Annotated in this window: 105 protein-coding genes and 1 other RNA gene (1 of these 106 running past the window's edge); 45 read left to right on the forward strand and 61 right to left on the reverse strand. The window is 43.8% G+C overall.

From position 1 onward, the window contains the following. Positions 1-38: 38 nt before the first annotated feature. Positions 39-491 (forward strand): hypothetical protein, encoded by a 453-nt coding sequence (locus RTL34_RS00005; RefSeq protein WP_312113585.1) that lies wholly within the window; start codon positions 39-41, stop codon positions 489-491. Positions 492-558: 67 nt separating this feature from the next. Further along, a complete protein-coding gene (tgt, locus tag RTL34_RS00010) occupies positions 559-1,695 on the forward strand; it encodes a tRNA guanosine(34) transglycosylase Tgt (protein WP_076776002.1) in 1,137 nt (378 codons plus the stop codon). A 107-nt stretch (positions 1,696-1,802) separates the two neighbouring features. On the opposite strand, the gene lpxA is transcribed toward tgt, so the two are convergent. The 15 genes from lpxA to hrpA form a co-directional block, all read right to left on the reverse strand. Next, on the reverse strand, positions 1,803-2,579 hold the full coding sequence (gene lpxA / locus RTL34_RS00015) for an acyl-ACP--UDP-N-acetylglucosamine O-acyltransferase (protein ID WP_065252572.1): 777 nt from the start codon (positions 2,577-2,579) through the stop codon (positions 1,803-1,805). Positions 2,580-2,826: 247 nt separating this feature from the next. After that, entirely contained in the window at positions 2,827-3,342 is a 516-nt protein-coding gene (fabZ, locus tag RTL34_RS00020; RefSeq protein WP_312113591.1) for a 3-hydroxyacyl-ACP dehydratase FabZ, read from the reverse strand. A gap of 129 nt (positions 3,343-3,471) precedes the next feature. Further along, entirely contained in the window at positions 3,472-4,524 is a 1,053-nt protein-coding gene (gene lpxD, locus RTL34_RS00025; RefSeq protein WP_312113593.1) for a UDP-3-O-(3-hydroxymyristoyl)glucosamine N-acyltransferase, read from the reverse strand. Between the two features lie 109 nt (positions 4,525-4,633). Beyond that, positions 4,634-5,146: an OmpH/Skp family outer membrane protein gene (locus RTL34_RS00030; RefSeq protein ID WP_282840980.1), complete on the reverse strand. Its 513-nt coding sequence runs from the start codon at positions 5,144-5,146 to the stop codon at positions 4,634-4,636. Positions 5,147-5,159: 13 nt separating this feature from the next. Then, positions 5,160-7,553 carry an outer membrane protein assembly factor BamA gene (gene bamA, locus RTL34_RS00035; RefSeq protein WP_312113597.1) on the reverse strand — a complete coding sequence of 798 codons (2,394 nt, stop codon included), beginning with the start codon at positions 7,551-7,553 and terminating at the stop codon, positions 5,160-5,162. Positions 7,554-7,885: 332 nt separating this feature from the next. Further along, on the reverse strand, positions 7,886-9,253 hold the full coding sequence (rseP, locus tag RTL34_RS00040; RefSeq protein WP_312113599.1) for an RIP metalloprotease RseP: 1,368 nt from the start codon (positions 9,251-9,253) through the stop codon (positions 7,886-7,888). Positions 9,254-9,382: 129 nt separating this feature from the next. Continuing rightward, the gene (ispC, locus tag RTL34_RS00045; RefSeq protein WP_312113601.1) at positions 9,383-10,603 is read right to left on the reverse strand and encodes a 1-deoxy-D-xylulose-5-phosphate reductoisomerase; all 1,221 of its coding nucleotides are present in this window, start codon (positions 10,601-10,603) and stop codon (positions 9,383-9,385) included. Positions 10,604-10,867: 264 nt separating this feature from the next. Then, complete coding sequence (locus tag RTL34_RS00050; protein ID WP_312113603.1) at positions 10,868-11,755, reverse strand: phosphatidate cytidylyltransferase; 888 nt, start codon at positions 11,753-11,755, stop codon at positions 10,868-10,870. A 19-nt stretch (positions 11,756-11,774) separates the two neighbouring features. Beyond that, positions 11,775-12,515: a polyprenyl diphosphate synthase gene (gene uppS / locus RTL34_RS00055; RefSeq protein WP_312113605.1), complete on the reverse strand. Its 741-nt coding sequence runs from the start codon at positions 12,513-12,515 to the stop codon at positions 11,775-11,777. Between the two features lie 44 nt (positions 12,516-12,559). Beyond that, positions 12,560-13,114: a ribosome recycling factor gene (gene frr, locus RTL34_RS00060; protein ID WP_007116803.1), complete on the reverse strand. Its 555-nt coding sequence runs from the start codon at positions 13,112-13,114 to the stop codon at positions 12,560-12,562. A gap of 39 nt (positions 13,115-13,153) precedes the next feature. Then, complete coding sequence (gene pyrH / locus RTL34_RS00065) at positions 13,154-13,882, reverse strand: UMP kinase (protein WP_095355537.1); 729 nt, start codon at positions 13,880-13,882, stop codon at positions 13,154-13,156. A gap of 197 nt (positions 13,883-14,079) precedes the next feature. After that, positions 14,080-14,424, reverse strand: coding sequence for a DMT family transporter (locus RTL34_RS00070; RefSeq protein ID WP_312113617.1), 345 nt, complete (start codon positions 14,422-14,424; stop codon positions 14,080-14,082). A 14-nt stretch (positions 14,425-14,438) separates the two neighbouring features. Further along, positions 14,439-15,926: a 30S ribosomal protein S12 methylthiotransferase RimO gene (gene rimO / locus RTL34_RS00075; protein ID WP_198510998.1), complete on the reverse strand. Its 1,488-nt coding sequence runs from the start codon at positions 15,924-15,926 to the stop codon at positions 14,439-14,441. 139 nt (positions 15,927-16,065) lie between these two features. After that, on the reverse strand, positions 16,066-16,542 hold the full coding sequence (locus tag RTL34_RS00080; RefSeq protein ID WP_312113620.1) for a hypothetical protein: 477 nt from the start codon (positions 16,540-16,542) through the stop codon (positions 16,066-16,068). Beyond that, the gene (gene hrpA / locus RTL34_RS00085) at positions 16,529-20,722 is read right to left on the reverse strand and encodes an ATP-dependent RNA helicase HrpA (RefSeq protein ID WP_312114218.1); all 4,194 of its coding nucleotides are present in this window, start codon (positions 20,720-20,722) and stop codon (positions 16,529-16,531) included. The genes RTL34_RS00080 and hrpA overlap by 14 nt, the downstream gene beginning before the upstream one ends. A 216-nt stretch (positions 20,723-20,938) precedes the next feature. Here hrpA and RTL34_RS00090 point away from each other — a divergent pair, with 216 nt between their 5' ends. Next, entirely contained in the window at positions 20,939-21,607 is a 669-nt protein-coding gene (locus tag RTL34_RS00090; protein WP_076775981.1) for an alpha/beta hydrolase, read from the forward strand. Positions 21,608-21,680: 73 nt separating this feature from the next. Here the strand turns inward: RTL34_RS00090 and RTL34_RS00095 are convergent, their stop codons facing one another. Both RTL34_RS00095 and wrbA read right to left on the reverse strand, forming a co-directional pair. Next, positions 21,681-22,103 (reverse strand): hypothetical protein, encoded by a 423-nt coding sequence (locus RTL34_RS00095; RefSeq protein ID WP_007116810.1) that lies wholly within the window; start codon positions 22,101-22,103, stop codon positions 21,681-21,683. 13 nt (positions 22,104-22,116) lie between these two features. After that, positions 22,117-22,722 (reverse strand): NAD(P)H:quinone oxidoreductase, encoded by a 606-nt coding sequence (gene wrbA, locus RTL34_RS00100; RefSeq protein ID WP_096488807.1) that lies wholly within the window; start codon positions 22,720-22,722, stop codon positions 22,117-22,119. Positions 22,723-22,973: 251 nt separating this feature from the next. Between wrbA and RTL34_RS00105 the strand changes: the two genes are divergently transcribed. Further along, positions 22,974-24,989 carry a YihY/virulence factor BrkB family protein gene (locus RTL34_RS00105; RefSeq protein WP_312113626.1) on the forward strand — a complete coding sequence of 672 codons (2,016 nt, stop codon included), beginning with the start codon at positions 22,974-22,976 and terminating at the stop codon, positions 24,987-24,989. Between the two features lie 82 nt (positions 24,990-25,071). Here the strand turns inward: RTL34_RS00105 and RTL34_RS00110 are convergent, their stop codons facing one another. Genes RTL34_RS00110 through RTL34_RS00120 form a run of 3 tightly spaced genes read right to left on the reverse strand, consistent with a single transcriptional unit; the run spans position 25,072 to position 27,851 of the window. Then, positions 25,072-25,596, reverse strand: coding sequence for a DUF2127 domain-containing protein (locus RTL34_RS00110; protein WP_312113628.1), 525 nt, complete (start codon positions 25,594-25,596; stop codon positions 25,072-25,074). A 54-nt stretch (positions 25,597-25,650) separates the two neighbouring features. Next, a complete protein-coding gene (locus tag RTL34_RS00115) occupies positions 25,651-26,817 on the reverse strand; it encodes a dihydroorotase (protein ID WP_179286532.1) in 1,167 nt (388 codons plus the stop codon). 50 nt (positions 26,818-26,867) lie between these two features. Continuing rightward, positions 26,868-27,851, reverse strand: coding sequence for an aspartate carbamoyltransferase catalytic subunit (locus RTL34_RS00120; RefSeq protein ID WP_409455425.1), 984 nt, complete (start codon positions 27,849-27,851; stop codon positions 26,868-26,870). 296 nt (positions 27,852-28,147) lie between these two features. Between RTL34_RS00120 and RTL34_RS00125 the strand changes: the two genes are divergently transcribed. Then, positions 28,148-29,125, forward strand: a complete 978-nt coding sequence (locus tag RTL34_RS00125) for a class 1 fructose-bisphosphatase (protein WP_159676191.1) — start codon at positions 28,148-28,150, stop codon at positions 29,123-29,125. After that, positions 29,125-29,901 carry a TrmH family RNA methyltransferase gene (locus RTL34_RS00130; protein WP_159676190.1) on the forward strand — a complete coding sequence of 259 codons (777 nt, stop codon included), beginning with the start codon at positions 29,125-29,127 and terminating at the stop codon, positions 29,899-29,901. Before RTL34_RS00125 ends, RTL34_RS00130 begins: the two co-directional genes overlap by 1 nt. Before the next feature lie 96 nt (positions 29,902-29,997). On the opposite strand, the gene RTL34_RS00135 is transcribed toward RTL34_RS00130, so the two are convergent. The 3 genes from RTL34_RS00135 to xthA are packed head-to-tail and all read right to left on the reverse strand — an operon-like array spanning position 29,998 to position 32,270. Next, positions 29,998-30,162 carry an NF038104 family lipoprotein gene (locus tag RTL34_RS00135; RefSeq protein ID WP_167541431.1) on the reverse strand — a complete coding sequence of 55 codons (165 nt, stop codon included), beginning with the start codon at positions 30,160-30,162 and terminating at the stop codon, positions 29,998-30,000. Positions 30,163-30,205: 43 nt separating this feature from the next. Then, positions 30,206-31,420, reverse strand: a complete 1,215-nt coding sequence (gene argJ / locus RTL34_RS00140) for a bifunctional glutamate N-acetyltransferase/amino-acid acetyltransferase ArgJ (RefSeq protein WP_312113634.1) — start codon at positions 31,418-31,420, stop codon at positions 30,206-30,208. A gap of 37 nt (positions 31,421-31,457) precedes the next feature. Then, positions 31,458-32,270 carry an exodeoxyribonuclease III gene (gene xthA / locus RTL34_RS00145; protein WP_312113635.1) on the reverse strand — a complete coding sequence of 271 codons (813 nt, stop codon included), beginning with the start codon at positions 32,268-32,270 and terminating at the stop codon, positions 31,458-31,460. A gap of 266 nt (positions 32,271-32,536) precedes the next feature. Here xthA and RTL34_RS00150 point away from each other — a divergent pair, with 266 nt between their 5' ends. After that, positions 32,537-33,292, forward strand: a complete 756-nt coding sequence (locus RTL34_RS00150) for an IclR family transcriptional regulator (RefSeq protein WP_101964310.1) — start codon at positions 32,537-32,539, stop codon at positions 33,290-33,292. 103 nt (positions 33,293-33,395) lie between these two features. Here the strand turns inward: RTL34_RS00150 and RTL34_RS00155 are convergent, their stop codons facing one another. The 10 genes from RTL34_RS00155 to RTL34_RS00200 form a co-directional block, all read right to left on the reverse strand. After that, complete coding sequence (locus RTL34_RS00155; protein WP_312113638.1) at positions 33,396-34,211, reverse strand: Cof-type HAD-IIB family hydrolase; 816 nt, start codon at positions 34,209-34,211, stop codon at positions 33,396-33,398. Between the two features lie 122 nt (positions 34,212-34,333). Then, a complete protein-coding gene (gene mmsB, locus RTL34_RS00160) occupies positions 34,334-35,260 on the reverse strand; it encodes a 3-hydroxyisobutyrate dehydrogenase (protein ID WP_312113640.1) in 927 nt (308 codons plus the stop codon). Between the two features lie 34 nt (positions 35,261-35,294). Continuing rightward, entirely contained in the window at positions 35,295-36,488 is a 1,194-nt protein-coding gene (locus RTL34_RS00165; protein WP_312113642.1) for an enoyl-CoA hydratase/isomerase family protein, read from the reverse strand. A gap of 48 nt (positions 36,489-36,536) precedes the next feature. Then, the gene (locus tag RTL34_RS00170; RefSeq protein ID WP_312113644.1) at positions 36,537-36,995 is read right to left on the reverse strand and encodes a hypothetical protein; all 459 of its coding nucleotides are present in this window, start codon (positions 36,993-36,995) and stop codon (positions 36,537-36,539) included. A 75-nt stretch (positions 36,996-37,070) separates the two neighbouring features. Next, a complete protein-coding gene (locus RTL34_RS00175) occupies positions 37,071-37,679 on the reverse strand; it encodes an enoyl-CoA hydratase (RefSeq protein ID WP_312113645.1) in 609 nt (202 codons plus the stop codon). Further along, a complete protein-coding gene (locus RTL34_RS00180) occupies positions 37,624-37,848 on the reverse strand; it encodes a Clp protease/crotonase-like domain-containing protein (protein ID WP_312113646.1) in 225 nt (74 codons plus the stop codon). Before RTL34_RS00180 ends, RTL34_RS00175 begins: the two co-directional genes overlap by 56 nt. Before the next feature lie 29 nt (positions 37,849-37,877). Further along, positions 37,878-39,038 (reverse strand): acyl-CoA dehydrogenase family protein, encoded by a 1,161-nt coding sequence (locus tag RTL34_RS00185; protein ID WP_312113647.1) that lies wholly within the window; start codon positions 39,036-39,038, stop codon positions 37,878-37,880. A 169-nt stretch (positions 39,039-39,207) separates the two neighbouring features. Next, positions 39,208-40,701, reverse strand: a complete 1,494-nt coding sequence (locus tag RTL34_RS00190; protein WP_060995125.1) for a CoA-acylating methylmalonate-semialdehyde dehydrogenase — start codon at positions 40,699-40,701, stop codon at positions 39,208-39,210. A gap of 106 nt (positions 40,702-40,807) precedes the next feature. Then, the gene (locus RTL34_RS00195; RefSeq protein ID WP_312113649.1) at positions 40,808-41,416 is read right to left on the reverse strand and encodes a PAS domain-containing protein; all 609 of its coding nucleotides are present in this window, start codon (positions 41,414-41,416) and stop codon (positions 40,808-40,810) included. Between the two features lie 61 nt (positions 41,417-41,477). Beyond that, positions 41,478-43,460, reverse strand: a complete 1,983-nt coding sequence (locus tag RTL34_RS00200; RefSeq protein ID WP_065252547.1) for a propionate--CoA ligase — start codon at positions 43,458-43,460, stop codon at positions 41,478-41,480. 336 nt (positions 43,461-43,796) lie between these two features. Between RTL34_RS00200 and ppc the strand changes: the two genes are divergently transcribed. Continuing rightward, entirely contained in the window at positions 43,797-46,667 is a 2,871-nt protein-coding gene (gene ppc / locus RTL34_RS00205; protein WP_312113652.1) for a phosphoenolpyruvate carboxylase, read from the forward strand. Positions 46,668-46,774: 107 nt separating this feature from the next. On the opposite strand, the gene RTL34_RS00210 is transcribed toward ppc, so the two are convergent. After that, positions 46,775-47,200 (reverse strand): hypothetical protein, encoded by a 426-nt coding sequence (locus RTL34_RS00210; RefSeq protein WP_312113654.1) that lies wholly within the window; start codon positions 47,198-47,200, stop codon positions 46,775-46,777. A gap of 145 nt (positions 47,201-47,345) precedes the next feature. Between RTL34_RS00210 and RTL34_RS00215 the strand changes: the two genes are divergently transcribed. Next, entirely contained in the window at positions 47,346-47,837 is a 492-nt protein-coding gene (locus tag RTL34_RS00215) for a hypothetical protein (RefSeq protein WP_312113656.1), read from the forward strand. A 129-nt stretch (positions 47,838-47,966) separates the two neighbouring features. On the opposite strand, the gene RTL34_RS00220 is transcribed toward RTL34_RS00215, so the two are convergent. Further along, complete coding sequence (locus RTL34_RS00220) at positions 47,967-48,374, reverse strand: hypothetical protein (protein WP_227716745.1); 408 nt, start codon at positions 48,372-48,374, stop codon at positions 47,967-47,969. A 269-nt stretch (positions 48,375-48,643) separates the two neighbouring features. Here RTL34_RS00220 and RTL34_RS00225 point away from each other — a divergent pair, with 269 nt between their 5' ends. From RTL34_RS00225 to gspM, 8 genes are all read left to right on the forward strand, one after another. Continuing rightward, positions 48,644-49,342: an alpha/beta hydrolase gene (locus RTL34_RS00225; protein WP_203171768.1), complete on the forward strand. Its 699-nt coding sequence runs from the start codon at positions 48,644-48,646 to the stop codon at positions 49,340-49,342. Positions 49,343-49,529: 187 nt separating this feature from the next. Continuing rightward, positions 49,530-50,654: a cell division protein ZapE gene (gene zapE / locus RTL34_RS00230; protein WP_203171767.1), complete on the forward strand. Its 1,125-nt coding sequence runs from the start codon at positions 49,530-49,532 to the stop codon at positions 50,652-50,654. A gap of 44 nt (positions 50,655-50,698) precedes the next feature. Then, positions 50,699-51,109 (forward strand): FMN-binding negative transcriptional regulator, encoded by a 411-nt coding sequence (locus RTL34_RS00235; protein ID WP_312113660.1) that lies wholly within the window; start codon positions 50,699-50,701, stop codon positions 51,107-51,109. Positions 51,110-51,111: 2 nt separating this feature from the next. Next, positions 51,112-51,684, forward strand: a complete 573-nt coding sequence (locus RTL34_RS00240; RefSeq protein WP_312113662.1) for a nitroreductase family protein — start codon at positions 51,112-51,114, stop codon at positions 51,682-51,684. An 88-nt stretch (positions 51,685-51,772) separates the two neighbouring features. Further along, positions 51,773-52,981 carry an NAD(P)H-dependent glycerol-3-phosphate dehydrogenase gene (locus tag RTL34_RS00245; protein ID WP_312113664.1) on the forward strand — a complete coding sequence of 403 codons (1,209 nt, stop codon included), beginning with the start codon at positions 51,773-51,775 and terminating at the stop codon, positions 52,979-52,981. Positions 52,982-53,014: 33 nt separating this feature from the next. Then, positions 53,015-53,467 carry a phosphohistidine phosphatase SixA gene (gene sixA, locus RTL34_RS00250; RefSeq protein WP_203171763.1) on the forward strand — a complete coding sequence of 151 codons (453 nt, stop codon included), beginning with the start codon at positions 53,015-53,017 and terminating at the stop codon, positions 53,465-53,467. 36 nt (positions 53,468-53,503) lie between these two features. Next, positions 53,504-54,808 carry a type II secretion system protein L gene (locus RTL34_RS00255; RefSeq protein ID WP_312113666.1) on the forward strand — a complete coding sequence of 435 codons (1,305 nt, stop codon included), beginning with the start codon at positions 53,504-53,506 and terminating at the stop codon, positions 54,806-54,808. A gap of 21 nt (positions 54,809-54,829) precedes the next feature. Then, positions 54,830-55,321 carry a type II secretion system protein GspM gene (gspM, locus tag RTL34_RS00260; RefSeq protein ID WP_312113668.1) on the forward strand — a complete coding sequence of 164 codons (492 nt, stop codon included), beginning with the start codon at positions 54,830-54,832 and terminating at the stop codon, positions 55,319-55,321. A gap of 68 nt (positions 55,322-55,389) precedes the next feature. On the opposite strand, the gene RTL34_RS00265 is transcribed toward gspM, so the two are convergent. Both RTL34_RS00265 and RTL34_RS00270 read right to left on the reverse strand, forming a co-directional pair. Continuing rightward, positions 55,390-56,082: a DUF2057 family protein gene (locus RTL34_RS00265; protein WP_312113669.1), complete on the reverse strand. Its 693-nt coding sequence runs from the start codon at positions 56,080-56,082 to the stop codon at positions 55,390-55,392. Between the two features lie 77 nt (positions 56,083-56,159). Next, the gene (locus RTL34_RS00270) at positions 56,160-56,945 is read right to left on the reverse strand and encodes a DnaA ATPase domain-containing protein (protein ID WP_065252535.1); all 786 of its coding nucleotides are present in this window, start codon (positions 56,943-56,945) and stop codon (positions 56,160-56,162) included. A 359-nt stretch (positions 56,946-57,304) separates the two neighbouring features. Between RTL34_RS00270 and RTL34_RS00275 the strand changes: the two genes are divergently transcribed. Further along, positions 57,305-58,225: a hypothetical protein gene (locus tag RTL34_RS00275; RefSeq protein WP_312113672.1), complete on the forward strand. Its 921-nt coding sequence runs from the start codon at positions 57,305-57,307 to the stop codon at positions 58,223-58,225. A gap of 20 nt (positions 58,226-58,245) precedes the next feature. On the opposite strand, the gene RTL34_RS00280 is transcribed toward RTL34_RS00275, so the two are convergent. Further along, entirely contained in the window at positions 58,246-60,984 is a 2,739-nt protein-coding gene (locus RTL34_RS00280; protein WP_312113674.1) for a heavy metal translocating P-type ATPase, read from the reverse strand. Between the two features lie 187 nt (positions 60,985-61,171). Between RTL34_RS00280 and mrcB the strand changes: the two genes are divergently transcribed. The 5 genes from mrcB to purH all read left to right on the forward strand — a co-directional run bounded on the left by mrcB (position 61,172) and on the right by purH (position 68,630). Next, positions 61,172-63,769: a penicillin-binding protein 1B gene (gene mrcB / locus RTL34_RS00285; RefSeq protein WP_312113676.1), complete on the forward strand. Its 2,598-nt coding sequence runs from the start codon at positions 61,172-61,174 to the stop codon at positions 63,767-63,769. Between the two features lie 214 nt (positions 63,770-63,983). After that, the gene (gene prmA, locus RTL34_RS00290; RefSeq protein WP_312113678.1) at positions 63,984-64,892 is read left to right on the forward strand and encodes a 50S ribosomal protein L11 methyltransferase; all 909 of its coding nucleotides are present in this window, start codon (positions 63,984-63,986) and stop codon (positions 64,890-64,892) included. A gap of 233 nt (positions 64,893-65,125) precedes the next feature. Beyond that, positions 65,126-66,316 carry a DUF3426 domain-containing protein gene (locus tag RTL34_RS00295; RefSeq protein WP_312113680.1) on the forward strand — a complete coding sequence of 397 codons (1,191 nt, stop codon included), beginning with the start codon at positions 65,126-65,128 and terminating at the stop codon, positions 66,314-66,316. Between the two features lie 252 nt (positions 66,317-66,568). After that, positions 66,569-66,898, forward strand: a complete 330-nt coding sequence (locus RTL34_RS00300) for a helix-turn-helix domain-containing protein (protein ID WP_409455420.1) — start codon at positions 66,569-66,571, stop codon at positions 66,896-66,898. A gap of 151 nt (positions 66,899-67,049) precedes the next feature. Beyond that, a complete protein-coding gene (purH, locus tag RTL34_RS00305) occupies positions 67,050-68,630 on the forward strand; it encodes a bifunctional phosphoribosylaminoimidazolecarboxamide formyltransferase/IMP cyclohydrolase (protein ID WP_312113682.1) in 1,581 nt (526 codons plus the stop codon). 82 nt (positions 68,631-68,712) lie between these two features. Here the strand turns inward: purH and RTL34_RS00310 are convergent, their stop codons facing one another. The 4 genes from RTL34_RS00310 to sohB form a co-directional block, all read right to left on the reverse strand. Next, positions 68,713-69,801 (reverse strand): type I glyceraldehyde-3-phosphate dehydrogenase, encoded by a 1,089-nt coding sequence (locus RTL34_RS00310; protein WP_096488775.1) that lies wholly within the window; start codon positions 69,799-69,801, stop codon positions 68,713-68,715. 28 nt (positions 69,802-69,829) lie between these two features. Continuing rightward, entirely contained in the window at positions 69,830-71,923 is a 2,094-nt protein-coding gene (locus tag RTL34_RS00315) for an AAA family ATPase (RefSeq protein ID WP_312113685.1), read from the reverse strand. Between the two features lie 135 nt (positions 71,924-72,058). Beyond that, positions 72,059-72,721 carry a DUF1543 domain-containing protein gene (locus RTL34_RS00320; RefSeq protein WP_007116856.1) on the reverse strand — a complete coding sequence of 221 codons (663 nt, stop codon included), beginning with the start codon at positions 72,719-72,721 and terminating at the stop codon, positions 72,059-72,061. Between the two features lie 119 nt (positions 72,722-72,840). Next, entirely contained in the window at positions 72,841-73,833 is a 993-nt protein-coding gene (gene sohB, locus RTL34_RS00325; protein ID WP_312113688.1) for a protease SohB, read from the reverse strand. Positions 73,834-74,083: 250 nt separating this feature from the next. On the opposite strand from sohB, the gene aspS reads away from it, so the two are divergent. Genes aspS through RTL34_RS00355 form a run of 6 tightly spaced genes read left to right on the forward strand, consistent with a single transcriptional unit; the run spans position 74,084 to position 79,985 of the window. Then, positions 74,084-75,889 carry an aspartate--tRNA ligase gene (gene aspS / locus RTL34_RS00330; protein ID WP_312113690.1) on the forward strand — a complete coding sequence of 602 codons (1,806 nt, stop codon included), beginning with the start codon at positions 74,084-74,086 and terminating at the stop codon, positions 75,887-75,889. A 22-nt stretch (positions 75,890-75,911) separates the two neighbouring features. Beyond that, positions 75,912-76,856, forward strand: coding sequence for a lysophospholipid acyltransferase family protein (locus RTL34_RS00335; protein WP_312113692.1), 945 nt, complete (start codon positions 75,912-75,914; stop codon positions 76,854-76,856). Between the two features lie 18 nt (positions 76,857-76,874). Beyond that, a complete protein-coding gene (locus RTL34_RS00340; protein WP_409455421.1) occupies positions 76,875-77,657 on the forward strand; it encodes a glycosyltransferase in 783 nt (260 codons plus the stop codon). Further along, positions 77,654-78,445, forward strand: a complete 792-nt coding sequence (locus tag RTL34_RS00345) for a hypothetical protein (protein ID WP_257966632.1) — start codon at positions 77,654-77,656, stop codon at positions 78,443-78,445. The genes RTL34_RS00340 and RTL34_RS00345 overlap by 4 nt, the downstream gene beginning before the upstream one ends. Next, the gene (locus RTL34_RS00350) at positions 78,405-79,274 is read left to right on the forward strand and encodes a hypothetical protein (protein ID WP_312113696.1); all 870 of its coding nucleotides are present in this window, start codon (positions 78,405-78,407) and stop codon (positions 79,272-79,274) included. Before RTL34_RS00345 ends, RTL34_RS00350 begins: the two co-directional genes overlap by 41 nt. Before the next feature lie 21 nt (positions 79,275-79,295). Continuing rightward, positions 79,296-79,985, forward strand: coding sequence for a hypothetical protein (locus RTL34_RS00355; RefSeq protein ID WP_312113698.1), 690 nt, complete (start codon positions 79,296-79,298; stop codon positions 79,983-79,985). Between the two features lies 1 nt (position 79,986). Here RTL34_RS00355 and RTL34_RS00360 read toward each other — a convergent pair whose 3' ends face one another. From RTL34_RS00360 to glnE, 6 genes are all read right to left on the reverse strand, one after another. Beyond that, the gene (locus RTL34_RS00360; protein ID WP_312113700.1) at positions 79,987-80,754 is read right to left on the reverse strand and encodes a glycosyltransferase family 25 protein; all 768 of its coding nucleotides are present in this window, start codon (positions 80,752-80,754) and stop codon (positions 79,987-79,989) included. Positions 80,755-80,773: 19 nt separating this feature from the next. Beyond that, the gene (locus RTL34_RS00365; RefSeq protein ID WP_312113702.1) at positions 80,774-81,529 is read right to left on the reverse strand and encodes a hypothetical protein; all 756 of its coding nucleotides are present in this window, start codon (positions 81,527-81,529) and stop codon (positions 80,774-80,776) included. Between the two features lie 27 nt (positions 81,530-81,556). Next, positions 81,557-82,429, reverse strand: coding sequence for a glycosyltransferase (locus RTL34_RS00370; protein ID WP_312113704.1), 873 nt, complete (start codon positions 82,427-82,429; stop codon positions 81,557-81,559). Between the two features lie 10 nt (positions 82,430-82,439). Further along, positions 82,440-83,267, reverse strand: coding sequence for a hypothetical protein (locus tag RTL34_RS00375; RefSeq protein WP_007116867.1), 828 nt, complete (start codon positions 83,265-83,267; stop codon positions 82,440-82,442). Positions 83,268-83,361: 94 nt separating this feature from the next. Continuing rightward, the gene (locus RTL34_RS00380) at positions 83,362-84,306 is read right to left on the reverse strand and encodes a branched-chain amino acid transaminase (RefSeq protein WP_007116868.1); all 945 of its coding nucleotides are present in this window, start codon (positions 84,304-84,306) and stop codon (positions 83,362-83,364) included. An 86-nt stretch (positions 84,307-84,392) separates the two neighbouring features. Beyond that, positions 84,393-87,215 (reverse strand): bifunctional [glutamate--ammonia ligase]-adenylyl-L-tyrosine phosphorylase/[glutamate--ammonia-ligase] adenylyltransferase, encoded by a 2,823-nt coding sequence (gene glnE, locus RTL34_RS00385; RefSeq protein WP_312113711.1) that lies wholly within the window; start codon positions 87,213-87,215, stop codon positions 84,393-84,395. A 579-nt stretch (positions 87,216-87,794) separates the two neighbouring features. Here glnE and phbB point away from each other — a divergent pair. Next, positions 87,795-88,568 carry an acetoacetyl-CoA reductase gene (phbB, locus tag RTL34_RS00390; RefSeq protein WP_050324287.1) on the forward strand — a complete coding sequence of 258 codons (774 nt, stop codon included), beginning with the start codon at positions 87,795-87,797 and terminating at the stop codon, positions 88,566-88,568. A gap of 132 nt (positions 88,569-88,700) precedes the next feature. On the opposite strand, the gene rpiA is transcribed toward phbB, so the two are convergent. Further along, entirely contained in the window at positions 88,701-89,390 is a 690-nt protein-coding gene (rpiA, locus tag RTL34_RS00395) for a ribose-5-phosphate isomerase RpiA (protein WP_007116871.1), read from the reverse strand. Between the two features lie 224 nt (positions 89,391-89,614). On the opposite strand from rpiA, the gene ilvA reads away from it, so the two are divergent. The 3 genes from ilvA (at position 89,615) to RTL34_RS00410 (ending at position 93,605) form a co-directional block, all read left to right on the forward strand. Then, a complete protein-coding gene (ilvA, locus tag RTL34_RS00400) occupies positions 89,615-91,165 on the forward strand; it encodes a threonine ammonia-lyase, biosynthetic (RefSeq protein WP_312113712.1) in 1,551 nt (516 codons plus the stop codon). A 201-nt stretch (positions 91,166-91,366) separates the two neighbouring features. Continuing rightward, positions 91,367-92,710 carry an ABC1 kinase family protein gene (locus tag RTL34_RS00405; protein WP_312113714.1) on the forward strand — a complete coding sequence of 448 codons (1,344 nt, stop codon included), beginning with the start codon at positions 91,367-91,369 and terminating at the stop codon, positions 92,708-92,710. Positions 92,711-92,855: 145 nt separating this feature from the next. Beyond that, a complete protein-coding gene (locus RTL34_RS00410) occupies positions 92,856-93,605 on the forward strand; it encodes a YebC/PmpR family DNA-binding transcriptional regulator (RefSeq protein ID WP_060994896.1) in 750 nt (249 codons plus the stop codon). A 47-nt stretch (positions 93,606-93,652) separates the two neighbouring features. Here RTL34_RS00410 and RTL34_RS00415 read toward each other — a convergent pair whose 3' ends face one another. Then, positions 93,653-94,450: a hypothetical protein gene (locus RTL34_RS00415; protein ID WP_076774216.1), complete on the reverse strand. Its 798-nt coding sequence runs from the start codon at positions 94,448-94,450 to the stop codon at positions 93,653-93,655. A 280-nt stretch (positions 94,451-94,730) separates the two neighbouring features. Here RTL34_RS00415 and ssrA point away from each other — a divergent pair. Both ssrA and RTL34_RS00425 read left to right on the forward strand, forming a co-directional pair. After that, positions 94,731-95,091, forward strand: a transfer-messenger RNA (tmRNA) gene (ssrA, locus tag RTL34_RS00420). Between the two features lie 340 nt (positions 95,092-95,431). After that, complete coding sequence (locus tag RTL34_RS00425; RefSeq protein ID WP_065263503.1) at positions 95,432-95,770, forward strand: septal ring lytic transglycosylase RlpA family protein; 339 nt, start codon at positions 95,432-95,434, stop codon at positions 95,768-95,770. An 82-nt stretch (positions 95,771-95,852) separates the two neighbouring features. Here the strand turns inward: RTL34_RS00425 and RTL34_RS00430 are convergent, their stop codons facing one another. From RTL34_RS00430 to glnA, 5 genes are all read right to left on the reverse strand, one after another. After that, on the reverse strand, positions 95,853-97,034 hold the full coding sequence (locus tag RTL34_RS00430; protein WP_138019113.1) for a DEAD/DEAH box helicase: 1,182 nt from the start codon (positions 97,032-97,034) through the stop codon (positions 95,853-95,855). A 118-nt stretch (positions 97,035-97,152) separates the two neighbouring features. Continuing rightward, positions 97,153-97,365, reverse strand: a complete 213-nt coding sequence (locus RTL34_RS00435) for a cold shock domain-containing protein (RefSeq protein ID WP_007116878.1) — start codon at positions 97,363-97,365, stop codon at positions 97,153-97,155. Between the two features lie 272 nt (positions 97,366-97,637). Continuing rightward, a complete protein-coding gene (locus RTL34_RS00440) occupies positions 97,638-98,276 on the reverse strand; it encodes a 4'-phosphopantetheinyl transferase family protein (RefSeq protein WP_312113724.1) in 639 nt (212 codons plus the stop codon). 68 nt (positions 98,277-98,344) lie between these two features. Next, positions 98,345-99,097: a DUF4124 domain-containing protein gene (locus RTL34_RS00445; RefSeq protein WP_312113726.1), complete on the reverse strand. Its 753-nt coding sequence runs from the start codon at positions 99,095-99,097 to the stop codon at positions 98,345-98,347. 146 nt (positions 99,098-99,243) lie between these two features. Continuing rightward, positions 99,244-100,653 (reverse strand): type I glutamate--ammonia ligase, encoded by a 1,410-nt coding sequence (gene glnA, locus RTL34_RS00450; RefSeq protein ID WP_065252507.1) that lies wholly within the window; start codon positions 100,651-100,653, stop codon positions 99,244-99,246. A 493-nt stretch (positions 100,654-101,146) separates the two neighbouring features. Between glnA and RTL34_RS00455 the strand changes: the two genes are divergently transcribed. The 6 genes from RTL34_RS00455 to RTL34_RS00480 all read left to right on the forward strand — a co-directional run bounded on the left by RTL34_RS00455 (position 101,147) and on the right by RTL34_RS00480 (position 107,186). After that, positions 101,147-101,749 carry an anthranilate synthase component II gene (locus RTL34_RS00455; protein WP_312113728.1) on the forward strand — a complete coding sequence of 201 codons (603 nt, stop codon included), beginning with the start codon at positions 101,147-101,149 and terminating at the stop codon, positions 101,747-101,749. Between the two features lie 151 nt (positions 101,750-101,900). Then, on the forward strand, positions 101,901-103,031 hold the full coding sequence (gene trpD, locus RTL34_RS00460; RefSeq protein WP_099807886.1) for an anthranilate phosphoribosyltransferase: 1,131 nt from the start codon (positions 101,901-101,903) through the stop codon (positions 103,029-103,031). A gap of 15 nt (positions 103,032-103,046) precedes the next feature. Beyond that, positions 103,047-103,868, forward strand: a complete 822-nt coding sequence (trpC, locus tag RTL34_RS00465; protein ID WP_095355597.1) for an indole-3-glycerol phosphate synthase TrpC — start codon at positions 103,047-103,049, stop codon at positions 103,866-103,868. Between the two features lie 81 nt (positions 103,869-103,949). After that, the gene (locus tag RTL34_RS00470) at positions 103,950-104,675 is read left to right on the forward strand and encodes a Smr/MutS family protein (protein ID WP_007116885.1); all 726 of its coding nucleotides are present in this window, start codon (positions 103,950-103,952) and stop codon (positions 104,673-104,675) included. A 251-nt stretch (positions 104,676-104,926) separates the two neighbouring features. Then, complete coding sequence (locus RTL34_RS00475) at positions 104,927-106,315, forward strand: APC family permease (protein ID WP_312113734.1); 1,389 nt, start codon at positions 104,927-104,929, stop codon at positions 106,313-106,315. A 70-nt stretch (positions 106,316-106,385) separates the two neighbouring features. Then, a complete protein-coding gene (locus tag RTL34_RS00480) occupies positions 106,386-107,186 on the forward strand; it encodes a pseudouridine synthase (RefSeq protein ID WP_312113736.1) in 801 nt (266 codons plus the stop codon). 32 nt (positions 107,187-107,218) lie between these two features. On the opposite strand, the gene RTL34_RS00485 is transcribed toward RTL34_RS00480, so the two are convergent. Further along, on the reverse strand, positions 107,219-107,815 hold the full coding sequence (locus RTL34_RS00485; protein ID WP_312114224.1) for a phosphatase PAP2 family protein: 597 nt from the start codon (positions 107,813-107,815) through the stop codon (positions 107,219-107,221). Between the two features lie 147 nt (positions 107,816-107,962). Next, entirely contained in the window at positions 107,963-109,411 is a 1,449-nt protein-coding gene (locus RTL34_RS00490; RefSeq protein WP_312113738.1) for a glycosyltransferase family 4 protein, read from the reverse strand. A gap of 373 nt (positions 109,412-109,784) precedes the next feature. Here RTL34_RS00490 and tusD point away from each other — a divergent pair, with 373 nt between their 5' ends. The 3 genes from tusD to RTL34_RS00505 are packed head-to-tail and all read left to right on the forward strand — an operon-like array spanning position 109,785 to position 110,914. Further along, positions 109,785-110,225, forward strand: coding sequence for a sulfurtransferase complex subunit TusD (tusD, locus tag RTL34_RS00495; protein WP_409455426.1), 441 nt, complete (start codon positions 109,785-109,787; stop codon positions 110,223-110,225). 30 nt (positions 110,226-110,255) lie between these two features. Next, positions 110,256-110,588: a hypothetical protein gene (locus RTL34_RS00500; protein WP_060994909.1), complete on the forward strand. Its 333-nt coding sequence runs from the start codon at positions 110,256-110,258 to the stop codon at positions 110,586-110,588. A gap of 5 nt (positions 110,589-110,593) precedes the next feature. Beyond that, a complete protein-coding gene (locus tag RTL34_RS00505; RefSeq protein ID WP_312113743.1) occupies positions 110,594-110,914 on the forward strand; it encodes a TusE/DsrC/DsvC family sulfur relay protein in 321 nt (106 codons plus the stop codon). A gap of 9 nt (positions 110,915-110,923) precedes the next feature. On the opposite strand, the gene RTL34_RS00510 is transcribed toward RTL34_RS00505, so the two are convergent. Further along, on the reverse strand, positions 110,924-111,448 hold the full coding sequence (locus tag RTL34_RS00510) for a tRNA (cytidine(34)-2'-O)-methyltransferase (RefSeq protein ID WP_099807880.1): 525 nt from the start codon (positions 111,446-111,448) through the stop codon (positions 110,924-110,926). A 275-nt stretch (positions 111,449-111,723) separates the two neighbouring features. Between RTL34_RS00510 and RTL34_RS00515 the strand changes: the two genes are divergently transcribed. Beyond that, a complete protein-coding gene (locus RTL34_RS00515; protein WP_065252497.1) occupies positions 111,724-111,879 on the forward strand; it encodes an entericidin A/B family lipoprotein in 156 nt (51 codons plus the stop codon). A gap of 112 nt (positions 111,880-111,991) precedes the next feature. Here the strand turns inward: RTL34_RS00515 and RTL34_RS00520 are convergent, their stop codons facing one another. From RTL34_RS00520 to glpK, 3 genes are all read right to left on the reverse strand, one after another. Beyond that, entirely contained in the window at positions 111,992-112,681 is a 690-nt protein-coding gene (locus tag RTL34_RS00520) for a TetR/AcrR family transcriptional regulator (protein ID WP_065252496.1), read from the reverse strand. Between the two features lie 20 nt (positions 112,682-112,701). Continuing rightward, on the reverse strand, positions 112,702-113,709 hold the full coding sequence (locus RTL34_RS00525) for an endonuclease/exonuclease/phosphatase family protein (protein ID WP_409455422.1): 1,008 nt from the start codon (positions 113,707-113,709) through the stop codon (positions 112,702-112,704). A gap of 395 nt (positions 113,710-114,104) precedes the next feature. Continuing rightward, positions 114,105-115,343: the 3' portion of a glycerol kinase GlpK gene (gene glpK, locus RTL34_RS00530; protein ID WP_312113748.1), read on the reverse strand. Its footprint extends 360 nt past the window's final position; the window shows 1,239 of its 1,599 coding nt (coding positions 361-1,599); its start codon lies off the right edge, out of view — the gene reads right to left on this strand; its stop codon occupies positions 114,105-114,107.

Below are 115,343 nucleotides of genomic sequence, written 5' to 3' on the forward strand. Positions count from 1 at the left end.
TTATCAAAATTTCCTCATTATGTCCTTTTGTATATTAAATGTTCAACACAACCTATCCAATTCCTGCTAAAACTGAACTTTTTCACTCGCAAGGTACGGCTAAATTCACCCCTTATCAACAAATCAACAGCAAACTTATCTATTTGCCAAATATGGCGGTGGTATCAGAAAATACTTTACGATTTTATCAATGTCCATTCACACCTTATATTCAAGATTGTTTGCATAACTATTTACCTTTAGAAAATCAAACAGTTAGCCTTGATTGGGCATCATTACAAAAAACATCGCAAGTCGATGCCACACGTCTTTTATACGAACTTTCAATCGATGGCAAAGTAATTTATGATTATGCCGATGCAGTCAAGCATATTGAACACAGAAAAAAGCAATCGCTTTGGGTGGTGATTATTTATGCGGTTAGCACGTTTTGTGTTTTGTCTTACCTGTTATTTTTTATTACTATTGATATTAAAAAAACTAAAAATTAATAGCATTTTCAGCCACGTAAGTTAATGGTATAATACCGCCTTTTAGCAAAACTTACTAAAGCAAAATATGCAATTCACCTTACATAAAAACGCTACAGGCGAGAGCCGTGCTCGCCGTGGTACGGTTCATCTCGCTCATGGCGATGTGCAAACCCCTGCCTTTATGCCTGTCGGCACGTATGGCACCGTCAAAGGCATGCTGCCGCGCGATATCCACGAAATCGGCGCCGAAATCATCTTGGGCAATACCTTTCATTTGTGGCTGCGCCCAACGACCGATGTCATTGACAAATTTGGCGGGTTACATGACTTTATCGGTTGGAACAAGCCGATTTTAACCGATTCGGGTGGTTTTCAAGTTTTTAGTCTGGGCGCAATGCGTAAAATCAAAGAGGAAGGTGTGCATTTTCGCTCGCCGATTGATGGCGCAAAAGTATTTTTATCCCCCGAAATATCAATGCAAATTCAATACTCACTGAACTCAGACATCGTCATGCAGTTTGATGAATGCACGCCCTATCCTGCAACGCCTAGCGAAGCGGATACATCGCTTGAATTATCGCTGCGTTGGGGCGAGCGCTGTAAAAATGAGCATGAAAAACTGGGTAATAAGAATGCTTTGTTTGGTATCATCCAAGGCAGTATGTATCGCAACCTTCGTGAAAAATCCTTAGAAGGTCTATTAAATATTGGGTTTGATGGCTATGCCATTGGCGGGCTGTCAGTCGGTGAGCCAAAAGAAGAAATGATGGCGGTGCTTGATTACTTACCCGATGATATGCCAGCCGACAAGCCCAGATACTTGATGGGTGTGGGTAAACCTGAAGATATCGTGGAAGCGGTACGCCGCGGTGTTGATATGTTTGATTGCGTGATGCCAACACGTAATGCACGAAATGGTCATTATTTCACCACTTTTGGCGCGGTTAAAATTAAAAATGCGGTGCACCGTTTTGATCAAAGTCCGCTTGATAGCGAATGTGATTGTTATACTTGTCAGAATTTTAGCCGCGCCTATTTGCATCATTTGTTCAAGTGCAATGAAATGCTATCGGCACAGTTGGGCACCATACACAATTTGCGTTACTATCAGCGCTTGATGGCAGATATCCGTCAGTCCATTGAAGATGATAAGTTTGATGCGTTTGTCGATACTTTTTATCAGCAGCAAAACTTACCAAAACCTGATTTGCATTTGACCTAAAAAGACCTAAAAAAAAGAGCCGATTTGGCTCTTTTTTACTTTTTATAAGCTGCTGTGGATACGCTAAATAGCAACGCTATCTTTCCTTACTACCTTATCTTACCACGTTATCTGACTAAGCCACGTTCGCTATGAATCAGGGAATCCAATAGCAATTGTACCAAAGGTTCTTGGGGTAATAGCTGCTCGGTCACTGCTACAATGGCTTCTTCTTTGGTCAGTCCTGAACGGAAAATCACCCGATAAGCTTGTCGCAGATAATCAATAGTCTGCTTTGACCAACCTTTACGGCGCATGCCTTCGATATTAAGACCATGGCTTTTGGCAGGGTTACCCGATACCATGTTAAAAGCCGCAACATCTTTTAAAATCAAGCTTGCACCACCAATCAAACTATAATCATCAATGCTACAAAATTGGTGAATACCTGAATTACCACCAACAATCACATGGTTACCAATGCGGACATGCCCTGCAATCCCCACATTATTAGCCACAATGTTGTCGCTCCCAATCACGCAATCGTGCGCAATATGGGTATTGACCATAAACAGATTACGGCTACCAACGCGTGTGATGCCTTTATCTTGTACCGTGCCGCGATGAATGCTACAGGCTTCGCGAATGCGATTGTCATCGCCGATTTCTAGCCACGTCTCCTCACCTTGGTATTTGAGATCTTGGCAGTCTTCGCCGATGCTAGCGAATTGAAAAATCTGGTTACGCTCACCGATACGGGTAAACTTGCTAATGACGACATGGGGGTGAAGCACAGTCTGTGCGCCAATTGTGACATGTTCACCAATAATGCAATACGGCCCTATCTTGACCGACGGGTGTATCGTTGCAGTGGCATCAATAATCGCCGTTGGGTGAATCGTCATGAAAAATCCTTATACCAGCCTACTATTCAAGAAGAACTAAATACATCAAAAATAACTAAATATATAGATTTAGCTGAAACCATAGGCAAAGCTAACTATAAACAGTAGGTTAAAATAAAAACGACATTATAGCATTTTTACTAAAGTATGCCATTTTTATCAAGGATTTTGCTTAACTTAAACAGATTTTATCGTTATAGCTTACTCAAACGCGCCTTATTCAAGCCATGTAAAAATGACGTTAAAGTCATGACTGGTGATATTGGGTACGCTGCTCTGCAATGGTGATTTCTGCACTGGCTGCCAACTCATCACCCACGCACGCTGTGCAACTAAATTTATAGATACTGTGACGCTCCATGGTTTTTTCGGCACGTAAAATGAGCTGATCACCGGGGATGACTTGACGTTTAAAACGCACTTTATCGACCCCAGCGAACAGATAAATATAACCATCTCTTGGTTTAACATTTTTGCTGATAAAACCTAGTACACCCGCTACCTGCGCCATGGCTTCAATCATTAACACGCCTGGCATGATAGGCTCTTCAGGAAAGTGACCATTAAAGAAAGGCTCGTTAATGGTGATGTTTTTAAGACCGGTAATCCATTCATTGGGTTTTACCGCAGTGACTCTGTCTAATAGCATAAAAGGATAACGGTGAGGGAGATAATCACGTAACACAACGGCATTGATAGGTAACGTCACCCCAAGCTGTGCAAGGTCAGCGATGTCTTCATCAAGCAACTTATCAAAATCCATGGATATATCCTTTATACTTTTAAATCATCTTTATCAAAAAAATAGATTTGTGAAAAACAACCATTGTAACGGTTTTAAGATTGAGTTTACAGTTGTTTTCTCAAATTATTTGATGGATAAAGGTAACGATTAACTTTTTGGTTTGCCAAGTTGCTTAAAATTAATATAGGCTCTTTTCCATAAGCTATTGGGCATCACTGGCATGCCTGAAGAATATACCCCCGGTTGGTGAATCGATTTGGTTACCATCGTCATGCCAGTAATCGTGACATCATCACAAATTTTGATATGACCTGCAAAACCTGATGCCCCGCCAATCATGCAGCGTTTACCAATTTCTGTACTGCCAGCAATCCCCACGCATGCTGCAATCACCGTGCCAGCACCAATTTTCACATTGTGGGCAATTTGCACCAAATTATCGATAATGACATGATTACCGATAACCGTATCATTCAGCGCACCACGATCGATACAGGTGTGGCTGCCTACGCTGACATGATCGCCCAGTATCACTCGTCCTAATTGGTGAATTTTTTGCCAACCTGCTTCATCTGTACTGCCTCTAGGGGCAAAGCCAAACCCGTCATTGCCAATGCTGGCATGACTATGCAAGCTGACATGTTTACCCAATACACAATCATGACCGATGTACACGTGCGGCGCGATTAAGCTACCTTCGCCAATCACGACATTGGGCTGAATATTGACTTGGGCATCAATCTTGACGCCATCACCAATGACGCAGTTATCACCAATTTGGCTATACGCCCCAATACGCACATTGTCGCCCAACTGCAGATTGTTACCCAAAATGGCCGTCGGGTGAATCAAACTGTCCGATAAATTAGGGTTGACTGTCTGATGATACGCTTGCGTCGGTTCAAACAATGCGGTCAGTTTGGCATACGCGGCATAAGGTGATTTGACCACGATGGCGACGCTATGGCTTGGGCATTTTTCCTGCAAGGATGCAGGGACTAGCACGGCGCCCGCGCCCGTGGTTTGCAATTTTGATTCAAATAGAGGATTGGCAATAAAAGTGATATCGCTGTCGGTGGCATCCTCAAGGGCAGCGATTTTAGAAATTTGTTTCTGCAAATTTTGGTCGGTTTGTACATCCCCTTGGTCAATGACGTCACTACCTAAAAAATCCAAAATTTGTGCGATGGTGAACGCCATTTGATTACTCCAATCGTTTGCTTAAAATTTGCCTTAATTTTACACACAAAATAAAAAACGCAATAGTCGAATATTGCGTTTTTGCTAAAACCTCTGAGCTTAAAAAATATTATTTTACTTGATCGTTAATCGCTTTGGTAAAATCTGCCGTTACATCCCATTCAGGTTTGACATAACTAACGGTTCTATCACGATTATCAATGAGCACATCAATATTTTTTTGACGCACAATATTTTCTTTAATGGCTTGGATTTTGGGGGCAATTCGCTGCATCACTTCTGCCTCATTGGTATCAATGATGGACTGGATTTGACTGGCAACCTGTTCATAGTTTTGTAGGTTGGTTTGAATTTGCTTACGCAAATCATCCTTTTGTGCTTGGGTCATCTGAGCATTTTGCGTGGCGTATTGTTTTTGCAAACGCTCAATGGTGGCTTTGTAGCTATCAAGCTGCTGCTGCTTTGGTTTGACCGCCGCTTGCACCACGCCAATTTTGGTTTTGGCGATGTTAGTATTGTTAATGGCAACTTGGGAATTCCAAACCGCAACGGTATTGGCAAACACTGGCATTGCCAATACACTTAAAATACTTGCTGTGGCTAACTGAGTGATTATTTTCATATACATAGACCTTTTAGAATGTACGTCCAATTTCGAACTGTACATTGTCGACTTTATCTTTATCTTTATCATTGAGCGGAACGGCATAGCTTAATGAGATTGGACCAATTGGGGTAATCCAAGTGAAGCCTGCACCCGCGCTAAAACGCATGTTATTGTCTTTTTCATTTAATAGCGATACGGTATTGCCACCCACTGTGATTTTTTGGTCATATTTATTGGTGGTGTCAAACACTTGTGCCCCTTCAACAAATAACACGGGACGGATTTGGTCTGCCCAATCGCCTTTAAACGGCATCGGCAAGATTAATTCAGTACCCACTTGCGCGAGTGCATTACCGCCAATCTCTTCTGGGTAATTATCGACCCCATTATAATTCTTCACTGGGTAATAACGATTACTGGTAGGACCTAAAGTGGCATTCTCATAACCACGCACTGAGCCATAACCCCCTGCAAAGAAGTTTTTCCAGAAAGGTAAATCGTTACCATATCCTAACTTGGTATAACCGCGTAGTACGGTATTTTTTAGGAATGGGCGATAGTAGTTTCCTTGATAGACCAGTTTTTGGTAAGTGGCATCGCCAAAGGCCAGTTCTAAATTGACGTTATGGGACATACCGTTGGTTGGAAAACGCCCACGGTCAAGCGTGTTCATATTCCAGCCTAAATTTAGGCTCGCGGTATTAAATGGGTCTGATTCGAATGATTCATTGCCATCGGAGTCTGAACCTATTTCAAGATTGCCCTCGTCTTTTAAGTATTGATAGTTTGATACCGCTAACAAAGCGCCTGCTTTGATTTTGGTACTATCAAGTGTGAGACCAGCACTTAAACTCTTATTTTCATCAATCGGGTAGCTAAAACCTAAGGTGCCACCATACGAGTCTGTTACATAGTTTGAAATGTTTTTTCTGTCATATTTGGTTTTGCGTGTATAGATACTGGCACTTTGCGATATCCCATCTGGCGTAAAGTACGGGTTGGTATAGCCCAAATTATAACTATCTAACGTCTGAGAACGCGATAACGAAATATTGACCTGATTACCTGTACCCAAAAAGTTAGATTGACTTAAACCTGCTTGGAAGGTGATACCACCACTTTGTGAATAACCAGCCGCAATGGTACTGGTACCTGATGGCTGCTCCTCTACTGCGACATTGATATCTACCTGATCGGGGGTGTTGGGGACAGGTTTGACATCCATGTTGACAGTTTTGAAGAAGCCTGTACGCATCAAACGCGTGCGCGACAAATCGATTTTTTCATTGGCGGCCAATGCGCCTTCCATTTGGCGCATTTCTCGGCGCAATACTTCATCTGCGGTTTTATTATTGCCGGTAAAATTGATACGGCGCACATACACAGGACGCACAGGATCAATAAAGAAATCGACATCTACCGTGCGAGTGTCCTCATTGATACGGGGCACTGGGCGGATTTGGGCAAAATAGTAGCCATCGTTACCATACAGTGTGCCAAGATTTTGTAAAGTTGTCGTCATTTGACGTTGTGAATAACGCTCACCTGGCTTAAATGCTACTTGCTTACGAAGCTTGTCGGTATCGTAGTTGGGCGTACCCATAAAGTTGACATTACCAAATTTATATTGCTCACCTTCAGTAAGATTGAGCTCAATAAACACTTTGTCTTTTTCTGGACTTAAATTAATAGTGGCATCATTGATGGTGAATTTGACGAAGCCCGCGTTTTGGTACATGGCGGTGACATTTTCTAAACTTGCCGCAAGCTTTTCTTTGGCATAGCGGTCAGATTTGCTAATCACATTGATCCATGAGCTTTCTTTGATGCTCATCGCCTGTCTGATTTCTTTGTCGCTAAAATGTTTGTTACCAATTACCTTGATATCGACAACACGCGCCGCTTTACCTTCAACAAAATTAAATTTAAGCGCAACGCGGTTATTGTCTAAGGGCGTTTGGGTCACTTTAACTTCGCTATTATAATAACCTTGCTGATTATATTGCTGTTTTAGCTCATTTTGCACTTGCTCAACTGTCGCCTGTTTTAGCACATTGCCTTCTACGATGCCAATACGTTTTAGGCCTTCGGTCAATGCTTCTTTTGGAATCAGTTTATTACCGTCATAAGTGACATTTGCGATAATTGGGCGCTCTACCACGTCAAATACCAATTTATTGCCTGATTGGGATGCTTTAACGTCTGAGAAATTGCCAGTTTCATAGAGGGCTTTGATACTAGCTGCGATATTGGTATCGTTTGCTACTTCACCGGTATTGACAGCAAGCACGGGATAGAGGTTATCAGCGGATACCCGTGTCAATCCATTAAATTGAATATCGCTCACGGTAAAATTTGCCGCTTGTGCATACGAGGTAACGAGTGCTAACGGTGCAACCAAAAATAACGCTGAATTTCGCATATAACTTGTTTCCGAATTGACGACTGCCCAAAGATAATGCATGAAACCTGTCACTTTTAGGTATCCAAAATTAGTTATCCAAAAATCATTATCTAGATTTGATAATCTAAATTTGGTAATCTAAGTTTAGTTTGCTAAAAATGACAAATGCTATCAAAAAGGGTGACTTGATTAAACTTCTAGTAATAGTTTGTCTTTGATGTGTAGCTTGTATTATCAAAGCACAAGAGATCCGTAAATAAATTTTACTGGCATAAGGTAAGCTAAATTTTGCGTAAAGTCTAGCGAAAAAACAAAACTATAAATCAATATTTTAGCCAAATTTGGGTCGATTAAAACAAGCGTGAGATATCGTTACCAATCGCCAACAGCATGAAACCTGCAAGCAAAACTAAACCAATATTCATTCCCATCATTTGTACTTTCTCAGGCATGGGTTTACCAAAAATAGCCTCATAGGCATACATGACAATATGACCGCCATCAAGTACAGGCACGGGTAATAAATTGAGCACAGCAAGGCTTAGACTGATAATCGCCATAAACGACAATACCGCTTCCCAACCGATGCTAAAGCTTTGATTGGCAACTTTGGCAATGGTAATGGGACCTGATAGGTTTTCAACCCCAATGGTGCCCGTCAACATTTTACCCATTGATTTGAGGGTCATGGCACTTAAATCGACCGTTTGATGCACGGATTTTTCCACTGCTTGGATGGGGGTATATTGAATGGTTTTTATATACTCAGGTGGCGGCGTAATCTTAGATGTGGCTGCCGCTGCGCCAATTTGTCCAAATCGATTGCCCATGGTATCTTTTTTTGCTTGTGGCATGATTTGTAAGGTGATGATTTTGCCTTGGCGCTGCACTTCAAGGGTTAATAACTGCTCGGGGCTTGATTTGACAACCTGTGAAAACGCCAGCCAATCGCTCACCGGTTGACCGTTGACACGGGTGATGGTATCACCGACTTGCAGACCTTGACGGGCAGCAGCGCTATTTGGGACAATTTCACCGACCACCGCAGGAATTTTTGGTTGCCACGGAATCGCACCTAGACTATCAATCGGATTGGTTGCTTTACCCGCTTCTGCTTTCATAAAGCGCTGTATCGGCACGGCGACATTGGTTTGACCTTGCGCGCCATTCACCGTTAAATTAACTTGCCCCGACTCGCCCATACGATCGGCTAACGCATAGTTAATATCCTGCCAACTTTGGATGGGTTTATTATCAACCGCAACAATTTCGTCACCAACTGTGAGACTGGTTTGACTGACGGGTGAATTGGGCAAAATACTGCCGACTTTGGTCGCCAATACTTGGGTTGGGGTGATAAATAACAGCCAATACAAAAAAATCGCAATCAGTAAGTTCATCACCGGACCTGCTGCGACGATGGCGATTTTTTTCCAAGGTTGTTGGGTATTAAAGGCTAAATGACGTTCGGCCGGGTTAACTTTGCCTTCTCGCTCATCGAGCATTTTGACATAGCCGCCAAGCGGAATCGCAGAGACAGCGTAATTAATCCCCGTTTTTTTACTGGTCCAGCTTAGCAGCTTTGGACCAAACCCAATTGAATAGGTCAATACCTTGACACCGCATAGCCGAGCAACAATGTAATGCCCCCACTCATGTAGCGCAACCAAAGGTCCTAGTACCACAATCGCAGCTAAAACGGTCAAGATGAAATTCATGGGTATCCTTTTGACAAAATCACAGGCTAAAAATAATTTAACTATCGGTATATTAATAAGTTATGTAGTCATTTTTAACGATTATCAACCAGTGTTGCCAACTATTTTTAAGCTTTTTTTAAGCATTATTTAAGCGTTTAAATCGGCAATACATTGGTGTGCTTGTTCGCGGCTTAGTTTATCGACCGCCAAAATCGCTTGCAATGACCCAATCGGCTGTTTTTCAGCTTGCAATAGCACTTTTTCATTGATATCGGCAATATCGGTTAAACAGATGTCACCATTTAAAAACGCTTGAACGGCTATCTCATTACTGGCATTTAATGCGATACACGCATAGCTTCCTTGTTGCATGGCTTGATAAGCCAACCCAAGGCATTTAAACTTTTCTAAATCAGGTCGGACAAAATTTAAATTACTTAACTTAAAAATGTCTAATCGTTCCACCCCACTGCTGATACGATTGGGGTATGCCATAGCATGGGCAATGGGGGTACGCATATCAGGACTGCCTAGCTGCGCTAAAAAACTACCATCGTTGTATTCAACCATAGAGTGCACGATACTTTGCGGATGAATGACCACTTCAATCTCAGAGACGGGCATATCAAATAAAAAACTCGCTTCAATCAGCTCCAAGCCTTTATTCATCATGGTGGCACTATCTACTGATATTTTTTGCCCCATGGACCAGTTCGGGTGCTTGACAGCTTCCGCCACGCTGGCGCCTTTCATATCGTCAAGTGTTTTGTGTAAAAATGGCCCACCTGAGGCGGTTAACCAAAGCTTTTTAATACCATGGTTATCATCATGAATGGCATTGCGTTGTTGTTGTACTGCAGTAGGCAAACATTGAAAAATGGCATTGTGCTCACTATCAATTGGGAGCAATTTGGCATTTGACTGCTTGACGGCTTTAATCATCAGCTCACCTGCCATGACTAACGCTTCTTTATTGGCAAGCAAAATCGTTTTGCCCGCGTTAGCCGCTGCCAGTGTTGACGGCAAGCCTGCAGCGCCGACGATGGCCGCAACCACCATGTCCACTTCTGCTAACGTGGCAAGCTCAACCAGACCTTGCTCACCAATCAAAATCTTGCAGCTTAGATGAGCCTCGCTGAGCATCTGCGCAAATGCTGTTTCCTTTTCTTTGGCAACACAAACATAGCTTGGCTTAAATTGCTGGCAAATGCTCAACAGTTTATCCAGCCGTGAAAACCCTGTCACCCCGACCACGTTATACAAATCAGGATGCTGACTGACGACCGATAGCGTACTATCGCCGATAGAGCCAGTTGCGCCCATAATAGCAATGTTTTTTTGCGGTATAGTGTGAGTTGAAGATAGCATTACAATGACCTAGTAAGTTGGGGCAGACGGCGGTTAAACCTAACATTTTACGTTTACAGCGGCAAATTACCACTGTTATAAGCATATTAACACGCGAGAAGATTTTTAAGCATCAATCGACAAGCAGTTGCGCAAAAAAGATTGGATGAAACACAAGCTTGCATTGATTAGTGAATTAAACAAATTGATATTGGCTAGATTGGAATTGAACAAATTAATATTAAGCAGATGTGAAAATTTTTGAAAAATAAACGCAATGTAGCATTAAATTAAGCCGTAAAATTTCATCGCCCAAAACCCCAACGCAAAAATTGGCACGGCTGAAAGCTGCGAGTCAATGCGATCAAGAATACCCCCATGCCCTGGCAACAATGCCCCGGCATCTTTGACGCCTGCATGGCGCTTTAGCATACTTTCAAATAAATCACCGAACACGGACATGATGATAGTGAGCAACGATAAGAGCAAAAACAACCCAATAGCCAGCATAGACCAATCGTTTAACAAGCCAAAAGAGACGCCAATCACCACAAGCGTGCCCGTGGCAAGTCCACCTAATAAGCCTTCCACACTTTTATTGGGTGAGACGTGCGGGGACATCTTGCGTCTACCAAGTTTTCGTCCGACAAAGTAAGCACCGCTATCCGCGCACCACACCAATACAAACACATATAGCAGCCACCAAGCTGAAAGTGACCACAGATAATACATCGCAGTAATGGCGGATGACAGTATAATCATACCGATGACGTATAACTGCTTACCATACCAAGCTTGCGTATTGTTGGGATAACGACGAATCCAGCCAATCGCTACCAACCAAATCAGCGCCGCAACCATCCAAAAAAATACCCAAGAGGCTATACTACCAGTTAGCTTTGCCATTACCAATAACACACTGACAATCCCTAGCATCACAAGGGTATACATATAATCAATTGGTTTGGCAGGTTTGGTGGGAATTTGGGTGGTAGGCGGTACATAACTGTCGGGATTTTGTTCAAGTGACGGCATGAGCTTTGACCACTCAAAAGCCCCAAAGCCTGCACCGACTAACAATAGCGGCAACATCAAAATAGGCTCGCGGGTGGCAAACATTGCAACGCCAACAATCACTAACAAAATAATGGCGGTTCTAATGCGTTCCCACATGACAATTCCTATTGATTAATTAAAAGCCCAAACCTAATACTTGCTCGCTGGTCTTACCAAATCGACGCTCACGACCCATGAAAATATCAATCATTTGGTCTAATTCAGCCGCCTTGAAATCTGGCCAAAGCGTTTCGGTAAAAAATAACTCAGCATACGCACATTGCCAAAGTAAAAAATTAGAAATGCGGTAATCACCCCCTGTACGGATTAACATATCAACGGCTGGTAAATCCGATAGTGACAGGTGGCGTGCAAAATCGTCTTGGGTAATGGCATCGGCAGTAAGCGCGCCTTGTTCCACTTGCTTGGCAACTTGGCGGCAGGCATTGACGATGTCCCATTGACCGCCGTAGCTGATAGCAATCACCAAACTCATTTTAGTAAAATGGGCAGTTTGCTCTTCTGCATCTTGCATAATCGCGCGTAAATGCGGCGTCAAGGCATCCCTATCGCCGATAAAGCGCAAAGAAATTTGGTGACGCAGCATTCGCGGTAATTGGTCATGGACGGTTTGCTCAAGCAGCTTCATCAATAGCGCCACTTCACTGGCTGGGCGCTGCCAATTTTCGCTAGAAAAAGCAAACACCGTCAACGCACGTATACCAATATCCATACAATGCTCAACCAAAGGGTCTAAATTATCTTTGCCGGCAATATGCCCGCCACCGGTTGGTAGCCCATGTGCTTTGGCATAGCGGTTATTGCCATCCATAATGATGGCAATATGTTGTGGCATTGCTGCCTTTGACTCAACCATGACCTACTTCTTATTAATTGGTTCTTTTATTGGATAAACAACGATTAAACGGCCATTAACTCTGCTTCTTTGCTAGAGAGCATTTTATCAATGCTATCAATGTATTTATCGGTCATTTTTTGGATGTCGTCATTGGCGCGGCGTTCATCGTCTTCTGAGATTTGCTTGTCTTTTACCAAGGCTTTTAAGGCATTGTTGGCATCACGGCGGGCATTACGCACGGAAACACGGCGCTCTTCGGCTTCATGACGTGCCAATTTTTGCATATCTTTACGGGTTTCTTCTGTCAATGCGGGTAGTGGTACCCGAATCACTTCTGCGCTCATTGGGTTGAGACCCAAATCTGATTCACGAATTGCTTTGTCCACTGCCTGCACCATGCTACGGTCAAAAGGCTGCACTAACAGGGTACGCGAGTCTTCAACGTTGATGCTCGCCACTTGATTAAGTGGCATCTCAGAGCCATAGTAAGACACCATCACACCCTGTAAAATACCAGGATGGGCGCGCCCTGTACGTAATTTACTAAAGGCATTTTCCAAGGCTTCAATCGCCTTTTTCATTTTGTCTTCACCTTGTTTTTTAATATCGTTAATCATGTTGCATCCTTTTAAAACTCTGTATGTCAAATTTAGAAATTAGTAATTGATAACTTTGGTGCCTTCTGCCTCGCCCATCACCACATGAAGCAGCGCGTTGGGTTTTGCCATATCAAATACTTGCAGCGGTACGTTATGCTCACGCAGCAACGCAATCGCAGTCAAATCCATCACCCCCAATTTTTGATCTAGCACTTGGTCAAAGGTGAGTTCGTCGTATTTGACGGCATCGTCATGGTTATTTGGATCTTTGTTATACACGCCATCGACTTTGGTGGCTTTTAGGATTAAATTGGCTTCAATCTCGATGCCACGTAAACATGCTGCGGTATCCGTGGTAAAAAACGGATTGCCGGTACCTGCGACAAACACACACACTTCATTGTTTTTTAAATAGCGAATGGCATTGCGGCTGCTGTAGTTTTCAGTCACTTCACCAATTGGCAAGGCTGACATCAAACGGCATTTGATATTACGGCGCTCTAGGGCGTCACGCATCGCCAAGCCATTCATCACGGTCGCAAGCATACCCATTTGGTCGCCTGTGACACGGCCCACCAAGCCTTGTTTTTGTAGCGCAGCGCCACGATACAAATTGCCACCACCGACCACGATACCCACTTGCACACCCAATCCTACCAAGTGCGCAATCGCAAGACTCATGTTGTCTAATACGCCTGAATCAATCCCCATATCATTTTTGCCTGCCAGGGCCTCGCCAGAGAGTTTGAGCAAAATACGTTGGTAACGGGGAGCTTTATCAGACATGGTTGACCTCTTGTTGGCTGTTGGATAACAAATAATGCAAATGGCGAAATTTTAACAAAATTAACGGTTTTTAGATAGTGTAAAGATAATTTCAACAGTCATTTTAATTTTTACCCTGCTCTAACTTCGAGAATTCAATCGGCTTTAGCCATCAAACTATCAAGTCGCTATATTCAAGGTACTATATTAAAGCGTGATTAATGCGTGGCTGAATGAGAAAACAGATTAATCACAATCACACCCAATACAATTAGGCTCATACCCGCGATGGCGGGTAAATCCAGTTTATTACCCAAAATAAAGTACCCAATGATAGCGGTTAACACAATACCCACCCCTGACCAAATGGCATAAGCAATCCCCAGTGGTATGATTTTGATAACTTGTGAAAGAAGATAAAAAGCAATGCCAAAACAAATCATGGTGATAATAGTGGGCAAGGGTTTGCTAAACCCCTCTGATTTTGCCAAAAAAGTTGAACCAGTCACTTCACTAATAATCGCAATCGCTAAGAGACTATACGCTATCATTGATTGAGACATGACAATCCTTATCCTTATAACAGTTCACCTGTAAAACTGGCAAAAAGGTCATACTCATTGGCTTCATCAATGGTGACGGTTAAAAATTCACCGACTTTAACCGATGCATCAATATTATCTACATACACGTGACCGTCAATTTCTGGCGCATCGGCATAGCTACGGCAAATGGCGATATTTTCTTCTTCATCAATCTCATCCACCAGCACTTTTAAGGTTTTACCGACTTTCTCAGCCAGTTTTTCGGCACTGATTTGTTGCTGTAGCGCCATCAGTCGTTCATAACGTTGTTGTTTGATAGCTTCTGGCACAGGGTTCGGCAAGTCGTTTGCCGCCGCGCCTTCTATTTCTGAATAGGTAAACGCCCCTACTCTGTCTAATCGCGCCTCTTTGAGCCAGTCGAGCAAATATTCAAAATCTTCTTCTGTCTCGCCAGGGAAACCCACCACAAAGGTAGAGCGAATGACAATATCGGGGCAAATCGAGCGCCAAGTTTTGATGCGCTCCAATACGTTTTCGCTATGCGCGGGGCGCTTCATGGCTTTGAGCACATTGGGGCTGGCATGTTGGAACGGGATATCAAGATATGGCAGTAGCTTGTCTTCACTCATCAGTTTGACCACAGCATCAACATGTGGGTAAGGATAGATATAATGCAAACGCACCCAAATGCCCAGTCGATTGAGTGCCTCGCACATATCGTAAAATTTGGATTTGATGGGCATACCATTCCAAAAACTGGTTTTGTATTTAAGATCTACGCCATAGGCTGAGGTATCTTGCGAGATGATTAATAGCTCTTTGACGCCTGCGTTTTTGAGCGCAGCCGCTTCAGTCATGATACTGTCAATCGGGCGACTAACGAGGTCGCCACGAAAGCTTGGGATGATACAGAAAGTGCAACGGTGGTTACAGCCTTCGGATATTTTGACATAAGCATAATGTTTTGGCGTAAGCTTAATGCCCGCATCATTGATTAGGTCGATTTTTGGGTCGTACGTTTTTGATGGTGCAGGTTTGGGCACATAATGCGACACGGCATTGACGACTTCTTCATAGGCATGTGCGCCAGTCACCGCAAGCACGGCTGGGTGCATGGTTTTGATTTTTTCGGCATCTTTGCCAAGGCAACCGGTGACAATCACCTTGCCGTTTTTGGTAATCGCCTCACCAATGGCGTCAAGCGATTCTTGCACCGCAGATTCGATAAAGCCACAAGTATTGACCACCACCAAATCTGCGCCATCATAGTCACTGGCGACTTGGTAGCCATCACGGCTAAGCTCGGTGATAATGCGCTCGCTATCCACCAAGGCTTTGGGGCAGCCAAGCGATACAAAACCAATCTTAGGCGCTTTTGTCGTTACTATATCTTGAGCAAGTTGGTGCGCCGTTTGGCTGGCGCTTTGACCTACAGTACGGTTTTCGTTATGATTGGCTTGATGGTGGGTGGCAGGTTTATTGGTAGACTGGGGATTAAAAACTTGCGGTTGGCTTGGCATAGACGTCACTTTGAAAATAATTTAATCTTACTATTTTACTAGGTTTAGCATAAATTACCAAATTTTATCACGATTGTTTCGTTCAACCATCACTTCCATTTTTAGCATTATCAATTAAAAAATCATGTTCAAGAATTTTTCAATTTGTAGAAACGTATTTTATCTTTAAACTAAAATCCCTTTTAGTGTTAACCAACTCATAAATCCTATCTGCAATTTTGTGACTTACTATTCTTGATTGTGAAAAATCTTTGATTGGTATTTGCTGGATACCGTATAAAGATGTTTGGGTTACTGTATCAACCATATCAAACTTTATAACAGAGATATTGCCTTGCTGAATCAATTGATTTTCAACAATATAGCGAATATTTTTAGTACCCACATTTTGTTCTACTGCATCGAATCCACCTAATGAGTTTAAATCATTGATAATAATTTTTCTCATTTTTGGGTCAAAAAACGGTTTAATACCAATGGTAATCTTTTCACTTGGTTTATCATTTAAGTGTGATAAACCGTGATTTTTAGTGATAGTTTTTGGTTCAATCGCTAAAACATTTAAACTGATGAATGGGAGTAAAATAGTTACAAATACTGTTTTAATGTTTAACATTCAACTCATCCCACAATTTTTCTAGGCGTTTATCTGAGACTGGCACACGGGTTTTCATCGGCTGGGCAAACAGCTGAATCCGAAACTCCTCAACCAACCAACGATACGGCATAAGTTTCTCATCATTACCCTTAACAGACAGCCTCTCCATATGTTTATCAAGCTGATACACGGCATCAAGATCGGCATCCAAATTGTGCTCAAGCCTATCAAGACGCACCAACAACGCCTGCAAATAACGCGGATATTGCTGCCAATCTTGATAACTCATGCGATAAACAAAGTCCGACAAACTCAAATCATCAAGCTGGTCTTCGATATCTTCGATACTTTCTTCAAAAATATCACGGTCAAGTAACAGCAGTTTTTGGCGAACCTGCTGCCACTGCTCATACACCAATTTTAGCTGGGCTAGTACACTTTGCCCAACGCTTAAGAAATTGGCAAGCACCACGGCTTTGGCTTGGTTAAATTCATCCAACGTCAAAGGCAACTGATTGATGGCTATCACCAACTCTTTATCATGAATCCCTGCCGTGAATTTTTCATGGTCAAACGCTGCAACAAATTTTTCAAAAGTGGCATCAAGCGTGGCATGAATCAGCAAATCTTTGAGTCTATCAAGCTCACCGAGTGGGGCAAAGGCAAGTTTAAAGTTTTTATCAATTTGGCTGGTAAGCTGTCTGGCTTTTGCGCCAAGTTCATTGCCGATTAAAGCAAGCAAGCCTTGACGGTGTTTGTTGAGTGCCACACTGACATCGGTAAACTGCTGAATAGACACGGCCTTTTTATCGCTATAGCTTGGCTGCCCATCAGCAACCAGCGCCGAAAACTGCTTGATCATCACGCCTGCACTGTGGCGGTTTTGCATAAAGTTAAAATGCTCGGGAAACTCGCTATGTACGCCTTTACCACTGGCGACAGCTTGACTTGTGGTGACTTGATGACGCAGTTTTAATGCGTCAATATCTCGCCCTTTTTCAATCAGGCGGTTTTTGTCATCGACCAACGCAATTTGTGGCTGCAAATAGGTTTCAACCTCGCTTGGGTTAAAGTCTTTTGGCTCTACAAGTTGGTTGTTTGCCCCACGCACGCCGCGCTGGTTTAAGGCTTGGCACAGTTGCCTTAGCAGTCCGCCATGGTGGTTTTTTTCAAGCGTGTCAAAAATTTGTTTGGCGGTATCGGGCACAGGCACGATTTGCCGGCGAATATCTTTTGGCAACGTCTTTAATAGCTGCAAAACCAGCTGATAGCGCCACCCTGCAATACCCCATAATAATTCAACCGCATCAACCTGTGGTAAGGCAACGAGCGGGACTTTAATGGTCACGCCATCATCGTCGCTAGTCGGGTCAAAAATATACGACAGGGGTAGTTTCAGATTACCCAGTTGCCACGTTTCTGGGAAAGCTTGGGTAGCGGGTGCTTGTTCATTGAGCACATCTTTATCACTAAAAAATAAAAACTGTGGCTCCGTTTTTTCTACTTCTTTTCGCCAATCTTCAAATACTTTGCGACTGGCGATATGCTCAGGCACTCGCTTGGCATAAAAGTCGTATAATTGCTCTTCATCAACCAGCAAGTCTCGACGTCGCAGCTTATCTTCAATCAAAGAGACATCAGCGACTTTATCTATATTATGCTGCAAAAATGGCGGCAATTTGCCCTTTTTACCATCCCCTGTGGACGGGGCATTTAAATTGCCCAACACCAAGGCATCTCGCAAAAAGATTTCTCGAGACTCGGTAAGATTAACCCGCTCATAATTCATCAGTTGTTTGTGTACCACAATCAGACCAAACAAGCTGATTTGGGCGTATGCCTTGACATGCCCCGTTTTGGCTGACCAATGCGGCTCAAAATAATGGTATTTGAGCAAATCCCCTGCCATCGCCAATATCCACTCTGGCTCGATTTTGGCAGCGGTGCGCATAAACACCTGCGAGGTCTCAACCACCTCAAACGCCATCACCCATAGCGGATTTTGTTTGAACAAGGTACTGGCAGGAAAAATCTTGGCTTTGTGCTGACGCGCGGTGACATACTCGCCGCGTTTGGCTTTGATTAGCTTGCCGCTTTTGTCGACGTCATTGACTTTTTGGGCAATAAACGACAGCAGACCCGTGAGCAATGCGCGGTGAATAGGCACATAACTGGCTGGCTCTTGGTTGATGGTTAATTTTAACCCATCCACCATTTGCAACAACTGGCTATGGGTTTGTTGCCATTCACGTAAACGCGGCGAGCTTAAAAAATGTTTTTTGGCAAAACTTTTACGTTGGCTGTTGGTTAGTTTGTCGTTTTCATACGGGCTTTGCGCGATTGGCGCGGCTTCATCGTCTAGCGTTGCATTTTTTTGACGGTCAATACCACCGCTTTTAAATCCACTGCTTTGAAATAAGGCCCCATGAATTGCCTGCCAAAGACTAAGATAAAATAAAAAATCGCTGTCGGCTTGGCGAAATAATGCGTGTTTTTGGTCGGCTTGGGTTTGCTTATCGCTCGGGCGTTCTCGAGGGTCTTGCACTGACAAGCCCGATACAATTACCAATAGCTCTTTGAGACAACCGTATTGCTCACCTGCAATCAGCATACGTGCCAAACGAGGGTCAATAGGCATTTTTGCCATCATTTGACCGACTTTGGTAAGTTGATTGGGATGGCGTTTGGATTGACCTTTGCTATTGTTATTAGCTATGCTTAGGCTATTTTCAGTTTTTTTAGTGGCAATCGCACCCAATTCTTCTAATAGTTTACGCCCATCATTAACCAGTCGATTGTCGGGTGGCTGGATAAAGTCAAAGTTTTCTACCTCACCCAGACTCAAGTTTGCCATTTGCAAAATCACCGACGCCAAATTGGTACGCAGAATTTCAGGCTCGGTGAATTCGGGGCGGCTGGTAAAGTCTTCCTCTGAATATAAACGGATACAAACGCCTGCCGCGATACGACCACAGCGACCTTTGCGTTGATTGGCGGCAGCTTGGCTAATCGCTTCAATCGGCAGTCTTTGTACCCGCGAGCGATAGTCATAGCGTGACATCCGAGCAAATCCCAAATCAATGACGTAGCGGATATTGGGTACAGTCAAAGCGGTTTCGGCAACGTTAGTGGCGATGATAATGCGACGTCCGCCTGTCGGGTGAAAAATCTGCTGCTGCTCGGCAAAACTTTGACGGGCGAATAACGGCAAAATCTGGGTATGACGGGGGGCATATTGATTTAAAATATCTGCCAAATCATGAATTTGCGCTTCTGTTGCCGCAAAAATCAAAATATCTGCTTGGTCAGCATGCCCTTTACTGGCAGCGTCTTGGTAGCACTCTTCCACCGCTGCGGTAATCGCTCGCGGCAAGTTATCTTCGACATCATCAAAGCTGTCATCATCCGAACCTGTGACAATCTCCTCCGTCAACGGACGGTAGCGCACTTCCACGGGATAACTGCGACCTTCAACCACAAATACAGGCGCGGGCGTCGCTTGTTTGGTTTTACTATCAACGCTAGAAAAATATTGGCTAAACCTTGCTGTGTCGAGGGTTGCCGATGTGATAATCACCTTTAAATCGGGGCGTTTTGGCAATAAACGCTTGAGATAACCCATGATAAAGTCAATGTTAAGACTGCGCTCGTGGGCTTCATCAATGATAATGGTATCATAGCGGCTCAAAAACTTGTCATGCGCCATTTCGGCAAGCAAAATACCGTCGGTCATCAGTTTGACAATGGAATCGGATGAGCCTTGCTCAGTAAAACGCACTTTAAAGCTGAGTGTCTGTCCGAGCGTTTCCCCTAATTCTTCAGCAATGCGATTTGCCACACTACGCGCCGCTAATCGTCTTGGCTGTGTGTGTCCAATTTGCCCTGTTACCCCTCGCCCTGCGAGCATGGCAATCTTAGGTAATTGGGTAGTTTTGCCTGAGCCTGTCTCCCCTGCCACGATGATGACTTGGTGGTCTTGGATGGCTTTGATGAGTCTATCGGCTTGTTGGCTGACGGGCAAGTCTTCGTTTAGATGTATCGTTGGCAGACTGGCAATACGGCTTTGCACCCTGTCTTGCGAGTGTTTGAGTTGTTTTTGATAGCGGTCAAATCTTGACGTATAGTCTTCACTTTCTTTGTCTTTGATTTGTTTTAACTGTTGGGCAAGGCGTGACAGATAATAGCTGTCTTTTGCCATGACAGGTAATTTCACATTTTGAGGCTTGTCTGGTTGATAATCATTTAATGGTACAGCAGTCGATATAAGTTCTTTCATTCACTTAGGCTATTCTTATGGTAAACATTGCCTAGATAATGTGGTATGAATAAGCTAAAATCAAGCGTTATCCCTATTTTTAAGCTATCGGCTAATTATTTTTATGACATTTGATAGTTTCACATGAAAGGAGAATTTATGAGTTTATTAAAAACCGTTGAAGTCATTCACAACCCTAATAAATTGCCGATTGATAGAGCGGTGATTTGGCTACATGGACTGGGCGCAAATGGTCATGACTTTGAGCCAGTCGTCCCTGACTTGGGACTCGATGGTAACCATGGCGTGCGGTTTGTGTTTCCTCACGCCCCCGCCATTCCTGTAACCATCAACCAAGGCTATGTGATGCCAGCTTGGTATGATATTTTGGAAATGTCGCTTGAGCGCAAAATCGACACCGCACAGATTGAACAATCCGCCCGCGCGATTGGAGAATTAATCGCGCGTGAAGCCGAGCGCGGTGTATCGCCTGAGCATATCGTGATTGCAGGATTTTCACAAGGTGGTGCGGTCGCCTATCAAACCGCGTTAACCTATGACAAACCATTAGCCGGACTGTTAACCCTGTCGACTTATTTAGCGACCAAAGACAGCCTAACTTTAAGTGATGCCAATAAAAATCTAAACATCGCTATTCATCATGGCACACAAGACCCTGTCGTCCCAGTACAGCTTGGGCAAGAAGCCAAAGCATGGCTTGAGTCAAAAGGTTATCAGCCGCAGTTTTACAGCTATCCGATGGCGCACCAAGTGTGTATGCCCCAACTCAAAATTATCGGTAAATGGCTAAATGATGTGTTGGCCTAACGGTGTTTTAGCATAATTTTTAGCATAAAAAGAGCGTACGTGACTTGGTGACTTGGGTACGCTCTTTTGGCAATTAGCCATTCATTTTTGGCAGTCGTTTTAACAAAATAAATAGCCAGTAGTTGACCCATCCTAGCAATACAAAATCCACCAACCAGACAGCCATCAACCCCCAATGCGTTTGATAGCCGTATTTTAGTGCAACCATACCACTGCCCCCCAAATATACAAAAGTAAGCATACTTAGCAGCAGTAGCGCGTATGGGCTTTTGCCTTTCACGATATAAGGCGTTGATAAGAGCGCAGGTATCAACCATAAAGCTTGCCAAGCAATCCCGCCGACCATAGCAGGCTTTGCACTTGCCAACCAATGCGTCAATAGCGGTACTGCCAGCAATCGAAACCCCAGCCAAACCCACCATACTATGGTTAAGCGGCGGTGGATGGGATAAATGGGTTTGGGGGCAGATAGTGAGTGCGAGTCTTTTTCTCTCATAATGCTTGTTTTCTCATAACGCTTGTAATGCCTTGGCAATTTTGGCTAGACGCTTACCTTGGGCGATGGCTAATGTTTTTTCGTCTGCGCTCATGATGTGATCATGCTTTGCGCCACTGACATGGCTTGCACCATACGGGCTTCCACCTTGGCTCGTGGTATTGAGCGCAGGCTCACTGTACGAAATTCCCACAATTACCATGCCATGATGCAGTAGCGGCGTCATCATACTAGTCAAAGTCGTCTCCTGCCCGCCGTGCATGGTACCCGTACTGGTAAATACAGATGCCGGTTTGTTTTGCAAATCCCCCGCGAGCCAAATTGTGACGCTATTATCCCAAAAATACTTCATCGATGCTGCCATATTGCCAAAATGGGTGGGGCTGCCGAGTGCCAGTCCTACACAGTTTTTTAAGTCATCCATGGTGGCGTACAGGTCACCCTCATCAGGAATACTTGGCGCAACTTTTTCAGTCTCGCTACTGACCTTGGGTACCGTGCGAATCCGAGCGGCTATGCCTGTGCCACTATCTTCAATACCTTGTGCGACCAGATACGCCAAATCTTTGGTAGAGCCATTTTGGCTGTAATACAAGACTAAAATATAAGGTTGACTCATGGTTTTTTCTCACATCAATTTTGATAATTGTTACGTCAAGCTAGTTTGGGTGAATAAATTTTGATGAATGAATTTTGATGGCATGGTCAAGGCAATCTACTAGCCAGATTGCCAATTGCAAAACACCAAAACTGTTCACAGTAATTCAATAAACAATTTTTTTGAATATGATACCATACTGCCATACAATCACTGCCTTTTTCGCCGATTTGATGGTCAAACTTTGAAATTTTTTATCAATAAGAACTACTATGAATGAACTCATTGCCAAACTAAAAAAATTATCCATTTTTCAACATAAATGGGTACAGTTTTTGATGTATCTTATCAAAAATTTTATCGATGATAATTGTAGCCAAAAAGCTGCATTATTGACTTATACCACGCTGCTGTCTATTGTGCCGATTTTAACCTTGTTGGTGGTGATTCTCTCCACCATTCCGCAGTTAGCAGAAGCGCGTGAGCAGATTCAAAACTTAATATTTAGCAATATTTTGCCCAGTACCGGATTACAGGTCACCAAGTATCTCAACCAATTTACCAGTAATTCATCGAACTTAACCATCATCGGTGTGGGTATCTTATTTTTTACCACCATTTCCACTTTAATGACGATTGAAACCGCGTTTAACCAAATTTGGCGCGTTGAAAAAAAAGAGACCAGCTGGCTCAATCTTGTGCGTTATTGGGTGATTATTACCCTGTTGCCTATTGTGCTTGCGTTAGCGATGATTGTCTCGAGTACCGTTCAAAGTTTGAGTTTTTTAAATCAAAAGATTGGTGGTTATGGGATTGACTGGGCGATTTGGGTACAAATCGGCTCCATTGCAGTTATGCTGATGGGTCTGGTGGCCATGTATTGGTTTATCCCGCGCTGCCAAGTACGTTTTAAACATGCGTTGGTTGCCGGTGTTGTGGTTGGGATTATCTTTGAAATCCTAAAACTCACCTTTGGCGCAATTGTTGACAACTTTACCAGTTATAAAGCGGTGTATGGGGCGTTTGCGATTTTGCCGTTGTTCTTACTTTGGATTTATATTTCTTGGAATATTATCTTGCTTGGCGTGCAAATCAGCTATTGTTTGACCATTTTTGAGACCAAAGAAATCTTCCCACGTCATGCCTTGTTTAGCTTGATGGATATGTTAAACGTGTTATACCGTGAGCATAAAAAAGGCAATGTCGTTACCGAAGCTGGTCTGCGTGATGTGCTAGGTCGCCAAGAGATGCCAAATTGGTACACTTATATTAGCTTTTTACAAGATAACAATCTCATCACAACCAGCGACAAAGATGAATATGTCCTTAAACGCTCGCTCGATGATTATAGTTTTTGGGAGTTTTACCAAAATATGCCCTATCCTTTACCGCATGAAAAGGATTTGCGAAAACTTAAAAATAACGCGCCTTGGACTGTGCAATGGATTAATACCTTAGCCCGTGGTGAAGCCATGCTCAAATATAATTTTGATGTATCGATGGCAAGTATTTTTGATAGTATCGCGCCGCGTCAAACCCCAAATGCCGAAGACATCGAGCCAGATAAGGGAAAAAAAGGGAAAGGTAACAAACTAGCCGGTCAACGCGAAGGCTCAGGACTATCAGGGGGGCAAGTCAGTGACGTGGTCAATGAAGATAAACGCATCAAAGAAACTGACGCCGAGCAAGCGACTGGCTTTGATGGTACGCTTGATTTTAAAGGTCAGGGTAGCTTATCGAGTCAACCGCGTGATTTTAATGCCCTAAATAACGATGAGTTATCGGATGAATTATCACATGAATCATCAGTTGCTAAGCAAGGTCATGATAATCACACTCGCCTGTCAAATGATAATGGGTTAGATGACAAACATCCGCTAAAAACGCTTGAAGAAAGTAATAGTGAATACGACAGTCATAGCGAAAACAAAGCGACTCCCTCATCCCCACAAAATGGCAATGCCACAGACGAGCATAAATTTGCGATTGACAATTATTTGAATGCCAATAATTTTGACAATATGCGTTGGGATATCAGTAACCTAGATGACACGAGTTTTAGTAATGAAATTACCACCACCCAAACAGTCCAATCAAAAATCCTAGCGGATGATGACAAACCAAAAGGTGACAATACGGCAGTGATGGCTAAAATTCGTCAGATTGTTCCTGCTGCAGTGTTAGAAAGTCCCTACAATCCGTTTAATTTTATCGCTAAAAAGATTCAACAGCACTCTGAAAAAAAAGATCCAAGAATCATCACGGATGATGATAAACCCGGCAGCTAGTTTGGGAAGTAAAAACAGCTAGTTTGGCGAGTAAAAAAGGGCAGATTCTGCCCTTTTTTTATCGCTTTTTTTGATCAATAGATTAAGCCTGTGTCATCTTTTTACCCAACAACCCTTTGGCGTGCATATTGCGATAAACCACCACAACAATGATTATATTCACTAGCAGTATCAAAAAGTTAAGCCAATTAAACCGATGGCTAAACAACTCATAGACCTCAAGCGGTAAAAACACGCCGTAGCCCAAAACGCTATACCAATACGCCCATATCTTATCTCGATAAAGACCGTAGCTTTCCACAAAACGCAGCAGCGCATAGCCTACGACTATCCAAAAGGCTTTTTGCCAATTTTGGTTGGCGACCCAAGCATAGTGATTCAATGCCTCTATTTGGTGGTGCAGTGCCATACCCATGATACGATGCAGCGCCTGTGAAACCACCCGCGCAATCCATTGCAATTTATCATGCCCTACAAAAATAATAGCCGCCACCCCTAGCGCTACCAATCCTTTTACCAGCTCATAGATAGCAACCATGATGATGGCGTTCTTGGCATGATGCCTATTAGGCACTGGTGGGGCTATCTGCTTAAACGCCTTTGGCATAATTCATTACCGTATCCAATCTTGAAAAAAACTTAAAACAAGCTTTAAACAAGCCTAAAAATAGACTTGCTCGACTTTCCCTGTCAGCTCGCTATTGATAAATGGCGTATTTTTGCCTTGCGATATCATCGATTCTTTTGTCACGGTCCAAGTCAAACTAGGGTCAACCAGCACCGCCCCGCCCGTTTGATGATAGCTAGCTTCAATTCCAGCGATTTTAGCAGGATTGAGTGCGATTTTTTCTACCAGCTGCTCTGGGGTTAAAATACCTTCTTTGACCAATTGACAAGCTAGCCCCATAAAAGTATCAAAATTGCTAATACCGGGTTTACACTCCGCAAATGGCGCTTGTTTAGCGGTTTTTGCCAATGGCTCATGGTGGCTACAAATCGCATCAATCGTGCCATCTTGCAAGCCTTCTTGCAGCGCTTTTTTGTCTGTATTGGAACGCAGCGGCGGCAACACATACGCCAAGGCATTAAAACCAATCAAGGCATCATCGGTTAAATGTAACTGGTGCATCGCCACATCACAGGTCACCGGCAAGCCCCTTTGTTTCGCCCAGCGAATCAAATCAATCGAGGATTTGGTGGTCAGCTGACCAAAATGTGCCGATACGCCTGTTTCTTCGACAATCAACAGCTGCTTGGATAACGCCACCGTTTCAGCAATCCAAGGAATCCCTGCCAAGCCATGATAAGATGCGATGTAGCCATCATGGGCGACGCCGTTTTTGGATAAACTGGGTTCATCAGGGTAAAAAAATACTTTGATGTCATAAGTCGCTGCATAATCCAGTGCTTGCAGTAGTACGTCATCATTGGCGAATTTGCGACGAGCATTGCTGACCCCGATGATGCCACCTTGCTTTAGCCCAAGCATATTGGCGGGTTTTTCACCTTCAAGACCTGCGGTCATCGCCCCTAGCACATGCAGATAGATGCCACCATCTTGATAAGCCCGCTCTCGCAAGCCTGCTAGTAACGAGCCATTCTCAAGTACTGGGTTGGTATCAGGTGGTATAACGACATGCAAAAAACCGTTTTTTCGAGCCGCGGCGCCTTCTGATTTTAATGTACCATGCGACTGGTGCCCAGGTTCACGCAAACGCGCACATAAATCCACCAGCGGCGGTAATAGCCATTTGCCATCGCTGTCGATAGGGTTAAGCTGCGTGGTATCAAATTGCCAGTTGGCAGGTAAAAGATTTTGAAGCGTCATGGTTTTGCCTACTTTGGTTTTGCCTACTTTGTCATTTTTTTTGCTAAATTTTAAGATGCGCTGCGTGCGGCACGTTGCCCTTGCATGGCCAGTGCCAACACCGCCATACGTACCGCAATGCCGTTATTGACTTGTTTTAAAATCACTGATTGCTCACCATCAGCAACAGTTGATGAGATTTCAACGCCGCGATTCATCGGTCCTGGGTGCATGACAAGCGCATCAGGTTTGGCAAGGGCAAGGCGTTCGGTAGTGATGCCATACGCTTTAAAATACTCGGATGTCGATGGCAACAGCGGCGAGCCAATACGCTCATTTTGAATACGTAGACCAATGATGACATCACAGTCAACTACCGCCGCGTCCAAATCGTTATAGACACTGACACCATAACGCTCAATGCCTTTTGGTAATAATGTCTTGGGCGCCACAACGCGAATTTCTTTGACACCCAAGGTTTTGAGCGCTGCAATGTCCGAACGGGCAACGCGGCTATGCTTGATATCGCCAATAATCGCTACCGTTAATTCCTCAAACGGTCTTGGCGCTTCACGATAAATCGTGAGCATATCGAGCATCGCTTGGGTCGGATGCGCGTGCCAGCCGTCACCACCGTTGATGATGGCAATGTTTGGGGTGACTTCGGTTGCCATAAAATGCGCAGCCCCACTCGATGAATGACGCACCACAAAGATATCCGCTGTCATCGCTTCAAGGTTCCACAGCGTATCCCGTAAGCTTTCGCCTTTTTGGGTGCTGGATTTGGCAATATCGATACTGATGACACTAGCGCCAAGACGTTTGGCAGCCACATCAAAGGTGGTGCGCGTACGGGTAGAGTTTTCAAAGAACAAATTCATCACCGTACAGCCTTCAAGCTCATCACTATTGCGAATGCTGTTGGGGCGACCGGCATTGTCGGTTAAGTAACCATTGGCTTTTTCGATGATGGCCATCAGCTGCGTTTTGGATAACCCTTCTACGCCGATAAAATGCCGCAAATCACCTGCTTCGTTCATTTCTGGCTTTGCCATCGCTTGATCAAGCTTGCTCTGTAGCGCTTCGTTGGATAAAGTTTGGGTGTTTAAAATATTCATCAGCCACCTAGATTTGTTGTTATTTGTATAAATTTTGCCTATTTTACCGTAAATCGGCTGGAATAAATACGCCAATATTTTGCGATTATCGCTGATAAGACGGCTCAAAAAGTGCTACAATTTGCGGCAAATTGTCTATATTTTTTTTAATTCATGAGGTCTAAATTCACCTTGCTTAATCGTATATGATTGGCTTAGGTTGTTAATTTATAATTTTATAATAAGGTCTACTTATGTCAAATCTTGAAACTTATCTTGCCGCGCAAAACGCCCAACCTGCCGTTGCCGACATCATTACCACCATTACCAAAGTCGGCATTCAAATCAGCGACTTGCTCAAACGCGGCGCGCTCGCGGATATTTTGGGCGAAGCGGGTAACCAAAATGTGCAGGGCGAAGAGCAAAAAAAGCTCGATGTCATTGCCAATGATTTGTTGCTAGACGCTTTGAGCAGCAATCCGCATTGCGCGGGTGTGGCTTCTGAAGAATTAGATAACGCCACCCCTGCCAATCAAGATGGCGACGTGTTGGTACTGTTTGACCCGCTTGATGGCTCATCTAATATCGATATTAATATGGCAGTCGGTACAATTTTCTCGATTTTACCCTACAACAACCAAGGTCATCCTGCGACGGATGAGGACTTTTTGCAAAAAGGAACTGCGCAGTTGGCATCGGGTTATATTTTGTATGGCACGTCAACTGTGATGTCAATCACGCTTGGCAAGGGTGTCGCCATGTTCAGTCTTGACCCCGATACCAAAGCGTTTGTGCAAATCAAAGACCAAGTGCAAATTAGCCCAGATACCAAAGAGTATGCGATTAATGCCTCTAACTATCGCTATTGGTTGCCACCGATGCAGCGTTATATTGACGAGTTTACGGCGGGTAAAACTGGCGTGCGTGGTAAAGACTTTAATATGCGCTGGGTGGCGGCGATGGTGGGCGATATTCACCGTATTTTGTGCCGTGGGGGAATTTTTAGCTATCCGTTTGACACCAAACACCCTGATAAGCCAGGTAAATTGCGTCTGATGTATGAAGCCAATCCGATGAGCTTGCTGATTGAACAAGCGGGTGGTTTGAGTACCGATGCTATCAATCGTATTTTGGATATCGAGCCGACCAGTATCCACCAACGCGTGCCTGTGGTACTGGGGGCAAAAAACGAAGTTGAATATGTGAAAAAATTACATCAAGAAGTCAAATAATGCTTATCACTTCAAAAGACAACCCAACCATCAAAACTGCCCATGCCCTACTCACAGGGTCTCGCCAGCGTAAAAAACTGGGCAAAACCGTGATTGAAGGCACGCATTTGCTTGAAGCGTATCTAAATGCTGGTCTCACGCCCGAAACCGTGATTGTCAGCGAAAGTGGTTTGCACAATGACGAAATCAACGCCCTGCTCGGTCGGCTTAACCAGGTAAAAACGTTAACGGTTAGCGATAATCTGTATAAAGAGATTCGCACGCTGGGCGAGAGCCTGCCCATCATGGCGATGATTGATATGCCGCATTTAGACTTTAATCAGCCCATCACCAGCGACTGCTTAATTATCAATGGTGTGCAGGACAATGGCAATTTAGGCACGCTGTTACGCACCGCATCTGCTGTGGGAATTAAAACCATTATCTGTACCACGGGCACAGCATCGGCGTGGTCGCCCAAAACCTTGCGAGCCGGCATGGGGGCGAATTTTAGTTTAACGATTTTTGAAGGCATCAGCGTAGATGAGATTTTAATGAAGGTCAAAGTGCCGATGTTTGCCACGAGCTCACATACCGATCATATTATTTATCAGACCGATTTGAGACAACCGCTAGCCTTGATTATGGGACATGAAGGACAAGGCGTCGATGAAAGGTTACTTAGTCAATCTGCCCCGATTGCGCTACCGCAGCCCAATGGTCAAGAAAGCCTAAACGTGGCGATAGCAGGGTCACTTTGTCTGTATGAAATGTTACGGCAAAGACGCTACGCATGATTGCCATACATGATTGCCATCAATGAACGAGTGCGACATAAATAAATGACTAGACAGCCTGTGTTTAGTCTTTTTTGTCGTCACTATCGCTTGGTATTAGCCGCCTGGTATTACCGCTTTAGCGACAGCTACCGTGCCTTTGACCACCCCTTTGGTGGTCTTATAGGCAACTTTGACAGGGACAGTGACAATTTTATGCACACACCCTTGTAAGATAACAGCGGTAGTCAGCAAAAAAAGCAGGGTGGTTAGTTTTTTCATTCGTTACCTTTAATTGACTTTAAGATTGACTTTAAGATTGACTTTAAGAACGATAATCAGCATTGATTTTGACATACTCGTATGATAAATCACAGGTATAGACGGTATCACTCGCCTGCCCACGACCCAATTCAATATGAATGGTAATTTCAGGACGCTTCATTACCTCACTACCACGCGCCTCGGTATAGTCATGTGCCAAGCCGCCGCGCTCGCAGATACGCACATCATCGAGTGATACCGCCACTTTTGACTGGTCAAGCAGTACGCCCGCTTTGCCTACCGCTGCCAAAATACGCCCCCAATTTGGGTCGCTAGCAAAAAATGCGGTTTTTACCAGCGGTGAATGCGCCACTTCATACGCGATTTTGGCACATTCTTCAGCGGTTTCACCGCCTGTCACTTTGACCGTGATAAATTTGGTTGCCCCTTCACCATCACGTACAATCAATTGAGCGATTCGAATCATTACATTGTTAATCGCCTCATAAATTGCTTGATAATGCGGGTGATTTTCGCTGTCAATCACATCCCCAACTTGTCCTGTGGCAATCAACGTACAGCAGTCATTGGTCGAGGTATCGCCATCCACTGTGATGCGGTTAAATGACTGATTCACCGTGTCGGTCAAGATATTTTGTAGCAATGATTTTTCAATGTTGGCATCGGTTGCCACAAAGCCAAGCATAGTCGCCATATTGGGGCGAATCATGCCCGCTCCTTTTGAGATACCTGTCACGGTATAGGTGACGCCATCAATCGTGACTTGTTCGCTATGTCCTTTTGGTGTGGTATCGGTAGTCATGATGCTGTGGGCGGCGCCAAGCCAATTATCGTCGCTTAAATTGGCTAAGGCGCTGTCTAACCCCGCGATGATTTTATCCGCCGGCAAGGTTTCCCCAATCACCCCGGTGGAGTAAGGCAATACTTGCTCGGCTGCGACACCAGTTTTTTCTGCCAATGCCACACAAGTTGTTTTGGCACGCTGTTTACCGTTTTCACCCGTGGCAGCGTTGGCGTTGCCTGTGTTGACAATCAAATAACGGGGACTGTCTTTAGCGATGAATTCTCGCAGCAACTGCACAGGCGCGGCACAAAATTGGTTTTGCGTGGTGACAACCGCGGTATTTGCGCCTGCTATGATGTCAAAAACCGTTAAGTCTTTGCGCCCTGCATAGCGCACATGGGCTTCGGTGATGCCAATTTTTATCCCTTTCACTGGGTTTAATTTTACAAGTTCGACATTGCCAACTGGCATGAGAGCGCTCCTTACTGTTGTTTAATTGTTTAATTGATTAATCCAAAAAATCTGCCCAAATCGGGGCATGGTCGCTGGGTTTTTCCATGGCACGCAAATCATAGCTGATGCCTGCACCGTTGAGCTTATCCGCCAAATCAGGCGTCATCAAGATATGGTCAATGCGCAGCCCACGCTTTGGCTCATCGTCAAATCCCTTGCTGCGATAATCAAACCAACTCAAGGCTTGACCGTCGGCATATAACGCCCGATAAGTATCATGCAAATCTGTCGCAAGCAGGGCTTGGTACCACTCTCGCTCCTCTGGCAAAAACGAGCACGTGCCATTTTTTAGCCAACGTTTGACACTATCCTCGCTAATGCCAATATCAAAATCCAGCGGCGCAATATTCATATCCCCCATCAAAATCATACTGCGATTTTCTGCTTTAAGCTGCAAGATATAGTCGGTTAAATCGGCATAGAATTTGCGCTTCATCGGAAATTTGGTTTCATGCTTGCGATTTTCACCTTGCGGAAAATAGCCATTAAGCACATCAATATATTTGCCATTAAAATCATAGCGCGCATGGATAAATCGTCGCTGCGCATCGTCGCTATCAGTTGGAAAGCCTTTTTGTACAAAAATAGGTTGCTGTCGTGATAATAACGCCACGCCATAATGAGATTTTTGCCCAAAAAACTCGACATGATAGCCCAATTGCTGCACGCTCTGTAGCGGAAATGCATCATCATGTACTTTGGTTTCTTGTAGCCCGATGACATCGGGCGCGATGATATCGCGAATGGCTTCAAGCTGGTGTGGGCGCGCCCGCAATCCATTGATATTAAAACTGACAAAACGCGGCATGTGTGTTCCCCAAATAGATAAATGTGGCTTGGTTAAGCGTTAAATGCCGACTATATTAGCGGATATTGACCGCAAGCTCAATTTGAAAGCAAATTGGGTCTGCAACACTGAGGTTATGCAGGATGAACCCGCAAATAGCAGGTGAAGTTTAAAAAAAATTTGGTATAATCAAAAAACCTTGCACTTTAATCACTGCCAACTTTGCAAAATATTTTTTTCAATTTCTTCTGGCGACGTGCTGACCCTAGACTTAAAAAGACAATATAATGGCTCGAGTTTCTTCTATTACCCGTGTTTTAAAAATCATCGAAGCCGTGTCTGCGGCACAGCGTCCTTTATCTCCGCTGGATTTGTCTGAGATTTTGGATATTCCAAAACCGACCATGCACCGGCTGATACAGCAGCTGCAAGAGGAAGGCTTTGTGCGGGTCGATATCAATGGTACGATTGTGCCTGCGTCGCGTACGCGGCATATGGCGATTCATCTGTGGCAAAGCCAGCAAGTGGCGATTCAGCGGTTTGCGATTTTGCAAAGACTGGTTGATAAAATCGGTGAAACCTGTGGCATGGCAGTACCTTATTACGTCAACATGGTCTATACCGACCGCGTACCTTGTCCTTCTGCCTTACAAGTGTATATGCCCACTGATTCGCAAGCACCCATTTGGTGTACGGCGGCTGGTAAAATCTACCTAAGTACGCTCACAAAAGATGATAGGGTCACGCTACTAAAAAATTTATCGTTAACCGCTATCACCCCTGCCACGATTACCGATAGGGATGTACTCAATCAAAGTCTTGAACAGGTAGCCAAACTGCGCTATGCAATTTCTGATGAAGAATATATCGCCCAAGCGGTCTCAATTGCTGTGGCAATCAATGACACCCAAGGTCGTTACATCGGCTCACTCTATACAACCGCACCTAAAACGCGCAAATCCCTTGAGGACTTGATTGGGTTTGTACCTGATATGCAAAAAGCTGCCGATGATATTCGTGATGCGTTTTTTGGGGAAATTTAAAGGTTATCCTTGACACTTTTAACAAGGTAAAGTTAAAACGCTCAAGGCAATTTTGTTGATAGATTTTATATAACATAGCGGGGCTCAATCATTTGCTGCCTCATCAATGTGGCAACAAACCCAAATGTTGTAAGCCTTGATAGATACCATCTTCCCACGCAGCTGGACATACATAGTCAGCCGCCGCTTTCACATCGGGATGAGCATTCCCCATCGCCACGCCAAAGCCGACTGTCTGTAACATTTCGATATCATTCACCCCATCGCCAAATGCCATCGCATCTTCAAAATCCAGCCCCAGTTTATTGAGCGCCTGCGCAATGCCGCGGGCCTTCGAGCCTGTCGCATCTAGAATATCGATACCGTTTTTATGCCAGCGCATGACTTTTAAAGTCGAGGGAAATTCAAAATTTACCTGCGTGTTGTCAGGATGAAATGCCACGACTTGATAAATAGGTATCGACAAATCAATGTCATCATGACGGGCAGTACGGTAAGCTATTTTAAGTGAATTCAAAGCGTCTGACAGCGCATCATCTTCCGCTAACGCGATAATTTCCGTATCGGTCATGTAGGCATAGGATAAATTGTTTGATTCAACATAATCGGTAATCAGTTTAATTTGCGTAGTGGTCATCGGATAATGCGCTAACAATTCACCTTGGTGGTGACTGCATTGACCGTTGATGGTGACCAGCACATCGATACCCACGGTTTCAATGAGCTCATACACAGCTTTGGGAAAAACCGCACGACCCCGACCGGTGGCGATAGCGACCATAATGCCTTGCTGCTTTAATTTTTTAAGTGCCTCAATCGCGGATTGCGGCACCCTTTCTTGCTGCTTGATGTACAACGTGTCATCAATATCAAAAAAGACAATTTTCGGTTTTTTGGGGCGTGCTGTTGGCTTAGACATAATAAAACTGATGCGATAAATTGGGATTGACGCTAATTCTACCCTATTTTTGGGTTAACTTTTGAATTAACGACTAGAAAAAAGCCAGAAAAAAATCCTAGCTTTTTACTAAACGCCAAAACTTATTGCAGAACGTTCGCATCATAATGCGCCATGATGCTTGAGAAATCTTTATCCCCATGTTGCTCGCTATGTTTGCTATAAAGTGCCGTCGCTTGGTCAGCCATTGGTGTCACCACCTGGGTATCATTGGCTGTTTGTTTGGCAAGGTTCATGTCTTTGAGCATGAGTTTGCTCATAAATCCACCTGTATAACCACGGCTTGATGGCATGGCATCACCAACATCGGGATGCGGATTACACACTTCCAGCGCCCAGTTACGACCGGTGCTGGCTGACAAAATACTGGCTAAGACTTTTGGGTCTAATCCGTTTTTGGCGCCCAAATTCATGGCTTCGGCTGTCCCTGTCATAATCACGCCAAGCAGCATGTTATTACAGATTTTGGCGACTTGACCTGCACCGACCTCGCCCGCGTGAAAGATATTTTTTCCCATCGCCTCTAAAACGGGTTTGACCTGCTCAAATTGCTCAGCTTGCCCGCCCACAATAAAGCTGAGTGTCCCTGCTGCTGCCCCTGCCGTACCGCCTGATACGGGCGCATCCATAAACTGAATACCTTTTTCTGCCGCGACTTGCGCAACTTCACGCGCATCACTCGCTGCGATGGTGCTACTATCGACCAGCAAGGTATCTTTACTCACCACATCGAGTAAGCCTTTATTACCATCTTTACCCAGATACACCTCTTTGACATGTTGACCTGCAGGTAACATGGTAATGACCATATCCACCTCTTTGCTTGCGTCCACAGGTGAAGTCGCCACGTTTGCCCCTTGTTTGGCAAGGTCGTCTAGCACGGCGGTGTTTAGGTCAAATACGTTTAAGGCAAAGCCATTTTTGATGAGATTTTCTGCCATCGGTTTGCCCATGTTACCAAGTCCGATAAAGGCAATTTTTTTAATGGCTGTTTGTTGATTATTTGGCATATACATTCCTTGTATGTTGTGGTGTTTGTAAACTTTAGATATCAAGTTTGGCTAATTTTGCTGAGAGTGAATCGCTACCCAACCAAGCCTCAAATGGATGTTCGCTATTGGGAAAAGCTGGCGCAAGATGTGACTGGATATAGCGGGCATCGCATTCATCAAGGGTTTTGCTCCATTTTGGCGATTTGTCTTTATCAATCAGTAAAGCGCGTACACCCTCACGAAAATCGGGGTAATTGACACAATGTAGCGACGCATTCATCTCTATATATAGCACTTGCTCAAGCGATAATTTGCTGGCATGTTTAAACATCTCAACCGTTAATGCTGCGCTAACAGGGTACCCGTGCTGATAAGTTTCGACTGCTTTGGTAAGCCATTTATCCGCTTCGCCGTTGACTTTGGTAAAGTTGTCATCGCGCAACGCTGCATCTATATCATGCACTGAGCCTTTGTTTACTAGCGCTTGGATAGTATTAAAATGCATCATCAAATGACTGTCTGCTAAATGCTCGGTATGATGAATTTTGGCTAAGGCTTGGCTTGCGATATCATGTAAATTGTTGTCAGCTTGCCAATTGGCTTGTTTTAGCGCGTCAAGCACTTTGTCATATTCGCTACTTGCCACGGCATACTCGGCAAGGCTAGAGAAAATCGCATCGTTGGCGTTACAGTTCGCCCCTGTCAAGCCCAAAAATAGCCCAATTTTGGCAGGCATACGCGCCAAAAACCACGAACCTGTGGCATCGGGGTATAAGCCGATGGTAATCTCTGGCATGGCAAAACGGGTGGTTTCGGTGACGATACGATGGCTACACATCGCCATCAAGCCCATACCACCACCCATGACAATGCCGTTACCCCATAAGATAATGGGTTTTGGGTAAAAGTGCATTTGGCGGTATAGGCTGTACTCGTTTTCGAAGAATTCCACCCCGTACGGATTGGGCTGCTGCATAGGCACTTGGGGCGGAGTGTCGATCATGCTGTCATACAGTTTGCGGATATTGCCCCCTGCACAGAACGCCTTGTCGCCACTTCCCTTTAGCAAAATGGCGACGATGCTGTCATCGGTTGCCCACTTGCCTAACTGCGCTGCCATCAGTTTGCACATATCAACGCTTAGGGCGTTTAGGGCTTTCGGGTCGTTTAGGGTCATTGTGCCGATGTGGTGACCACAGTGGGTGGCTATCGTGTCAAATATTACAGGTTGTTCTTGAGTTTCCATTCATAAAATCCTTTTTGATTTTCAAAGCGTTGCAATTCAATGATTGCGCTATTTGACATTGCTTGAAACAAATTTATAGTCATCTAATTTTGGAATACCATTCACGCCAACGACTTTAACATCCGTTACCCCTTTCCAGCCCATATCTCTGTAGCTCACACGATACCAACCATTTGAACGTGGCGTGATACTGGTCACACTACTAGTTCCATCACCATCTTGCGCCCCCGTTCTTAAAGCATAAGCTGCATAACAGTCATCTGATTCACAATCGTATTCGTAATCTTGTTTTAATTTCTTTAAAAATTTCTGCGTACCCCAATTAGAAGCGTTAGTATTATCTAATTCCTCATTGCCAAAAACATATTGATTATAAAAGCTACCTATTAACTGTTTTGATTCTTGCGTGGATATACTTTGATCACCTGCCCAAGCAAGTGATGTAACTGTCATTGATAAAAAGCATGATAAAGAGAATGATAGAAGAATTGCTGAAATTTTTTTCATATAATACCTTTACGTGAGTTTATGGGATAACGCTTTGCTAACCCACTCTACGGCATAAGTTAATTTAAAATCAATTTATTTCCACTCTGGCGAGCGTTTTTCAAGGAACGCATTGACGCCTTCTTGTTGGTTATCGCCATCAAATAACTTGATAAATAACTCACGTTCCTTTATCCAGTTAAAACTTGGTGGTTGATAACGTGCCGACATAATCAAAGTCTTGCTTGACGCAATCGCATCGGGGGATTGCTTCGCCACTTTTTGAGCCAGTTCTAAAGCCGTTTCTAACCCTTTGCCACTTTCCACAACTTCTTCCACCAAACCAATTTGCAGCGCCTTATCTGACTTAATACGCTCACCGCATAAAATCATGCGCTTTGCCCAGCCTTCACCCACCAGCCATGGCAAGTTTTGCGTACCGCCTGCACATGGCAATAAGCCAACCGATAGCTCAGGGAGTGCCATTTGTGCATGACTTTCAGCAATGCGGATATCACACGCCAACGCACACTCAAGCCCACCACCCATCGCATAGCCGTTGATACAGGCTATCGACACGCCACGAAAATTGGACAAGGCTTCAAACGCTTCACCAAACGCCATTGCCATCTCCGCTGCTTGACCTTTGTCACCACTGGCAAAGCTGTTCAAGTCTGCCCCTGCGGAAAAAAAACTTTTCGCCATCGCCATGTACTACCAAAGCGGTGACTTGCTTGTTGGCATTTAAGTCGCTAATAAGCTGCTTTAAACTGGCTAAGCTGTCCTTTGTCCAAGTGTGGGCAGGCGGATTATTGAGCGTCAAAACCGCAATGTGATTGTCGATTGTTAATTTTAAATTGGTGTAATTTGACATGGTAAATTCCTTTTAAAATGCCTTTAAATTCATTGCAATCTTGCCAACGCCCCATCTTCCATCATTTTGCGAGACACAATCATCCGCATCACTTCATTGGTGCCTTCTAGGATTTGATGCACGCGCAAATCGCGCACATGACGCTCTAGCGGATATTCTTGTAGATAGCCATAGCCACCGTGTAGCTGCAACGCTTGGTTGGCGATATCAAAACTCAAATCCGTGGCAAGGCGTTTTGCCATCGCACAATACGCCGTGGCATCGGGCGATTTGCTATCCAAATGATACGCCGCCAATCGCACCATCTGCCGAGCCGACACCAGATGGGTGAGCATATCGGCAAGTTTAAACTGCACATTTTGGAATTGGTCGAGGGTTTTACCAAACTGGCTACGCTCCTGTACATACTGCACGGCACGGTCAAGGGCAGCTTGAGCCGTACCCACCGCGCAAGTGGCGATATTGATACGCCCACCATCCAAGCCTTTCATGGCAAAGGTAAAGCCCTGTCCTTCTTCACCCAGTAGATTTTCGGCAGGGACTTTGACATCGGTAAAATGCACTGCCGCGGTCGGTTGGTTTTTCCAACCCATTTTATGTTCATTTTTGCCATAGCTGATGCCATCGCTGTTGGCATCGACGATAAAGGCAGACACGCCTTTTGCCCCATTGTCCGAGGTGCGCGCCATCACCACAAGCACATCGGTCGCCCCTGCCCCAGAGATAAACATTTTTTGCCCAGTAATGTGGTAATAGTCGCCTTGTTTGACCGCTTTGGTTTTTAATGAACCCGCATCTGAGCCAGCATTGGGCTCTGTCAAACAGTAGCTACCCAATTTTTCGCCCGCTAATAATTCAGACAAGTATTTTTCGGCAACCTCAGGTTTGGCAAACTCGCCAATCATCCAAGCGACCATGTTGTGAATGGTCATGAATGCGGCGGTTGACGTATCGCCATACGCCAGTTTTTCAAAGATAATTGCCGCATCAAGGCGCGGCAAGCCCAGTCCGCCAAAATCAGGGTTGGTGTAAAGCCCCATAAAGCCCAGTTCACCTGCGGCTTTGAACACCTCTTTGGGAAAATAGCCTGTGGCATCCCATTCGGCAGCGTTGGGGGCAAGCGATTTGGCGGCAAATTGGGCAGCCAAATCGGCAAAGGCTTGTTGATCTTCGGTAAGGGAAAAATTCATGGTAAATTCCTTTTTATGGCTAAATTACATCCATGCCATCAGTCGTTGCCAAGCGTTGCTTTAACTTAATGCAAAATCGCGACGCTTGGCTATATTGGCTATAACGTTTTTAACCTGATAGCCCAATTCAATGAGTCTTAATCACGAAATATTAATTGTTAACGTGTAGTTACTTTAATGAAATGGTAGTGTTCACCCCTTTACTGGCTTCATCATCAAACCAACGGGCGGTGACGGTTTTGGTTTGGGTATAAAACTGTACAGCTTGTTTGCCATACGGTCCTAAGTCACCCAGTTTACTGGCGCGAGAACCGGTGAATGAAAACATCGGTAGTGGCACAGGAATGGGTAAATTAATACCGACTTGACCCACATCAATATCTTGTTGGAATTTATGCGCTGCCGCACCTGATTGGGTAAAGATAGCCGTGCCATTACCATTTGGATTGGCATTGATGATGGCAATGGCTTCATCTAGGCTATCGGCGTACATGATGTCAAGCACTGGTCCAAAGATTTCTTCTTTGTAGCAAGTCATGTCAGTGGTGACGTTATCTAAAATAGTCGGTCCGACAAAGTTACCGTTTTCAAAGCCTTCCACCTTGATACCACGACCATCGAGCAGGACTTGTGCGCCTTCATCCGCGCCTGCTTGGATTAAGCGCTCAACACGCGCTTTGGCCGCTTTTGAAATAACAGGTCCTAAGTCTTTGTCATCTTTACCGGCTGCCACCACCAATTTTTTGGCACGCTCCACGATGTCACCCACCCAGTTTTTGGCTTCCCCGACCAAAATAACTACCGACAATGCCATACAGCGCTGACCTGCGGCACCAAATGCTGCACCGGCTAGTTGGTTTAGGCATTGTTCTTTATTGGCATCGGGTAGGATTACTGCGTGGTTTTTAGCCCCCATCATACATTGCACGCGTTTACCTGCTTGACTGGCTCGGTTATAGACGTGTGTGCCGACGGCAGTAGAACCCACAAATGAGATGGCTTTGATATCTGGGTGGTCACAAATGGCATCAACGGTGTCTTTGCCGCCATGCACCACATTGAGTACGCCTTTTGGGATTCCCGCTTCGAGCGCCAGCTCTACCAAGCGCATGGTGACCATCGGGTTTTGTTCTGATGGTTTTAATACGAAGGTGTTACCGGTGGCGATTGCCATTGGGAACATCCAAAGTGGAATCATGGCGGGGAAGTTAAACGGGGTGATACCCGCACACACGCCAAGTGGTTGCTGAATATTATACATATCCACGCCAGTTGCCACGTTTTCGATAAATGCGCCTTGTTGCAGGTTGCCAATGCCTGAGGCATGTTCGACGACTTCAAGACCACGGAACACATCGCCTTTGGCATCGGCTAGGGTTTTGCCTTGTTCTTCGGTGAGCATGGCGGCAAGCTCGTCCATGTTGTCACGAATGAGTTGTTGGTATTTTAAGAAGATACGCGAGCGGGTGTTGATTGGGGTTTTGCGCCAAGTTTTGAACGCTTCTGCAGCTGCCGCGACAGCTTGGTTGATTTCATCGGGGGTAGTTTGGGGTACTTTGGCAATCACTTGTTGGGTGGCTGGGTTGGTCAGGTCAATCCACTCGCTAGTAGTTGATTCGACAAATTCGCCGTTGATGAGTTGTTTTACAGTTTGGGTAGTCATCGTAACAATCCTTGTTTTTACCGTGTTGGGTGTATAGCGTTTGATAGCGTTAAACGCGTTGCAAAACAGTGTGAATGAGTTGGGGGATACTGTCAATAATACTTAATTACTTAAGTATTTTTTCTGGAGTAGTTTTTCTGGAGTAGTTCTGCTGGGCGACTGCCATAGGGTTAATGACAATAATCTTTGAGGCTAACTCACCTTTGCTGCGAGCGCCCAGTTTTTTCATTAAGTTGGCTTTATGCACTTCAATGGTTCTGGGGGATAAACCAAGTAACTTACCAATCTCTTTACAGGTATAGCCATTGACCACATACTGCGCAATTTGGGCTTCACGTGCGGTGAGCTGCGATTCGGACAGTACTTGCGGTTTTTTTTCAAAATGCCAAATTGCCAGTTTGAATGGGTCATCTGGGGTTAAGGTGCGTCCGTGGGTGGTTGCCCAAAATATCTCCCCTGTTTTGTGACGCATAAAGCGCTCATCGCAGTAATGCATATTGGTCTGTAATCCCAAACCTGTTAATGCTTCTTTGCCAATTTTTTCAAAATCTTCGACACTGGGAAACAATTTTTGCATCGATTGATTGAGTAGCTCATCGTGCGCATAACCGAACAAATTGGCAAAGGCATCGTTGAGCGCTTTGATACGCCGATAGCTTAATACCACTATCGGCGTGGGCGCGTGCCTAAAAGCCAGTAAGGCATAATTTTCCATCACAATCACCCCTGATTTTTAAGCCTTGACAATTTATTGCCTGACAACTTATCGATTGCCATTAATAATCCGCCATCGCTTGTCTGACCGCCTCAATCGCAGTTGGGTCATCCAGCGTGCTCATGTCGCCTGTTTCTTTGCCTTCCGCCAGTGCCTTGATAGAGCGGCGTAAGATTTTGCCTGAGCGGGTTTTGGGTAAAGCCTTGGGAAAATAAATAGCCGCAGGTTTAGCAAGGGCGCCCAACTGTCTTGCGACTTCACCCACGATTTGCTGCTCAATGCGGAAACGGTTTTCGGTTTCTGCTACTAAGTCATGATTTTTTAGAATACAAAAGGCAATGGGTAGTTCACCTTTAAGCTCGTCATGGATGCCAACAACCGCTGATTCAGCGACTTCGGGGTGATGACCGATGGCCTCCTCGATTTCCTTGGTACCCAAACGGTGTCCTGCCACATTGATGACATCATCGGTTCGCCCTAGAATATAGTAGTAGCCGTATTCATCCATCACGGTATAGTCTGATGTTGCGTATTGTTTGCCATCAAGTAGTGAAAAATAGCCATTGATAAAACGCTCGTCATTTCGCCAAACGGTGGCCAAACAACCGGGTGGTAAAGGTGCGGCTAACACCAACATGCCTTTTTCATTGGCTTGGCAGGGTTCGCCTGTGGTTTCATTGATGACTTTGGCGTCATATCCAAACATCGGATAGCCGGGTGTGCCTTGTTTGTGTGGCTTGTGGTCGGGATTGCCTGCAAATTTTGGGGCATGGCTTAGGATGGGCCAGCCCGACTCAGTTTGCCAATAGTGGTCAATGATTGGCACGCCCATGTGACCTGTTAGCCACTGGGCAGTTGGCTCATCGAGTGGCTCACCTGCCAAGAAGAATGATTTTAGACTTGAGATATCGTGACGGCTCATCCACATTTCGTCTTGTTTACGTAGCATCCGCACGCCTGTCGGTGCGGTTAACAAAATATTGACTTTATTGGCTTCGACAATTCGCCACCAAATCCCCGGGTTTGGCGTGGTTGGCAAGCCTTCATATATGATACTGGTCATGCCTGTCAGTAACGGGGCATAGATGCTAAACGAGTGACCCACTGCCCAACCGATATCCGAAATCGCCCAAAACGTCTCGCCAGCCTTACCGTTATAGACAAAATCCATCGCGGTGGCTAGGGCTACTGCATGACCGCCTGTATCACGCTGTACGCCTTTGGGTGTGCCTGTCGTGCCCGAAGTATATAATAGATACGATGGCGCATTGGACTCTAGCCAAACACAATCGACTTTGGCATTGTTGTCGGCACTTATCGCCCGCTCGGTGGCATAGTCGATGTCTTGTGGCTCTGCTGTGTATGGCATAATGCCACGGTCAATCACCAGCACACGGGTTTTGACTTTAGCTTCTTCGACTGCTTTATTGACTAAGTTTTTATAATTAATGAGCTTACCACCGCGCAGCCCTGCATCGACCGTAATCACCATTTTGGCTTCGGCATCATCCATCCGTATGGCAAGGTTATGCGAGGCAAATCCGCCAAATACCACCGAGTGAATCGCTCCGATGCGCACACAAGCGAGCATGGCATACGCCGCTTCCAAAATCATCGGCATATAGATGACAACACGGTCGCCTTTGTCAATGCCATGACGTTTTAGCACATCGGCAAAATAGTTTACTTCTTTGTATAAATCGTTGTAAGTTAAACGGCGTTTGGCATAGTCGGTATACAGTTCAACAGGGTTGCCGAGTGCCTTAAAAGCTTTCTGAATATTGGGGTAATTATCAATCATTTCAGCATTGATTTCGGTAGAGACCCACACAAAGGCATCTTGCTCTGCCCGGTTTTCAAGGTGGCGATCGACCATGTTGTAACACAAATTGGTTTCCCCACCGACAAACCATTTGGCAAAGGGCAGCTTACTATCATCTAAAATTTGGGTAGGTTGTTGATGCCAATAGATTCGCTTGGCTTGCTCGCCCCAGAAGGCTTGTTTGTCGTTGATGGATTGATTGTATAAGTCAGAGAAATTCATTGGCTGTCCTTAGCTAGAATCTTAACGGATGGTGAAAGTCGCTTGCAGGTTTGGTTTTTAGAGGTTGGCAAAATATCTTATTGCTTAGCAAAGCCTATCATTGTACTCATTGCATGAATTCACTCCTTGAATTCATTTTATAAACTCAAATGATACGTTTTGTATCGTTTTTGAATATAGCAAATAGACTCACTAACGTCAAGCCTTGCCAAATTAATTTTAACGCTGTTTACATTTCGGATTTTTAACGATTAGTATTTCTTATGGTGATAATAGTTTGTGCTAACATAATTGTCCTGTTACACTTTTTAGACTAAAGCAAATAAGGGAAAAGTTATGAGCCAGACCAACGCCAGCCCAGCTGAAAATGAAAGAAGCCTTGCACCGCCTCACGTTTTAAGCTTAACCCCTTTAAACTCGCATCCGTCAAATACGGCACTTGTTGAGCTTATCGACAATGATAAAGACTCTCCTTTGCTAGCGGACACCCAGTTACTTAGCCGCGTGCTGATAACGGTCGTTGAGCAGCAAACCTCAGAACCGGTCAAACAAACCATTAATAAACTGTTAAATGGCGAAGACCCCCAGCAGACTATTCAAGCCATTTTGCCAACGCTCAACCATCAACAGCGCAAGAATCTCATTCGGGCTTGTGGCTTATTTGCGCAAGTGTTTAACATCGCCGAAGACATGCACCATGAGCGCCGCCGCCTTGCCCACGAACAAGACGAATCTGCCTCAAAAAGTAGTTTTGCCCATGTGATTGATGAATTAAAAGCCCAAGGGATTGACAGCGATGAGTTGCAAGCACAGCTTGATGATACCTTTATCAGTGCGGTATTGACCGCGCATCCGACCGAAGTGCAGCGTCAAACGATTTTATCACTGCGCCGTCAAATCCGTGCTTTACTTGAGCAATACCACACTGCGATTGGCTATCAACGTCATCGTATCGAGCAGCAACTAGAAGCCACGTTATTGTCGCAGTGGCAAACCAATGAAACCCGCCATTTCAAAATTACTGTCAAAGATGAAATCGACAATGGCATTGCCTATTTTGATTTAAGTTTTTTTGAAGCCCTGCCAAGTTTGTATCGCAAATTAGATTATCAGTTAAAAGAGCGTTTCCCCGACACTGACATGCCAAACTTACTTAATATCGGTGGTTGGATTGGTGGCGACCGTGACGGCAATCCGTTTGTATCAGCCGATACCCTTCGCTATGCGTTCAAACGCCAAGCAGCGACGGTGTTTTACTTTTATCGTGACCAACTGGGCAAGCTGTACCAAGAGTTGCCGCTATCTATCCGCCATGTCAAAGTGAGTGATGCGGTACTGGCACTCTCCGAGCAATCCAAAGAAGATAATATCTCTAGAGAAGAAGAGCCTTATCGCCGCGCCATCGGGTTTATCTCATCACGGTTAGTCGCTACCTCGCATACATTTGATTTGTCTTACGGTTGTCGCTTTGGACTTAGTGAGCCCTACGCTGATTGTGACGAGTTTTTAGATGATTTGTACGTTGTTTATCAATCATTGGTGGACAATGGCAGTGAGTTACTGGCTAATGAACGACTCACCGATATCATCCGCGCCGTGGAAGTATTTGGGTTTTATTTGATGCCATTGGACTTGCGCCAGTTTTCAGGAATTCATGCCGAAACGGTTCATGATTTGTTTAAACATGCCGATTTAGAAGATTACCTTTCTTTGTCTGAGTCCGCACGTCAACGTGTGCTGCTGCGTGAATTGGCAACTGCGCGTCCTTTATACAACCCCTATATCACTTATGAGCCACAAACCCAGCGTGAGCTAGAGATTTTTCAGGCCGCAGCCGATATCAAAAATCGCTTTGGTGACAAAGCGATTACCCAAAGCATTATCTCCAATGCCGAACAAGTAAGCGATTTGCTGGCATTGGCGTTGTTATTGAAAGAATCAGGGCTATTATTGGTCAAAGACGGCGTACCCATGAGCCGTATCAACATCGTGCCTTTGTTTGAAACCATTGAAGCGCTGCAAAACAGTACCCGCATCATGAGTGAACTACTGGATAAACCTTGGTACAAATCGGTGCTAGCTAGTCGTGACAATCTGCAAGAGATTATGCTCGGTTATTCAGACAGTAACAAAGATGGCGGTTATGTCACCAGTCAATGGTCGCTATACCAAGCTGAAATTCAGCTGGTGGAAATGGCAGAAAAATATGGCATTCAACTGCGTTTATTCCACGGTCGTGGCGGTAGCGTGGGTCGTGGTGGTGGTCCGTCATTTGAAGCGATTTTGGCACAACCAGAAGGCTCAGTGGATGGTCAAATCCGCATTACCGAACAAGGGGAAGTTATTACCGCAAAATATGCCGATGCGGGCAACGCGGAACGCAACCTTGAGACGCTGATTGCGGCAACGCTCAAAGCGAGCCTATTGCCAAGCCATAGCGAAAGCCCTGATAGCGACTTAATGAATCAGTTATCGCATGAAGCCTTTAATTGCTATCGCGCGCTTATCACTCAGCCGTATTTTATTGACTATTTCTTGCAGACAAGTTTGGTCAAAGAAATTGCCAGTTTAAATATTGGCTCACGTCCTGCTAGCCGCAAGTCTTTGGCGCGTATTCAAGATTTGCGCGCGATTCCTTGGGTATTTTCTTGGATGCAAAACCGCTTGATGCTACCAGCATGGTATGGCTTTGGCACCGCAGTTGAAAAACTGATTGCAGATAACCCAGACAACTTAGCAAAACTGCAACACAACGCCCAACACAGCGCCTTTATGCAAGCCATGTTATCGAATATGGCACAGGTCATGGCAAAAACCGATATCGAAATCGCCCAAGCCTATGTTGAGCTTGCCAACGATGCCACTGAAGCCAACGCTATTTTTGCACTTATTACTGCAGAATATCATCGCAGCCTTAAAGCCTTGCTAACACTGACCAATAAAGAAACGTTACTGGATGACAACCGTACATTGGCACGCTCACTTGCGCTACGCCTGCCGTATTTGAATGCCTTAAACTGGTTGCAAGTGGCATTATTAAAACAACTTCGCGAAGCAACTGCTGATGAATCGTCTACCGCTGAAACCACTAGCACTGAAACCACCAATGAAGCGACGAGCGATAATGAAGCGTCTTATACCGCAGTGCTTAACTTGGTTCATTTAACTATCAATGGTATTGCCCAAGGCTTAAGAAATACCGGTTAGTAAGCGTTCAACATAGCCTTAACTTACCTTTTTAAAAAAATCGCTGGTTGCGTACTGGCGATTTTTTTATTGACGTTTTTTATTGGCGATTGTTTTATTGAGGATAATTAACCCAAATAAAGCTTATCAAAATCCAAATGGTGCACCCATTCTCGTAATAGCAATACCTTGGCATAAAACGCTAGGTCATTGGGCATAGCTGGCAAATCTTGCAGCGAGCGATAGCCCGCCAGCACCGCAAAAGCTTTTTCTAGTATCTCAGCCCGAATATAGCCGCCATTGTCATCTTGCTCAAACGCTAGTAAGCGTAAATCCTCTGCCCCTATCACCTTTAATAATTCATCTTTGGGCAATCTAGGTTTTAGCGGTGAAATAGCATCTTCTATGCGCATAATTGCCGTTTCCCAAGCCAATTCGGTGGGTGGCAATGCGTGCAATGTCTCTGCAATTACTTTTAGCGTAAGCCCAATGTCCCATAGGTTATCTTGCAACGTTACACTGATATGGTCAACATTTACTGTTAACACTAACATAGCACGCCCTTTTGTCATTTTGATTCATTATAACTGGGTTGTGATTAAATAGCTTGATCGTCATTAAAATGCGCTCGTCTAACCAGCGGATTTGATTTTATAAAAAAAACCCTTATCTAATAACCACATAAACAAGGGGATAGCCATGTCAGAAATTCAATTTAATGCCAATTTAAAAAAAGCCGAAAACGCTGCGCCACTGACTGAGCAGCAATTAGAGGCACTGGCACAAAAACGCGCCTATTTGCAAGAGCAAGCCGAAGACATCATTGCTATTGCACAATTACAAAATAATTCTGCGCTCAACTGTTTACACAAAATCAATGTCTTAGGCGGTACTTCAGAAAAAGCTTACAGAGCCGTAAATACCCGTATTATAACCGACCAAGACCCACATGGCGCTTATCATGCGGTGGCAATGGCACAGTCAACCTCGGATTTGCCCTTTGATGTGCCTACCCTCGTAGATATTGTCATTGAGCAAGGTGAGCCAGCATTACAACTGCGGTTGTTAAAGCTATTTGATAGTCAGCCGATTGCTGCCGAGCCGATTCCAAAAATTCGTGATAGTATCAATCAGTTAGGGGATAAAGCGGTGATTTCACAGCTCAATCAGCATTTGTTAAATCGCCAGTAATACCAAAACAATAAAGGTTAGGAACGCTCCTAACCTTTTTTATGTCTGTGCTGTTGTTACCGCTGTCCTTTTTACATTTGTGCATCTTTGCTTGTACTTCTTTGCTTATATAAAGGGCTTAGGTATAAATTACGGGCATCTAAACGTCATGGTATATTCGTAATCATCATCGCGGGCAATGGTTTTTTTGCTACCAAACACGCTGCCAATCATACCTATGGCTTGGTCAGCCGCGCGTCCCATGTTTTCATCCAACACGCCATTATACTGGTAGCTATCGGTCAACACAATGGGCGATTTTCCGCGGCACTGCTCGGTTGCGATATGTAACGCATTTAATTTGGCGATATTTTTACTTTTGCCTAACCCCGTGGTTTCTAATGTGTTGTTGGCGCGCTGTAGCACGGGTAAATTAGTGGGTGTGCTTTGACAAGCAGATAAGCTCACTGCTGCTAATAGCGCGATAGTTGTAATTTTTAATGGGGTGATTTTTAATGGGGTGATGTTTAATAAAGACGGTTTGAGAGATGATTTCATGATCTGCAGGCTGTCCCTTTTCAATAGCGGTGTTAAGTTTCTCATCAATTATCAACAATACAGGCAAATTCACCATTTCAATAATAGAATTTGGTTGATGACTTGTATTAGTGTGTGGTAAAAAGTGAGCCATCGCAAGTGGTCTTACAAATCATAAAATCCGCGCAACAATTGGCTAGTTTGTTGATTTTCAAACTAGCTATTTTGGGTGAAATTGGTTAGCATGATGGGTGGTTTTTTTAAAGTTTTTTGCTGAGATTAGGACGATTATGCGCTCACCTGCCCATTCACAATTAACCCATTCGCAATTAATAGATGCCCCTTGCGGTAAGCTTGAAGTTGACGCGCTTTGGCAAGCTGACTCAACGGGCGTTGCCAACCCAAACGCCGCGTCGGTTGAGCGTGTTGCCATTCTTTGTCACCCAAACCCATTGCAAGAAGGCACGATGATGAATAAAGTGGTGACCACCATGTATCGTTTTGCCCGCGACCAAAACATGCATGTGGTACGCTTTAATTTTCGCGGCGTGGGTCAGTCAACGGGCGAGTATGGCAATGTGACAGGTGAAATCGAAGACGCGTTAACCGTGCTGCAATGGATTCATAGCCAAACCGAGGCGCGCAAGCTATGGATTGGCGGATTTTCGTTCGGTGGATTTATCGCCGCTAAGCTTGCCCAGCTTGTCAATGAACAAGGCGCATTTTTGGGAGTCGATGATTTTGACCTCACTGATTTGGCCTTGATTGCCCCTTCTATTGAAAAAAACGACACCTCAGATTTGCTATTGCCCACCGCACAAACCTTTATGATTTATGGCGCGAATGATGAAGTGATTGCGCCAAGCTCGCTACAACAATTTGGGGAAAACTTTGGTATTCAAACGCACATCATTGACGATACAGGGCACTTTTTTCATGGTAAATTAGGGGAATTAAAACAGCTGCTTGAAGCGTTAAGTAGCAAATAACGCAGTTTTTATTTTATCCTAGTTCCTGATTTGTGTTTTTGATTCGGATTTTTGGTGTATTTGACATCATGAGCTATTTGGCACCTTAATGCCGTCTATTTAATCGCATCTATTTATTTAATACCCCTACGTCAAAGCACGTTGAAATGGAATTTTGACAACTTTTTAATTTACGCTGAGAGATAACATGCCCAACTCAAATTTACGACCCCTACAACGCTATGAGCTTGCGCTAAAATCTGGTGACTTTAGCGAAGATGCACAGCAGCGCGCTGCGATGACTTATTTGGACAATGTCTATGAACAAATCATGGACAACCGCGCCAAACAACGTGGGCTATTTAGCTTTTTAAGACGTACTGAGCCGCCCAAAGGGCTGTATATGTGGGGCGGCGTGGGTCGTGGTAAGACTTGGATGATGGATATGTTTTTTGAGTCAGTGCCCGCCGACAACAAAATGCGCCAACACTTTCATCACTTTATGAAACGGGTACACGCCGAGCTCAACAAGCTACAAGGTCAACAAGACCCGCTACAAAAAGTCGCCGATATCATCCATAATGAAGCGGATGTGATTTGTTTTGATGAATTTTTTGTCTCCAATGTCTCCGATGCGATGATTTTGGGTGATTTGTTTACCATGCTATTTAAAAAAGGCATCACCTTGGTTGCCACATCAAATATCGCACCAAATGGCTTGTATAAAAATGGTATTCACCGTGACCGTTTTTTACCTGCCATTGCCGAAGTTGAAAAAAACTGTACGGTTATGAACATTGACAGTGGCATCGACTACCGTCTGCGCGTATTGCAGCAAGCCGAACTTTACGTGTCGCCATTGACCAAAGAAAACATCCACTGGCTTGCCAACCGCTTTACCGCGTTAAGCAACAATCAACACATTATCCAAGACCCCATTCATATCAATGGTCGTGATATCGCCATCAAAGGTCGCACCGAAAACACCTTGTACATTGATTTTCGGGCGTTATGTATGCAGCCGCGCTCAGCCAGCGACTTTATTGAAATCGCCAACGAGTTTAGCACGGTGCTGGTGGATGATGTGCCCATACTCAACGATATTATCGCTGACCCGACAAGGCGCTTTATTTACCTCGTCGATGAGTTTTATGATCGCCGCGTCAAGCTTTTGGTACGTGCAGAACAGCCGATTTTACAACTGTATGATGGGCAAAAATTGGCGTTTGAGATTGAGCGCACGCGTTCACGGCTGTTAGAAATGCAATCAGAAGAATATCTCAAAGCGGAACATCGTTTGGACGAGATAAAAAAAGAAGATATGACCATTTAAATAATCCAAAGCCTTAATTGTTATGCAGGTGAGTGGCTTTAACGATGTATATTCCCAAATATTTTTCTCAAACCGATTTTGAAGCCGTTAAAGATTTTATTGCTGGGTCGCCATTAGCAAATATAATGGCATTAACCGGCGATTCGTTTGAAATCTGCCCTGCTTTGCTACTTTGGCAAGTAGATGAACAAAATCCGCTTGGCTATCAACTTAAACAAACTAACCCCAGTCATGAGCCTTGGTCTTTAAGTGATGCGCCAAGTGATTATATCAATGCCATGTGCCGCGCGATTGTGGGGGTTAAATTGACCGTTCATAATTTTGAAGCCAAATTTAAACTTAGCCAAAATAAAACTTTGGATAATCAGCAAGGGGTGATTGACGGTTTAACACAACTGCAATCAGCTTCAGCGGATAATATGGCAACGCTAATCAATAACCTCTTTAAGGAATAACAATGACAAATTCAGAAATTTTAGACTTTATCAAATCGCGCCGTTCAATCGGCAATCTTGTCGCCCCTGCCCCCAATCGCGAGCAAGTCGAACAAGCGATTGAAGTGGCGCTATCCGCCCCCGATCACAAGGATTTAAACCCGTACCGTTTTATCGTACTTGAAAACCAAGCGCTCAACACCTTAGGCACGGCGTTAAAAAATGCGGCGATAGCACAAGGTGAAACCGACGAGAAAACCCTCAAAAAAGCGGAAAATATGCCGCTGCGTGCGCCGATGATTATCGCGTGTGTGACCGATTTTAAACCCCATGATAAAGTCCCCCATTGGGAACAAGTAGCGGCAAGTAGTTGTGCGGTGCAAAATCTCCTGCTTGCCTTGTCGGCACAAGGGTTTGCCACCGTATGGCGCACCGGCCCACTTGCCAATGCACCTGCAATCAAACAACTGTTTAATGTAACCGCTGATAACCAAGTCATTGCCTTTGTCTATGTTGGCACAGCCGTGTCGACCATCCCGCCGCGTTCTAAGATAGACGTCACACCATTTATTGTTTATGATAATGGCTCAAACTAAGGGCTAAGCTAGCCGTTTTTATATTTTGCTCATGTAAAGGGTGCCCTGTTGTCAGTATTTGCAGGACAAGTGGATTCAAGGATTTTCAATGAAAAAACCCCAGTTAGCAACCAATCTAAGTGAAAATTTAGAAAAGCTGAATGTCAATCGTGAAAAAGCCAGCAAGCTGTTTTCCGACGTCATTGAAAAAGCGGTCAAAAAGTCTAAGCCGGACACCCCAGCGGTATTAGAGACAGACTTAGGCAATCAGCTCGCCAACCAACCTGCACCCCTCAAAATTGCCGTGCTGGGCGGTGGCAGTTTTGGTACGGCAATGGCAAATTTATCGTCCAAAAATGGCTGCGAAGTCACGCTTTGGGTACGCGATAAGCGCAGCGTCAAAGCGATGCAAAAAACCCATATCAACAAAAAATATTTGCCGGACCATAAGCTAGATGAGCGCCTGCAATTTACCCATGATTTGCAAGCAGCCGTCAAAGGCAAAGATTTGATTTTTGTGGCAGTGCCGAGCTCAGCGTTTCGCGAAACCTTACAAAAAATTGCGCCTTTTATCAGCGCTCAAGCCATCGTGTCTTTAACCAAAGGTATGGAAAAAGATACCTTTGCGCTAATGAGTGATGTAATCGTAGATGAATTGCCCAATGTGGCTTTTGGCGTGATGAGCGGTCCCAATCTCGCCAAAGAAATTATGAATAATATGCCGTCTGCCACCGTGATTGCCAGCCAATCTGCAGCGCTACGGCTTGCGGTACAAACAGCGCTGCACAGTGCATTTTTTCGCGTGTTTGCCAGTGATGATTTAATTGGCGTGGAGCTTGGCGGTGCGCTCAAAAATATTTATGCCATCGCCATGGGCATGGCGGCTGCCTATGACATCGGAGAAAACACCAAAGCCATGATTTTAACCCGCGCATTGGCTGAGATGAGCCGATTTGGCGTCCAAGCCGGGGCTAATCCGCTGACCTTTTTGGGGTTGTCGGGCGTGGGTGATTTGTATGCAACTTGCTCATCGACCTTAAGCCGTAACTACCAGATTGGTAATATGCTAGGGCGTGGCATGAGCCTTGACCAAGCCATCAAAAAACTGGGGCAAACCGCGGAAGGCATTAATACTATCCAGCAGGTGAATGAAAAAGCCATGAAAGAGGGTATTTATATGCCGATTACTCATGCCTTGCACGATATTATCTATGAAGACAAAGCGCCGCTTGGGGTTGCGTTAAACTTAATGGAAGCAGGATTTAGAAGTGATGTGGAATTTGTCATGCCGCATCAAGTGCAGCCAACGCATAACTGACAAACATAACTTTAAATATTTTTAGGTAAATATATGCAATTAATTTTAGTTCGTCATGGCGATGCAGGCGCGTATACCCTGCCAGACCATGAAAGAAATTTATCAGCACTGGGTCAAGCCCAAGCTTCACAGACTGCAAAGTGGCTTGCCGAAAACTTTGAGCCCGATCATTTTATCGTCAGTCCTTACAACCGCGCCCAGCAAACCCTTGCGCAAATCCAGCAATTTTTTCCCCATGTGCCTGTGACCACGTATGAGGGCATCACCCCTGATAACGATGCAGACATCGCTGTGGATGCGTTAGGCGAATTGGTTGGCGACTGCATGGTGGTGGTTTGTCATATGAATATCATTGCCAAAATCGCCCATATTCTCACTGATGAACCACTAGAGAGTTTTGCGCTGGCTGAAGCGCGTGTGTATGATATGGGTATATTGGCACCGAGTCTTGCCGCTGAGATAAAACGCTTTGTTCCCACCTGTTAGGTGATTTAATTTGTCAATTTTGTGTAGGACACTTCTGTGATTCATATTTGGTTGCCAACTCAGCATGCTGCCTTACGTTTATGGCAACAAACCACCCAGACTTGGCAAACGGCTGACGATTGGCAAACGCTTGCGACCCTTGCCAATCTGCAAACCACCCAATCAGCCAAGCTGCAAGCCTGTCTCTATTTTCCTAGTGTCAATTTATTAACCATCCAGCCTACGCTTACAGCAAGCCAGCTTAACGCTTTAGGCGACACCGGCAGACGCTATTTATTTGAAGATATCAGCATTGGGTCGGTAGAAGATTTACAAGTCAAAATTCAGCCGGCGGTCACCAACAGCGAGTTACCTGCATTATTTGGGCTTCATGCTGCCGATATTCATTCATGGATCAATGCTGCCTCGTTGGCGGGTATTGAGATAATCGCTTTATTGCCAGATTTCTTATTGTTGCCGACTATAGATACTAGAATTGATACTAAAATGGATACTAGGATAGCTACGAGCACAAACACGAGGGCTACAGAGACGAGGGCTACCACAAGCGCGGTCTACTACCAAGATGCAGATACCCAGTTATTAAAACTGCATACTTATCACGGCATGGCGGTTAGTTTTTTACCGCTGGTACTCACCAAATTACCCATGCTAGAAACGCTATATTTAATGGGTTTTCACGATGAAACCGTTGCCCAGCAATTAGCCAGTATGCCTAATTTATCCATTGCATCGTCTGAGTTGTTGCCTACCCCAATCAAAGATCCGGTCAGACATTTTTTTAACTTTGCCACAATCAAAGGTAAAACGACGCTTGCGCCTTATGCCAAAGTCATCACCCTAGTCACTATTTGTGCGCTGCTGACAGCCTTTGTGGTCGATGCGCTTCGTTGGTATTATTATAACCAAGCACAAAAACAAGCCGCAACTTTGCTGGCGCAGCAATATGCCCAGTGGTTTCCCAATGAGCCGCTCAGTAGCAAACTCACCCTACAACGACAGTTATCTGGCAAATTAACCACTCAGCAATCAGCCACGCCAAGCGTACTTCAGACATTGTCGTCCATACAGCCAGTATTGCAGCAATACCAACTGACCGCCAAGCAGCTTAATTTTCAAAATAATCACTTACAACTGCAGCTTTTATCATCAAGCGCCGATTCATTAAACAAAGCCGTCAATGACATGGTAAACAAAGGGATAAAAGCCAAGCTAGGGTCTGTGGATGCTGCTATGCCCGCTGCAATGTCTTCGAACACTGCCAGTGCGGTTTCCAGTGCAGTGGCGCCAACTTCTGCTGGCAGTGCCCTTGCCATGATAGATATTGAATTGGCAGAATAAACCTACGACTGAGATGAATTTATGAAACCGCACCCCTCACTGAGCCAATCCCTGCAAAAACTAACCACGCCTTTGGCTCATGCCTTTCAAAATTTATCACGTCGTGATCAGATTGCGTTGCTGATATTGGCAATGTTCTTGCTTTTTTTCGTGGTGGGTGTCGGTGGTTGGACGCTGCATAGCAAAGCCAACCAAGCACAAAAAAAATACGATGACACCATGGCAGATGTGTTTTGGCTACGCAGTCAAGCAGGCAACATCAATCCCAACCAAACCCAACCAGTCAGTCAAGCCGATGCTATCAAACAAATACTGAGCCAATCAGGTATTGTCAATGCGCAAGTGGTCGAGAATGGCAATACTATCCAAGTTGCTTTTAGTCACGCGCAGGCCAGCGTAATCACCAATATATTTAATCAGTTTCAACAACAAGGTATCCGCATCCAGCAACTACAAATCAACCAACCAGCCGTCGATAAGCTTGAAGTACAATCTGTCTTATCTATTCACTAATAGTAAAAGACCATAAAAAACGATGCACTTGGCATCGTTATTTTAGCGCATGGGGGCGCATTGGCTGATTATTTTTGCACCCACTGACGGATTTTATCACGCTCTGCTGGCGTTGCTTTCAACCATAACTGCATAAATTGATCGAGACTATCCGATGAACTGACCGTGGTCACAACAGCTTGATTGCCATATTGATTACTAGGTTGATTGATAGCGGGAATCGCACCCCCTGATTGTCCTAAGGCATTGATGGTTTGTTGATTGGCTTCAACCGCTTTTGAGCTACCACCAAACACACCGCCTAACGCATTACCCAACCCACTAAAAATGCTTGAACTGCTGCTGGATGTGGCTTGCTGACTTGCAATAACTTGCTTGCCTTGCAGCACCGCTAGTGTGGGTTGTTTGACATATTCTTTGGCGGCATTATAGTCCTCTGGTTGACCTAGCATATCCAAAACATACGTTTGATTGTCGGCAAGCTCTACTGGAACGCTAATATTGCTTGAACGTAACACATCGTGATTGTCACCGCGCAGCTCGTACAACCGATTGTACTTGGCAGTAATCACATGTTTGCCTGGCTCAAGTTTGTAGGTTTTTTGCGGTTTTGAAAGCAAGCCGTTTTTAACTTCTTGACCATTAATAGCAGTCACCACGGTATTATCAGCAACATTCAAGGTGACTTGGGCAAATGTTTGTGTGGTTGCTAACACGCCCGCAGTCAACGCGGCAGCCGTCCATAAGTACTGTTTATTCATAGGATATCCTGTTGTTTTACATCAAACTGTTGATGGATTCTAACCCATTTATCACGCAATTCCTATGACAAACCCGGTCAAAAATCTAAAAAATTTTCATTTTCTGCAATTTCATCAAAGTCCGCCAATTCAAAATTCAGCGTTAAATTATCAATGATGTTCATCGCATCTTGAATTTTGGCTTTGCTCACTTTGTTTAATGGGGTGCGTTCCATGTTAGAAAATAATGGCTGCAATTCGTTTAATACTGCTAACATCGCACCGATGCGGTGTGGACCTTCGTTAAGCAAATAGTCAATGATGCGCGGGTCAAAGTGCCAATGACGACGGCGTAATACCGATTCCAAAATCAGCTGTCTATCAAGCCTATCACTGCCCGTTGGCAATTGAAAAGTCGCGGCTCGAGCAAGCCTTGATAGCAAATCTCGCAGCTCAAAATTTAACGCTTTGACAGGCAAACGACTGGCAAAAATAATTTTATTGCCGTATTCTTGCGATAAATTAATCAGATGAAAAACTGCTTCTTGCCATTCAGGATGACCTTGAATTGCATCCATATCATCAAGCGCAATCACTGTGGTATTCTCTAGCGATGACAACACCATGGCATCCATATTGGCGTTTATGAGCTCACGCAGCGATAGATAAATAACAGATTGGTCGATATCACGGAAGGATTCGCAGATAGCGTTGAGTAGATGGGTTTTACCTGTATCGCGCTCGCCGTATAGATATAGCTGCGTCAATAGCCCTACATGCATTTGGCGCACCACATCGATGATTGATACCCAGCCTGGACCACTAAAGTCACTGATACTCGCGGACTGCTTGATATTTAAGTTTAGACTTAATTGTTCCGACATTCATGCACTCGCAATCGGTAAGATATCCCTTTTTGAAAATAAATCATAAACCACTATACACATAGTGCTGCCCAGTTAGCCGCCCTATGCTTAAAAGTTTAAAAGTTTAAAAGCAAAAAATAAAGCGTCTAACTAAATTTTGACTATTATAACCTAAATTTATGAAATAGCTACTCACGCGCCTTTTGCCCCGTGTCGGGTTATTTCAAATTTAGTTACCTTTCTTATTTAGTTTTTGAAACACTCAAGACAAAAACAGTCAATACCATTATAGGACTGAATGCGATGATATAACCAAAGATTGTACATGTCTTAGCATTTTAGTAGTATATTTGATTATCTTTGTAATGGAGACTCTTATGTCTTTTGTTAACCAATGGCGTGATGCGAATTTTTTTAGACCATTACATATCACTATGAGCACCTTGAGTGCTATGGGGTTAGGTTTGGGACTTACCGCCTGCCAACCCACCCCTGAGACAAATAACCTAGCGAGCGCCGCCCCTTCACCGTCTAATGTACCTGAAGTCATCATTGCCCAAACCCCAGCTAGTATCCCACCTGCCACAGTCGGGTTAAAACGCATGGATTTTCCGGTGTATTTGGCAGGTGTGCCCAATCTACTGCATCCGATTATTCCGTCAGTGCCTATCAATCGCAAATATGACAGCGATGGCAGTGATGCTAAAAAATCACCCGTCAGCTACTTTCAAGAAGTTGCGCCCTATGATTTTCAAAGCAGTGTTTACAATATTGTGTTTGAAGGGTTAAAAACCGGGCAAGTACACCGGCTGTTTCCACAAGATAATTTTGTAATAAGAGCGGTGCACACGCCCTTGGTAGATTTAACCCAAGATGACAAAACAGTGCAGAAGAAAGCTACCATTACGCAAACTGCGCCTACCCAACCGCAAGCCGCTAAAGAAGCAACCAACCCATTGGCAGTCAAAGTCGGCAATACCTTACTGCTAGGCTATTTTATCTATGAAGTCAAAGAGATCGCTGATGATGATGACAATAAAACCAATCTTGATCAGCAGCTTACCTTGTATTTAAGTGATTTAAATGGCAAAAATTTATTGAAACTCACGCCCAATAATCAATATTTTAAACATTATAAATGGCTGCCTGAGAGAAAACGCTTTTACTTCTCAACCCAAGCTGATTCCAACGGCGATCGGGTGATTGATGAGAATGATAAATACTTCTATTATTTCATCGATTTTGCCAAAAACGCGCAAATAGTCACGGCGTATGATTTTAGTAAGCCAAAAGCATAAAGCTTTGTTAAATTGCACTATTAAGCGCGTTTGAGACGTAACGCATTAAGCACCACAAACAGTGAGCTCAATGACATACCAATCGCAGCCAACCAAGGCGGCACATAACCTAACGCAGCGGGTATCAGTACGATAAAGTTATACCCTAGCGCCCATTTGAAATTTTGGGCAATAATGCGATCGGTCTTGAACGCCACTTCACGCGCTTTTGCCACGGCTTGGATTTGACCATTAAGCACTAAAGAGTCACTGGAGACTTGCGCCAAATCTGCCGCGCCCGCCATGGCGGTTGAGATATTGGCAGCGGCAAGTACCGGCGCATCATTGACCCCATCTCCGACCATTTGCACGATGTGTCCTTGCTGCTGCAGCGCTTTTAAATGTTGTACCTTATCATTTGGGGTAAGACCTTTATAAACCGTATCAATACCAAGCTCGCGCGCCACCTCAAACGCCTGAGCACTAGGGTCACCCGTGAGCATCAACACCTGCGCGCCTTGGTCTTTAAGATGTTTAATGGTAGCTAAGGCGCCTTCACGGACTTTATCATGAAAATAAAAATGCGCCAGTGGTTGCCATTTTTTGCTTAGGCTATCTTGTCTCGACAAGGTCACACTGGTACTGGCTTGGTGTTTGCTCAAATTTGGCAGTAACTCATCGTCTAATCCTGATTGAACTGCAAAACCGTGATGACCTAGACGATAACTTAGCCCATCAATCGTAGCTTGCAGACCGCCCCCCGGAATGTGTACCAAATCGCTGGTAGTGGGCAAATGCATTTGCCGAGTCATTGTCAATAACGCATGAGCAATGGGGTGACGACTACCCACTTCAAGGCTCGCTGCAATACTTAAAAAATGGTTTTTTATCTCGTCTTGGTTTTTGGTGTCATCTTCAGTAAAATCCACTGACGGATTTTGTTTAACACTATACGGTACATCCAGCGTTTCAATCGCCATCAAGTTGGGTTGACCGTATGTCAATGTACCGGTTTTATCAAACGCCACATGGGTGACTTCAGCGAGTGTGGTAATGGTATGCCCGCGCGTCGCCAAAAACCCCAGGCTTGCTAATCGATTGGTAGAAACGGTTAATGCGATGGGGGTGGCCAATGACAAGGCACAGGGACAAGTAGCGACCAATACGGCAACCGTTGCCCAAATGGCATGACTGGGCTCGATAAAATACCATGCCAAAAATACCATACTGGCAATCACCAGTACCCGCGCGACAAACCAGCGTGCCAGTTTGTCTGCTTTTAAGGCAATTTGCGGTTTTTCACTGAGCGAGCGATTCACTAACCTGTCAATCACGCCCATTTGGCTATCATTGGGTAATGTGGTGATTTGCATCACAAACGGCTGACTGTCATTTTGACTACCGCCCACAATGCTATCGCCCAAGCGTTTGACGATTAAATCACTCTCCCCGGTCAATAAACTTTCGGACACCGTGGCACTATCCGACAGCAAAATACCATCACTGATGATACTGCTACCGGCATCAATGCGGACAATATCACCAACTTTTAGCGACTGCGCCGAAACCATTTGCTCATTATCACCCCTATTGGCAGGGTCTACACTAAGTGACTGATAAAAAAGGTCTTTATATTGACTGGCATATAGCGCTACTTGCGAGGTATCCGTATTCTCTAGCGCTAACGGCGCTTCATGACCCAGCTTTGCGACCAACACAGGCTCGACGACCACCAAATCATTGGCTAAATTGGCAGCTTTCAGCCTGGCATTGTGCTCGACAAATTTGCCCGCCAATAAGAAAAATATCAGCATACTAACCGAGTCATAATAGGTCTCGCCTGTGCTAGTCAATGTCGCATATAAACTTGCCAAAAAGGTAATGACAATGGCGATACTAATCGGCACATCCATATTGACTTGGCGGGCTTTAATCGCTGACCACGCCGATTGAAAAAATGGCAATCCTGCAATCAAAAACACAGGAATACTAACAAACAGCGATACCCAGCGTAAAAATTGCCGATCGTTGACGCCGATACCTGAATATTCCCCAAAATATAGCGCCACTGCAAACATCATCGCTTGCATGGCACCCAATGCCGCAATGCCCAATTGAAACAACATACGGCGATTATCTCGCTTGAGCATCGCTTCATGGGTATCTTGCCGATAGGGTTTGGCATCATACCCAATGGCTTGCACATTTGCCAAAATTTGGCTAATCGGCAGTTTTTTGTCATCCCATACCACGCGCATCCGTTGATTGGTGAGGTTGACTTGGCAAGTGTCCATGCCATCAAGCCGATACAACTGGGTTTCAATCAGCCAACTACAGGCAGCACAGCGCAAATTGCTGATTGACAGCTCAGCAACGCTGTGCCCTTGCTGATGGTAAATAAATTGCGATTTGATATCATCGTGGTCATACGCTTGCAGCTGATATAACGAATCAGGGAGACTGGCGGTACGATTGATTTCACTGCGGTCAAGATAGTATTGCTCAAGCCCCGCCTCGATGATACTTTGCGAAGCAAGCTGACAGCCCATACAGCACATCGCCCGATCTTCACCCAATACATGGGTAAAAAATGGCGGGCTTGGCAGCGGATCGCCACAATGAAAACAATGCCCTTCATCTGGTAACACCAGCTCCACATCTTGATATGTGGTAGTAAATTTGCTATCTGCTTCAACAAGCGTACGGCTAGGCGCATCGGTCACAACCGACGGCTCAATATCCGATTGTTTTGCCCCAAATTGGCTATTGTTTGGCATCATCAAAACCCCTAGGGCAAACACCCTAACTCACCCAAAAATGACTGCTATTGTACTCCAAAACCGTGTATTAAAGTTCAAAAATCCTGTATAAACGTGGCAAAATAGCACGATGTTTACATTGTATTTTGGCGTATTTTGGGTCATGATAAAGCACTTTTTTATACCCTTGATCGTGACGCATTTTTGTATGAATTCAACCGTTATCTCTGCCGCTAAAAATCGCCAAAACCCGCCTAAATTCCAGCATCACTCAAACCAACAAGGGATGTTTATCCTAAGCTTCATCTTTGTGGTGGCAGTATTGGGCGGCTTGGTCTTGCTTGGGTTATATTTGGTGCGCCAAGATAATGTCATCACCCAAAAATTTGAGGGCAAACGCTGGAATATCCCTGCAAAAGTGTACTCGCAACCATTAACGTTGACGGTGGGTAAGCCCCTTAGCGATGATGAATTGGAAAATTGGTTAAATTTACTCACCTATGCCCCTGACCAAAACTATGACAATGCCGGCACTTATAGCAAAAAAAATGGCGAGTACTATATTCATACCCGCGAATTTAAATTTGCCGCCAACGATACTGAGCCATCGCAAATTATTAAGGTCACGCTCAAAGATAACCAAATTGAAAAATTACAAAGTACCCATCCCAATCCATCGGGTGTGGCGCGGGTTGAGCCCATTTTTATTGGCGGTATCTATCCAGACAACAATGAAGATCGCATCGTTTTGACCATCAATGACTATCCGCAGCCATTAATTGACGCGCTGGTGGCAACTGAAGACCGCAGTTTTTATCAGCATCACGGCGTGTCTATCCGCGGGATAGGACGTGCGATTTATAGCAATTTTATGGGTGGTTCACGCCAAGGCGGCTCCACCATCACCCAGCAACTGGTTAAAAACTTCTATCTCAATTCAGACCGCACTATCAAACGTAAAGCCAATGAAGCGGTGATGGCGATTTTGCTGGAAATGCATTACACCAAAAGTGAGATTTTGCAAGCCTATATGAATGAGATTAACTTAGGTCAAAATGGCAATCACTCCATTAACGGGTTTGGGCTTGCCTCGCAGTTTTACTTTAACCGCCCGCTCAAAGAGCTTCGAATCGACCAAATGGCGATGCTCGTAGGGCTTGCCAAAGGTCCTACCCAGTACAATCCGCTACGCTACCCCGATGCTGCCCTAAAACGCCGTAACGTGGTGCTCAGCAATATGCTGATAACCGGTAAAATCAGCCAGCAGCAATATGATGAAGCGGTGCAGCAGCCACTGAGCATTTCTTACAATCCTGTGATTGGTAAAACGCGTTTTCCTGATTATCTAGACGTGGTCAAACGAGAACTTACCCGTACTTATGATGCCAACGATCTCAAAAATGAAGGCTTAAGAATATTTACCAGTTTTGACCCCAATGTTCAAAAAACCGCTACCAATGCCGTCATTCAAAGCGTCAATCAGTTAAAAAAAAGTAATCCCAAACAGCTCACTAATTTGCAAGCCGCCCTAGTCAGCGCCAACCCCAACACCGGTGAACTGCTCGCTGTGGTGGGAAGTAGTCGTGATTTTACCGGTTTTAATCGCGCCATCGATGCCAAGCGCCAAGTTGGCTCTTTACTCAAACCGATTATTTACTTAACCGCATTTGAGCAGGGTCGTTACAATTTATCAAGTAGTGTCGATGACAGCCCGATTGTGCTAAAAATGACCGATGGTAAGACATGGACACCCAGCAATTATGGTGGCGGCAGTCATGGTATTATCCCCCTCACCAGCGCTTTAGCCAATTCCTATAACCAAGCAGCGGTGCGTGTGGGCATGGAAGTCGGTATTCCCAATTTTTTAAATCAATTGTACCGTATGGGTATCAATAGCCCATTGCCCAATTATCCCTCTACCTTGCTTGGCGCGGTGAATCTATCGCCCATGGATATGTTGGGGATTTATCAAGTGCTAGCAACAGGTGGCTTGCGTCATGAAATTCATACCATTCGCACGATTATTGATGACCAAGGACGAGTGGTTCAGGGCATAGAACAAAAAAATCAGCAAGTCATTAACCCCACGGCTGCCTATCTCACCAATTATGCGATGCAGCAGGTCATCAAGCAAGGTACCGCCAAAGCGGCGCTAGCGCTCGGTGACAACCTCAATCTTGCAGGTAAAACAGGGACTACCAATGATTATCGCGATGCGTGGTTTGCAGGCTATAGTGGCAATGTGGTCAGCGTTGTTTGGGTCGGTTTAGATGACAACAAACCCACCGGTCTAAGTGGCGGTAATGGCGCTTTGCCGATGTGGATCAATTTTATGAAGCAGCAAAAGCTTACGCCAGTTAATCTCATCGCGCCAGGCAATATCGAATGGCTATGGATGGAAAACGGCAAATCACAATTATCCCATGAAAAATGTCCAAATGCCATCTATGTACCTGTTGATACCGACAATCTACCGCAAGATAGTAGTGAATGCGCGGTACAACTATACCAAAGTGAGCAAGAAGCAAGATTTGCCGCACAGCAACAACAGGCAATGAGTGAGTTTGGACAAAGCCAACAACAGCGGTATGACAATATTGAGCGCAGACAAACCGAGATAGACACCATTGGCAATAACCCACCTGCAGCCAATCGCTACCAAAATGAGAATGCCAATACGGGGAATACGCAGACCAACCCTAATAACCCTAATAATAGCGGCGACCCGACACATACCAACCAACCACTCAATGCAGCGCCGCGCTCGCAGTCTTGGTTAGAAAAATCGGTCAAAGAAATGTTTTAAAGACAATAACAGGCAAACCTTCTTATTTGTCCTTACCCTTACCGCTAGGTGTTTTGGCTTAGGTGCGCCAAGCAATAACATGGGCGTTTTCATTTTTGAGTCACATCGCATTTTTGGCTGAATGCGTTTATACTACCAACTCAGTGCGCTCGCCTTTTATTGTTTCATTATTTTATTTTTTCATTATTTTATTTGTTATTTTTAAGGACTGTTTATGCCTTGGCAGCAATTACATATTCAATGCGAAAAATCGCAAGCCGAACTGGCGGAAACCTTGATGCTAGAAGCCAATGCGCTCAGTATTAGTTTAGACGATGCGGGTGACCAACCGTTATTTGAACCATTGCCAGGGGAATCGCCACTGTGGGATGATGTGATTGTGACTGGTCTATTTGATGGCGACTGTAATCTGGAAACTGTGAGTCAAGATATCGCCAATGATGTGGTGGCGACGCGAGTTTGGACCAGCCGAGTGGATGACAAAGATTGGGAACGTGAGTGGATGAAGAACTACCATCCCATTGAATGTGCCAATGGACTTTGGATTGTGCCCAAATGGATGTCACCCCCTAACCCCAATGCGATTAACATCATTATGGATCCAGGCTTGGCATTTGGCACAGGTTATCATGCGACCACCCGTCTTTGTATCGATTGGCTGACAGAACAACCGCTGCAAGATAAAGTGGTGATTGACTATGGGTGCGGCTCAGGTATTTTGGGCATTGCGGCACTTTTGCTCGGGGCAAAACAGGTGTATGCGGTCGATATTGACCCCCAAGCGGTATTAGCCACCCATCAAAATGCCGAGCGCAACAAGGTAGCCGATCAGCTTCAGGCATTTTTACCCGAACAATTTAGTGACTATTGTAAAGAGCAGGCTATTTTGCCCGTGGACTTGATAACCGCAAATATTTTAGCCAAACCGCTAATGAGCCTTGCCCCTTATTTTGCCACATTATTGAAATCTCAAGGTAGCATTGTGTTGGCAGGTCTGATTGAAAACCAAGTGGAAGATGTAAAAGCTGCCTATCAGCCTTATTTTGAGATGGATGGCGAATTTACCTTTAGCGCGCAGGAAGACAGACATTGGCATCGCCTCTCGGGTTTTCGCCGTGATTAGGACAAGTCGCAATTCGTATAAAAAGCCTTACAAGGCGGTAAGGTCGTCTTTTCCCCGTCAAAGCCTAGTAACAGCCTAACGACATAGCTAGTAACATAGCTAGCAACCTAGTGAACATAAATTCTAGGAAATTTGTTGACTTTATTTTTTATTCGTCATTAAATGATTTAACACACGACATTATTAAAATCAAAGACGCAAACTAAAAATGCTAAAAGGGAAGTGATGTTGCGATGAATTTATACAATGCCAAATGCCCAAACTGCCAACATGCATTTAAAATCAATGATGAACAGTTAGCCGTTAAAAATGGGTACGTTCGTTGTTCCCATTGCAAAACCATTTTCTCCGCCGCCGACCAGCTAGAACAAAAAAAATTTGCTAACAACAATTCACTGGTAAGTCCAAACCATCAGACGTCCTCGGCGCTCATTGACGATAAATCTGAGGAGATTTTATTTGACGATGAGTCAGGTATTGATGAAGCTGGCAATCTCATTGTCGATGAACCCGTTAAACCCATCTCACCCTATCCCTTGTCACAATCTCATACAAAATCAGCCTATGCTAAATCAAACAGCACCATAGATGAATTAGAGATTATAGACAATTTTGACCAACTGCCCATAGCCAAAAATAGCAATCCCAAAGTATTGATTGGCGATGAGGACGCCGTTGAAGCGATAGACCTCACCCAAGATAACGAGACGTTAGGCGATGAGCAGGCTTGGCTGCTAAGTTTAATGGCACAAGCGGATGACAACGAAGCAGCGGACGACACAGCCGGCGCCAACGCTAACGCCAAGCGAGGCATGGATGGGGTGTTTAACACGGATATTTTTGACCAAATTCCGATTGATACTCGTAGTGAGCAACAAGCAGATTTGTTAGCCTATCAACAAAAGATCGATGAACGCTTGTCGCAACAAGTTTCCTCGCAACAATTGGCGAATGCAAAAATTTTTAATATGAGCATTATTTGGGGATTAGGTAGCTTACTATTAGTCTTTTTGTTAGCCGCGCAATATATTATTTTTAACATCGACACCCTAATCACTTCAAAAGCAAACGCGGCCGTGCTCTCAAAAATTTGCCATAAAATCCCTGCCTGTCAATTGCCTATCACTGATACGAGTCTTATTGATGTGCAGATGCTTGCGCTTGCCCATTCATCCAAACTAGCGGAGAAAACTGACTTGGTATTTACTCTGACCAATACCACGGATAATAATATTGTCTATCCGAGTGTTAAGGTTTCACTACGCAGTGGCAACACCATACTCGCGCAGACGCTACTTACCCCTACAGACTATCTAGAAGCGGGTAACAACTATTTGATGCCGCATCAAATAAAACCCATTAAATTGCGTATTGACTTTCCAAAAACCAAAGTTCAAGCCGCTAATATTGAGCTGATTTATTAAATTTTTTTAGCTTCATTCAATTGAGCTTCTTTTTAGCTTCATTCCAATAGTGATAAAAAAGCCTCCAGCACCCAATATTTATCGCACAATTTTACATATTGTAAACAACTTAAGCTTGCTATCGCTTTTATAATTGTTTTAGTATAAGTATCAATAACTTTATTATTCGTCCATATATTTAAGTTTTATTTAATCTATCAACTAACGAGTTATTCGATAAATTTGTCAGCAAATTTATTTTGAGAATCTGCTATGCCCAATTCTATTGTTTTACAAAATCGCGCCAAGTATTCCAATATGTCAGATAGCCCATCTAATCCATATACTAACCATACCCCATCGCAAACTTCTCCCAGCGCAAGCCTAGCTCACCACATTGAGCTTGTAGTGCGAGAGTACTTCGATAATTTAAAAGAACAACAACCGACCCAGCTCTACGAGCTTATGTTGTCACAATTTGAAAAACCGCTAATCAGTGTCGTCCTTGAACACACCCGCGGCAATCAAACCAAAACCGCCGAGATTTTGGGACTTAATCGCGGCACATTGCGTAAAAAACTCAAAACCCACCAATTATTATAATTGATAAAAATACCCGCTTTTTTATGATAAGATATCCCTATATTTAGGGATTTATAGAGTTGGGGTATGAAAGTCAATCAGTCAGTTCGTCATAACTGACTTTTTGTTTTTTCTGCACCCAGTATTTTTTTGTCAACGAGTCGAGTCAATTATGAATCAATCTTATGCATTGCTCTCTGTTTCTGATAAATCGGGTATTGTGGATTTTGCCAAAGGTCTAATCACCCACGGTTTTCGTCTACTATCAACGGGCGGCACCTACAAACTTCTCAAACAACATGACTTAGCAGTGACTGAGGTCGCAGAATACACAGGTTTTGCAGAGATGATGGATGGTCGGGTAAAAACCCTGCATCCAAAAATTCATGGCGGTATTTTAGGTCGCCGCGGCACGGATGATGCCATTATGCAAGAGCATGGCATCGACCGCATTGACATGGTGGTTGTCAATTTATATCCATTTGCCCAAACCGTTGCCAACCCAAATGTCACCAAAGAAGACGCTATCGAAAACATTGATATTGGTGGTCCTACCATGGTGCGTGCCGCGGCAAAAAATCATGACCATGTCAGCATCGTGACAAGCCCCAACGATTATGCAGCAATCTTGGGCGAGCTAACAGCAAACGGTCGCATCAGTGATACCACCCGATTTGACTTAGCGGTAAAAGCATTTGAGCATACCGCACATTATGACGGTATGATTGCCAACTTTTTAGGCAACCGCCTGCAAAGCTTTGAATCGGCTGACCAATTCCCGCGTACTTTTAACGTGCAAATGGACAAAGCGCAAGACTTACGCTATGGTGAAAACCCGCATCAACAAGCCGCTTTTTATGTCGAAAAAGCGCAGGTAAATGGTCAAAAAGAAGCCAGTATTGCCACCGCTAAGCAATTACAAGGTAAAGAACTATCTTACAACAACATCGCAGATACCGATGCGGCGTTAGAATGCGTGAAATCGTTTGATATGCCTGCGTGTGTCATTGTTAAACATGCCAATCCTTGTGGCGTGGCCGTGGATGCCGATTTAACCCATGCTTATCAAAAAGCCTTTGCCACTGACCCAGAATCTGCGTTTGGCGGTATCATTGCCTTTAACCGTGAATTAGATATCAAAACAGCAAAAGCGATTGTGGATCAGCAATTTGTTGAAGTCATCATTGCCCCAAGCGTTGCCGACGGTGTACTCGATGTCACATCTGCTAAGAAAAATGTGCGCGTATTAGTCTGCGGTGAATTACCAAACCCAAGTGAGCGCCAAGCCCAGTTTGATTTCAAACGCGTCACCGGGGGTTTATTGGTGCAAGCGCAAGATTTGGGCTTAGTTACTTTAGATGATTTAAAAGTGGTGACAAAAGTACAGCCGACTCAGCAACAATTCGATGATTTGCTATTTACTTGGCAAGTCGCCAAATATGTGAAATCCAATGCGATTGTGTATGCCAAAGATGGGCGTACCATTGGGGTAGGCGCAGGGCAAATGAGCCGTGTCAACTCAGCCCGTATTGCCGCGATTAAAGCTGAGCACGCTGGTCTATCGCCTGTGGGTGCGGTGATGGCATCAGATGCCTTCTTCCCGTTCCGTGATGGTATTGACAATGCCGCAGCAGTGGGGATTAAGGCGATTATCCAGCCAGGTGGCTCAATGCGCGATGATGAAACCATCGCCGCAGCCGATGAGCATGGGATTGCGATGGTGTTCACCGGTATGCGTCATTTCAGACATTAATTTTTGTTAGGCATAAAAAAGGCGAAACTGATTAGGTTTCGCTTTTTTTAATTGATAATTTTTTTTATAGCTCTGCTAAGGTTTATAGTTTAGCTAAGGTTTGGCAAATATCTAGCATGCGATTGGCATAGCCCCATTCATTATCATACCAAGCAAACACTTTAAATTGCCGCCCCACACTCATGGTCTGTAAGCTATCAATCACCAATGAATGCGCATCATGGATAAAGTCACTGGACACCAATGGCTCATCACTATAATCCATGATACCCGATAAATCTTGTTCACTGGCATGTTTTAACAGCTGATTGATAGCGGTTACATCCGTGGCTTTGTCAAAGGTAAATGTCACATCAATTGCCGCGACATCCATGGTCGGTACGCGGATTGAATACCCATTCACCTTGCCTGCCATATGCGGCATCACCCGATTGACCGCAGCGATACTACTTGATGTGGTTGGGATAATGTTATGCCCCGAAGCCCGTGCACGGCGCAAATCACGGTGGACTTGGTCAAGCACGGTTTGGTCAGCGGTCACTGCATGAATTTCGGTCATCATTGCTGATTCGATACCATAGGCATGGTGCAATACATACAGTAAAGGCACGAGCGCTTGGGTGGTACACGACACGCTGGATAAAATTTTTTTATCACGGCTAAGTTCATGGTCATTGACGCCTACTACGATACTGGCATCCACATGATCAAACGGAGCAGCCCCAATCATCACCTGCTTGGCGCCCGCGATAATATGCTGTGACGCCTGTTCATAGCTACGAAAATGACCCGTACTCTCAAGCACCATGTCGATGCCCAGTTTTTCCCAAGGTAATTTGGTGGCAATGGGCTGCTGTATCAATGCAATTTTTTGCCGAAACTCCCCTTGGCTTAATAGTAAGAAATGCTGTTGTTTTTCCCCCAAATCCACTGTTTTTAATTCAATATGAATATCACTGACCGCAGATAATCGACCATGGGTACTGTCATACTTGAGTAAATGTAACAGGGTTGCTGGCTCAGCAATGTCATTGATGGCGACGATATTTAATGGCTGTAATTGTAAAGGATTTTGACAAAACCGTTCGATATAAGCACGTAGCACGTTGCGCCCGATACGACCAAAGCCATTAATAGCAATGTTAAAAGGTTTGATGGTAGAAGCATTCAATCAGGGATATTCCTTACTAGACAAGTGCTCAATTGCCATGCGGTTTTAAAAACAACAAGGCAAGTTTCACATCATTATAAGAATAGGCGTTTCTTAATTCTTCGACAATCGCGCGAATTTTGATTTTGCCATCGTTATCTTTATCGCGTTTGTCATCACGTTTGGCTATTTTTTGATACGCCTTATTAATCGGCTGTAACCATTCGTCATGAGGTTGTAGATGCGCGATGTTGGCGCGGGGAAAATGCTCAGCAATTTTCTCGATATGTCCCATCACGGTTGATTGGGCGAGATTACGGGCTTGCGCAATTTCTGCAATGGTCAAACTTTCATCCAACAAGGCTTTAGTTTCCAGCACCGTGGGGGTGATAACGCCTGCCGCATCATCCGCCAAAGATTGCAGCTGCTGTACAGCATGGCGACGTTTTTCAATCAGTTTTTGCTGTTGTTTGGCGCGATTTTCATACGCAGCGATTTTTTCTTTATCCAGCGTACCCCGGCATTGAATGATAAATTCACGATGAAGGTCATTGAGCTGTTTTTTACTGCGCGTCAAAAATTCACATTCTTGCTCTGCACTGATCGCTTGAAATCGCTGGTCAGCCCCGCGCGCTAAGGGATCAAGCTGTAAGCTTAATTCATTGACGCCCAGTAATTGTAGTCCAGATAGCTGCTTTAACCGTGATAAAGCCACATAGCCCTGCCCTTTTTCAAAGGTTTTCGACAAATCCACTTCTGCCGCATCCAGCGTCATGCCTTGGCTTTTGTGAATGGTAATCGCCCACGCTAGCGTCAAGGGGATGTGGTAATAGGCAGCCAGTATTTCGCCCTCTTCATCATCAATACGCCATGAATCATATTCAGCGATGACTTTGCGGCCGTCATTGAGCTCAACCAAGGGGTACAGTAACTCCGATAATTTGTCATCAGCCGTGTCTGTCGCGGCGGTATCATCCTCATCAGTGGAGTGAGTTTGTTGTGATTGACCGCCATTGACTTCATCGAGCAAGTCTGCCATATCGGCTTGTTGTTCTTGTTCGATGGCATCGAGCAAGGCAGTTGCATCTGCTGCCAGCGCTTGTTCACCGAGCGGCTCAGATAGGTGATTGTCTGATGGGCTATTGTCTGATGGGCTGTTTTTTGATGCGCTATCGTCTGTTTGTTTATTTGGTTGTTTAAGGGTGGTGGCAATAAAATCAACTACTTTGCCCATGGTGCCATTTGAGACATTAAGCTCGGCGTTGTTTTTGATAAACATCACTTTTGCGCCAAGTTTGAGCACCAGTTCTGGGGTATTGCGTACGGATTTTTTTAGCGTTTCTACCAGCTTTTCATCGCCTTCTCCCCAAGCGCGAAAAGTATGCGCCGCTGTGGTAATTTTGCCAAGTTCCTGCTCATTGATAGCTTGTACATTAACATTGTGGGTAAACAGTCGGGTACGGTTATCGGCTAACACATGCTCAGCCGTGGCGGTCAAAGCAGGCATGATATGGGGGGTAAACTGCTGGCTACGAATTTGATTTAAAATTGCAGTCAAATCCAAACCATAATAGGTGTTACCTGCCACTGCTGTTTTGTCAGTTTTTTGGCGGTGCTGCTCGGATAAATAGCAAATTTGAAAATCTGCATCCAGCCAAGCTTGCGCCATAAAGGCAAATTTATCGCGGTTGCTCTCATGGGGCTCACCAATCGGCGGCAACTGAAAAAAATCCCCGGCAACCAATAGCTGTATCCCACCAAACGGCAGTGTGTTTTCTTTGATGGCTTGTAGCACTTGGTTAATCAGCTCAAATTGCTGTCGATGCAGCATTGAGATTTCATCAATCACCAATACTTTGGTGCGCTCAATGCGCTCCACAACCACCGTGCGTTTTTTGATGCGAGCGATGTCTTTGGCGGTTAGCTCGTTACTGATACCGATGCCCGCCCAGCTGTGAATGGTCATGCCGTTCATGTGGGTGGCAGCAATGCCTGTGCTTGCCGTCACCGCCACCGCCACATCCCTTGCGCGCAGATAATGCAAATACTGATTGATGGTATAGGTCTTGCCCGCCCCTGCTGAGCCTGTTAAAAACACATTTTTACCAGTTTTAAGGATATCAAGGGCGGTGGCTTGTTTCATTAGTTATACAAAGCTTTTGTAGATAAAAAAGAAGGGATTAAAAAAAACGAGTTAAAAATGAGCCTACTATAAAGGCAAAGCCGAGGAAAGGCAATGATTGACAGCGCCAAAATACGCCATCAAATGCTTCACCGGTTAGTCAATCATGGTTTTGATTTGCTTGAGACTTAAATAACCAATATGCAGCGCATCGTCAGGTAGCTGGTTTTTTTCATGCTCGGTTAATGGCTGAATGGTCAGTGCCACATCTTTTGGCAGTAAATCAGCCACACAGTGAATATCATCCAAGTCTAGTTGATGCTTATCATCTACATGACTGGTTGCCACGCCGCTTTTGGCGATATCGATATTATCAAATGTATAATCTTGATAAAATGCCGTTTTTTTAACTTGCGCCGTTGCTTTACCTAGCGTCTCGGCTACCACAAGTGTTTTATAATGGAACTCTTCAAATTGACCCGGTAGATAACCGCCTAAATTGACAAAATAAAGTTGTTTGCCCTGACTATCTAATTTGTTATCTACCCTATCATCTTCAAACCTGCTATCTGCAAGCGCTTTATCTTTTGACAATCCATCCTTTGAAAAGCTATCTGTCGACAACAAAATTTGATAATCACCCACCCGCTTCACTTCTCGCCATGCGTCTAAGTGCCAGTTGTTTTTGACTGCCGGCCAGTGCTGATTGACAGTCTCAATTGTTTCACTTAGGCTATTTGCAATCACAAACATCACATCATGCTGTTCAATGAGTCGTCCTTGGGGGCGCGCCCCGATTTTTAACATAAATAGTTTCATATTGATACGCCCAAATGTGTCGCCATTAAAAAGTTAAAAACCTGCCAATCCTCATAGGTTTTTGTCGCAGGTTTTTATCACAGATTTTTGTCACAGGTTTTTATCGTTTTATCTTACGGTTATTTTTTGACCATCGGCATTTTAGCGCTTTCTAGCTTTGCCAAGGCATCTGGTAGTTTATCAATTGCTGTCGCTACCACCGCTTGTGCCGCTTGCGAGATGCCTAGCTTTTGCGCGATGGTCGGTTTTTGGCGAGATTGAATGGCATACAATTCGCTATCTATCATCTTGTCTAAAATATAACTATCCGATGTTTGCAGGGCATCGACCAAATTGCGCGTTATCGCATCTTCACCGTACCAATGCTCACCGGTTGCCACTTGTTCAACATCCAAACTTGGACGGTATTTACGCACAAAGTCTTTAAATAGTTTGTGCGTTTCTTCCAGCTCTTGTTGGAATTTTTGTTTGTCTTCTTCGGTATTTTCACCAAACACGGTTACCGTGCGTTTGTATTTACCTGCGGTAAATACTTCGACATCGATGTCATGTTTTTCTAATAAATCATGAAAATTAGGCACTTGTGCCACCACACCAATCGAGCCCACCACCGCAAATGGCGCCGCCAAAATTTTATCAGCCACACACGCCATCATATAGCCACCACTGGCGGCGACTTTATCAATACAGACCGTTAAGTGTAGCCCTGCTTCTTTGATACGTGCCAACTGGGCCGCAGCGAGGCCATACGCGTGTACCATGCCACCTGAGGACTCAAGTCGCACAATGACTTCATCTTCAGCTTGCGCGACCGTCAATAACGTGCTGATTTCTTCACGCAGTTGCTGTACTTCAGTGGCTTTGATATCGCCATGAAAATCCAGCACAAAACAATTTTTGTTGGCGGGTTTATTTTTGAACAGACCAAATTTTGAGGGGGTTTTTTTGGGATTGTCTTTTTTCGTCAAGTCTGTAAATGCGCGGCTGATGAGTGATGTTAACCCTTTATCATTCACCATTTGCAATTGTAATTGTTGTTTGCGCTGGGCTTTGACTTTATTTAAATGGGTGACTTTCATTTCAAGCGGATGTTTGGCATTTTGAAATAGCATAATAACTCTCTAATTAAGGGCTCTAATTAAGGAAAAAATTCACACAATGGGTTTTATATAGCGTTTATTTTGCTGTTTTCAATCGCTTATCCACACAATATTCGCGAAATGTCTGTGACAGGCATGGCTAGTAGATATGCATGATAAACTGTGTTTCATATTGTGAAATTTGAGTAAACAAGGCATAATATTCGTTTATAAAAATTTTTGCTACTTCTTACATTACGAAAAATATTGGGATTGCTTCATTATGATGCGTACACACTATTGCGGGCTTGTCACCGAAAACTTAAACGACCAAACCATCACTATTTGCGGTTGGGTGCATCGTCGCCGTGACCACGGTGGGGTCATTTTCTTGGATATGCGTGACCGTGAAGGCCTACTGCAAGTGGTCATCGACCCAGATACCCCAGAAGCATTTGCTACAGCAGATAGCGCGCGTTCTGAATATGTGCTCAAAATTACCGGTCGTGTACGTCAGCGTTATGCCGGTACTGAAAACAAAAACATGACCAGCGGTCAAGTGGAGTTATTGGCCAAAGACATCGAAACAATCGCCACTTCTGAGACACCGCCATTTCCCCTCAATGATGAGTTTACCAACGTTTCTGAAGAACTGCGCCTAAAATATCGCTTTTTAGACATGCGCCGTCCAGAGATGCAAGAGCGTATGAAGTTTCGCGCCAAAGCCACTTCCACCATTCGCCGTTACCTAGATGACCAAGGTTTCTTGGATGTAGAAACCCCAATCTTGACCCGTGCCACCCCAGAAGGCGCGCGTGATTATTTGGTGCCTAGCCGCGTGTCAAATGGTGAGTTTTATGCCCTACCACAGTCGCCTCAGCTATTTAAACAGCTGCTAATGGTGGCGGGTTTTGACCGTTATTATCAAATTGCTAAATGTTTTCGTGATGAAGACTTACGTGCTGACCGCCAGCCAGAATTTACCCAAATCGATATCGAAACCTCATTTTTAAGTGATGAAGATATCATGAACATTGCCGAAGGATTAACCAAAGACTTGTTCAAAACCATGATGAACATTGAATTTGATATCTTCCCACGTATGACCTACGCTGAAGCCATGCGTGACTATGCGTCTGACAAACCAGACTTGCGTATTCCCATGAAGTTAATTGACGTGGCTGATATCATGCAGTCTGTGGAATTTAAAGTATTCTCAGCCCCTGCTCAAGACCCAAAAGGTCGTGTGGTGGCGCTTCGGGTGCCACAGGGTAGCGACCTTACCCGTAAACAAATTGACGAATATACTAAATTTGTCGGCATCTATGGCGCAAAAGGTTTGGCTTATATCAAAGTCAATGATGTGAGCAACATTAACAACGGTGTTGATAAAGAATCAGGTCTGCAATCACCGATTATCAAAAACATGACTGATGAGGTATTGGTCGAGCTGATTAAACGTACTGAGGCGCAAACCGGTGATATCATCTTCTTTGGCGCGGATAAAGCCAAAGTCGTCAATGATGCCATGGGTGCGCTGCGTGTCAAATTGGGTCTAGACCTAAATATGCTAACCTGTGAGTGGGCGCCGCTTTGGGTGGTGGATTTCCCGATGTTTGAAGAAACCGATGACGGCAAATGGACGTCGGTTCACCATCCCTTCACCAAGCCAAAAGGCACGGTTGAAGCGATGAAAAACAACCCAGAAACCGCGCTGTCTATCGCTTATGACATGGTATTAAACGGTACTGAAATCGGTGGCGGTTCACTGCGCATCAACACCTTAGATATGCAAAAAGCGGTATTTGAAGCATTGGGTATTTCTGAAGCCGAAGCTGAAGAGAAATTCTCATTCTTACTTAACGCGCTAAAATACGGTGCGCCACCGCACGGTGGTTTGGCATTCGGTCTTGACCGGTTAATTATGCTAATGACAGGCTCACAATCGATTCGAGACGTCATCGCTTTCCCAAAAACCAAAACAGCTGAATGTCCGCTTACTGAAGCCCCTGCACCTGTGGATGGCAAACAACTGCGTGAATTGGGTATCCGTATACGCGAAAAAGACAGTAAAGCGCCACAATCTTAATCAAAATCACACCTTTAATTAGATGAATGCCTTTACTCTTCTTAAATATGTGCCAATGTGGATGCTGTATCTATTGGCACATATCGCAAGCTTTATCATTTCACTTCGTCGTGACAAAAGTATCATGAAAACGGTGGATACTAACTTACGACTTGTCTATCCTGAACTCACCGAATCCCAGCGTGACCAGCTTGCCAAAGCCTGTATTGCCAATCAAAGCAAAAACATGGTGGAATCGGCTAAAAGCTGGGCGATGCCACCTGCGTGGTCGGTCAAACAAATCCATACCGTGCATCATCAACAAGTTTTGATGCAAGGCTTACAAAATCCCAATGGTATGCTTGCAATTGTGCCGCATTTGGGGACATGGGAAATCATGAATGCATGGCTTAACCAGTTTGGTGCACCCACCATCATGTATAAACCCGTGAAAGGTGAAAAAGCCAATCAGTTTGTGCTACAAGGGCGGCAGCGGCTCAACGCAACTTTGGTACCAACCGATGCTACTGGGGTCAAAGCGATTTTTAAAACCCTAAAAGCAGGCGGTTTTAGTATCATCTTGCCTGACCATGTCCCTGACCCATCTGGCGGTGAAGTGGTGCCGTTTTTTGGCATTCCGACATTGACCAGTACCTTAGCTAGCAAATTAGCCAGTAAAACAAAGTGTAGCTTGGTAGGTTTGACCTGTGTACGCCGTGACGATGGACAAGGTTTTGATATTTATTGTGATGAGCTAACTGACCCCGCTTTGTATGACAAAAACATGGTGACAGCAACAACCGCGATGAACCACGCCATCGAGCGGATGATTGGCCGTTTCCCCAGTCAATACATGTGGGGCTATAAGCGCTTTAAACGTGTGCCAGGATTTCCGGTTATTTATAATGCCAAGCCATCTATCGCAGTAGCGGTTCGCCAGCGTTATCCAAAACTTGGCAATCATGATATTATCAATTCATTCACTTAATATGATAATCATTTACTTATGACTTTACCAAATTATACTTCAGCGCCTGCTTTGCCCGATGAAAACCGTTACATTATTTGTATGAAATGGGGCACCAAATACGGTGCTGAGTACGTTAATCGCCTGTACAATATGGTTAACAGACATTTAACATTACCGTTTCAAATGGTATGTTTGACGGATGATAGCACAGGGATAGATGCCAACGTCAAATGCTACCCAATTCCTGAGCTCAATTTACCCAGTAATATTCCTGAACGTGGCTGGAAAAAACTGACCACCTTTAGCCCTGAATTATATGATTTAAAAGGCACGGCGTTATTTTTGGACATTGATATTGTGATTGTCGATAATATTGATTGCTTTTTTACGTATCAAGCGCAACACGATGACAGTGTGGTGATTATCCGTGATTGGAAAAAACCGTGGCGTATGGTGGGTAATTCATCGGTGTATCGCTTTAAAGTCGGACAACATACTTACCCAAATCTGTTATCAAATTTTGAGCAAAATTTTGACAAGATTCGTAGCCAAGTACGCCATGAGCAAGCTTATCTATCCAATTATTTGCGTGAACATCATCACCTTGAATATTGGGATGCGTCTTGGTGCGTGAGCTTTAAATACCAATGTGTGCAGCCATTTCCCTTAAGTTTTGTCAAACCGCCGATTTTGCCTAAAGGGGCAAAAATGGTGATTTTTCATGGGGAAGTGAATCCGCCTGATGCCATCATGGGTAAAAGCGGTAAGTGGTATCGTAAGGTATTACCAACCAACTGGATTAGGGATTATTGGCGATGAGTGTTTCCTCAATAAAAAAGCCCACAGGCTGGAAACGCAAAGCAACTTTGTTATTTAAAAGTGAAAAAATCTTAGGTGCAGAGCCGATTTTTGCCTATTTCACGCATTTGTCGTTGGCGACCATGAAAGACACGCTGATCACGCCCGATTTGCAGATTTTTGACAGTGAGATTACGGTTAATGCGAGTGAGCCGAAACGGTTTAAGGATTTGCACAGTCATTTTACAAATTTACAACATGAATTTCTAGGGCAACCTTTACTGTGCTTGTACCATGCGGTATTGGTTGTATTGTTACGCCGAAAGTTTGATAGCGTAAACGTTTTTCAGGCGTTTGAACAGCTTTGGCAGTCGGAACAAGATTTTTTATGGCATAACTTATCCTTGCGATGGTTAGTATCTTCAGCGGATACCTTTGTGGATTTTAGCCCCAATCCTACTCGCCAAGCGATTTTTTTAAATATACCAACTTTAATTAATACCTTAAAAGTGTATGAAACAAAACTGGATTTGCTAACGGATAATAGTTTACCAAATCCCGATAAAGTCCAGGCTTATCAGCAACAACATTTAGCCTTATATGACGGATTGCGTCATTTTCGACTTGGTACGGACGACACCTTGCACAATATGCGACAACGGTATGAAAAATTTGCTAACGTCGATAAATTTGCCGCTGACTTTTTGCTAACGGTTTTTGACCGTTTGCAAGCGGGTGAAACGGCGTTTGCTCTGATGCGACAGTATCATGAATCTGATTGGTGCGTGGGGGCAACGCGTGGCAAATAATCAATTCAAGCTACCTAATAATATTAATATTGCTATTGTCGATAGCGAATTTGACAATACTTACCTCACCCTACCGCCACAAAAATCGGTAAATATTCTTGCCTCTGGCTCAAGTATTCATTCAGCCAATTTAAATAAAATTAGCCAACAACCGTGTATCTTTGTGAATGGCAGCATTGAATTGATGGAGACATACGATTTTCAACAGCCCGTTGCCTATGTGATAACCGACCCCCGTTTTATTCGCCATAATTTGGCAATTTTGCAAAACCGTTATCATGGGCAATGTCCGCTTTATATCACCCAAACGGTGTTAGAAAAATTGGCAGATACTGACCGCAATTTGATTAAAAAATACGTTCAACATTTACGCCTGATTTATTCGGTGGAACGCCCGATTCTCCAGTCCTCAAATTATTTTTTGGCTATTTTTTTTAGAAAAAATAATAAACGTCCACTAATGGGTTTTGCTAAACACCCGCAGTTTGTGATTGAGCGACACGGTGAAACTGTGATTGGGGTGAGTTTGGATATCCGTCACGGTTTTGTCGAGGCAGGCACGGTGGCGTTTGTGGCGACCCAATTGGCGTATCATTTGCGCTTTAGCGAGATACATTTGTATGGGATTGATTTAATCAACGCCCACGAACCCCGTTTTTATGAAAATGTACAAAACTCTGCCCCCAGTAAACTTGCCCCTGCCATTTATAACCGTATTGTGCCGTCGTTTGATTTATTGGCAAGCGTTTATCAACAGCAGGGCGTCATGGTTTATAATCATTCGCCTGTTTCTAAAGATTTGTTTAAAAATTTACCCTTTTTTGATTAACACTATTTTCTGAGTTTTTCTATGTCATTGACTTACCAACAGCTTAACAGCCCCGATAAATTTATTGTAGTGTGTTTTTTTACCCCCAACTATCACGACCATGCCTTACGCTTAAGAGGCACGTTGGATAAATTTCATCTCAATTATTATTTTGAGGAAGTGGCGGACGCAGGGTTTTGGGAAGCAAATACACGACTAAAGCCCGGTTTTATTTTACGCTGTCTGCAAAATTTCCCTGAATACGGCATTTTATATTTGGATGCTGATGCAGGCGTGGTAAAACCGCTCAATTATTTTAACGAATTGGCAGAAAAAGACATCGATGTGGCATTTTATTACACTCGTGGTTTGCCGAATATGTCGCATGATTATTTGGCAAGTACGCTGTATTTTAACAACACGCACGCCTCGCACGCCCTTGTTCAGCAATGGATTGCCGAGCAAGTTGGCGGCAAACGCACACAAGTGGATCAAGATAGTCTTGACAGTGCGATGGCAAAGTTTAAAGGCAAAATCAAAGTGGAACCACTCAATGCGGGTTACATTAAGATTTTTGATAAAGATTATGACGGTGAGGTGTATATTGAGCAATACCAAGCCAGCCGTGAACAGCCGAAACTGCGCCGGCAACTTATTCGTAAAAGAAACCGTGCAATTGGTATAATCATAATGATTATTTTGGTATTAATTACCTATTATTCAATAAAGTAATCTATCTAAAGGTAATATTTGTCATATATAAAGGTTTTGCCCAACGTTGAATCTCATTACTAAGACGTTCGAGACTGGTTTTTTCTTTCTTGATTTCAGTTCCTCGTTCTTTTCTTAAGTCACTAGATATCAAAGCTTGATTAGCAGTGGTAGCAATTTTTTTGGCTTGAATAACAATAGCTGGTAATATTTGATAGGTAATAATGTTTTTTGGATATTTTTTGACATCAAATAATAAAATATCAATCGCTTCTAGCTGTGATAGCTCTCGCACAAATGCCAATAATTGTGTGGCTCCAACTTTTGACAATATATATCCTGCGGCATTAATATGACGAGAGCGTAATTCATACACCCTATGTGTAGTAGAATATAGAAATTCACTTGGTTTAGCAAGATATGCTCTGCGACTAGTTTTTTCTAGTTTTACAAAATCCATCTGATGATTTTTTAGCCAGTCAATTTGAGTAAGTAGTTTTTGGCTACTTTCACCTAGTATAATATCATCTTCAAAAATTCCTATATAATCTAAGTTTTCATCAAGACAACGTTGCCATAAGCTGACATGACTTAATAAGCACGCCATCTCACCTGCGGTACAATGCGATGTGTCTGCTGTCAACCCTAACTGTTGATAAACGCTGTCCGTATCAATCGGGGTAACTGCTTTAAAAAATGTAAAAGGTATGTTTTTCTTGCCAAACTCTTGCTGAATATGGGCTTGACGTTCAGTGTTGGTGGCGACATTAATGACGTAGTTTTTTAGCATAAGTTACGTTTCCGACAAGCTATTTACCTTTAAGCTTACTGATAAAGTTTTTATACCATGCTCGTTTTTTGGGTGGTTTTACCATTTTCTCAGGAGTACTAAAGCTAGTTGAACAATGAAAATTTGTGGTACTAAAAGTTTGATTTATCACTTCATCTACCCGTTTAACAAATAATTCAACATTTTTGGCATTTCGACTTTGAAATAAATGATACACGCTGTCATGAAATACCGTGCCAATCCCATAATAGCCATATGAACCTAGTAACCACACGCCATTTGGGGGTGAGGCTTCATAATAAGTAGGGTATAATGTACGATATCGAATGCCAATTTCTTCTGCTTTATAAGATAGTTCTTCTGCCACATCAGCTCGATGGGTCGGCATAAATGACGGTTTTCCAAGTTTCGCATAGCAAGGAGGCGTGATAAAAAAGAACGCGGGTGAAGCAAATATGTGGCTGGCTGGGTGCTTGTGGTTCGACACTTGCGCACAACCCACGAAGGTATCATACTCATAGACATATTGTGCAGTTTGTAACACTATATCAGGCGTTAAGGGTATCACATCAGGCTCAATAATACCGATAACTTTTCTCGTCGATTGACTAACCACTCGGGTAAGCCATTCACCATGGGGAATATTTTCTTGAGTGTACTGTACATTTAATCCATAAAATGCCATGAGCTTTTTGTGACTGGCGAGAATGTCTGGGTTAAAGTTATCCCAATGAAAAGAGTGAAGCTCTACATCTGCTAAACTTAAAATTGTCATATCGCTCTTATTTACCCAAATATAGAATTAAGATTTTTGAAAAATTGATTGTAACCAACTTGAGACCTTTGGTGTACGAGTAATGACATTGCCCTTATAGCGTTTATGCTTTTTTTTCGGAAACTCACCAAACGGCGTAGTGCGATAGTTTTCAATACTATAGCCCGCTTGTATCGCCTCTTGATAATAGGTATCGAAAAGCTCAACCAAATCTTGACGAGGGTGCGGCAAAATCTGCCCATCAAACCAATGCGTTTTGCCCTCGGCTTGTAAACGCGGTAAGGAATATTTATGGCTAAACTGCGTTCCCATGTCGGAATAATGCAAAATCCGAATATCCTCAATCGCTAAATCTTCGCCATCCACACAATTAAAGCTGTCTTGGTAGAGCTGTATGAGTTGCGGATTGGCTTTAAATTTTGCCATCATTTTGCTATGGCTCTCAGGATCGGCTTGTAGCTGTGCCACAGGCTCAAGATAATCCTTGGCTTTTTGGCAATCCCATACGCAGGTGCACAGTCGCATCAAATCGCCATCGCCTTTAGCCGCAAGAATCGCATCATCGGATATCGGATGCTGCCACAATTTAGCGATATCGTCCAACACCACCATATCGGCATCCATATAAATTGCGCGTCCGCTAAAGCCACAATATTCGGGGATTGCCCAACGAAAGCCCGAAAACGGGGTCGCCCATTTTTCGGTATGCCAGCCCTCACCTGTTTGCGGATTGGAATACCATACGCTACTTGGGTCACGGCTTAACTGCATCCAGATAATCTCGACAGGCTCGCTGGTATGTTTGTGCAAGCTATAATCTAGCACCATCATCTGCTCAAGGTCACTGTTATTAGGATCACAGCCGATAAAGATTTTGATAGGTTGGTCTAAGTTCGCCATAGTTTATCCTCTATTCTCGCCAATGCGTTGCCACCCAATCAGTCGGCAAAATAAAATGGCGTAAATGCGAAATCGGTTTTTTGATTTTTTCAGCGGTGAATAATTGCGCCAAATGGTCTTTGGCATTATCGGCAGAATTTTTGTTGTATTGCCCTGCAATCGCATTTTGCGGATACAAATCGCCAGGAAAAATAATAATGCGTGCATCATGAGGCAGTTTTGGCGGGATAAAATAATTTAGCGGAAATGGCTGGCGGCATTTGCGGCGAAAATGCACCACCCACTCTTTTGGAAAAAGCTTAACCCCGCCTGGTGCATTGCGAGTGACAAAACGCTGCTCAAAGCGATATTTATCCGCCACCCCTTGTGGATCGGCACGGAATTTTTCTAGCAAACTAACCAAACTACCGACTTTAAAGCGAAAACACGAGGTTTGACCTAGCTTCTCTAAGGGGTTACTTGGGTTATAAGATAAAACTGTCTGATCGTCATCACCAAAACTAAAAAAATCATCAAGGCTACCCACTACGACCACATCAAGATCTAAAAATAATACTGTTCCTGTGACATTGCCAAGCTGTGCATTCCAAAGCCGTGACTTAGGCCATTTACCAAGGGTATTGGTAGGCATCACAATATCGCTGGGCGGCAAATCCTGACATTCTACTTCAGGACGGATGCCATCGGTATTGTCGGTAAAGCAGACAAAACGAAACGGCGGGGTGATATTACGGCTTACCATCCCATAGAGTTTATTAACGTAATCTGCGCCATATTTGGTGCCCCATTTGATACAAATAATTTGCTTAAGCGGGGTGGTTGCACTCGATGTTGTCATGTCACTTCCAAAGTACCGATAATTTTTCAAAAAATAAGGATAGTCATTTTAACATAACTATCCTTTTATTTTCACTTATCTACAATTTTACCGATTACTCATCCACGTAGCTGAGCCAATGCGCGTATTTATCATTTTTGCCTTGCACCACATCAAAAAATAGACTTTGCAGTTTTTCGGTGATTTCACCACGCGCGCCGCAGCCAATGACGTGGTCATCATATTCACGAATTGGGGTAATCTCGGCAGCAGTACCTGTCATAAAGATTTCATCCGCGATATAAAATTCATCACGGGTAATTCTACGCTCATGCACTTTGATGCCCAAGTCTTGTGCAAACTGTATCACCGTGCGACGGGTAATGCCGTCCAATGCACCCCCTGACAAATCTGGGGTATGCAGCTCACCGTCTTTGACCAAAAATAAGTTTTCCCCTGAGCCTTGACAAACATAGCCTTGGGTATCCATCAATACCGCTTCATCATAGCCATGTCGGGTGACTTCTTGGTTTGACATGATAGATACTGGGTAATTGCTGACGGCTTTGGCTTTACACATGGTGACGTTTGGATGATGATGGGTAAAACTTGAGGTTTTTACCCGGATACCTTTTGCCATGCCTTCTTCACCCAGATAAGCACCCCAAACCCAAGCGGCAACGATAGTGTGAATGCTATTATCTTTGGCAGCGATACCCAATTTTTCAGAACCGACCCAAATCAATGGGCGTAGGTATGCCGATTCAAGGTTATTTTCACGTACCACGGCTTTTTGTGCTTGTAACACTTCTTCATACGAATAGGGCACAGCAAGCTGGAAAATTTTAGCGGAATTTAGCAGGCGCTGGGTATGATCTTCTAGACGAAAAATCGCCGTGCGTCCATCATGGGTTTTGTAGGCTCGAACCCCCTCAAATACACCCATCCCGTAGTGCAGTGTGTGGGTTAATACGTGGATTTTGGCATCACGCCAGTCTACCATGTTGCCGTCCATCCAGATAAAACCATCACGGTCTGCCATGCTGGGAATTGTTGCCATTGATTACTCCTAGTGCTTTGTTTTAAATAAAAAGTTTTTTGTTTGAGATAAAAAGTGCTTTGTTTAAATAAAAATTGATGTTACATCTATTCTGGTCGTTGCCCGATTAAGCGATGCCATTGCGCATCAACAAAATTACGCAGCTCATGCCACTGGGCTTCATCCACCAGTATCGGCTGCTCTGCCAAAGCCAAGCGATGCGTCATACTACGGATGCGAAGATAAGCGTGCGTTAGCTGTTGGCATATTTCGGTTTCGATAATACCTGTTTTGGCAAGCGCTTCAAAGATACGCACATTATCACTCCAAACTGCCAACGCAGGATAACGATTGGCATACGCCAAGACAGCAAACTGGGCAATAAACTCAATATCAACCAATCCGCCTGCATCTTGTTTCAGATGAAACAACCCTTGCTGCTTGGTATGCGGTTTGCTGCCCAAATGGTCTTGCATCTTATGCCGCATGGTCGATACTTCGATACGGACACTATCTTTATCGCGCGGCAGACACAATACTTCTTTACGAATTTGGTCAAATCGCGTCATCACGCGGTTATCGCCACAAATCGCACGAGCGCGAACCAACGCTTGGTGTTCCCACGCCCAAGCTTTGTGCATTTGGTAAAGTTCAAACGCATGGGTAGAAACCACCATCATACCCGCTTGACCCGAAGGACGCAGGCGCATATCAATCTCATAGACACGGCCATCGCGCGTTTGGGTGGTCAAATAATTCATCAGTTTTTGGGCTAGGCGTGCGGCAAACTTCATACCGCTGATGGGTTTTTCACCGAGCGTCATCGCTTCTTCATCAATGTCATGAATAAACACAAGATCAAGATCTGAGCTATAACTCATCTCAAGTCCGCCAAGCTTACCATAACCGATAATCGCAAAGCCATTATGCGCTTCACTCACAGGCTCGCCTTGGGCATTGACAGGATAGCCATGTTTTTTTACCAATTCACCAAATACCCGTTGCAACGCTTTTTCAAGCACCACTTCAGCGATAAAGGTGAGTGAATCAGAGACTTTCATCAACGGTCTATCCGCCAACACATCACTCGCCGCCACTGCCAAGACTTGGGTTTTTTTGAAAAAACGAAAGGCGTTGAGTAGCCCTTCTTCATCATTAGGCTCTACCCGTAACAACTGCTGACGCAAGATGTCACTAAGTTCTGCCTTATCAGGTAAATGACGGTATTTTTCACGGATAAATGAATCCAGCAAAACAGGATAACTGACCAATTCGCTCGCAATCCAAGGGCTTGCTGCCAACATGGGAATCAATTTGGCGGCTGCCGTTGGGTTTTCGGCAAACATGACCAAATAAATTGACCGACGACTTACCGCCTCTAGCAATGTCAACATTCTAGGTAACGCCACATTGATTGCATCTTCGCTTAAATCGGAATGTAACAACCCATTGATTAGAATCGGATAGGCGGCATTTAAGCGAGTCTTGGCTTCTTCACTGAGTCCTGTGATGAGCTTACTTTGCCAAAACTGGCTTAATTTATCTTTATTGTCAGCGCTTAATTTTTGCTCAAGCTCAGATAAATTGTGCTGATGATCCACTTGCAGTTGTTCATCAGACTGTTGGCGATCACTGACCAGCTCATCAAAAGGTATTTTTACCGTTTGGCGGTATTCATTGAGTTTGGCTAACAATGCCGCCCAATCAGCAAACCCCAACACTTGGGCAAGCTGATGTCGCTGCATGGCATCTTGTGGTAGTCGCTGGGTTTGTTCATCATTGATGGCTTGGATACCATGCTCCAATCTGCGTAAAAAACGATAGGCTTGTGCCAATTGCTCATGGGTCACAGCATCGATAAAGCCATGTTTTTCTAATTGGCTCATCGCTTGTAGGCAGTTTTTTACTTTGATATCACTGACACGCCCGCCATAAATCAACTGAAACGACTGCACGATAAACTCAATATCACGGATACCACCTGCCCCAAGCTTGACATTGTCCGTATCTTGACGTTGTTCGACTTGGTTTTGAATCAGCGATTTCATCTCACGTAGGGCGGCAAAGGCACTATAATCGACATAATAACGAAATACAAACGGCTTGATAAGGGCTTTTAAGCTATCGCTAAAGGTGACAGGGTTGACGATTCTGGCTTTTAGCCAAGCAAATCGCTCCCACGCCCGTCCATGTTGGGCAAAATATTTTTCCAGTGCCGATAAATGAATTGCCAAATCACTGCCATCGCCCCAAGGACGCAGGCGCATATCAATGCGAAATACAAAACCATCTTGGGTGTTTTTATCAAGCAGATTAATGATGCCTTGACCCCACTTGGTAAAAAATTTCTTGTTATCGATGGATTTAGCAGCTTTTGACCCTTGTTGTTTTAACGGGTCAACCACCGTCTCACCTTGCCCTTGATGGACAAAAATCAAATCGATATCGCTGGATAAGTTGAGCTCTTCTGCCCCCATTTTACCCATGGCGATGATGGCTAAATCATCCTTGTGTGGTTTATTTTTTTCATCAAAAAAATACGGCTCGCCATAGCGACTGATTAAATCTTGATACACATAGTCTTTGGCAAAGATGAGACAATAATCAGCAAATTTTGATAGCTCCCATGTCAGCTGCTCTAGACTAATCAGATTTAATGCATCTTGCCAAATCCAGCGCACCATCAACAAATTGCGTAGATGACGCAGCCCCCGCATCACGCTTGCTTCATCCGCCAATTGGTAATCTTCATCCAGCGTATAATCGCGTATTAAATCTTTGATATGTTGAACATCGAGCGTTTGGGTAAGCGGATAGCTTTTTAAAAAGCTTTGTGCAACGTTTGTTTTAGTCTGCCAATACTGATAGCCAAAATTACTAGCTTGCTGTAATACAGCGATTTGTTCTATCGTCGGTAAGAGTTGCGGCATTCTAATTTCCGTATGGCAAATAAATAAACAGACTAAATAAACAGACTCATCTCATCGTGGTATATATAAGTACTAAGCATTCACGCTTGCGTATCGATACAATCAATCTTGTCCAATCAAGTTTGCACAATTAAGCCAAGTGTGTACCATCAGGAAAGAAATTTAGCAATTAGGCTTGATTAACTGCAGTTGATACAGGGTATTTTGCTCAACCTTACATTGCTTAAAGTTATCCTTATAGCCTAGCACAAACCGCTATTGTTGCAAATTTTTTTAGCACACAAACTTATAAATACTCGTTTGCGCGTAGCAAAATGTTTGTCATAGAAATAAAAACGTAAAAAATATTGGTAGTTATCAAATTTTCATATATGATGAAAAAAACAAGGAAGTAAAATTCAATAAATTTATGTGAATATTCGGTCTATAGTTTTTTTTTGACCCTGATATCAATCGCGTGTAAGTGATATTTTAGCCGCATGTTCAATTGTAAAAAAAACACATTTATCTTATAAACTATTTTAATCATTGAATTTTTTAGTACAACCAACAATCACAACAAACAAGGAGCGTACTGTGATGACAACGGACAACCCAACTGCAAATAAAAAAATTGCCCTGGTAACAGGTGCGCTAGGTGGTATTGGCACTGCTATTTGTCATGCGCTAATCCAAGCTGGCTATCACATCATTGCAACCTACACCCACAAAGCGGATAGCACGGTCAACCGCGGCGAAGCTTGGTTAAAAGAAGAAGGCATGAATGGCAGCGATTTCACCTTTGTTGAAACCAATCTCACCGACCATGAAGCCGCCACCAAAGCCATTCTTGATGCAATTGAAAAAGCAGGTCACATTGATGTGTTGGTAAATAACGCAGGTATCACCCGTGATACGACTTTCAAAAAAATGACTTATGAGCAATGGTCAGAGGTGATTGATACTAACTTAAAATCACTATTCACGGTCACCCAACCTGTTTTTAACAAAATGCTTGAGCAAAAATCTGGGCGTATTGTCAGTATCAGCTCAATTAATGGCTTAAAAGGTCAGTTTGGTCAGACCAACTACTCAGCCACCAAGGCGGGTATCATCGGCTTTAGTAAAGCGTTGGCACAAGAAGGCGCTAAATCTGGGGTGACCGTTAACGTGGTTGCACCGGGTTATACAGGTACTAAAATGGTGATGGCGGTGCCGGAAAAAGTGATGGAAAGCATCAAAGCAGGCATTCCAATGGGTCGTATCGCCCAACCGGAAGAAATTGCTGCTGCCGTGATGTATTTAGTCAGCGATGGCGCTGCTTATATAACAGGTGAGACCATCAACGTAAACGGCGGTCAATACATGCACTAATGAGCTTGCCATCAAGCTTGCCATTAGCGGTTATAAACTAAATTGGTTATGAACTAAAAAAGACCCGTCATCGTGACTTGGTCTTTTTTGTGGTATGACGACATTGCTGATAACCGTTAACTTGCTGGTAACTTACTTGGCTGTTAATTTTTTTACGCCATCTGCCGTTGCCATCAGCAAGATATCAGCGCGCCGTGCGCTAAATAGCCCATTACACACCACCCCTACGATATTGTTTAATTTTGCTTCAAACGCTGCTACCTTCTCAATGTCCAAGCCGATATCTAAGCCATAAACATCCAAAATCAAATTGCCATAATCGGTGACAAATCCTTCACGGTATACCGGCTCACCGCCAAGCTGAACCAACTCGCGCGCCACATACGAGCGCGCTTGCGGCAATACTTCAATCGGTAGTGGAAAGCCAACGCCTAATTGCTGCACCCATTTGCTTTCATCAACCATGCAAATAAACTGCTTAGAAGCAGCGGCAACAATTTTTTCACGGGTTAAAGCGCCGCCACCGCCTTTGACTAGCTGTAAGTGCTCGTTCACTTCATCAGCACCATCAATATATAAGTCTAACTCGCCCGTGAAATTTAAATCCATCACCTCAATACCGAGCGCTTTGAGCTTATCTTCGGTGACTTTTGAGCTTGCCACAGCGCCCTTTAGGTTAACTTTTGGCAATAATTCAATGAGACAGTTGACGGTACTGCCCGTCCCCACGCCCAAAATCATGCCTGATTCGATATATTTTAACGCGTCTGCTGCCACGGCTTGTTTTTGTTGTTGTTGCGTGCTTGCATTCATCGTACTCATAGACCCAGCCTTGTTAGGAATTTATCAAAAAAACAGATAGAAAACTTAATGCTATCAATTACCCAACTTATTTTACCGTAAAAGCACTTGCAAGCTAAACCCTAAAGTCCTAATCTAATCACTTATTTTTTACTTCTCTAACGATTTGCTGTGTTTTGGTTATGAAAGCACACAGAGGGTAAAAATAAATCTTCAAACGTATTTTTCAAACTTAGGTCATTATTATGTTATCAGATTGGGTACGCCTTATCCTTCAAGCGACCGTGTATGATGCTGCTATTCAAACGCCGCTTGAACCCGCCAAAAAACTCAGTGAACGGTTTAACAACGATATTCGTTTTAAACGTGAAGATTTTCAGCCAGTGTTTTCTTTTAAGCTGCGGGGTGCCTACAATCGAATTAGCCAGTTGAGCGATGTAGACAAAGCCAAAGGCGTGATTTGTGCCTCTGCCGGCAACCACGCGCAAGGCGTTGCCTTCTCGGCTAGCCGCTTGGGACTCAATAACATTATCGTGATGCCGACCACCACCCCCGATATCAAAGTCAGTGCCGTCAAGTCATTGGGCGGTAATGTGGTGCTATATGGCGATAGTTTTGATGAATCTAACCGCTATGCGATTGAACGCGCCCAAACCGATGGCTTGACCTTTATCCCGCCGTATGACGATGAACTGGTCATCGCAGGTCAAGGTACCATTGCCATGGAGCTAGTACAACAATGGCGTAAAATGGAATATGTGTTTGTTGCCGTTGGTGGCGGTGGCTTAATTTCAGGTGTCGCGGCGTTTTTGGGGGAAGTCGCACCGCATGTCAAAGTCGTGGCGGTCGAGCCAGAAGAAGCAGCCTGTTTAAAAATTGCTTTAGCCACTAACGAACGCAAACGTCTGCCCCAAGTGGGGTTGTTTGTCGATGGGGTGGCAGTCGCGCAGCTGGGTGAAATACCGTTTGACGTCTGCCGTATGCCAAAAAGCGATAACTCAGGTCCCGTGGTCGAGCCTGATGTGGTCACTTGTAGCAATGATGAAGTGTGTGCGGCAATTAAAGACGTGTATGATGAAACCCGCACCATCGTCGAGCCTGCAGGCGCGTTGGCAGTCGCGGGTATGAAAAAATACATCGAAGATCATAATCTACAGGGCAAGAACTGTGTGGCGATTTTATGTGGTGCCAACATGAATTTTGACCGGTTACGCTATATCGCTGAACGTACCGAAATTGGTGAGAAAAAAGAAGCGATTTTTGGGGTGACCATTCCTGAGCGCACAGGCGCCTTTTTGGATTTTTGCCGCTCACTTAAAGGTCGCAACATCACCGAATTTAACTACCGCATCAACACCAACCCCAACTACGCCCATCACGCTGCCAATATTTTTGTCGGTATCGCCCTCAAAGAAGGGGAAAAAGAGCGCAAAGCAATCCACCAGTTACTCAATGAAGCCGATGATGCCGCGATTGATTTGACCGATGATGAAGTTGCCAAGACCCATATTCGCTATTTAATCGGCGGACACGCGGGATTAAAAGACGAGCAATTATTTCGCATCGAATTTCCCGAGCGTCCTGGCGCGCTGCTCAACTTCCTTGAAAAATTGGGCTCACAGTTTAACATTTCTTTATTCCACTATCGCAATCATGGGGCGGCTGAAGGGCGTATCTTAGCGGGCATTCAAATGGGTGAGCAAACCGCCGAGCAATTACTTGCTAAGCTGCAAGACATTGGCTATGAGTGCGAAAACCTCACCGATAACTTGGGCTATCGCTTATTTTTACAATAGTTTTTTAATGATTTGGATAAAAAGGGTGTCATCGTGGCACCTTTTTTTGTGCCAAGTTTTTTATGCCAAGCTATGCACAAAATTCACTAAATTTCAGCACAGTACATAGCAAAAATAGCCATTTTCTGCTAATCTCAATACTTAAAACTTTATAATTTACCTGATAAATTAATTAAAAAATTCTGCTATAAGACAATTACTATGTCATCAAAAAAACGTTTTTTAAAACTTGCGGGTATGACTGCCAGTATCGCAGGGAAAGCAGCCAAAAATTCTATTAAGTCTTTTGCAGGCTCTGAAGAAGATAAACTCACAGCCCGTAGCGAAATGCTGCAAACCGTAGGGCTGCAAATCGCCGACACCTTAGGCGAAATGAAAGGCGCGGTAATGAAAGTCGGTCAAATTGCCTCGCAGTATAAAGATGTGTTTCCCCCTGAAGTCTCAAAAGCGCTGGAGAAATTACAAAAAGACGCGCCGCCCATGCCGTTTGCCGTCATCAAACAGCAGGTGGAAAAAGAATTGGGGCAACCGATTGAGGCGTTGTTTGCCCAGTTTGATCAATCACCCTTTGCGGCAGCCTCTATCGGTCAAGTCCATAAAGCGGTGTTGCCAACCGGTGAAGCAGTCGTAGTCAAAGTGCAATACCCCGACGTTGATACCAGTATCGATAGTGACTTAAAACACGTTCGCTTGGCGCTTAAGATAACTGGCGTGCTCAATATGGATAAAACCTTGCAAGATAAAATCTTTGCAGAAATCCGTGATAGCCTGTATGACGAGCTTGACTACACCAAAGAAGCCCATAATTTGGCAATTTTTGGCAGTTTTCACAGTGAGGATGATGGGCTGATTATCCCCAAAGTTTTTCATAGCCATTCGACCAAACGGATTTTAACCCTATCACAAGAACTGGGTGAAAAGCTTGAAGTGGCTGCCACTTGGGACAATGACATCAAACAAAAAATCGCCACTCGCCTATTTGATTTTAGTGCCGGTCAATTGTTCAAACTGTATCGTCTGCATTGTGACCCCCATCCCGGTAACTTTGCGTTTCGCCCTGATGGCTCGGTCATTGCCTATGACTTTGGTGGTATCAAATCTTACAGCCATGACGAAGTTGCGTTATTTAAACGCTTTGCAATCCATTGCTTAAGCGGTGATGTCACAGCGCTTGAGCAAGATTTGGTCAGCATTGGCATCAAAAAAGACAATGATGAACCACTGCCCACAGACTTTTATAACGATTGGTTGCAGATTGGTTTGACCCCGTATGGTTTTACGCAATTGTTTGATTTATCCAAACACGCGCCTTACGACTTTGCCACCAGCCAGACCCATTTTCAAGCAATTGCCAAAGCAAAAGAGTCGCTTAAATACTGGCAAAGCTTTCAACCTGCCCCACTTACCATGATGCTTGATAGAACCATTTCTGGACAGTATTGGAACTTGGTCAATTTAAAAGTAAAAATTGATTTAAGTGAGTTGATACACCGCTACATTGATTTGCCGACATTGCCACGACCTGATGATTCGTCTCGCCCTTAGGTTTGATTTTAACTTTCAATAACATTTCCTGCGATAACATAGGCGCAACCCCCTATCAAAAATCGGGGTTGCTCGTTTATAATAGCGCACGCAAAATTTTGAAAACCAGATTGTTACGTTAGATAGTTAGATAAAGGATACACTCATGGCCGGACATTCCAAGTGGGCAAACATCAAACACCGTAAAGCCAAACAAGATGCGGCAAAAGGTAAAGTCTTTACCAAAATCATTCGTGAGCTGGTCTCTGCTGCCAAACAAGGCGACCCAGACCCAGCGAGTAACCCACGTTTGCGTGCGGCGGTGGAAAAAGCCAACTCAGTTAATATGACCAAAGACACGGTAAAGCGGGCGATTGAACGTGGTGCAGGCGGCGGTGATAATGACAACATGCAAGAAATCACCTATGAAGGCTATGGCTTGGGCGGTGTTGCGGTGATTGTCGAGACCATGACGGATAACCTCAACCGTACTGTTGGCGAAGTGCGTCACGCTTTTAGCAAAAATGGTGGCAACTTGGGTACATCAGGCTCAGTGGCTTATATGTTTAGCAAACGCGGTGAAATTACCTTTGATGATGTTTCGCTAGAAGACACCATCATGGAAGTCGCGCTTGAAGCAGGGGCAACCGATATTGAAAATAACGGTGATAGCATCACAGTGGTCACTGAGCCAGAGAATTTCGGTGACGTGATGGATGCCTTAGAAAAAGCCGGTTTAAAATCCGACAACGCAGAAGTGACCATGTCCCCTTCAACCATGGCAGATGTCACTGATGTCGAAGACGCTAAAAAAATCATGAAAATGATTGATATGCTAGAAGATTTGGACGATGTGCAAGAAGTCTATACCAACGTCAACTTTACTGATGATGTCATGGAACAACTTGATGATTAAATGAAATTTTTCAGTATAAAAAAGGCTAAATGTAGATTTAGCCTTTTTTATTGAGCAATTTGTAGCAGTGTCGTGGTGGGATATAAGGTTAAAAACACTCGATCAAACTCACTACCGTGATGCAAGGCTTCACTTGTATCAAAAGTTAATACGCCCTTTTCTTGCTGTTCATTGGTATGAATCAATAACCAGATTTCATCCAACGCTCTTTTTTTGTGGTACGCTTGGACTTTATGCGCTTTTTTGCTCATCACCGCATCAATATCACTTTGATTGATGTAGGAATCAATCGGTAAATCTTCGTTTTCATCTGCCATATCGGTAAAAAACGCACTGGGTAACCAACGCATGGTTTTGGCAATACCGTTTTGTAATTTACTACTGAGCGTAGGATGTGGTAAATCACTCGATGGCTCGATAAATTGCTGCGATATACTCGAAATGTTACGGTTATCAATCTTTTGCCAATTGACCCAATTGGCCCAATTAGCCTTGATACCTACTATCTCGCCCGCACCATTAAACCGCGTTGGTGTAAATTTGGTTGACACCTGTAGCAGCGACTGCCAGTACCAACGTTTTAACATTAAATTGTCATTACCGAGTCTATCGCGTAGTCTTGGCAAAGTGGTTAATTCGATACCAATTTTATATTCACCTTTGTCACAATAAAAAATACAGGTAAAATCAGGCTCATTACCATCATCCGTACCCGAGATGGTTTTGGCAGGATGTAAATGCAGCATGGCTAAAAAATGTACCAGATACACCCATTCACGCTGGCGTTTGAGCTGATTTTGCGACATCCGTATGATGCTTGGCGAATTTTTTTTGCTACTTGCCATTCAGCTACCTGCCATTCATTAATTACCTGATTAGCTTATTCAATGGCTCAGTCTAATTTACCTATTCTAAGTTACCCAGCCTATTGTTTCTTTGACTAAAAATATATCAAAAAAATTTTACTTACTTCAACACCTCAGCTTATCAGGTCAATACGTCAAATGCATGACAATAATTTGGACAGTTTTAAAAGCTGTGTGTGTTTTTAGTAACTTACCTAATTATTATGACGTTTAGCCTTGTATTTTAAGCTACTAACCTTATATAATTAACAGTTCATTTGGGGATGTTCTGGCTTCGACGCTGGTAATGAAACTCAATGATGCATGTCGAGTGAGTATGTCCACTCGTAAATAAAATATACATTTTAAACTAGTCGCAAACGACGAAACTTACGCTCTAGCAGCCTAAGGGCTGCTTGGGACGGCACAGATTGCCATTGGTCTGGTTGCTCTCCTTGAAGCGAACGCACGATGGATAGCTTAAATTGTTGTCTCGCCAATTTGAGCAAAACTTAAGAGGCTCGTGGTTGGCATCCTGACTGTCGGTTCGCCAACCATTAAAGCCATAGACAGAATCTAAACATGTAGAGTCATGGGCGTAGTGCTGGCGGACGCGGGTTCAACTCCCGCCATCTCCACCATATGTAAAAAAGAGAATGCAATAACTTGCATTCTCTTTTTTTTGCATTTTTTATATCCAATTAGCGACTCAAGATAGCATTTTTACACAAAATCAACAGGTTAGAAAAACTAGCCGATATAGTTACACAACTTATATGTTTAGCAAAATATATCCGATATTAAAGATTTTGTTTACAATAAATTGTTTGAAATAACATAACTTTGTAATTAGAATACACATCCCTTAAGTGATATTAAACAATATTACTTTGTTTTTAATATGTAAATCACGGGAAATGCCCCTTGATACCTTTAAGTAGTCAGATTATTGACCGCTTTAATTGATAAAAGGAACATCCGATGAAATATATCATTGCCAGTTTGTTTGTTACTACTTTAGTCACCCAGCAAGCCAACGCTGCTGTTGTTTCATGGTATGGTGGCAAGCATCATGGTCGCACCACGGCATCTGGCGAGAAATTCAATCAACATGCACTGACTGCAGCTAGCAACGTGCACAAATTAGGTAGCCGGCTCAAAGTTACCAACAAAGCCAACGGCAAAAGTGTAGTGGTACGCGTGACTGACACAGGCGGGTTCGGCAAATATGGCCGTACGCTAGATTTGTCAAAAGGTGCTTTTAGCAGAATTGCTAATCTTTCAAACGGCCTTGCTAAAGTCGATATCGTTAGATTATAGCGTTATTTTTATTAATGTATTTTACCGTAAAAAAGGGCGCTATTGATTGATAGCGCCCTTCATGTTTTATCACTTAAAAAATTTAATCCTCTAAAAAACGCGTATCATTCGACCATTGCTGCATTTTGATACTTTCATCCAAGTATTGCTCGATAGCCGGCAAGTTAAACCCGTCGTTTTCACTGATAAAGCTAATACTCATGCCTTTATTGCCTGCCCTACCGGTGCGACCGATACGATGAACGTAATCATCAGGACTGTCTGGCAGCGTATAATTGACCACACAAGCCACATCATCCACATGAATACCTCGCCCTGCGACATCCGTAGCCACTAAAATATTGGCATCGCCTTGACGAAATTGTGCCAAATACTTCTCGCGTTTGGCCTGTATGACATCCCCTGACAATATCACTACTTTATACTGACGATTAAGTTTGTCATACAGGCGTTTGACTTGGTCTTTACGATTGGCAAAGACAATGATTTTATTGGGAGAAATTTTTTCAATAATTTGCTGTAACGCCGCCAGCTTATCCGATTCCATCAAGGTAAAAAACAGCTGCTCGATGTTTTGACTGGTTTTCTGCTCGGGCGCAATTTCTACAAAAATAGGCTGATATAACCAGCGATAAGCCAGATTCATCACATCTTGGTTAAAAGTAGCGGAAAAAAGCAGGGTTTGCCGATGCGTATTGGCGGGCATCATACGAATCAACCGTTTGATATCAGGTATAAATCCCATATCCAACATTCTATCCGCTTCATCTAATACCAAAATTTCAAGACGATCGAGATACACATGGTGCTGAAAGCAAAAATCAATTAAACGACCTGGGGTGGCGATGATGATATCGACAAACTTTTGATGAAGCTGCTTTGATTGCGTGTCATAGTCTGTGCCACCGAGCAAACAAACAGTATGCAGCTTGGTAAACTTGGTGAGTTCAAGGCAATCTTGATAAATTTGTTGAGCCAGTTCTCGAGTCGGCGCGAGCACCAGCGCACGGGTTTCACCCAAAAAACGATCGCCATCAACCTCAGGGTTTAGAGGATTATTCAGCAATTCATTGATGATGGTGAGTAAAAACGTTGCTGTCTTACCTGTACCCGTTTGCGCCTGACCAATGGCGTCTTGCCCAGCAAGTGTATTGGGCAATATCTGCGCTTGGATAGGGGTCAGCGTTTGATAGCCTAGTTGGTCAATCGCTTGTTTGAGCGCTGGATGAAGGGGTAATTGTGAGAAAGTTTGAAACACAGAGATTTAACCTATTTTGACCAATCAATCATTGGCTATGAGAAACAACAAAAACCAAGTTAATGACATCAACTTGGTTTGCAAAAAGGTCAAAAATAATACTTCAACCCCTTTTTGGCTCAACTTATTCGACTTTGGTAACTTCTTCAGCTTGAAGACCTTTTTGACCTTCAACCACGATGAATTCAACTTTTTGACCATCTTGAAGTGAACGGTAGCCGTCACCTTGAATCGCGCGGAAATGAACGAAAATATCTTCACCGCTATTACGCTGAATAAATCCAAAACCTTTTGAATCATTAAACCATTTTACAATGCCTTGTTCACGAACTGACATATTATAACTTCCTTTAACACTATTAATGGTAGGTTTTTAAAGTAGTTTTTTAACCAAGACTAGTTAAGCCTATTTAAGTTTAACTACTCACTACCTACACCTGCTAAATTATGTACTAGTTAAGCGTTTGTAATAGTTTGTTAAAACATTTCTCTACAATGTCGCTTACATAGTAAATTGTTCTTATAGCAATCATAGCATGGGTGTTTTACAAAAAAAAGTAATTTCGTAAGAATTGGTTATTTTTTTAAACAGCGATTTTTTAGCCTTATTTAACGGTTTACGATAATAAAACTGCAGGGTTTGCTACTAAAATTGCCAACTATTTTAGCGTCGGTTTGCACACATTGTATCGGCTTATCTTTAGCCTTATCTTTAGCTTGTATCTCATCGGCGCCAATAAGTTGCCTGATAACTTCCTCACCCAATTCATCTAGCACATCATGCTTTAATTCTTTTATTAATTGCTTATCGGCATTCTGATGGGTTTTGATGGCACATTCTTTAAGTCGCCATAGTAGGTTTCGTAAAACTGCTTGATTGACTGCAGGCTTTTGATTCAACCATTGATATTCATGGAATGAAAAAAAGCGCGAAGCAACCTGATGACTAATTGCGCTGTCTTCAACATCAATGCCGATATTGGCATAGGGCGAAATCAATACTGCGGCATGTTGGCGGCTATGGCTAAAACTGACATACCAAATGTAACCATTAGCGGTTATAAAATGATAAGGAAAGTTTGCCTCCATTAACTCGCCTGTCACATTGAGCGCTTGCTGTAGGTTTTTTAGCAATTGACGACAAGACATCGACCCTGCTTTATGGGTTAATAAGGTAGTCTGTTCACCCAAATTATGGTGAATATCAATAGCCACCCAGCTATGGTTTTCGATTGGATAAAGCTGCATCGGTTATGGTAGTGCCTTATGGTATAAGCAAATTTAACGATAGCTTAAAGTATTAAAGTATTAAAGTATTAAAGTATTTTTTTATACCAAGGTTGATTGGCTTTCTTCTTTTGTGCTTCCGCAATCGCTTTACGTTTTTTTTGATACAGTACATTATTACTGATGAGAGTGATAGCGCGAGTGTCTTGCGCGATGACTTCCCCTAAGACGTTTTCAACACTTACAGTAATGGTATAAGGGTTAGGATCGAGCGTGGTAGTTGCAATAGTATAGCTAGTGTCTTTTATGGTCGCTAAGGTTTGGTTATTGAGTTGATAGACGATTCTATCCCCTGTTTTTAAACTCGGCGTCAAAGCAACGCTAACCTCAATTGGTTGACTTCCCCGTCGCAGCGTTTGCCCGGCTTCAGGCGATACAATGTTTAATACATAATCGCCCTGCTGGCTCGCTGAGATGGATTGGGTGGATAAGCGATCAGTTAAGCTATCACCTAAACTATCAGGCAAACGATTGTCAGTAGCCGTACTCGCTGCATTATCAACTTCATTGTTCAAGCTAGTGGATGTCGTTGCCGGTTGAGTCGTCGTCGAAGATACTTGTGATTGGGTAGGCAATTTATCTAATACGCTGATACTCTTGCTGTTTTTATTGTATTGATAAGCGGTATTAATATTATCAGTATATACCACTTGACCCTCTGAGGTGGTCGTCTTGTACACTTCAGCATGACTTAACTGTGACAACAATAACACGACAGCCGTGAGTATCAAGCTATACCGTAAATCGCTATTATTATTGGTACTATATTTTGTCAAAATCATTTAAGCCTTCCCCTCAAAACCCATTATTGTGCATATTTTAGCAAGCTTGATAATCAATCCCTAAATAATTTTGCCTATTAAACTAAAAATTTCACATAAAAAAACCCAACTTAATGTGAAGTTGGGTTTTTTGAAAAGCGAACTTATTAGCAGCTGTAGTACATATCAAATTCGATTGGATGAACTGATACGTTGTAACGCTCTACTTCTTCTTTTTTCAAGGCAATGTAAGCGTCAAGCATTTCTTTGGTAAATACGCCACCTTTGGTTAAGAATTCATGGTCGTCTTCTAACGCTTTAAGCGCAACTTCCAAGTTCTCCGCAACTGTTGGGATCAATGCTTCTTCTTCTGGTGGAAGGTCGTACAAGTTTTTGTCTGCGGCTTCACCTGGATGGATTTTGTTTTGGATACCATCAAGCGCTGCCATCAACAATGCGGCAAAGCAAAGGTAAGGGTTGGCTGCTGGGTCTGGGAAACGTGCTTCGATACGTTTGCCTTTCGGGCTTGCCACGTATGGAATACGAATTGACGCTGAGCGGTTACGCGCTGAATAAGCCAGTTTAATAGGCGCTTCGTAATGCGGTACTAGGCGTTTGTAGCTGTTGGTTGATGGGTTGGTAATGGCATTTAATGCACGAGCATGTTTGATAATCCCACCGATTGCGTATAAAGCAGTTTCTGACAGCCCTGCGTATTCATCACCGGCAAAGGTGTTTTTGCCATCTTTTTGGATTGACAAGTGAACGTGCATACCTGAACCATTATCACCAACCATTGGTTTTGGCATAAAGGTCGCGGTCTTACCATATTCGTGTGCAACGTTGTGTACTGCATATTTGAACTGTTGTACTTCGTCTGCTTTACGAACTAGCGTGTTAAAGGATACACCGATTTCTAGCTGGCAAGAGGCAACTTCATGGTGATGGACTTCAACACGACCTTCACCCATAATCGCTTCTACCGCGGCACACATATCAGCGCGCATATCTTGTGAGCTATCAACGGGTGGTACTGGGAAGTAACCGCCTTTGACGCGTGGACGGTGCGCATAGTTACCGCCTTCCATTTCTTTATCGGTTGACCAAGCGGCTTCATCAGCTGAGATGGTGTGACGGGCGCCTGACATGTCGATTGACCATTTTACATCATCAAATACGAAAAATTCTGGCTCTGGACCAAAGAATGCGGTATCACCGATACCCGTTGATTTTAGGTATTCTTCGGCACGTCGCGCGATTGAACGTGGGTCACGGTCATAACCTTGCATGGTTGATGGCTCGATAACGTCACAGGTCACAACAACTGTCGTTTCACGAAAGAAAGGATCGACAAATGCTGTATCAGCATCTGGCATCAAAATCATATCTGACGCTTCAATGCCTTTCCAACCAGCAATTGATGAACCATCAAACATTTTACCTTCTTCAAAAATGTCTTCGTCCATGCTGTCAGCTGGATAGCTTACATGTTGCTCTTTACCTTTAGTGTCGGTAAAGCGAAAATCTACCCACTTTGCTTCGCTAGATTTGATTAAATCTAAAAATTTATTCGACATTGCTCGTTTCCTTTTACTTACGCAAAAAATGATTAAAAAAACGTTACGCCACTTTATACTCTTTTCGGTGCTGTGACAAGAGATAAACAAAGTGGTGCTTGTTGAATTTAAACTTTCAAGTTATGTGCCAACTTTTGCGCTATCATGCCAAACATTAAATTTTTATATATAATTCAATTAGTTATTTAAGCAGTGATTGGATTATAAAGTTGCCTCACGTTACTATCCTTCTATCTAGCCGTCAAATGGCTATGCGGCTGCAAGAATTGCACTATTTTAATTAGAACTTCATTAATATTCACTTTTATGGTGCATAAAATATGTGTTTAACTATTTTAGTGAAAATCATTAACATTGCTTTCTGCTACTCTGTTTCACTTATTCGGTTTCAGTCACTTGTAGAATGGTTGTGATAAAATACTTGATTAAAATAATGGTGAAGTTTTTTCATCGGCTAACCATCGTCCAATAATTACATGATAGGGTTTCTGGATTGCTACTTTTTATTGATAACTACGACAGTTTTACCTACAACTTGGTGCAGTATTTTGAGCAATTGGGACAACCCGTTGAAGTCTGGCGCAATGATGCTTGCAGCAGTGAAGACATCATTCGTTTAAATCCTGATTATTTGGTCATTGGTCCCGGACCTTGCACGCCAAGCGATGCGGGCAATACGTTGAGTTTTATCAAAGACTGTGCCGGCATTATTCCTATATTAGGCGTTTGCTTGGGTCATCAAGCCATTGGGCAAGCATTTGGCGCCAATATCATTCGATGCCCAACGATTATGCATGGGCGGGTGTCGCAAGTTTTTCATCACCATCAAGGGATTTTTGCCGGACTTCCCTCACCTTTTAACGCCACTCGCTATCATTCTTTAGCGATTGCGACAGACAGTTTACCTGCTTGCCTAGAGGTTACCGCATGGTGTGATGATATTTACCCAAATAATTCTCTGCCGTCCCCTACTGTGATGGGCATTCGGCATCAAACATTACCGATTGAAGGGGTGCAGTTCCATCCAGAATCTATTTTGAGTGAGCATGGCTATACGATTTTGAAAAATTTTTTAGCTAACTATGAAGACTATTAAAACTATCAAAACGCTAACCCTTAGACTGGGGTAATTGAGTTTTGCGGGTTAAAGTTTGGCTTTAAAACTTGGCTTTAAAACCTGGCTTTGTTATAGTATACTAGTACAATGATATATAAAGTGTAAGCCATAAAACTCATACGAGACTGACATGACCCATACTGTAACGCCTTATCTTGGTGACATTACCACGGCTATTGAAAACAACCAACCATTAACCCCAGAGCAAACCCAACTACTACTTACCACCGCGCTGGATCGTGCCATCAATACCATTGACCTGACCTATGCAGAAATGCGCGGCGTCATGCTAGCCATCATGCAAGGTCAATGCCCCGATGCCATGATGGGCGCGCTGCTCACCGCGCTGCGTATGAAAGGTGAAAGCATTGAAGAAATCACCGCCGCCGCCCAAGTAATGCGGGAGCTTGCGATTAAAGTGGATTTGTCGGATGTGCCCAATGTCGTCGACATTGTGGGTACAGGGGGCGATGGCGCAAATTTGTTTAATGTATCTACCGCCGCTACTATGGTCGCAGCAGTAGCTGGCTGTCATGTCGCCAAGCATGGTAATGGCGGCGTTTCCGGCAAATCGGGCAGTTCCGATTTGCTGCAGCAAGCGGGTATTAATTTGGCGTTAAATACCGAGCAGATTACCCAGTCGATTAAAACCCATGGTATTGGTTTTTTGTTTGCGCCCAATCACCATGTGGCAATGAAACATGCGATGCCCATTCGCCGTACCCTAAAAACGCGCACGGTGTTTAATATTTTGGGACCTTTAACCAACCCAGCGGGCGTCAAAAATGCCATGATTGGGGTATTTAATCCTTCACTGTGCGAACCGCTTGCCAATGTGTTCAAAAATCTTGGCGCCGAGCATGTGCTAGTCGTCGGCTCAGTGGATAACCTTGATGAAATCTCATTGGCGACTTATACCCATGTGGCTGAACTTAAAGATGGCAAAGTCAGCGTATATGATATCGAACCTGAAGATGTTGGTATCGAATCGCAAACGCTTAAAGGCTTAATCATTGACAGTCCAGCACAAAGCCTAGCGCTCATCCGCGAAGCACTGGCTAACAATCCCAATAAAACCCCCATCGCCAAAAAAGCAGCGGATATGATTGCCTTAAACGCTGGTGCGACCATCTATGTAGCAGGTAAAGCAGATACCATAAAACAAGGCGTAGCCATAGCACAAGATATCATCAGCAGTGGCAAAGCCTTGCAAAAAATGGCAGCATTAGCAAGCTTTACTCAGCAATTCACCTCTCATTAAATTTTTGGAAAAACCATGCCTCATCAAGCAGTCCCCTCGGTATTACAAAAAATTGTCGACACCAAACGTCAAGAACTAGCCAAAGCCAAACAACAACAATCTTGGCACGACCTTGAGCAAATTGCCGCAACGAACCGCCAAGACATCCGTGATTTTGCCGGCAGTTTGCGCAAAGCGGGTATCCGTGTCATTGCGGAAGTCAAAAAAGCCTCGCCATCCAAAGGCATCATCGCCCCTAATTTCGATGCTGTCGCCACCGCAGTCGGCTATGAACAAGCGGGTGCCGCTTGCCTATCGGTATTGACGGACACGGATTATTTCCAAGGCTCGGATGCGTATTTATTGCAAGTGCGCCAAGCGGTAAGCCTACCTGTGCTACGCAAAGATTTTATGATTGAGCCGTATCACATTTTGCAATCACGTGCGCTTGGGGCAGATTGCATTTTGCTGATTATGGCGTGTTTATCGGATGCGCAAGTCGCTGAGCTGCATGAATTGGCGTTAAAACTTGGCATGAGTGTACTTATTGAGTGTCATGATGAAATAGAAGTCGAACGTGCGTTACGCTTGCCCGCCCATCGTCAAAACGTGTATGGCGTAAACAATCGCAATCTACATAACTTTGATGTGAGTTTGGACACTACCCTACGCCTAAAAACACTGTTTCCACAAGATAGCTTACTGGTGACAGAAAGCGGGATTCATTCGGCAGAGGATGTAAAATTGATGCTGGGCCATGACATCTATGCGTTTTTGATTGGTGAGCAGTTTATGAAAACGGGTGATGCAGGTAGTACTTTAGCAAAGTTATTGGCACAATCACAACAAAATGCGTAAAATAGCCAAGTTAAATAATTGATGTTAGGGCGTTTCATCGATAAACGCCCTATTTTTTATACCGATTTATAGAGTTATTGTATGGCAAATTTATTTTCTAAAGAAATGCAAGACCAGTTAAAGCAGCTTAAAGCTGAACTAGGTAAAGGTCGCAGCCAAACTAAAGAAACCGATGAAAACGGCAAACCGACTGAAACCGTGGGTTTATTGAGCAAGCAACAAGTCGCCAAACAAGTTAAAAAATATAATAGCGAACATCTTGATGATGATAAATTGCTATTTATGCAAGCCATGTCAGGCGTGCAGCCAATCAAAGATAAAAACTTGGCGGATAAAAACAACGCTGGCAATAAGCTTGATGCGACGACGCTAGCCAAACGCGCGGCGGCAGTCGGTGGTGACGATGATAGCGGGCATGTATTGTCTGATATGCAAGCGCTGCTCAACCCCGTCTCTGGCGATGCTTATTTAAGTTATAAAACCGCAACGCTACAAAACAAAGTGTTTAATGAGCTCAAACAAGGCAAGATTCGCTGGTATGATGCCGTAGATTTACACGGTGCCACCATTGAAGAGGCCCGTGAAGCCATGAGTCAGTTGATTTTGCAGGCTCAAAAAAACAATGAAAATTGCGTGAAAATCATTCATGGTAAAGGCATTGATAGTATCTTAAAAACCTGCGTCAATGGTTGGTTGCGTCAGATTCCTGAAGTGCTTGCTTTTTGCTCAGCCCCTGCGGCGCAAGGTGGCAATGGTGCAGTGTTGGTGTTACTCAAAAAACGTGAAAAAGCCAATCGCGACCAATAACCATTGTACGGCTATTTTGACTATAGGTTAAATTTTATAAAATCATGCATAAAACAAACGATGCATGATTTTTTTAACGAGATTTTTTAATTGTTAATAGTTTATTCTTAGTTTTTGTTTATAATAGGCTCTTTTTTTTCATGGATTAAATGCTCTGCATTAATCTACTCTCAACTGGCTAAAAACAGCGCCCATTTGTCTTTTGACAGCTGACTGTTTTTAACACCACTGGGTATAGGAGAAAGGTAGCTTTGAACAATACCCCCACTGCGACTAATTCGCCCGCTAAATTGCAACGTCATTTAGCCCTTTGGCACATTATCATTATTGGTTTGGCGTATATTCAGCCCATGACCGTATTTGATACCTTTGGCTTGGTTTCTGAAGCCAGTCATCAGCACGTTCCAACATCTTATATTATTGCATTGATCGCTATTTTGCTTACCTCGCTAAGTTACGGTAGCATGATTCGTCGTTATCCTTCAGCAGGTTCGGCATATACCTATGCGCAAAAATCGATTCATCCCAATGTCGGGTTTATGGTGGGTTGGTCTTCTTGGTTGGATTATTTATTGTCACCTTTGGTGAATATTATCCTAGCGGTGATTTATCTTGAAGCGCTGTTCCCTGATGTCAACAAATGGATTTGGGTATTTATTCTGACGGGATTTATGACCTGGATTAACGTGCATGGCTCCAAAGTCGTGGCTTATTTTAATAGTTGGATTGTGTTTATTCAGCTATTGATTATCGGTGTATTTACGTGGTTGGTGTATAGCAAATTGATGGCGGGCACCAATGCGGACGGCACTATCAATGCTGCAGCTTACCAATTATGGAGCTTAAAGCCGTTTTGGAGTGATATTGCTAACATGACGGCACTCATCAGTGGTGCAACCATTTTATGTTTCTCTTTCACAGGCTTTGACTCACTAAGCTCATTGGCAGAAGAAACCAAAGATGTGCAAAAAACCCTACCAAAAGCAATTTTCTTGACCGCATTGATTGCAGGTATTGTGTTTATCATTAGCACTTACTTTATGCAGATTTATTTCCCACAAACCCCTGACAAATATTTCCCAGATGTGGCTGCTACCCAGCCAGATATTTTAATGTTGGTGGGTGGTTCTGCGTTTCAAGCCGCCGTATTGGGCTTTGCAATTGTCACGGTGATGGCGTCAGGTATTTCTGCACATGCGGGTGTCTCTCGTTTGATGTATGTGATGGGGCGTGATGGGGTCATTAATAAACGTATTTTTGGTCATATTCATCCAAAATACTTGACCCCAACCTACAATATCTATATCGCGGGTGTGATTGCCTTAACCGCGGGTTTTATTGAGTTTGATGTCATCGCGCATTTGATTAGTTTTGGGGCGTTGACGGCCTTTAGTTTTGTTAACTTATCCGTGATTGCGACCTACATCATCCGTGAAAAACGCTACCACAGTGCCTATGATTTGTTGATGTATTTGATTGTGCCGCTGCTTGGCTTTATCAGTGTTGCGCTGATGTGGAAAGAAAGTGAGCCCATCGCCATCAAAATGGGTTTAAGCTGGGCAGTAATCGGTCTTATCTATTTGGCGTTTAAAACCGGTGGCTTTAAGCGTCATCCACCGATGCACAATGAACATGAATAATGGTTAACGTGGTGAAAAGGTCAGATACGATTCTGACCTTTTTTATGTCTGTGGCTTTTGGGAAAACGGCATGTTAGAAATTTTATATCAAGATGAACACTGTGTGGCAGTCAATAAGCCTGCGGGTATGCTTGTCCATCGAAGCTGGCTTGACCGTCATGAAACCGAGTTTGTGATGCAGACCCTGCGCGATCAATTGGCTCAATATGTTTATCCGATTCATCGCTTAGACCGACCGACGTCGGGGGTGTTACTGTTTGCTTTATCGAGCGAATCAGCGCGGCAACTGTGTGAGCAATTTGAAAACAGGCAAGTGCAAAAATCTTACTTAGCCATCGTGCGCGGATATTTGACAGTTAATGCACAGACATCTGGGCTGATTGATTACCCACTCGCACAAATGTTGGATAAAATTGGCGATAAACCAAGTTTGCAGGCGCTACAACAAAGAAAGGTTAGTTCGACAGACATGTTTGATGAAGTCCTTAGCAGCCCTGCTGAATTAACCTTACTGCAACCTGCGCAAACGCATTGGCAATGCTTGGCAACAACTGAGCAGCCGTTTCAAGCGCGCGCACGCTATCCCACTTCACGCTTTAGCCTGGCTAGATTGACGCCCATTACTGGACGAAAACACCAACTACGTCGCCACATGAAGCATGTGTTTCATCCAATTATTGGCGATACCAGTTATGGCGATCATCACCAAAATCGTGCCATCCGTCAACACATCGGCGTACATCGATTGATGTTACATGCGCATACCTTGGCTTTTAATAGACTGACCGACAATCGGCGTGTTGATATCACTGCACCCGTGGATACAGATTGGTTAACGATGTGTGCGCAGTTTGGCTTTCATTTGCCTTAATAGTTTGCGATATCATTATTTGGCGACATCATTTACGCCACCAAGTAATCACTCACTTTACTGCCGATGGTCGCAAATGTTGCGCCAATGCCTGCACCCACCAACACATCGGTGGGATAATGTAACCCAAGCACCAAGCGCGATAATGCCACCAGCATCGTAAATGGCAGCAACACCCATAACATCATCGGCAGTTGATGACCTATCATGATGGTAAACAATACCGCTTGCAGTGTATGCCCTGATGGAAAACTAAATATATCTAAAGGCCGTTCACCTAAAGTAATGGTCTGGTGTACTTGGTAAGGGCGTGGACGTACTGTATGCACTTTTAGATACTTATACAGCAAATAACCGCAAAAACTGCTGAGTAACACCACACACACTTTCACAGCGACGATACTAGCGACCAGTCCTTGTGAGAATAACGCTACTAACATCACTACCGTCGATAGCGCCCAAAACCAACCATCGCCTAAGCGGCTGATGGTTTTGAAAAACTGCGCAAAAAACTTCAATTGCGACAGCAAATTTACCCATAAACATAAGCGAGTATCCCATTGCAGCACGCGCTTTTGCAAATGATATAATTTAGGTTTACTGTGCAAAAATTGATAATAATTGCGCATTAAATTGGGTAAGTTTTCGACAGAGCTAACAGAGGTACAGGTGAGTTCTGAATTGGCAAGTGACAGTTTGGATTGTTTTATGGGTTGATTCATGGATTGATTGATGGGGTGATTCATGGCGCCATCCTTTTTTTGCCTATTTGAACCTCACGTTTTGGAGAAAAACGCGGCAGATTCAGCGGGTCTTGGGGTTGGGTGACTATTTTGGGTTGAGTGGCTACTTTGGAGTGAATGACTATATCGTGGCTGTTTTTTTGCCCCGACAGTCGGGTGAACTGACTCAGGTGTGAGGGCGATTGTTAAATCCGCGAGCGGATGTTGAGCCATTGATTGAGAAGACAAAATGGTTGGCGTCACTGTGCTGGCTGTTAGGGTGTTCGTCTGAATTGATAGCACTTCATAAAACATGGTCAACATTTCTTGGGCAGGTTTTTGCCAAGAAAAAGCAGCCACCTTGTGCCTTGCAGCTAGTCGCATCTGATCAAGCTGTTGTTGTTTGGGCAATTCACTAATCATCGCTACAAAGCGTTGTTCTTGCCCAAGCGGTACAGTTTTACCACAACTATCATCCACCAACAGCGCCGCAGCCGCATCATGATAGGCAAAAATTGGTAACCCCGATGCCATCGCTTCGGTGACGACATTACCGAAAGTTTCCACTTGACTAGCAAACACAAAAGCATCGGCACTGGCATAATAACTTGCCAGCGCCTCGCCTGTTTTAAAGCCTGCAAAAATAATGCTTGTATCATTGGCATGCCGTTTAACGAGCGCTTCTTTGTATGGTCCATCACCGACAATCACTAATTTAACATGACGATGCAGCTGCTGTAATTGTAGCGCTTTGAAGCTTTTAATGACGGTATCCATACCTTTTTCAGGGGAAACACGGCTCACACACATTAACACTGTGGTGCCCTCGCCCACGCCCCAACTTTGCCGTAATGCTTGGCTACGTTTGCTCGGTGCATAGCGCGCTGTATCAACGCCACGACCGACTTGGTACAAATGCTTGAAACCAAATTCAGCCAGCTGATGTTGGGTGGTCTGACTTGGAATACACGTGGCATTGCACTGGTTATGAAAACGCTTCATATACGCAAGCAGAGGAACTGAGACAACTTTCCAACCAAAGTATCGGCTAAAATCATGAAACGCGGTGTGATAACCTGAAGAGACTTTAATGCTTTGCTGTTTGCCAGCAATCAACGCCGCAAGCCCCAAAGGACCTTCTGTCACGATATGCACGATATCAGGACGAAGCTTGCGCAGCTGCTTGGTTAAAAATCGGTAACAAGGTAGCCCCATGCGCAGATGCGGGTAATAGGGAATGGGCAAACTTGGCACTTGCAAATCAGTGGTAACAGCCGCAGTATTAAGCCCTGTCATTAGGGTATGTTGTTCGACTTCATCACTTTGTTTGGGGCGAATCAAAGTGATGCGATGACCCATCGATTTGAGTTCGCGCATGATTTGATAAACGCTTGAAGCTACCCCATTGATATCGGGCAACCACGTTTCAGTCACCAAAGCGATATGCAGTGATGGCCTATTGTCATGAAAAGGCGTGCCTGCAACTTGAGTTGAGAGATTCATGTGATTTGCTGACATCGTCTGAGTGTCAGACGAAGCCTGGTACAAATTAGTGTTTACAGTGTTGTCGCTCATAGTATGTTATCAACCATTACAACCGACTGCTTTATTTGACTACAAAAGCCGTTTCGGTAAATTAAATCAATCCTTTGTATGGGTTAAGCTTATAAGCCGCCATTGACAACCTCATGTCAATTTGATAACAGTTTGATGACAATTGCACCGCAGCTATTACAAGTATCGCTACTATCGCCGCTATTACAAGTATCGCAAATAGGGGTCGATTTTGCTAAAATAGCGAGCATATTGCAGCTTTATAGATTAATTTATAGATGGTTAAATGACTGATTTGATAACTACATCGAATAATACCGCTATGCCAAATACTTCGACGCTCGATACACCGATTGTGATGCTAATGACACATGCGCCTAGTCATCCGCTCACCAAACAAGCGCTTGAATGCGCCCAATCGCTATGGGCAAACGATAATAAAACAACCGTTGAGCAAAACCCGTTGACTACTACCGATTTTAAAATTTTCTTATATAGTGATGCGGTGATGCTTGCCAACCGATTAATTTGGCTGCCAGATGATATCGAAAATATGGCAAAAAACTGGCAACACTTTGCTATGAGTCATCATTTAACCATTCAAGTGTGTGTGAGTGCCGCTTTGGCTCGCGGGGTGACAGATGCTGACAATGCGACTAGACATCAGCTACAAGGTGACAATTTAGCAGATGGCTTTGAATTAGTCGGTTTGGGTGAATTAGCCATGCATCTGCACAGTGCAAAAACGGTTTATCAGTTTTAATTGGGATGGGTTTAGCGATAGCGATTAACTATGAAAATTATCATTAATATTCACGCTGACACGTTTTTGCTTTGTCATGAAGCCTTATCAATGGCGTTTGCGCTGGCGGCGTTTGACCACCAAATTCAGCTGACTATCGGTGATGGCATGCTAAACTTACTACTTGATGAGCCCACAGGCAAGCTTGCCCATATGCTGGCATCCCTTGATATGTATGATATGCCGCCCGCTTGGCTGGCGCTAGCAGATTTTAATAGATTAAAAGCGTGGCAAGCGAACCTTTCAGCAGACTTTGATTGGTGTGCTCAAGTAGCGCTAAAGCCAACCACACTACCTTATTTTGATACCGCTTTTGACTTATAAATACCATGACCCAACTTCCCGAACTTGACCAAGACGGTCATTTGATAGCTCATCAAACCTGGACACCCGATATTGCGCAACAATTGGCGAACACGCTGGATGTCACGTTAACCCCTGGGCACTATCAAATCATAGACGCGGTACGTCAATATTATGACTTGTATAGCCATCCACCGACGACCCGTCCTTTAATCAAGTTTTTATCCAAGCAATTGCCCTCATTGGCGATTGATAACACCAAACTGCAAGCCATGTTTAACACAGGTCTTGTCGCGCGTCATGTCAACCGCATTGCAGGGTTGCCCAAACCTGCAAATTGCTTATAAATTTTGAAGTTATTTTGGGTCATAAGGGACGAGATTGTCATAACCGATACTGTGACCGTTATCACCGCCAAACCCCTGCTGACGCCAAACTTCAAATAATGTAATTGCCACGCTGTTAGATAAATTCAAACTGCGAGAGGTCGGCAACATAGGCAAACGCAACCAGTTGTCTTGCCCAATTGCCGCGCGAATTGGCTCGGGTAACCCGGCTGTCTCTGACCCAAATACCAAAGCGATATTTGCCAGTTGCGTAAAATCTTCATCATATAAAGGCTTGCTAAGCTTGGTAGTCAAGGCAACGATTCTTTGTACCCCACTTTGGCTTAGACTGTCCTGCGCATCCTGCCAATTGGCATGGACTTTGACATTTGCCCATTCATGATAATCGAGCCCTGCTCGGCGTAATTTTTTATCTTCTAACTCAAACCCTAACGGCTCAACCAAATGTAGCGTTGCGCCTGTATTGGCGCATAACCGAATAATATTGCCTGTGTTGCTTGGCATTTTGGGTTCAACTAATACTACGTGAATCATGTCGACATCCTTAACCAGATTGAAATAAAAAAACGCTAAATGCGAAGATTAATTTACAAAAAACCTATACTTATTGCGTAAATTTAAGTTTTTTTTACAACTTGATAGTTTTGGTTACATTAACGCTATAGCGACGTTAGACTAACCTGCATTACCATGACTCTACCAAGCATGTTTTACTTTATTTTAACTTCTATGAATCAATAAAGTCGCATGATTTAACCTGGTAGCTAAAAACTGTTAAAAAATAATGGATATATCTGAGGAAATTTAAAATGAAAAAATTAATCGCTGCATCAATCGTTGTTATGTTTGCTGTCACAGGTTGTAATACAATCCAAGGTTTTGGTAAAGACGTATCAAAAACAGGTGGCGCAGTAACCAATACCGCACAAAAAACTGAAAACAAAATCTACCGCACAAATAACTGAAAACAAAATCTAATCGTAGATTCTCTGTTTAAGTAAAAAAACCCATCTCGCTGATGGGTTTTTTATTGCCTATTTTATTGGCTATCGGTTATAACCCTAGTAGGTTATAAAACTAGCCGTTTTTTGGCAAATTTTCAGGTAAATAACAACGTAGATAAGCAATCACCGCTGTAATCGCTTCTTGGCGATAGGTATCGGTAATTTCTTTTTCTGAGCGATAGGCTAAAATAAAAATACCATTAATGATACCGTATGCGACTAACAATTGCTGATGAATGGTTTCTAAAGCCGGCATTTTATAATGCTCAGACAACTTATCATACACCATTTGGGCGAGGCTTTTTTCGATTTCACTACCAAACGCATTGCCCTCAAAATCTGGGGTATTGGTCTCATAAATCAAACGGGCAACCGTTAAATCAGATTGAATAATATCAACGCCTGTCTCAATGACTGTGGTGATATAAGCCTGCCAGCGACTAAATTGTTTGGCATCGACTTTTTCAAGCTTGTTAAAGATTTCTATCGCATTTAAAAAACGTAATGCCAAAAAAATCGCTTCAACGTTTGGGAAGAAGTGATATGCCGAGGCTCTGGGAATGTCCGCTCGTTCACACACATCAGCCAAACTAATCTCACTGACAGGTCGGGTCGCGCTCAATTCTTTGGCAGCGGCTAATAATTTTTGGCGACGCAAACGACCTTGCTGGCTAGTGAACTTGAATTTGTTAGGGACTAAGCGGCGAGCGAGCTCAGAGTCCACCAACACATCCTCAATTTTTTCATCATAAGCGCTTGACATATTTCCTCTCTATCGACTGATTATGAATAAAGCTTAATTTGTGCCCGCACCAATCCATGATCGGTTGGGCGTTGTTCTACAATAAATTTGAGATGATCATTAAAATAATCAACTTGTAATACTTCACCGATGTTAAATTTACTATCAGCTAAAAACTGTTCAGATACCAAAATTTGGTCAAGCACTTCTGGCATACCTTGGTGGATATGGGTGTACGCCACATCTTTGAGCCAGTGCATACGGCTTTGTACCGTAGAGGCATCATACAGCACGATATCCCGCATCGACTTATCATAAAATACTTCGCCCGATTCGCTTAAAAGCTGACAAGTCACACTTTGCATCACATCATTCATATCCCCTAACAAAATCAGCGGATGGTTGTTGTGCGACAGTTTTTCGATGACCACTTGGCGAATGCCTGCCGCTTCCGCTGCCCGCATACAAAGACTGCGCAGCTTGGCGCGGACTCGAATTAGCGGATCATTGCGATCTTCTAAAGGCTCGCCTTGCGCGTTTTCTAAAAACTCAGGGCGTTTACTTTTTAAATGCGCCACAATCACGGTGACCACCATGCCATTTGGCAATCTGATGTCGGCAATCAGCGGGGGACGGTTAAATTGTTGATAAAGCCCAACATCAGGAACGTCCAACAACGCAATCGCAGGCATCTGCGTGAGCAATTGGGTGTTAATAATTTCAAAACGCGATACCAAACCTACGCTAGGGGTGCCAACTGCGCCTCGCCCTTGGGTTAATGGACTATCTGGCTGATTACTGGCTAACGGCACAGTGACATGATAGTCATTGAGACCCGCTGCATGACATAAGTCAATCAGTGCTTGCTCATCCCAAATTTCTTGACAGCCAATGATATCAGCTTGCAATTGCCGAAAGATGGGGGCGAGTGCATTAATCTTTTGTTGATATTGCTGCGGCGTATACACGTCTTGGTTTCGATAAAAAACCCGATTGGGCAGTGCAAAGTTGAGTAGATTTGCCGTAGCGATAACAAATTGATTGTCCACTGTCATATCCTTAATGTTGAGTTACCAGTTATCCCTGCTTGCTTATACCAATATTGTCCAAAAAAATTTCCTGACCTTCATCTTCGTAACTTTTATCATAGTAACTTTTATCATAGTAACTTTTATCACTATCAACACAGTGTCGAATTTTGAAGCATTATACATTTTTTTATTCAATTTCTACACAAAAAATCATTATTTTTAGCCAAAATTCGCTGACATTTTTAAGCAGGGTTTAAAAGTTGGGTAAATAAAATGCTTTTTTTTACTTAATAGACTTAATTGCTAACGAAAATCACTCTCGTGTCGAGTCTTTAAAAAATTTTTCATATAGTTAACTATTTGTTTTTACATTATTTTTAGTTTTTTAGAGCTATGTTAATGATTTTCTTGCTTTAATTTTGTTCATGTAATAGTTGATTAATATAAAACTGCCAACGCTCAACGATGGCTTGGCGCTCAGACAATGCCATTTTAGGCTCAAAGATACGGTCTAACTGCCAACTTTCACCAATGCTAGTGTCATCATACAGTCCCACCGCTTGCCCTGCCAATAATGCCACCCCTTTTGCGGTACTCTCAGTGGTCGTCGGTCGCAGCACAGGCACATTGAGTATATCGGCTTGAAATTGCATTAAGATATTGTTATTGGCAGCGCCCCCATCCACGCGCAGTTCATGCAGCGGCACAGGACTATCTTTTTGCATGGCGATTAACACATCATAAGCTTGTAGCGCAATGGCTTCTAAGGCGGCTCTTGCGATATGTGCTTTGGTAGTACCGCGTGTCAGCCCGATAAGCCTTGCAGTAGCATCTGCTCGCCAGTAAGGTGCGCCAAGCCCGGTAAAGGCAGGAATCAGAGTCACTCCTTGGCTATCTGGTACTTGCGCCGCCAAGTTTTCAACGTCCTCACTGCGCGTTATCATACCTAAGTTATCGCGTAGCCACTGCACGATGGCACCTGCCATAAACACACTGCCTTCAAGCGCATATTGCGTTTGCGTGACGCTTGTTTTTTTATTTCGTTGTAAATTTTGTAAAGGTTTTAGCAAGTTGGGCAATTTACCTGAAGGTTCATGCCGGTTAGGTTGACGAGTGTGATTCGCCTCTGTGGTTTGCCAAGCGACAGTGGTGAGTAATTGCTGATGACTGACACAGGGCTTATCGCCGGTATTCATTAATAAAAAACAGCCGGTGCCATAGGTGGATTTTGCCATCCCTGCTCGGTTACAGCCCTGCCCATACAATGCCGCTTGCTGATCGCCTAGCACTGCCGTGACTGGGATTTGTTTGCCAAACATCCCTTGTTTGGTGACCCCAAAATCGCCATCCGATGGCTTGATGGTAGGTAACATGGTTTTGGGAATATCAAACAATTCCAATAATTCATCAGACCAATCACCTGTTTGCAAAGACATCAGCATGGTACGTGAGGCATTGGTGATATCAATGCTATGCTCGCCTGTCATGTTAAACAGTAGCCAACTATCCACAGTACCAAAAGCCAACTCACCTGCTAGCGCTTGCTGGCGGAGCTTAGGGTTTTGGTTTAACAGCCATACGATTTTGCTGGCACTAAAATACGGATCTATACGTAATCCGGTAATTTGCTGGATTTTGGCATCAAAGCCTTT

The organism is Moraxella sp. CTOTU47915 (assembly GCF_031986685.1).
GTDB classification, from domain to species: domain Bacteria; phylum Pseudomonadota; class Gammaproteobacteria; order Pseudomonadales; family Moraxellaceae; genus Faucicola; species Faucicola tetraodonis.

Excerpts from the sequence above, each read along its gene's own strand:
- RTL34_RS00005 (WP_312113585.1), top strand. The coding sequence starts at position 39 with ATGTTCAACACAACCTATCCAATTCCTGCTAAAACTGAACTTTTTCAC.
- tgt (WP_076776002.1), top strand. The coding sequence starts at position 559 with ATGCAATTCACCTTACATAAAAACGCTACAGGCGAGAGCCGTGCTCGC.
- lpxA (WP_065252572.1), bottom strand. The coding sequence starts at position 2,579 with ATGACGATTCACCCAACGGCGATTATTGATGCCACTGCAACGATACAC.
- fabZ (WP_312113591.1), bottom strand. The coding sequence starts at position 3,342 with ATGGATTTTGATAAGTTGCTTGATGAAGACATCGCTGACCTTGCACAG.
- lpxD (WP_312113593.1), bottom strand. The coding sequence starts at position 4,524 with ATGGCGTTCACCATCGCACAAATTTTGGATTTTTTAGGTAGTGACGTC.
- RTL34_RS00030 (WP_282840980.1), bottom strand. The coding sequence starts at position 5,146 with ATGAAAATAATCACTCAGTTAGCCACAGCAAGTATTTTAAGTGTATTG.
- bamA (WP_312113597.1), bottom strand. The coding sequence starts at position 7,553 with ATGCGAAATTCAGCGTTATTTTTGGTTGCACCGTTAGCACTCGTTACC.
- rseP (WP_312113599.1), bottom strand. The coding sequence starts at position 9,253 with ATGAATTTCATCTTGACCGTTTTAGCTGCGATTGTGGTACTAGGACCT.
- ispC (WP_312113601.1), bottom strand. The coding sequence starts at position 10,603 with ATGCTATCTTCAACTCACACTATACCGCAAAAAAACATTGCTATTATG.
- RTL34_RS00050 (WP_312113603.1), bottom strand. The coding sequence starts at position 11,755 with ATGTGGGAACGCATTAGAACCGCCATTATTTTGTTAGTGATTGTTGGC.
- uppS (WP_312113605.1), bottom strand. The coding sequence starts at position 12,515 with ATGGTTGAGTCAAAGGCAGCAATGCCACAACATATTGCCATCATTATG.
- frr (WP_007116803.1), bottom strand. The coding sequence starts at position 13,114 with ATGATTAACGATATTAAAAAACAAGGTGAAGACAAAATGAAAAAGGCG.
- pyrH (WP_095355537.1), bottom strand. The coding sequence starts at position 13,882 with ATGTCTGATAAAGCTCCCCGTTACCAACGTATTTTGCTCAAACTCTCT.
- RTL34_RS00070 (WP_312113617.1), bottom strand. The coding sequence starts at position 14,424 with ATGTCTCAATCAATGATAGCGTATAGTCTCTTAGCGATTGCGATTATT.
- rimO (WP_198510998.1), bottom strand. The coding sequence starts at position 15,926 with ATGCCAAGCCAACCGCAAGTTTTTAATCCCCAGTCTACCAATAAACCT.
- RTL34_RS00080 (WP_312113620.1), bottom strand. The coding sequence starts at position 16,542 with ATGTTAAACATTAAAACAGTATTTGTAACTATTTTACTCCCATTCATC.
- hrpA (WP_312114218.1), bottom strand. The coding sequence starts at position 20,722 with ATGGCAAAAGACAGCTATTATCTGTCACGCCTTGCCCAACAGTTAAAA.
- RTL34_RS00090 (WP_076775981.1), top strand. The coding sequence starts at position 20,939 with ATGAGTTTATTAAAAACCGTTGAAGTCATTCACAACCCTAATAAATTG.
- RTL34_RS00095 (WP_007116810.1), bottom strand. The coding sequence starts at position 22,103 with ATGAGAGAAAAAGACTCGCACTCACTATCTGCCCCCAAACCCATTTAT.
- wrbA (WP_096488807.1), bottom strand. The coding sequence starts at position 22,722 with ATGAGTCAACCTTATATTTTAGTCTTGTATTACAGCCAAAATGGCTCT.
- RTL34_RS00105 (WP_312113626.1), top strand. The coding sequence starts at position 22,974 with ATGAATGAACTCATTGCCAAACTAAAAAAATTATCCATTTTTCAACAT.
- RTL34_RS00110 (WP_312113628.1), bottom strand. The coding sequence starts at position 25,596 with ATGCCAAAGGCGTTTAAGCAGATAGCCCCACCAGTGCCTAATAGGCAT.
- RTL34_RS00115 (WP_179286532.1), bottom strand. The coding sequence starts at position 26,817 with ATGACGCTTCAAAATCTTTTACCTGCCAACTGGCAATTTGATACCACG.
- RTL34_RS00120 (WP_409455425.1), bottom strand. The coding sequence starts at position 27,851 with ATGGCAAAGCCAGAAATGAACGAAGCAGGTGATTTGCGGCATTTTATC.
- RTL34_RS00125 (WP_159676191.1), top strand. The coding sequence starts at position 28,148 with ATGTCAAATCTTGAAACTTATCTTGCCGCGCAAAACGCCCAACCTGCC.
- RTL34_RS00130 (WP_159676190.1), top strand. The coding sequence starts at position 29,125 with ATGCTTATCACTTCAAAAGACAACCCAACCATCAAAACTGCCCATGCC.
- RTL34_RS00135 (WP_167541431.1), bottom strand. The coding sequence starts at position 30,162 with ATGAAAAAACTAACCACCCTGCTTTTTTTGCTGACTACCGCTGTTATC.
- argJ (WP_312113634.1), bottom strand. The coding sequence starts at position 31,420 with ATGCCAGTTGGCAATGTCGAACTTGTAAAATTAAACCCAGTGAAAGGG.
- xthA (WP_312113635.1), bottom strand. The coding sequence starts at position 32,270 with ATGCCGCGTTTTGTCAGTTTTAATATCAATGGATTGCGGGCGCGCCCA.
- RTL34_RS00150 (WP_101964310.1), top strand. The coding sequence starts at position 32,537 with ATGGCTCGAGTTTCTTCTATTACCCGTGTTTTAAAAATCATCGAAGCC.
- RTL34_RS00155 (WP_312113638.1), bottom strand. The coding sequence starts at position 34,211 with ATGTCTAAGCCAACAGCACGCCCCAAAAAACCGAAAATTGTCTTTTTT.
- mmsB (WP_312113640.1), bottom strand. The coding sequence starts at position 35,260 with ATGCCAAATAATCAACAAACAGCCATTAAAAAAATTGCCTTTATCGGA.
- RTL34_RS00165 (WP_312113642.1), bottom strand. The coding sequence starts at position 36,488 with ATGGAAACTCAAGAACAACCTGTAATATTTGACACGATAGCCACCCAC.
- RTL34_RS00170 (WP_312113644.1), bottom strand. The coding sequence starts at position 36,995 with ATGAAAAAAATTTCAGCAATTCTTCTATCATTCTCTTTATCATGCTTT.
- RTL34_RS00175 (WP_312113645.1), bottom strand. The coding sequence starts at position 37,679 with ATGGCGAAAAGTTTTTTTTCCGCAGGGGCAGACTTGAACAGCTTTGCC.
- RTL34_RS00180 (WP_312113646.1), bottom strand. The coding sequence starts at position 37,848 with ATGTCAAATTACACCAATTTAAAATTAACAATCGACAATCACATTGCG.
- RTL34_RS00185 (WP_312113647.1), bottom strand. The coding sequence starts at position 39,038 with ATGAATTTTTCCCTTACCGAAGATCAACAAGCCTTTGCCGATTTGGCT.
- RTL34_RS00190 (WP_060995125.1), bottom strand. The coding sequence starts at position 40,701 with ATGACTACCCAAACTGTAAAACAACTCATCAACGGCGAATTTGTCGAA.
- RTL34_RS00195 (WP_312113649.1), bottom strand. The coding sequence starts at position 41,416 with ATGGAAAATTATGCCTTACTGGCTTTTAGGCACGCGCCCACGCCGATA.
- RTL34_RS00200 (WP_065252547.1), bottom strand. The coding sequence starts at position 43,460 with ATGAATTTCTCTGACTTATACAATCAATCCATCAACGACAAACAAGCC.
- ppc (WP_312113652.1), top strand. The coding sequence starts at position 43,797 with ATGAGCCAGACCAACGCCAGCCCAGCTGAAAATGAAAGAAGCCTTGCA.
- RTL34_RS00210 (WP_312113654.1), bottom strand. The coding sequence starts at position 47,200 with ATGTTAGTGTTAACAGTAAATGTTGACCATATCAGTGTAACGTTGCAA.
- RTL34_RS00215 (WP_312113656.1), top strand. The coding sequence starts at position 47,346 with ATGTCAGAAATTCAATTTAATGCCAATTTAAAAAAAGCCGAAAACGCT.
- RTL34_RS00220 (WP_227716745.1), bottom strand. The coding sequence starts at position 48,374 with ATGAAATCATCTCTCAAACCGTCTTTATTAAACATCACCCCATTAAAA.
- RTL34_RS00225 (WP_203171768.1), top strand. The coding sequence starts at position 48,644 with ATGCGCTCACCTGCCCATTCACAATTAACCCATTCGCAATTAATAGAT.
- zapE (WP_203171767.1), top strand. The coding sequence starts at position 49,530 with ATGCCCAACTCAAATTTACGACCCCTACAACGCTATGAGCTTGCGCTA.
- RTL34_RS00235 (WP_312113660.1), top strand. The coding sequence starts at position 50,699 with ATGTATATTCCCAAATATTTTTCTCAAACCGATTTTGAAGCCGTTAAA.
- RTL34_RS00240 (WP_312113662.1), top strand. The coding sequence starts at position 51,112 with ATGACAAATTCAGAAATTTTAGACTTTATCAAATCGCGCCGTTCAATC.
- RTL34_RS00245 (WP_312113664.1), top strand. The coding sequence starts at position 51,773 with ATGAAAAAACCCCAGTTAGCAACCAATCTAAGTGAAAATTTAGAAAAG.
- sixA (WP_203171763.1), top strand. The coding sequence starts at position 53,015 with ATGCAATTAATTTTAGTTCGTCATGGCGATGCAGGCGCGTATACCCTG.
- gspM (WP_312113668.1), top strand. The coding sequence starts at position 54,830 with ATGAAACCGCACCCCTCACTGAGCCAATCCCTGCAAAAACTAACCACG.
- RTL34_RS00265 (WP_312113669.1), bottom strand. The coding sequence starts at position 56,082 with ATGAATAAACAGTACTTATGGACGGCTGCCGCGTTGACTGCGGGCGTG.
- RTL34_RS00270 (WP_065252535.1), bottom strand. The coding sequence starts at position 56,945 with ATGTCGGAACAATTAAGTCTAAACTTAAATATCAAGCAGTCCGCGAGT.
- RTL34_RS00275 (WP_312113672.1), top strand. The coding sequence starts at position 57,305 with ATGTCTTTTGTTAACCAATGGCGTGATGCGAATTTTTTTAGACCATTA.
- RTL34_RS00280 (WP_312113674.1), bottom strand. The coding sequence starts at position 60,984 with ATGATGCCAAACAATAGCCAATTTGGGGCAAAACAATCGGATATTGAG.
- mrcB (WP_312113676.1), top strand. The coding sequence starts at position 61,172 with ATGAATTCAACCGTTATCTCTGCCGCTAAAAATCGCCAAAACCCGCCT.
- prmA (WP_312113678.1), top strand. The coding sequence starts at position 63,984 with ATGCCTTGGCAGCAATTACATATTCAATGCGAAAAATCGCAAGCCGAA.
- RTL34_RS00295 (WP_312113680.1), top strand. The coding sequence starts at position 65,126 with ATGAATTTATACAATGCCAAATGCCCAAACTGCCAACATGCATTTAAA.
- RTL34_RS00300 (WP_409455420.1), top strand. The coding sequence starts at position 66,569 with ATGCCCAATTCTATTGTTTTACAAAATCGCGCCAAGTATTCCAATATG.
- purH (WP_312113682.1), top strand. The coding sequence starts at position 67,050 with ATGAATCAATCTTATGCATTGCTCTCTGTTTCTGATAAATCGGGTATT.
- RTL34_RS00315 (WP_312113685.1), bottom strand. The coding sequence starts at position 71,923 with ATGAAACAAGCCACCGCCCTTGATATCCTTAAAACTGGTAAAAATGTG.
- RTL34_RS00320 (WP_007116856.1), bottom strand. The coding sequence starts at position 72,721 with ATGAAACTATTTATGTTAAAAATCGGGGCGCGCCCCCAAGGACGACTC.
- sohB (WP_312113688.1), bottom strand. The coding sequence starts at position 73,833 with ATGCTATTTCAAAATGCCAAACATCCGCTTGAAATGAAAGTCACCCAT.
- aspS (WP_312113690.1), top strand. The coding sequence starts at position 74,084 with ATGATGCGTACACACTATTGCGGGCTTGTCACCGAAAACTTAAACGAC.
- RTL34_RS00335 (WP_312113692.1), top strand. The coding sequence starts at position 75,912 with ATGAATGCCTTTACTCTTCTTAAATATGTGCCAATGTGGATGCTGTAT.
- RTL34_RS00340 (WP_409455421.1), top strand. The coding sequence starts at position 76,875 with ATGACTTTACCAAATTATACTTCAGCGCCTGCTTTGCCCGATGAAAAC.
- RTL34_RS00345 (WP_257966632.1), top strand. The coding sequence starts at position 77,654 with ATGAGTGTTTCCTCAATAAAAAAGCCCACAGGCTGGAAACGCAAAGCA.
- RTL34_RS00350 (WP_312113696.1), top strand. The coding sequence starts at position 78,405 with ATGAATCTGATTGGTGCGTGGGGGCAACGCGTGGCAAATAATCAATTC.
- RTL34_RS00355 (WP_312113698.1), top strand. The coding sequence starts at position 79,296 with ATGTCATTGACTTACCAACAGCTTAACAGCCCCGATAAATTTATTGTA.
- RTL34_RS00360 (WP_312113700.1), bottom strand. The coding sequence starts at position 80,754 with ATGCTAAAAAACTACGTCATTAATGTCGCCACCAACACTGAACGTCAA.
- RTL34_RS00365 (WP_312113702.1), bottom strand. The coding sequence starts at position 81,529 with ATGACAATTTTAAGTTTAGCAGATGTAGAGCTTCACTCTTTTCATTGG.
- RTL34_RS00370 (WP_312113704.1), bottom strand. The coding sequence starts at position 82,429 with ATGGCGAACTTAGACCAACCTATCAAAATCTTTATCGGCTGTGATCCT.
- RTL34_RS00375 (WP_007116867.1), bottom strand. The coding sequence starts at position 83,267 with ATGACAACATCGAGTGCAACCACCCCGCTTAAGCAAATTATTTGTATC.
- RTL34_RS00380 (WP_007116868.1), bottom strand. The coding sequence starts at position 84,306 with ATGGCAACAATTCCCAGCATGGCAGACCGTGATGGTTTTATCTGGATG.
- glnE (WP_312113711.1), bottom strand. The coding sequence starts at position 87,215 with ATGCCGCAACTCTTACCGACGATAGAACAAATCGCTGTATTACAGCAA.
- phbB (WP_050324287.1), top strand. The coding sequence starts at position 87,795 with ATGACAACGGACAACCCAACTGCAAATAAAAAAATTGCCCTGGTAACA.
- rpiA (WP_007116871.1), bottom strand. The coding sequence starts at position 89,390 with ATGAGTACGATGAATGCAAGCACGCAACAACAACAAAAACAAGCCGTG.
- ilvA (WP_312113712.1), top strand. The coding sequence starts at position 89,615 with ATGTTATCAGATTGGGTACGCCTTATCCTTCAAGCGACCGTGTATGAT.
- RTL34_RS00405 (WP_312113714.1), top strand. The coding sequence starts at position 91,367 with ATGTCATCAAAAAAACGTTTTTTAAAACTTGCGGGTATGACTGCCAGT.
- RTL34_RS00410 (WP_060994896.1), top strand. The coding sequence starts at position 92,856 with ATGGCCGGACATTCCAAGTGGGCAAACATCAAACACCGTAAAGCCAAA.
- RTL34_RS00415 (WP_076774216.1), bottom strand. The coding sequence starts at position 94,450 with ATGGCAAGTAGCAAAAAAAATTCGCCAAGCATCATACGGATGTCGCAA.
- RTL34_RS00425 (WP_065263503.1), top strand. The coding sequence starts at position 95,432 with ATGAAATATATCATTGCCAGTTTGTTTGTTACTACTTTAGTCACCCAG.
- RTL34_RS00435 (WP_007116878.1), bottom strand. The coding sequence starts at position 97,365 with ATGTCAGTTCGTGAACAAGGCATTGTAAAATGGTTTAATGATTCAAAA.
- RTL34_RS00440 (WP_312113724.1), bottom strand. The coding sequence starts at position 98,276 with ATGCAGCTTTATCCAATCGAAAACCATAGCTGGGTGGCTATTGATATT.
- RTL34_RS00445 (WP_312113726.1), bottom strand. The coding sequence starts at position 99,097 with ATGATTTTGACAAAATATAGTACCAATAATAATAGCGATTTACGGTAT.
- glnA (WP_065252507.1), bottom strand. The coding sequence starts at position 100,653 with ATGTCGAATAAATTTTTAGATTTAATCAAATCTAGCGAAGCAAAGTGG.
- trpD (WP_099807886.1), top strand. The coding sequence starts at position 101,901 with ATGACCCATACTGTAACGCCTTATCTTGGTGACATTACCACGGCTATT.
- trpC (WP_095355597.1), top strand. The coding sequence starts at position 103,047 with ATGCCTCATCAAGCAGTCCCCTCGGTATTACAAAAAATTGTCGACACC.
- RTL34_RS00470 (WP_007116885.1), top strand. The coding sequence starts at position 103,950 with ATGGCAAATTTATTTTCTAAAGAAATGCAAGACCAGTTAAAGCAGCTT.
- RTL34_RS00480 (WP_312113736.1), top strand. The coding sequence starts at position 106,386 with ATGTTAGAAATTTTATATCAAGATGAACACTGTGTGGCAGTCAATAAG.
- RTL34_RS00485 (WP_312114224.1), bottom strand. The coding sequence starts at position 107,815 with ATGCGCAATTATTATCAATTTTTGCACAGTAAACCTAAATTATATCAT.
- RTL34_RS00490 (WP_312113738.1), bottom strand. The coding sequence starts at position 109,411 with ATGAATCTCTCAACTCAAGTTGCAGGCACGCCTTTTCATGACAATAGG.
- tusD (WP_409455426.1), top strand. The coding sequence starts at position 109,785 with ATGCCAAATACTTCGACGCTCGATACACCGATTGTGATGCTAATGACA.
- RTL34_RS00500 (WP_060994909.1), top strand. The coding sequence starts at position 110,256 with ATGAAAATTATCATTAATATTCACGCTGACACGTTTTTGCTTTGTCAT.
- RTL34_RS00505 (WP_312113743.1), top strand. The coding sequence starts at position 110,594 with ATGACCCAACTTCCCGAACTTGACCAAGACGGTCATTTGATAGCTCAT.
- RTL34_RS00510 (WP_099807880.1), bottom strand. The coding sequence starts at position 111,448 with ATGATTCACGTAGTATTAGTTGAACCCAAAATGCCAAGCAACACAGGC.
- RTL34_RS00515 (WP_065252497.1), top strand. The coding sequence starts at position 111,724 with ATGAAAAAATTAATCGCTGCATCAATCGTTGTTATGTTTGCTGTCACA.
- RTL34_RS00520 (WP_065252496.1), bottom strand. The coding sequence starts at position 112,681 with ATGTCAAGCGCTTATGATGAAAAAATTGAGGATGTGTTGGTGGACTCT.